Here is a 96,871-nt window from a genome sequence, read left to right as displayed (position 1 = left end):
AGGACTGTATTGCTCTTCCACACTGGATGTGTCGAGCATCTGAAAAATATCATCAAAAACAAAACATGGGTGATCCTTGGGCAGCAGGTCGAATATATAAGTCGGAAAAAGTTGCCGTTGCCGGAACTGAATCGGATCAGTCTTGAATGGAATCATAGTGCCGCTCCCCCAAATGAGTCTAACGCTCATGGGAACAACATATCAGCGTAGCACTATACTGTCAAGTACAAATAGCGTATGCATATGAGATTAACATCTCATGTGTATCAATTCTCGGACAAGCTCCTAGGAGGCTGTCCGAGAATAGCCCCCATTCCGTGTCTCAACGGAATGCCTATGGACGGGCACGGGGCAGGGATGGGGTGTGTGGGAGCGGCGAAAGCCGCGAAAGGGGTGGCCGGCCATTCCGTGGCGGTGCGGCCGCTCCCGGCTCATCGCGCCTCGCGGCGCTCCCACAGGACGCACATCGCCTCGGCGCAGGTACATTCATCCAATCGGCATGGCGGGCCTCACCCGGACCGTCAGGGAACGAAAAATCGAGACAGTGGAAACCACTGGCTTTTTCATGTGAATAACAGGCACTCGACGAAGTTCCCCGCGGGGCTGAAGCCTCGCGGCTACGAAAGACCACGGAATCCTTGTCGGTTGATGAAGGAAACTTGTTCTCGGACAGCCTCGTAGGAGGCTGTCTGAAAACGATTGATTTGCGCGGTTCAACGCCCACTTGTCATCCCCGCGAAGCTTGTCCCCGGCTTGAACGGGGAGCGGGGATCCAGGATTTCCGGCAGCTTATGGACTCCCGCTTGCGCAGGAGTGGCGCTTTGAGGAGTTCTCGGACAGGCGCCCAGGGAGAATGGATCGATTCGTTCGAAAGAACCAGGAAGGACGAGGCGGGGCAACGCTTGCGGCGGGCTCGGGCCGTGCTTAACGGGATGGGGAAAACGCAACCGGAACGATGATCGCTCGTGAGGAGGTGGTGCGATGAAGGAATCCCTCCATGTGGTCTGTCCCCGCTGCACGTCGGTCAACCGAGTGGATGCGCTGCGGCTGATGAACCATCCCGTCTGCGGCAAATGCTCCGCCGAGCTTTTACCGGGTAAGCCCCTGGAAGTGGGCGGCGATGCATTTGAAAAGCATATAACCCGTTCCGATCTCCCCGTGGTGGTGGATTTTTGGGCGCCCTGGTGCGGGCCGTGCCGCATGATGGCTCCCGCCTTTGAGACGGCGGCCCGAAAACTGGCTTCCTCCGCCCGGTTTCTCAAGGTCAACACGGAACGGGAACAGGCTCTTGCGGCCCGTTACGGCATCCGAAGTATTCCCACCGTGGTGATCTTCAAGGGCGGGCGGGAGCGGGCCAGGCGCTCGGGGGCCATGGACGCCGCGTCCCTGGTGCGCTGGGTGGAGCAATTTACGGATTGATCTCCACAGCCGGCGCCGAAGGTTGCCATTCCTATAAACGCCCGCATTCCTCTGGACTGGCCATCGCCCGTGGACGAAAGAGCCTGCAGCAAGGCTCGGTCGCTCCGGAGAAACGGCGTAAGGCGTGACAAGCCTTGGGTGCGTTCGCCGGGTTTTTCGTTCTCTTCAGACGTTCAGGTGTTTCCAGCGAAGGAGATAGGCCACCAGGATGCCGACGATGAAACCGGCGGCCAGGTTGGACGCCAGGGTGATCCCCAGCATGACCAGCACCACGAACAGGTCCTTTCGTTCCCTCATGTCCAGGATGGTGAGGGCCAGCTGGGTCCCGGCGAAGAGGAGCAGCACGCCGAGAACCGCCAAGGGAATCAGCGTGCTGGCGGTGTAGACGTGCTTTCCCAGTACCAGGGCCAGGACGACGAAGAGGGAGCCGATGATGAGATTGGATCCGGCCGTTCGTGCGCCGAAACGATAGTGGGCCGCCAGTCCGCCGGCTCCATGGCAAATGGGCATCCCTCCCAGGAAAAAGCTCGCCAGGTTGGCCAGACCCATGCTGACGCACGCGGCCCGGTAGGTCACACGCCGGCTCCTTTCCCCGAAGTATTCGCGGGAAAGATCCACGTAGGCGATGACGGCGTTTCCGAGAGTCATGGGAATCTGGGGAAGCACCAGCATCACCAGGGCCAGGCTGAAATCCACCCGGGACGGCATGCCCAACGGCATCCAGGACGGCAGATAAAAGCCCACGGATAGATCCCGGAAGCCGTCCCCGGTGCCGAAAAGGACTCCCAGCAAAAGTCCGCCGCCCACCACCACCAGCCCTGCGGGGAGCTTTCGGTTGTCCAGAAGGAGCAGCGTGAGAAAGGTCCCCAGCACCCCCAAAGCGATCCCGATGGGAAGCGGTCCCAGGCTTTGAATCGAAAGGTAGGGTTCGGCGGCGTTTCGCAGGGCCTGATAGGTGGACGTTCCCAGCATGAAGCGAACGCCCTGGGCCATGAGGAGCGTCCCGGTGGACATCTGGACTCCGCGCACCACGGGCTTGGGCACCCATCGGCCGATCACGTCCATGGCTCCGGTGACGCCGATGACAAGGAGGAAGACGCCGATGAGAAGGCCGGAGGCCAGGATCTGGGTGGCGGGAAGGGCCGAGACGATGGCATAGGCCCCGATGACCTTCATGGGCTGAATGGGAACGGTCAGGTTGAAGTAAAGGCCGGAGAGGATGTAGAAGATCCCCACGGAAAAGAAAAGGCCCGCGGGATCCAGCCCGTTCACCACGATCATGCCCAGGGCGAGCGGTAGGAGCGTTCCCAAATCCCCCAATGAGCCGGCCCATTCCATGCGGTCGAATCGGTAGCGTTTCGGCATCCATCCCCTCCAGCGTTGGGATTGACCTAATCTGTGCGATTTTTTCTTCGGGTGTCTCTTACACCGCGTGATTAGCGGGCGGGGATAAACCCCGCCCCTACCCAATGGGTCCGGGGCTTTTTGTAGGGGCGGGCTTTACGCCCGCCCTTCAGGAGCTGTCCATTAGAAAGAACCGTCCAATTCAGGATTGACTCAGAGGATCTTCGTCCATCGGTTAGCACGATACGGCACCCAGCTCTTTATGCCCGAAGATTGCGCCGTTCGCCAGCGCGAAGGAGCTCCCGGGGCCTTACCAATCGTAGAGCACTTCCCAGTGGTCGTGGAAGGACGGATCCAATTGACTGTACCGGTGGGTCATGGTCTTTCCCGTTCCGGGGCCGTCGCCGCTTCCTTCCTTCCAATAGCGGATGAGGATGGCGGGGATTTGGCCGTTGGGCGAGGCTGCGACGCCGGGAGCGGAAATCCACGTCTCGCGCTCTTCGATGATCTTCCACACCGTGCCGTAGCGCTTGCTCCGGACCCTTTCCCCCACCCGGGGAAGCTGCAGCTTTTCCCTTAAAGACTTGAAGGTGTAAGGAGACTTTTCTCCGTGGTCCAGGATGCGTTCTCCCAGAATCATGATACCGATGGCGCCGATGGGGGCGGTGAGCAGGATGGAGAGGACCGCCACGGCGAGGATCACCTCGCCCGAAGCCACGCCGGCCGCCAGGGGCACGGCGCCGATGGCCGCCTGGACGGTGGCCTTGGGGATGTAGGCCACCACGCAGAAGAGCTTTTCCTTCCAATTGTACGGCGTGCCGATGAGAGAGACCCAGGTGCCGATGCTTCGAAAGACAAGGCCCACAAAGATCACGGCCGTTCCGGCCAGGCCCGCCTTCCAGGCCACGTGGATGTTCACCTGGGCGCCCACCAGAACGAAGAGCAGCAGTTCGGCGAAGACCCAGAGCTTCTTGAGCTTTTGCGAGATGAGATGGGCGATGGGTTCGGCCTTTTCCAGGATGACGAAACCGATGGCCATGACCCCCAGGAGGCTCGCCAGCGGGACCCACTGTTCCACCGCCGTTTCCAGCCACGTGAGAAAGATGGACACCCCCAAAACCACCAGGGTGCGCTTGGGCGGCCGCCAATCGTAACGGGTGAAGAGCTTGTAGAGAAGATAGCCCGGAATGAAGCCCACCAAAATCCCCAGGGTGATGGAAATGGGGATCTCGGCCAGCTTGGCCCAGAGGTTCACCTTCCCGCCGCCGTACATGCCCAGAAAGATGGTGAACAAGACGATCACGAAGACGTCGTCCACCGACGAAGCCCCCAGAATGAGCGTGGGGATGCCCTTCTTGGCGCCGCGGCCCCGGTCCATGAAGTCGATCATCAGCGGAACGACCACGGCCGGAGAGACAGCAGCCAGGATGGAGCCCAGAATGGCGGCTTCCAGGGAAGTGATGCCCAGCCACTTGGGAGCGACCCACATTACTCCGAGGATCTCGAATACGGCCGGCACGGCGCTCATGATGAGGGCCGCCCGGCCCACCCGGTTCAAGGTGTCGCGATGCAGCTCAAAACCCGCCCGAAGCAGGATCACGATGAGGGCGATCTTTCGAAAGTCCGCCGAGACCTGCATCATCTCCGGACGCATGAGCCCCAACACATAGGGCCCCACCAGGATACCCACGATGAGCATCCCTACGAGGCCCGGGAGCTTCAGCTTTCGGAAGAGGTAATCCGCCGCCAAACCGAGAACAACGATGAGTGCCAGGCTGACCGCCATGGTGGATCCTCCGATGAATGCTCTTGTGGGTCCGCGCGCTCCGAAACGGTTTCCCCCGATAGGGTGCCTGTCCATGCCGTGAGAACCCGGCAAAAAAAAAGACTTCCACCCCCTGAGGTAGAAGTCATCAACCGGCGCCGGGCGCAGGTGGTTCAGGCAGACTTCATTGCCTTTTCTCTGCGTGTGAAAGCTCTGGTAAACACAAAGCGAGGCTGCTGTCAACCCAACAACTTGGAGCTTGCCTAAGAATGGAAGTCTGGACGAGATACCGACAAATTTACGTTTTCTTCGTAGCCGCGAGGATTCAGCCCCAAACTGATCAATCCGTCACTCCCGCGCAAGCGGGAGTCCATAAGTTCCCGGAAATCCTGGATCCCCGCTTTCGCGGGGATGACGAATCGGCGTTGAACGGCGCAAATCTGCCGTTGTCGGACAACTTCCTAGAACCGGCTGAAGAGGTAGCCCAGAAAAAGCACCAGCACCCAGGAGGTGCCGACGGCCCAAAGGGCCTTCTGCCAATTGTCGCCCAGATAGCGCTTGCTGGACTGGACCACCCATTTCCAGTTGAGGACGATGTGGATCACCGCCAGGCAGATGAAGAGGATGCCCACCATACCGTGAAAATCCGCCCAGTCATGGCGCGTGAGGCCGAGGAACGTCGGCGGGGCGCCCCCGAAACGGCCTCCATGGGGGATGGCGAATTTCAGCAAGAATCCCAGAACGGCCAGAGTGGAAAAGGCCACGAAAAGCAGGGTGCCCGTCACATAGAGCCAGCGATTCTTGTCCATGGCGATCTCCTCTGTGTGGATGGGTGTTCGCGGGCGACTGCCCCAGAGCCCAAGGGGGCTGGGGACATACCCGTTTCGCGGGAAATTCGCCTGTGTGCTTAACGGGGTGGAAAGGGCAAGTTCCGAGCCAAGCGACCAGTTCGGCATGGGAAGGCCGCCACCGGCGGAGGGTGGGCCCCCGAACGCCGCGGGGGACTGGATCAAAAGAACCCAAGGGCGCCTCCATGTGGATTCTCTTTACCCAGACCTGACCCTCCCCGGCCGTGGGGCGACGGCGCGCGCCGTGTTCGATGCGAGAAGAATCAGCGTGTGCCGGGGCGCGCCCAAATCGTAGGGGCGAAAAATCTTTCGCCCCTACCCATGAGGCGCGGGGAGGCTATCCGAGAACTCCGCAAACCGGCACTCCCGCGCAAGCGGGAGTCCATAACTTACTGAAAATGCAGGGTCCCCGCTTCCGCGGGGATGACGAATGGGCGTTGAACGGCGCCAATCAGCCGTCGTCGGTCGGGCTCCTAGGGAAGCCAGGGGCCTTTGCGAAGCCCCATGAGCGAAGACTCAAAGCCCGCCGTTCCCGCCGTCCGCCGGCACCTACTGGCATTCATTCGCGTTCATTGGCGGTTCTGTTACACACGGCGCGCAAAGTCGAGCCGATTCCCGCCTAGAGTTCCAGGCTTTCGCCCGGTTTCAGGAGCGCCACGTGGGCGGAGGTTTCCTTTTCCACGCGCTCCTTCCACGCCGCCGGGTCCTGCTTGATGATGTCGAAGGTGTCGTAGTGGATGGGAAGGACCTTTTTCGGCTCCAAAAGCTTCACAGCCCGCAGGGCGTCGTCCGGGCCCATGGTGAAGTTGTCCCCGATGGGAAGAACGGCCAGGTCGATGCCTTCCTCGCCGATGAGCTTCATGTCGTAGAAGAGGCCCGTGTCGCAGGCGTGGTAGATCTTCTTTCCGTCCACGGTGAAAAGAAAGCCGCAGGGGTTTCCGCCGTAGGACCCGTCGGGCAGGGCGGAGCCGTGATGGGCGATGGTGAGCTTCACCCGGCCCCAGGGGTGGTTCGATCCGCCGCCGATGTGGTGGGGATGGAGCTTCTGAAGCCCCTGGGCGGCCAGCCAGTTGTGGATTTCGAAGTTGGAGATGACCGTGGCGCCGGTCCGCTTGGCGATGGCCACCGTATCTCCCAGGTGGTCGCCGTGGCCGTGGGAGACGAAGATGTAGTCCGCCGGCACCTGGTCCGCGGAAGCGGCGGCAAGGGGATTGCCCGTGAGGAACGGGTCCACCAGCAGATGGGTTCCGTTCACGTCGATGTGCAGGCAGGCGTGACTGTACCAGGTAACACGAACACTCATGGCTTCCTCCTTGACGTTTTCGAGGATTGCAGCGATTGAAGGTTTTCAGCCGACAAGCCGATAGGGAAATGGGCGGGGGACGGTCAAAGTCCCCGGTTACGATTGACACAAACGGGCCTCGTTGACAAGATGCGGCGCGGCTCGGAACGGCTGGAAAAGGAGCGAACGGTTTCATGAAGCGGAACGTCCGAAGTGTGCCGGCCTGGATTGCCCTTGGGGCCATGGTCCTTTTCAGCCTGGCCAACGCCCTCACCTTGGGAGGAGCCCTGTGCGGGTCCTTCGGCTGCCAGGCCATTCAGAATCCGGCCCTGTGGTGGGTGGGCGCCGCCTATGCTTTGGTGCTGGGGACGGCCGCCCTGTGGAGGCCGCGGTTTGTTCCCTGGCTGGTATCGGCCGGCCTTTGGGTGGAAGCGGGCCTGGCGCTCACCCAGGTGGTCCTCGGGATCTACTGCACCGCCTGCCTCACCTACGGGGCGCTCCTTCTTTTCTACGCCTTCTCGAATCCCTACAGCGGCCGCCGCCACCGGCTGGCCTTCGCCTGGGTGGCGGGCGGAACGGGCGCGACGGCGGCCGTCTTCTTCCTGCTTATCCTGTCCGCCTGCGCCTGCAGCGAAACGCCCTATTCCACGCTGGATCCCAAGAGCGATGAAATCAGCCTGGTCTTCGAGCCCGCCTGCACGCACTGTCACAGCCTCCTGGATCTCCTCCAGCAGATGGATCCGCAAAGGCGGGTCAAACTCTGCCCGGAAGCCTGGAGCCTTCGTTCGGTGTGGAAGCTCGTCCGGGATCACTGCACCACCTGCTACCGGTGGTCCGACCGGATCCGCTGCTTCATGGGAACCGCCGCGGTGGTCCGCGCCAACAACCGGTTCTGCGTGGAAAACGGCTACCGCCAGGTGCCGCTGCTGGTGGTTCGGGGCCGGATCATCTCGGGAGAAGCCATCAAACCGGCACTGCTCAGCGCCCTTCAACCCCCGGCTTCGGACCTTTTCGACGGTTCGTGGATTTCCCTTCCGGGCAGCGGTGGGGCCTGCACCATCAACGCCTGCGACTGAATCCGCGCTCGGAAATCCCCTGCGCGCCTACTTGCCGAAGCGCTCGTAGCTGGCCTTGAGTCGCGATGCGATGATGCGGGCGAGACGACGGAGCGCCAAAAGCCCGTCCCCGGGATGTTTTTCAAAGAGATCCAGCAGCCTCCCGCCGTCCAGGCTGTAGAGGGTGCTGTCCATGGTGAGTTCCGCCGTGGCCGTGTAAATCCGGGGCTCCACCAGGGAGGACCAGCCGAAGACGCCGCCGGGTTCGTCGATGGGAAAGGTGATGGGCGAGGCTCCGCCGGTGGTGAGAGCCACCTGGCCGTCTTTGAGAACGTAGAGATTATCCGCCGGATCTCCCGCCCGAAAAAGGACCGTGCCTTCGGGCAGGCTTGCTTCCTTGGCGATTTGCTCGATTTCCTGCAGCACATCCGAACTCAGGCCCTCGAAGATCTCAATCTTGTGCAGAAACATACGGCGCCTCCTTGGTTATGGGCACAGGAAGGTGTGGGATGTCCGGGACAAGAGTTTCGTTGCCCATCCGATCGACTGGAAATGCCTCTTTTTACCCCGCCTGGGAAAAAGATTCCAGTTTTGCCTTCTCCGCACATTGACCCATTGAGAAATCCAGAACTATGATTGGAAGTAGCATCGGCCACGCATGGTTGATGATTTGTCGCCCGGTTGAACATCTTCCCGCGGCCTTTACCCCGCGATTCCGCACCTCGCCAAACGGAGCTGAAGACGGCGTGGCTCTTGGCAGAACGCAAGGCTCAGGTGCGCCCCAAGGCGCACGGGAGGGGAGGTGAGACGCCTTCGCATCCAACCATCACATCGTCCCGGCTTCCGGATGACAACGTGGCACGAAACCCGAGACGGAAAGGAGACGGCATGGCTGAGATCGGGCACGGAGGCAAGGAGATACGGGAAAGGATCCTCGCTCCGGAAGAGGCGGCCGCCAGGGTCCGCGGGCTGCCCCGGGTACCGGTCCGGAGCCAGATAGCCAACGAAATCATCGACATCGCCTACGGCTGGTTCTGCCCGCTGGAGGGATTCATGGGCAAGGAGGATGTGGATGCGGTCTGTTCCCGGATGCGCCTGAAGGACGGGACCGTGTGGAGCATCCCCATCCTGTTCGACCTTTCGAAGGAGGAGCTGGCCGACCACGGGATCAAGAAAGGAGACACCCTGTGCCTCACCTACCACGACCGCCCCATGGCCGTCATGGAGGTTCGGGAGATCTACTCGTACGACAAGGCGGCCATCTGCCAGGCGGTTTACGGCACCACGGAAGAAAAACACCCGGGCTGTGCGCGCACCTACGCCTACAAGGACGTCTTCCTGGCCGGACCGGTGACCTTGGTGACCCGCCCGGTGATCAACCCACCTTTCGACCCCTATTTCATCCCACCCCTGGAGATGCGCAAACGCTTTCGGGAAAAGGGCTGGCAGCGGATCGTGGCGCACCAGACCCGAAACGTCCCTCACACGGGCCACGAATGGCTCATGAAGGGGGCCTGGTTTCAAACCTACGCGGAACTTCCCATCGAAAAGCCCCTGGTGGGGGTTCTGGTGAACGCCATCATTGGGGAGAAGAGAAAAGGGGATTACATTGACGAGGCCATCATCCTCACCCAGGACGAACTGAGAAAGGCCGGCTACTTCGGGGACCACAACCACATGACGTCCTTGACCTTTTGGGACATGCGCTATGCCGGGCCCCGGGAGGCGGTCTTCCATGCGATCCTGCGAACGAACCTGGGCCTCACCCACCACATGTTCGGAAGAGACCACGCCGGGGTGGGCACCTACTACGGGCCCTACGACGCCCACCGGCTTCTGGCCACGGTCCAGGACGAGCTGGCCATCACGCCGGTCTATTCCATGAACTGGCTCTACTGCCCCCACTGCGGCGAGATCACCAGCGAAGGCCTGTGCAACCACCGGGACGAATGGCAAAAGTTCAGCGGCACGGTGATTCGCAGCATCGTCCAGGACGGAGTGAAGCCGCCCCGGCTCATCTTCCGCCCGGAAGTCTTCGATCTGGTGATGGAATGCGCCGAAAAGTACGGCTTCGGCTCGCCCTTCGTCACGGACGAATATCTCGCCAAGAGAACGCCGGTGTTTACGATCCCGGCCTTGGAGGCGTGAGAGGAGGTGTTCTATGGCCGAGGAAAGGTATCCCATCAACATCTGGGTCAATGAAGAACGCTATGAAAAACTGAAGGCGGCGGGACTGGCGGATTTGTGCGAAGAGATGCTGGCGGGCATGAAGGTGATCCGCGTCCATGCCGACGAGGCGCAAAAGGATGCGATCCTCCGTCTGTTTCCCACGGCCAAGTTCGATTCCGCCACCACCAAGAGCATCGAACTGCTGCCGCGGGAGGTGAAGGACAGGATCTTCGACAAGGTGGTGGAAAGAAAGAGCGTGGAAATTCTGGGGGAATTCCTTCAGGAGGCATCCAGGTAGGCCGCCGGATCAGCACCGGGAGCCGGTATGCCGGTCGCCGGGGTGCGGATTGGGGAAAGGCTCTCCCGGACCAAAATGCCGGGGAATTTCCGTTCCCTTCGTAGCCGTGGGGCCGCCGCCCCGCGGGAAAGGGCACTCACAACCCCCGGATTCTCTGTTTAATCCAACTTGCGGATGGGATCGCCCACCCGAACAATTCCGCCCCGGAGGACGCGGGCGAAGACCCCTTCCCGGGGCATGATGCAATCTCCGGCCTGATAGAAGATGGCGCACTTCTTGTGACACTCCTTGCCGATGCGCGTTATCTCCACCACGGCCTCATCTCCGATGGCAAAGCGGGTTCCCACGGGAACGGAGAGCCATGAAATTCCTTCCGTGGCGATGTTTTCGGCAAAATCGCCGAAAGCCACCTCCAGGCCCTGTGTGCGGACCCGGCGAATGCTTTCCGAAGCCAGGAGACTCACCTGCCGGTCCCCGGGACCGGCATGGGCGTCTCCTTCCACACCGTATTCGGCGATCAGCCGCACATGATCCACGCACTGTTTGCGGGTGCCCTTCTTTCGGCTCACCGCCAGGGAAACCACACGGGAGTTGTCAGCTACGAGGAACGGCATTTCGCTGCACTCTTCTTCAAGCTCCATCTCAGTCGGCCGGCTCCACCCGCACAGGGAATCGTTGCCGCATTCCCCCAAGAGGTTCATCGTTGACTCAATCGTCAGGCACACCCGCATTCCGCGGATTCCCGAAAAGGTCCTTTATCCCTCGTTTGTACGTGGGATCGGGCCTTTTCCGACGCCAGAGCGTCCTCCATGTCCAAAAGATCCTGGAAGGTGTAGGAAGAGAGCTTCTCCAGCATGGCATTGGCGGCTTCCTGCCAAACGATGCGGGTCACACAGGAAGAAGCCCTATCGCAAGATCCGGGGTCGTTGGTGCAATGAACCAGCCACTGGTCTCCTTCCAGTAGGCAGACAATGCGGCCCACGGTGATTTCTCGGGGATCCACTAGAAGAAAGTGCCCGCCCCGGGCGCCTCGCAAGCTTTCCACGATCCCGGCTCGTTTGAGCGGGATGACGATCTGTTCCAGGTATTTGACGGAAACCTGCTGTCTCGCTGCGATGTCCGCCAGTTGAACAGGTCCTTCGCCGTAATAGCGGGCCATATCCAGAACCAGTCGCGTGCCGTAACGGCTTTTCGTCGATAGCTTCACCATGAACCGCTCTCTCCTCTTTCCAACCCGCCGATCGCTGGTGCGTCCACCGAGGAACAATGGGGACGATCTCTCCGCCCCTGCCTTGTGAAGATCCTCGCGTGAGTAACGCACATCGTCCGTCGGGTTGTCAAGCTCCGGCGTTGCCATGGAAGGGGCGGACCAGGTTCTGGTTCCTGTTCCTGATACACATCCAGGGTAATTGACCGGTGAAAAGGCGTCAACCGATGATCGGAGAAATCGGATGTTGGCGGCTGGGTTTACGAGAGGGGGAAGCTGGTGTTTGCCCCGAACGCATCCAAGGGTTAAAGGGGTAAGAGGAAGGGGCTTTTGGGGGCTTCGAAAGGATCTGCAAACAGACGGGAAAGGAGAGCGGAAGATGGCAAAGGTGGTGCATCAGTCCAGGATCGTCATCACGCGGGAACGAGGGCCGACTCGCAGGGCCGTGATCGAAGGCTTTGACCAGCCCGTATTTTACGGCGTGCATGGCGGAATCAGGAAATTTTACCGGATCGACCCCGAAGAGGAGCATGCCGCCACATTGGATCACATCGTGGGGGCGGTGGGCGGCTGAATGATGGGCACATTGGCCGTGGAGCTGGCCAAAAGAGGCATTCAGAGCCACAAGGATGTGTACCGGGCGGAGATCACCGGAGACATCGAAGACGTGGATGGTGTTCTCAAGATCACCCGGCTGAAGGTGGACTATTACCTCAAGTTGAAACCGGGAAAGGAGGAATCGGCCAAGGAAGCCATGAAGGAGTATCTGGTGCACTGCCCCGCGGCCCAGACCGTTATCGGGTGCATTGACATCCGCGATGAGCTCCATCTCACCACGACGGACTGACGGTCCGGGGAGCTCGGGGAGGCTGTCTGAGAACTCCCCCAACCGTCACTCCCACGCAAGCGGGAGTCCATAAGCTGCCGGAAATCCTGGATCCCCGCTTCCGCGGGGATGACGAATGGGCGCTGAACAGCGCAAATCAGTCACTCTAGGCCACGCTCCCAGGAGGCTGTCCGACAACGCACGCGATGACCTCTTTCCTCGTGGCGCACCCTTGATGGCTGCGGAGGAATCCCCGGACGCGGGATGGCGCATCGGGTATTGCCTGCCCCTTCAGGGGCTTATGATGACCCCTCTCCGCGGGCCTTCGGCCCAGCGGCTACAATGAACGGCCGGGGATAAACCCCACACCGCCGGATCCTCGCGATGAGGGGAAATCGTCCAATTCCATATGAAACGCTTCCTCGTTTTGTTCGTGAGCGCACCCTGTAGGGGCGAATATTCATTCGCCCCTACAGGGCTTTGTCGGCCAAAGCCCATTGGCGCTTATGCCCGTTTCTTCGCGGCGCCTTCTTCCGCATACCTTTTGAGTTTCAGCTTGAGGGTGCGGCGGGTGATGCCGAGTCTGCGCGCGGCCTCGCTCTTGTTCCCTCCGGTATCTTCCAGGACCCGAAGGATCATTTGTTTTTCCATCTCCGCCAGGGTCCAGGTGCTGTCCACCGGGACACCCGGGAGGGGTTCCGGAAGGGAGGACGGCGCGCCCTGGCCCATTTCCTGAAGATGGAAGGGGAGCTCCCTTTCCGTCACGTAGTCCCCCCGCAGAAGGATGACCGCCCGCTCCAGGACGTTTTCCAACTCCCGCACGTTTCCCGGCCAGTCGTAGCGCATGAAGATGTCCATCACCTGGGGCGTGACGCCCTTGACCAGGCGGCTGTTCTTTTCCGCATAGAGGGAAAGGAAGTGTTGGGTCAGCAGCGGAATGTCGTCCCGCCGGTCTCGAAGAGGGGGCACCTCCAGGGCCACCACGTTGAGCCGGTAGTAGAGATCCTCCCGGAAGGTTCCCTCCCGCACCATCTGCAGCAGGTCCCGGTTGGTGGCGGCCACCACACGCACATCCACGGTGTGCGTCCGGTCGCTTCCCACGCGCTGTAGGATCCCGTCCTGAAGCACCCGCAGAAGCTTGGCCTGCATGAAGACGGACAGTTCCCCCACCTCGTCCAGGAAGATGGTGCCGCCGTCGGCTTGCGCAAAGCGGCCTCGGCGAGGCTTGTCCGCACCCGTGAAGGCTCCCTTCTCGTGGCCGAATAATTCAGACTCCAAGAGGTTTTCCGGAATGGCGGCGCAGTTGACTTCCACCAACGGTCCGGCCTTTCGCATGCTGTTGGCGTGAAGGGCTCGAGCCACGAGGCCCTTGCCCGTTCCGCTCTCGCCCGTGATGAGCACGGTGGCTTCACTGGGGGCCACGAGAGCGAGCATTTCCACCAGTTGGGTCATGGCCCGGCTCTTTCCCACGATTTCCGGCAACTGTAGCCGGCTCAATTGCTCTTTCAACTCCGCGTTTTCCGTTCGAAGCCGCGTGTGATCCAGAGCCCGGTCCATGGCCAGGCGCAGGGCATCGAAGTCGATGGGCTTGGTGAGGTAATCGTACGCCCCCGCCTTGAGCGCTTCCACCGCCGAAGGAATGGAGGAATAGGCCGTCAGGATGATGACGGGGACGGCAGGGTTATAGCGATGGATGCGGCGGGTCGCCTCGATGCCGTCCATTCCGGGCATGCGCACATCCATGAGGACCAGGTCCAAAGGTCCCTGCCGGATGAGCTGCACCGCCTGTTGACCATCGTCGGCTTCCTCCACGGCGAATCCCCAATCCTTCAGGAGCGTGGAAAGCATGAGCCGATGGGCGTCGTCATCGTCCACAACGAGAATGCGAGGCCTCTGTTGAAGTGTCACGGTTTTTCCTTTTCCATTCCCTGCCGTTCATGAGTTCCGGGCACATCGGGACTCAAAGGGCGGGCGTCTTCTCCCCCCTCCCCGAGGGACAGGTCCTTTCCGTTGCAGGGCAAGCGGATCTGGAACCGGGTGCCGGATGCCGCGCCGCTTTCAACAATCACCTCACCGTGGTGGGCTTCCACGACCCGATGCACGATGGCGAGCCCCAGGCCCACGCCCCGCGGCTTGGTGGTAAAGTAAGGGTCGAAGATGCGTCTCAACACCTCCTGGGGAATGCCCGGACCGCTATCTTCAACGGAAAAGACCACCGCCTGGCCGTCCCGGAAGGCTCGGATGCTGAGGTTGCCACCGCCTTCCATGGCCTGGATGGCGTTGAGATAGAGGTTCAAGAGGGCTTGGGCAAGGCGGTCCCCGTCGGCTACCAGCCGCAAGTCCGGAGGGTCCACCTCCACGTGGATGGAAACCCGGGCGTGTGCGGCATCCGTTTCCACGAGCCGCACCGTATGGTCCACCAACCGGCGCACCTCCAAGGTGTCCGGCCGAAGGTCGGGCGTACGGGCGAATTCCAGGAGTTCGGTGACCACGCGGTTGAGACGTTCCACCTCGTTTTGAAAAACCCGGGAGATTTCCGCGGCCGAGGGATCTCCGGACGCCTTTCCCGCCAAGATGGCGGCAAAGCCCTTGATGGAGCTCAGCGGGTTTCGGATCTCGTGGGCCACGCCGGCGGCGAGGCGCCCCAGGGAGGCCAGGTGTTCGCTTCGACGCAGTTTATCCTCCAGTTTTCGAAGGCCGGTGAGATCGGAAAGAAGCACCAGAAAGAGCCTGATCTGCCCCTGGGGGTTCTCAAGCGGAGTTACGCTCACGAGCAACGAAAGCTCCCGTCCGTTCACGCTGGGGAGCCGCACTTCTTCTTCCACGCGGGAGCGTTCCCGGCATGCACGGGCCACAATGGGGCCCAGTCCGGGAAGGTTCCAAAGAGACCCCTCCAAGGCCGCTTGACCCAACAGCCGGTGCGCGGCGCCGTTGGTCCGTCGAGCAAGTCCCCAATCGTCCACCACCACGAGGCCCACGGGCATCCGGGCAAGGATGGTCTCCGTAAGGATCTCCATGTCCTGGAGGGAGCGCCGGGCGAGCCGATACTGGTGCGCCCAGAACAGAGATGTAAGCCCTGCCGCCCCCACGAGAAAAAGCACGGCCATGAGGAGACCGTTTTGGCGAAGGTCCTGCTGAAGGGCGCTCTCGTAGGGACCGGCGTCCAGGCCCACCACCAGGATACTCTGTTCCCCTGCAGGAGGCCGATCCAGCTCATGGAGACGCCCGTGGCCGCCGCGGCCTCCTGGGGGAGGCCAATCGCAGCCTTCCACGGTGCAGGGCTCGTTGCGATGGGCGCCGCCGCGCAACCAGGGCCTGTAGGGCCGTGCGTACAGGAAGACGGATTGCTTTTCGAGGGTGACGAGGGCATGGGTTTCCCGTTCCACAGCGCCTTCCGGCGGCGAAAAATCTTTGAGCGCTTCTTCTGCAACTTCCTGCGAAAGGCCTGAAGCCAGTAGAGATCCCGATGGAGTCATGAGCCGAAGGAAGAGCACATGGGGCTGTTGGGCCATCTGGTCCATCAGGACCTGCAGTTGCCCGCGTCCCCACCCCATGCGGGCCATCATCCCCGTGCGCGTGCCCGCTTCCAGGGACCGGGCGAGGATCTGTGCCTGGGAAAGAAGCGTCTGCTCCATGAAGGAGCGTTCCCGATGGATATTTTTCACCACAACGACCAAAAGGACGAACGCCAAGACCACCGCCGAGCCCACGATGAGTCGAGGTGAAAACCAGGCGCCCAGCCCGCCGGATCGGGGTGTGAAATCGTGTTGCATGGAAAGGCTCTCCTTCTTGTCGTCGTGCAATGATGGCAATATGTGTGCCGTTCCTTGCAACGCCACCATCTTATCCCCTCCATGGTCCGTCGGAAAGCCCAATGCCTCAGGCGGAGATGTCCTACTGGATACACACGACCCAGGGGCAAACGCACTTTTCGCTTGATAAACTCAGCAAGTCTTCCGAAAACTAAAGAGAGGAAGACCGTCCCGGACGCGATCCTGTGGCCGGAGGGGAAAGAAGTGGTTGATTCGGGACGGCCTTTCGTCTTAAGGAGGGGGAACGCGTCATGAGCGAATCCGGTCGCTGGGGACCCTCCAGGCGTTCACTCCGCAAGGACATACCCGACAATGGACAGACGACCCGGTACGAAGGCGAACGGTCAAGAGATGCACGCAGGCGATATCAAGAAAGTGATGCGCACTTTGGAGACCCTGCCGTCAGTCCCGGCCGTGGCCAGCAACATCCTTAACGCTCTCACCCAGTCCCGGCCGGACATGGAGCGTGTGATCGGTCTACTGGAAACCGATCAGGCGCTTGCCCTGAAGGTCCTGCGGATTGTGAACAGCAGCTACTACGGACTGCGCCGGCGGGTGGCGGACATCAGGAGGGCCGTGGCGATCCTTGGCGTGGAGCAGCTGCGCTGCGCTCTCCTCAGTGTGACCGTATCGGAGTCGCTCATTAAAGAGCTGAGACGTCACGCCCGCAAGGATCAGCAACGGCTGTGGGAACATTCCCTGGCATGCGCGGTCTGCTGTGAGATCCTTGCGGAGAGAGCCGGGCTGAAGCGTGTCAGCGAGGCCTTCGTGGTGGGGCTGCTCCATGACGTGGGAAAGCTGCTTCTCATGGAATGGGATGCCTCCCGCTATGAGCAGTTGGAACGTTTGAGTGAGGAGCGCAACGTCCCGCCCGTGCGGCTGGAGCCGCAGGAATTGGGCGTGGATCATGCGACGGCCGGCAAGTGGCTGGCGGAAAAATGGGAACTCCCGGACATTCTTCTCTATCCCATCTGGTGGCACCACCATGGTCCGGACGTGATCCCTCTGCTGGAGGCATCCGACCCGGATATCCGGTCGTTGAGCCTTCTGGTCAACCTGGCCGATCACCTGGCCCATGATCTCATGGCCGATGCCATCTGCCTCGAACAGATGGGCCCGCCGGATTCCGAGATCCTTTCGGCGCTGGGCCTGGCCGCGGAGGATTGCGAAGCGGCCAAGGCTGAGATGGGCAAACGTTACGGCGCGCGCACGAGTTTGCTCGACCTGGAGCAGGATGAATTGTCCTTCTATTTCAGCGCCCTGCAGCGCGCCAACCAACACCTGGCGAAGATGGCATCGCGCCACTTGAACAGACCCGTTCCGAGCCAGTCGCAGAGGGAAAAGGAGGCCCTGGAAAATCTGCGAGAAGCGTTGGAACGCCTCGGGGATGTCGGGTCGGTGCTCAAAGAGACAGCCCGGCGGCTTCCTGAGGTGCTGGGAATACCTGAGGGCCTCTTGGTCGCGGTCAGCAAGGAAGACAAGGAGGTCCAGGGGGTGTGGTGGAACGCCCAGGGCCAAGACGACGTCTTCTCTCTGAGCCCTCAGAATGGCAACGGCCGGCAAGGCCTCGGCCGGGTGCCGGAGGGGTTGCGCCAGTTGTTGGTTTCCTTCGCCAGGCGATACTCCTTCGGGGTGAACGGGGCGTCCCTGGACTCGCTCATCCAGTTTCACAACCCCTACGTGGCCGTTCCCCTCCTGATCGAAGGGGCGGTGGCTGGCGAGGTGGTGGTGCTGGAGGAGGCACTTCTTCACGACAGCCCGGAGCCCCCCCGCGATGTCACGGTCTACGAGCGCCTCGGAAAGATCCTTGCCTCGGCGCTGAGCCGCGCCCGACTGGTGGAGCAAAGCCGCGAAAAGGGCGAGAGCCTCACCCGCGCCCTGGCAGAAGCGGGGTGGGCCATGAAGAATCTCCGGACCACCCAAAAAAAGTACCAAGACGAAAAGGACCGACTGGCCACGACTCTGGAAAGCATCGCCGATGCGGTGATTGCCACTGATACAGATGGCCGGGTCACCCTTTTTAACGGCGCTGCGGCCCGTCTCACGGGCTGGAGCGCCGACGAGGCCGTGGGAAAAGACTTTTCCCATTGTGTTCGACTTGTTCACGCGGAAACCAAGGAACTGCTCAAGGATCCCGTAGGGCGGGTGCTGAGCCGGGCAAGTACCCTGGAACTGCCCAATGGGATCGACCTGGAGACGAGAGACGGCACCCGCAAGCCGGTGGGAATCGCCGCATCCCCTATCCTGGGCGGGGATGGGAAGCCCAAGGGGGTCATCTTCGCCATCCGGGACCTGACCTACCAGAAAAAGATGGAAGCGGAGGTGATCCGGGCCAGGAAGCTGGATTCGGTCCGCATTCTGGCCGGAGGAATCGCCCATGATTTCAACAACATCATGATGGGCATCCTGGGCAATCTCAATCTGGCCAAGATGTTTCTCAACCAGCCCGAGAAGCTGGAGGCCAGAATCGACGAGGCGGAAAAGGCCGTCAACCGAGCCAAGGACCTCACCCATCAGCTCCTTGCGGTTGCCAAGGGCGGCAATCCGGTCAAAAAGACGGCCTCGGTGGCGGAGATCATCAAGGAAAGCGGGGAGTTCGTACTGTCGGGGTCCAACGTGCGCCTGGAGCTGGACGTCGCCGAGGATCTCTGGCCCGTGGATGTGGACGTGGGCCAGATGAACCAGGTGATGAGCAATCTGCTGTTGAACGCGCGACAGGCCATGCCCAAGGGCGGAACGGTCCGCGTGGAGGCCCGCAATGTGGTGGTGACAGCGGAGGATCGGCTGCCGCTGCCCGACGGTCGTTATGTCTTTATCCTGGTCAGGGATGAGGGAGTGGGGATCAAGGCCGAATACCTGGACCGCATCTTCGATCCCTACTTCACCACCAAGGATCGGGGAACGGAAAAGGGGACCGGTCTGGGCCTGGCCATCGTCTATTCGATCATGCGACGTCACGGCGGGTACGTCAACGTGGAGTCGAAGGAGGGACAGGGGACGGTCTTCTATCTCTATCTGCCGGCCAGCGACAAGGACGTGCCTTTGGTGGAAGAACCGCAAAAGCCACTCCAAAAAGGCCGGGGCCGTATCCTTGTCATGGACGATGAGGAGTCGGTGCTTCAGATCATCGAGGAGATGCTCCAACATCTTGGGTACGAGCCGACGCTTGCCCGCGATGGGGCCGAGGCCGTGAAACTCTACCGGGAGGCTCAGAAAAAAGGCCGGCCGTTTCATGCGGTGATTCTGGATCTGACGGTTCGCGGCGGCTTGGGCGCCAAGGAAACCCTGGATGAAATCCACACCATTGACCCGCACGTGCGAGCCATTGTCTCCAGCGGGTACGTGCAGGATAGCATCATCGATCGTTATGCGGATTTCGGCTTTCTGGGCGTGGTCACCAAGCCCTACACGTTGAGGAAGCTCAGCGAAACCCTCCATCGGGTTCTGCAGGTGGGGGAAAGGCGCTGGAGAGAAAGGAAGGTGGTCAAGCTTCCCGTGACTGTGGAAACGGGGGATCGTTCCGTTCATGGGGAAACGAAGAACCTGAGCACGGCCGGGGTGCTGGTCAATTCCCGTGAACCCCTGGAGCCGGAGCAGCCGGTGCGAGTGACGATTCAAGGCGCCGGGGACCGGTCTGTTTCCGTGACCGGGCGGGTGGTTTGGGCGCGGGTGTCCAACGCCAACGGCAACGGGCGTTCCCACCTGGTGGGGGTTCGGTTCGACAAGGACAGTGGCGAGGCGGAGGATGAATTGCGCGCCCTCCTGGAGCAGAAATCCTGACCTCCATGCTGGTTTATGCCAAACTGGTTCTCACGGCTTTTTTCTGGGGGGGGACCTTCATCGCCGGCCGACTGGCCGCCGGGGAAATTCCACCTTTCACGGCAGCTTTTATAAGGTTTGTATTCGCCACGTTTTTCCTGCTCATTTTCCTCAAACGATCCACCGATCGCCTTTCCGTGCCGCGGGGGACGGACTGGTTTCTGTTGACTCTTCTTGGCCTTACGGGGGTTTTCGCCTATAATGCTTTCTTCTTCTCCGGGTTGAAGCACGTGCCCGCGGGGCGCGCGTCCCTCATCATCGCCTGCAATCCCGCCATGATTGCCCTCTTTTCCGCGCTCATCCTCAAGGAAAGACTTGGGACCATCAAGCTCTCGGGAGTGCTGGTATCTGTGGCCGGCGCATTGGTCATCATCAGCCGGGGAGACCCTGCCTCTCTCCTGAGAGGGGGCGTGAATGTCGGCGACTTGCTGATTTTCGGGTGCGTTGGCAGTTGGGTCACCTATTCCATCGCCGGCAAACGCGCGGTTGCCCGGCTGGGACCCCTGGCCGCCGTCACCTATTCCTGTATCCTGGGGACTCTTTTTCTGAGCGTGCCCGCCCATCTGGAAGGCGTGTGGCACAATCTCCCCCAGCACTCCTGGGGGGCGTGGACCTGTCTTTTCTATTTGGGTTTTTTCGGCACTGCCCTGGGGTTCCAGTGGTACTACGAAGGCATTCGTGCCATCGGTCCATCGCGTGCGGGTGTTTTCATCAACCTGGTTCCGGTCAGTGCCATGAGCCTTTCCTATGTTCTTCTGGATGAGAAATTGTCGCCCTCCCTGCTCGCCGGAGCCATCCTGGTCTTGGCTGGCGTTTACCTGACCAACCGCCCCCATCCCGCTTGATTGGACAAAAATCGCACCTCCCCCCCTTTTCTTTTGCCTCTCGATGCGACAAAAATGGAAGGATGAAAAGGAGGATGCCCGCTGTGGATGCTTTCCCGAGCCCGCCCCCCCCCAAGGTTCTGGTAGTAGATGACGATCCCTTCGTGTTGGATCTGTTCCGAGAGATCCTTCTTGCCGAGGGAATGGAACCCCTGACGGCCGGAACCCCCCGCGAAGCCGTGCGCCTGTCTGAACAGGAGAACTTCCTGCTGGCCTTCGTGGACATCGAACTGCCGGAGATGAGTGGGTTGGATCTGGCCCGAACGCTGAAAGAGCACGACCCGCACCGGGACGTTGTCATCATGACCGGGTACGGCACGGTGGAGAACGCGGTCCAGGCCATCAAGGTGGGCGTGGCCGATTTCATCCGCAAGCCCTTCAGCCTGGAGGACGTCCTCATCTGCCTCAGCCGCCATCACGAAAGGCGGGCGTTCCGGGAGCGCATACGCCGGGCGGAGCAACGCTATTCTGACCTCGTGCAGAATGTCCCTCTCATGATTTTTTCGCTTCGACGGGACTTCGGACTCGATTTCGTCAACCAGGCCTGCAGGACCCTGTTGGGCTTCGAACCCGACGAAGTCTGCGGCCGTCCGGGATGGCTGCTGGAGAGAATCTTTGAAGACGACCGGGCCCGCCTGGAGTCTTATTTCAAGCAGGGTTTTTCAGGCTCTCCGGGCCCCGCCTTCGTGGAATGCCGCTTCATCCACCGGGAAGGGCACCTGATCCACTGCCTTATCAAGTCCTTTCTCCCGCTCTGGCACGGAACCCAGCGCGGTTGGCCTCATCTGGAAGGCATCGCCGTGGACATCACCGACCGGGTTCTGTTGGAAAAGGCCTTGGTCCAGAAGGAAAAACTCAAGACGTTGGGCGCCGTCGCCGCCGAAGTGGCCCACGAAATCCGAAACCCTTTGGTCGCTTTGGGAGGGTTTGCCCGCCGATTGAAAAAGACCTATCCCGACTCCGAGGAAGCCCGCATCATTTTGGACGAATGCCGTCGCCTGGAAAAGATCCTCGACCGGATCCGCAATTACCTCTCGCCGGTGGAAGTGTCGCCGGGCGTACACAGTCTGGAAGAAATCCTGCGACGGTGCAAGGATCTTCTATCGATGGAGTTCGAGCGCCGGGGCATGACGTGCACTCTGTCCGTGGACCCGAACCTCCCCCAGCTCTACGTGGATCCGGATCTGCTCATGCAGGTCTTCATCAACCTGGTTCGAAACGCTCTGCAGGCCATGAAGAAGGGAGATGAACTCCAAGTCAAGGCCTACGAAAGCGACCAGCACATTCTCATCCGATTCCGCAACCCCTGCAAATATGAACTGCCGGAAGACCAGGATGCCCTGTTCCTTCCCTTTGACGAGGGAGGCCAGAGCATCGGGCTCCCGCTCTGTTACCGCCTGGTGCGCACCATGGGCGGCTTGCTGACCTTTGAGCGGGACGATCCCCATGTGGTCTTTACCGTCTCGCTGCCCAAATACCGGGAAAAAGAGCTTGGTTCGGGCCAGGAGTCCCCAAGGGATTTTGTTCCTCAACAGCACTGACTCTCCGCCGAGACGCCGTTGAACTCGTGCCGGCCGACCTCTCCCGGTGGACGACAATTCCCAGCGCAAAACTAGAGTAGGTGGCAACACTTTTTCCGTAAAGTCACCCCCCCCTTTTCGCCGATCTTGTTCTGTGAGGCGGTACACAAAATCCTTTCCGGGCAGGCAGGACAATCCTCCGTGCCCGGAGACCACTGGGGAGGGCTCCGCAATGTTTTGGAAAAAGATGAGTGTCGGAAAAAGAATCGGATTGGGTTTTTCGGTGGTTCTATCCTTATTTGCAGCTGTCGCCTGGCTCGGTTTCAGCGGGATCCGCGGCATCGTGAATGAGGCTCACACCTGCGTAGGGGGCAAGCATTTGGACGGCCTGTTGGCGCAGCGCGAGCTGGACCATTTGAACTGGGCCAACGAGGTGAACGCACTCTTGACCGACAAGAACGTGACACGGCTGGATGTGCAGCTCGACGATCATCAGTGCGCCTTTGGAAAATGGCTCTACGGGGAAGGCCGCAAGGAGGCGATCGCGCTGGTACCGAGCCTGGCTCCCCTGCTGCGGGAGATCGAGGCGCCGCACCGGATCCTTCATGAGTCGGCCGCAGCCATCCAGGCCGCTTATGCCCCGGCGGACCCTCAATTGCCCGGCTTCCTGGCCCGTCGGGAAGTGGACCACCTGGTGTGGGCGGCCAAGATCCGCGACGTCTTTCTGGAAAACAAGGCGGGTGTGGATGTGGAGACCGATCCTACCCGATGCGCTCTGGGTCAGTGGATCTACGGCGATTCCCTGAAAGAGGTGCTGGAACGGAATCCGGACCTGGAGCCACTGGTCCGGGAACTGGAAATAGAACACCGGCGGCTGCATGAATCCGCCGCCAAGCTCCAGGAGATTTACCGGCCCGTCCACCCGGGCTTGATGGAAGAGATGCGGGCGCGCCTGGAGGATCATTACCTCTGGACCATGAAGGTTTCGGCAGCCCTTATCCAGGGAAGCACCAAGCTGGATGTGGAAAAGGATCCGAGCAAGTGCACCTTCGGCCGGTTCTTGATTTCCGATCAGGCCAAGGAGTGGATGGCGAACTTTCCCGCGTTCCGGGAGGCCATGGAGGCCGTGCACAAACCCCATCGGGAGCTTCACGCCACGGCCGAAGCCATGGAGGAAGCCCTGGCCGCGGGAGATCAGAACCGCGCCTTTGCGATCTATACCAGCCAGGCGCTTCCGGCCCTCGCGCAAATCGCCGAGTGGTTCGGGAAGGCCATGGAAGCCGAGGGCGCCTTGGTGGAAAGACATCAGCACGCGCTGAAGGTTTTCCAGCATGAAACGTTGCGGGCTCTCGCCGATACGGCGGCGGCTCTCGGCCGTATCCGATCCAAGGCCGAAGAACAGCTGAAGGGGCTGGAAGAGGCGAATCGGATCTATGCCGAACAGACCATGCCGGCGCTCCGCCAGGTTCAGAAACTGCTCCATGGGCTCCGCGACGAAACGGCCAAGAACATCCTTTCTTTCGATGCCGTCCTGGAGGCGGCCGAAAAGACCAAGCGCCATGTGGGGCTCATCAGTGCCTCGGCCATCGTAGTGGGCATCCTCCTGGCCTTCCTGTTGGCCAGGGGCATCGTCTCTTCCCTGAAACGATTCGCGTCCCAGGTGGAAGAGAGCGCATCCCAGGTGGCGGCGGCGTCCTACCAGGTGGCCACGTCGAGTCAACACCTAGCGGAAGGGGCATCGGAAGGAGCGGCGGCCATCGAGGAAACCTCCTCCTCCATGGAAGAGATGGCTTCCATGACGCGTCAGAACGCGGACAATGCCGCCCAGGCCGCGCAACTCATGCAGCAGACAACGAACGTGGCAGACGACGCGGCCCAGTCCATGGCCGATCTGACCCGGTCCATGCAGGAGATGGCCAAGGCCGGAGAAGAGACCCAAAAGATCATCAAAACCATCGACGAGATCGCCTTTCAGACCAATCTGCTGGCGTTGAACGCCGCCGTGGAGGCGGCCCGGGCGGGAGAAGCCGGGGCCGGGTTCGCCGTGGTGGCGGACGAGGTGCGCAATCTTGCCATGCGCGCCGCCCAGTCGGCCAAGGACACGGCGGCCCTGATCGAAGGGACCGTGTCACGGATTCGGAGCGGGTCCCAGCGGGTGGAGACCACGAGCGAGGCGTTCCACCGGCTGATCGGGAACGCCAAGAAGGTTGCGGAACTCATCGCTGAGATCAGCGCCGCCACCCACCAGCAGTCCCAGGGGATCGACCAGGTAAACCGAGGCATCGCCGAGTTGGACAAGGTAACTCAGGCCAATGCGGCGAACGCGGAAGAGTCGGCTTCGGCCGCGGAGGAAATGAGTGCCCAAGCGGCTCAACTCCAGTGCCTCGTGGAGGAGCTGGTGGCGCTGGTGGGCGGGAGCTCATCGAGAACGGCATCGCCCGGCGAAAAGGAGCCGGCCGAGGAACGTCTCGTCCCTGCGTCGGTCCGGCTTCCCCAAAACACGGGCGCCGGTCGACCCACGGAATCGTTGACTGGCAACGGTCGGGGCGTCGTTCGGCCCCTACTCCAAGGCCCCGGAGAACTGCCGGATGCACGATCTTTCGAAGGACTTTGATGGCGAAGGACGGGGCGCCGGGGATGTCCCCGGCGCCCGCGTTTTCAGTCATAATCGATGGAGCTGATCTGCATGAGGCGATCGAAGGAGTGGTGGGCCTCGATCTTGCGGACGGTCCCCGTCTTTCCCCGCATCACCAGGGAGTGGGTGACCGCCCCGGTCCCCGTAAAGTGCACGCCTCCCAGGAAGTCGCCTCCGGTGATTCCGGTGGCCACGAAGAAGACGTCCTCGCTCGCCACCAGATCGTCCACCGTGAGCACGCGTTGGAGATCGTAGCCCGCATCGAGCAGAGCCCGCCTTTCCCGCTCGGACTGGGGATCGAGACGTCCGAGCATCTCCCCGCCCACCACCTTGATGGCCGCCGCCGCCAACACGCCCTCCGGTGTGCCGCCCGTTCCCATCATCACATCCACCGTAGTGTCGGGAAGCACGGCCATGAGCGCCCCCGCCACGTCCCCGTCGGTATGGAGCTGGATGCGGGCCCCTGCCTCCCGGATCTCTCGAATGAGACCTTCATGCCGGGGCTTTTCCAGGACGAAGACCACCAGGTCGTCCACGTCCTTGCCGAGAGCCCTGGCGATGTTTTTCAGGTTGTCCGCGGTGGGGGCATCCAGATCCACCACGGCTCGGGCTTCCCTGGGAACGGCCAGCTTTTGCATGTAAAAGGCGGGGCCGGGATTGTACAGGGTTCCCCGGGGTGCCATGGCCACCACGGAAATGGCGTTGGGCCTTCCGTAGGCCAGAAGGCGCGTGCCTTCCACCGGGTCCACGGCCACGTCCATGCGCGGCCCCCGTCCGGTTCCAATCGCTTCGCCGTTGAAGAGCATGGGCGCTTCGTCTTTCTCGCCCTCACCGATGACCACCACCCCGTCGATGTCCACCGCGTTGAAGCTCAAACGCATGGCATCCACCGCCGCCTTGTCCCCCGCATTGCGGTCGCCGCGCCCCAGCCAGCGGGCCGACGCCAGGGCGGCGGCCTCCGTCACGCGAACCAAATCCAGACCCAGGTTCCTTTCGGGTGCCTGCGAATGCATGAGTTTCTCCCGATCGCTGAAATGAAGGACCACTGCCTGTCAAGAAAGCCCCGGACACCCCAAGATGAAACGCGCCTCCCATGAACAGGGAACCTTAGGAGCCGGGGATCATTCGCCCCACCACTCCGGGGTGATGCATGACTTCGCGTCCCCTTTTCCTGCGAAGCCATCAACCGCCGGAGTCGGCGGCACGCCCTGGTTCTTCGCTTTCCGCCGTCTCAGGTGCCTCCAGGGTCAAGGCCCCTGTGGGACACACCCCTACGCACGCCGAGCATTCCGCACACGGCCCCTCTTCGCCCTCGGACACAAAGGTGGCCACCACGGTGTTGAATCCCCGCTTGGCGAAGGTGAGCAGGCCGTGTCCCGATTCCTCCCCGCATACGTGGACGCATCGGCCGCACAGAACGCACCGGTAGGGGTAGTGAACCAACGGCCCCAGGCGCACCACGGGATCCACGTCCCTTTCGAGCCGCTCCAAGGGGGACGGCTTCAGGGAGACCTTGAGCAGCTTGGCCGTACGGATGAGTTGGCATCGGCCTTGAGTGGGACACTCCCTAGGCGTGCAGATGTGGGTGGACATGAGGAGCTTGAAGGCGGAACGCTGAAGACGGCGCACCGGCTCCGTGTCCGTGCGTACCTTCATGCCGTCCCGAACCCTTTGGGTGCAGGAAGGCACGGGCCGGTCCAGACCGTCGATTTCCACGAAGCACAGGCGGCATGAGGCGTGCGGCCGCTTGCGCGTCTTCACAAAGCAGAGGTTGGGGATGAAAATCCCGTTTTGAAGACAGGCTTCCAGAACGGTGATGCCCGCTTCCACCTGGATCGTTCTGCCGTCCACATCAAGCGCGATCATGATCTCGTCCGTTCTCCTCTGGAGCCCACGTCAGAAACCAGACAATTGTGACGAAGCTCGCAACCCCCGTTCCTTCTGAAAAGAAGGGCCCCTCGAGCCCATGGCCCCGTAGGCCCCCCCGGTCATCCGCGGCCTTCGGAAGGCTGCGGCCTTTCGATGATGGGAGCCAGGTGGGCCGGGGACACCCTCACCACGGCATCGTATTCCGGGGGGCAGGCGGTCACGCATTCCCCGCATTTGACGCACAGTTCCTGGTCGATGGCCTTCTTCCGCCCCCTGGTCGTGAAGATCGCCTCCACGGGGCAGCACCCCACGCAGGCGTCGCAGCCGCGGGCGCACTTGTCCAGGTCGATGTAAAAGGCGGTGAGGGCGCGGCACTTGAGGGCGGGACAGCGCTTTTCCCGTACGTGGGCTTCGTATTCGTCCCGGAAGTAGCGAAGGGAGGTGAGCACCGGGTTGGGCGCCGTTTTGCCCAGGCCGCAAAGCGACCCGTCCCGGATGTCCCGGGAGAGAGTGTCCAGCAGTTCCAGGTCTTCCTCCCGGCCTTCCCCCTTGGTGATCCGGTCCAGGATGAGGAGCAGATGCCGGGTGCCGATGCGGCAGAAGGTGCACTTGCCGCACGATTCGTTCTGGGTGAAATCCAGGAAATAGCGGGCCACGTCCACCATGCAGCTGTCTTCGTCCATCACCACCATGCCGCCGGAGCCCATCATGGCGCCGGCTTCCGTGAGGGAATCGAAGTCGATGGACGTGTCCAAAAAATCCCCGGAAAGGCATCCTCCGGACGGTCCTCCGATCTGCACGGCCTTGAACGCCTTCTTCTTGGGGATGCCGCCGCACACATCGAAGATCAGCGTGCGTAGCGTGGTCCCCATGGGGATCTCCACCAGACCGGCGTGCGTCACGTTGCCCACCACGGAAAAGATGGCCGTGCCCGGACTCTTTTCGGTGCCGATGGACCGGAACCAGTGGGCTCCGCGGGTCAGGATGGCAGGCACCGTGGAAAGGGTCTTCACGTTGTTGACCACCGTGGGACGGCCCCAAAGGCCGGCCTCCACGGGGTAGGGCGGGCGGTGCTGCGGCATGCCCCGCCGGCCTTCGATGGACTGGATGAGGGCCGTCTCCTCGCCGCAGACAAAGGCCCCGGAACCTTGGAAGACTCGAATATGCAGCGAGAAGTCGCTTCCCAGGATCCGTTCGCCCAGAAGGCCCGCCTTTCGGGCGTCGTCGATGGCCCGCTGGATGGTTCGCACGGCCAGCGGATATTCAGCCCGCACGTAGACGATGGCCTCTTCCGCCCCCACGGCGTAGGCACAGAGGGCCATGCCTTCCAGAAGCTGGTGCGGGTTGCTCTCCATGATGGTCCGATCCATGTACGCCCCTGGATCCCCCTCATCGGCATTGCAGATGACCACCTTGGAATCCGCCGGTGCCTCCGCCGCCAGTCTCCATTTGCGACCGGTGGGGAAACCGGCGCCGCCGCGACCGCGAAGACCGGAACGGGCCACCTCGTCCAGCACCCAGCCGGGACTCCGGCCGAGAGCCGTCGCCAAGGCTCCGTATCCGCCCAAGGCCAGGTAATCGTCCAGCGAGTGAGGGTCGATGGCGCCGCAATGCTCCATCACCACCCTTTGTTCCATGCTGAAGCGGGGAAAATCGGTGACGGCGGGAAGGAGGTCGTTGGGAACCATGGCACCCAGCACGTACTCCAAGGCCGGGTCGCCGTCCAGGAGGAAGGAATCCACCAGCATGCGGGCCTTGCCCGGGTCGATGTTGTAGTAGCACAAGGGCGGAAAGCCCGACGCGGGGTGGTGGATCACCACCAGGGGCTCCGCATAGCAGTGGCCCAGACAGCCCACGGCCACGATGCGGGCTTCCAGGCCTCGCCGCTCCAGGGCTTCCTCGAAGGCGGCCCGGGTCTCGGCTGCTCCCGCAGCCAACCCGCAGGTGGACATGACAATCCGCAGGGTGGGTACATCTTCCCGGGAAGCCTGGGCTTGTCTTTTCCTCGCCTCCTCCGCCAGCAGGGCCAACCGTTTTTCAGGATCCAGCTTGTGCATCCGCCTCTTCTCCCGCTTCCCGGGCCTTCTCCTGCTCCCGCTGGAGGTCGAACTGCAAAAAGAGGCCCTCGATCTTGCTCGGCTGCATGTGACCGATCACCTTGTCGTCCACCACGGCCACCGGCGCAAGAGCACAGCATCCCACACAGGCCACACGCTCCACGCTGTATTCTCGGTCCGGCGTGGTTTCTCCTTCCCTGATCCCCAGTTTTCTTTCAAAATTTTCCAGGATGATGTCTCCTCCGGCCACATGGCAGGCCGTTCCCAGACACACCTTGATCTGGTGACGGCCGGGTGGGTGAAACCGGAACTGGTTGTAGAAGGTGGCAACCCCCAGCACCTCGCTGGGAGAGATCTCCAGGTAGTCTGCCACCAGGCGCATGGCCTCGCGGGACAGGTACTGGTGCTCCTCCTGGATGGCCTGCAAGATGGGAATCAACTGGGCGCGGTTCTTTTCAAAGCGCGGCAGCATGGCCTCGATGCTGCGAAGCATGGTCTCTTCTTCGCTCAAGCGGGCATCATCCTTCATGAATGGGTCCCCCCCAAAGGTGCGTCCTTCGATTCTCGATTATAGCAATCCCCGTTTAGCACTCTCAGCGCCGCGAAGCAACCGCCGCCCCTTTCCTTCCATTGAGTGGCATCTTTCGTCGGCACCTGGGTGGCGAAACCCACCAGGATTGTTAAGATGGAAACCGAGAAACCCAAGGATCGTAACGGAGACCTAACGTTCATGGCCCACTTAGCTCCACCCCGCATGGATGAAAGGGTGGGCCAGGCACGGACCTTTTGTGGGAGCACCGAAAGGCGCGCTTTTTTTGTGTGATCCCTCCATCGTTAGATTGCCAACCAACCTCAACGTGGCTTGCTGCGCTCCCACACACCGGTCATTTCCATTTGCGTCCATATGCGTTCATTCGCGGTTCTGTTTCACATGAATTCTGGGACCATTGATCAGGAGAGAGAAATGCCCCAGGACTATTACACCGTCCCCTTTGAGAGGGCCGACCCCGCCCAGGTGGACAAGCTGGGAGCCAAAGGGGCGAAGCTGGTGGAGGACTTTCAAAACCTGAGGTCCGACTTTCCCGGTATGGAGGATCTCATTTCCGTTCCCGACGGTTTCATCCTTACCACCGACGCCTGGCGCGTTTACAGGAATAACGGAGATTCGCTACCGGAGGATCTCTGGAGCCAGGTGTGCCTGGAGCTGTCGGATCTGGAACGGCGGGTGGGCAGGAGATTCGGGGATGCCACCGGGGCCATGCCCCTGATCGTGGCCGTGCGGGGTGGGGCTCCCGTGTCTCTACCGGGGGCCATCAGCACCATCCTGAACGTGGGCCTCAACGATGAGATCGTCACCGCTCTGGTGGAAGCCGGTGAAGACGAGGGCTTTCTTCTCAGCACCTACCTGGAGGCGATCCGCATGTACGGGGAAGTGGTGCTGGGCATTCCCTATGCCCATTTCTTCGAGATCCTTCAGCGCTTCCACGTGGGCGACGAGGGATCCGTTCCCACCGACGAGATCTTTCCCCTGATCGACGCCTACAAGAAGGTGCTCCTGCAGGCGGAGCATCCCCGGCGAGGCGTCGGCTTCCAATCGGATCCCGTCAGGCAGTTCCGGTTCGCCATCGAAAGCGTCTTCGATTCGTGGATGGGCGAGACGGCCGTGGAGGCCCGGGTCAGTCGAAGCCCCAAGGTGCCGGACGACATGGGAACGGCAGTGATCGTCCAGGCCATGGTCTTCGGCAATCGGGATTCGGAAAACTGCCTGGGGGGCGTTCTTTTCACCCGGAATCCACGGACGGGATCGTCGCACCCCGTCATCGAATGGGCTCCTAAGGTGCAGTGCGACAAGATCGTCTCCGGAAAGCTCCGAAAGCAGCTCCTCCATACCCGGGATCTCCGGGAACGGTTCCCCGACATCTACGAGCTGCTGCTCACCGTGCGGGACCGGTTCGAGGCGCGGGCCAAGAGGCCGTTGGACATCGAATTCACGGTGGAGGACCGAAAGCTCTACATCCTCCAGCGGCGCCCGCTTCGCATGACCTTCGCCGCCACGGCCCGGGCCATGTGGGATCTGGTGGACGAAGGCAAGACGAACATTCAGCTGGCGTCGCTCATCATCAACAACGCCCTGGAGCAGCCGGAAAAGGCCCTCAAGGAGGGCTTTCGGGACTACCGGGTGCTGGCCACCGGTGAGCCCGTCACCGACACGGCGGACGTGGGCGTTCTGGTGTTCGGTACGGAAGCGGCGCTGGATCTGGCCCGCCAAGGCGAGCCGGTCATCATGCTCCGGAAACGCCCCTACGGCGAATCGGACCTGGCGGTCAACCACCCCAACGTGCGGGGAATCATCCGCTGCGACGGGAACGTCACCGGACATGAGGCCGTATCGGCCGTGGCCTACAGCAAGCCGTATCTCATCAACGTGGTGGACGTGGAGGGGCGGCCCTTGGTTCTCATCGACGAAGACCGGATCCGCCTCAACCCGGAATCATCCCTGGCACCGTTCATGGGTCGCCGGGTCTTTGTGGACGGGGAGCGGGGGATCGTGGGCGTCACCGACGCCGTGGATTTCCTGGAAGACCGAAAGGCCCGAAAGAAGCTCTACGTGGATTGGGAATACCTGCGGGACCAGTTCGAGCGGGCGGGCTACCGGGAGCTGGATTACGAGACCCTTCTGGACATCCACTACCAGATGGAACTGGAGCTGGCCCATTACCAGAGGCTGGAAGCACGGCTCAAGGCGGGAGACCGGAGCGTTTCGGAAAAGGAATTGATGCACGCCTTCGCCACCTATCTCCTCTACATTCCCGAAAGGGATCGGGAGAGAACATTGGCTCTGAAGGACGTGGCCCTGGACGAATTCGACCTGGGCCCCCCCCTGGTCTACCACGGTTCGCATCTCGGCCGTGAGGTGCTCAAGATTCTTCGCGCCCTCATGCTGTGCACCACCTGGCGTACCCACTGGATCCACGAAATCATGGTGGAAAAGGCCCGGGAGCGGGGAGAGGGCGAAAACGACGTCATCCGGGACATCTTTATCAAGAACCGCACCATGAGCGTCTTGAAGGACTTCGAAGCCGAGGGCTTCCACTTGATGCGCGTTCCGCACTACTACTACCTCATCTTCGCCAGCAACTTCGAATACGACCAGGATCTGGACAAGATCGAGATCGGCCCCGGATTCCTGAAATACTCCGAAAAGGACGTGCTGGCGCAGAATTTTCTGACCTACCTGGGCCAGGTGAACCCCAGGTTGCGGGACCGCGTCCGGATCGTCCAGGGAGAGCCTCCCCTGGGCCAGGGCCATGCACGGATTGTGAGCATCGGGCTTTCCATCCCGGAGGAGGACTTCGACCTGGTCTGCCGATACCTGCGCACCTTCCTGGATCAGAGCAAATACGGATGTCCCATGAACCTCCAAAGTGCGGTGCCGGAAGGGGAATTCGTGGACTTGTACCACCTGGACCCCGCCTTCGCCCCGTTTCCGGAGATGCGCATCATGAAGCAAAAGGCAGGGCAGGGGAGCGAGGAAGGACCATCCCAGGAAACCTATGTCATTGCCTTCGGCCGATGTTCTTACGGGGAATTCGATGGGGTGGTCTACGGTCGGGACGAGTACGAGGCGCTCCTGGCCCGGGTGAAGGACTTTGAAGCCTTTGCGGCCCGCAGAGGCCTGGACGGGGCCTTGCGCCCCTGGCAGTTCGAAGTGGATCCTTACCGCCGCCATTCGGTGATCGCCGCCGTGGGGGTGCAGGTGGACGGCACGCGCCTCCGGGACGTGCTTTCCTGCCTCAAGGATCACCTGGGTCTGGGGGCCGGGGACGGCCAGACACACGACCCGTGTCCGTCCCCGGAATCCTCACCATCGCAGTAGGGCGGTGCCCCAGGTGAATCCGGCGCCGAAGGCGGCCAGCAGCAAAAGATCTCCTTTTTCCAGGAAGCCCTGCCGGTAGGTCTCGTCCAGCAGCAGCGGGATGCTGGCCGCCGTGGTGTTTCCGTAACGCTGCATGTTGTGCAGGAACTTCTCTTCCGGAAAGCCTAGCTTTTGAGCCACCATCTGGTTGATGCGCATGTTGGCCTGGTGCGGAATGACGTACTTGATCTCTTCCGGGCGGACCCGGTTCACCTCCAGGGTACGGACGATGGATTCGCAAAGACGCGTCACGGCGTGCTTGAAGACGGTCTTTCCTTCCATGCGCGGCCAGATGGCCCCGCTGGTCACCGTTTCCGGAGTGATGTAAGGCTTCTTGGAAATATCCCAGATGTCCAGGTGCAGTGCCTTGGCGAAACGCCCGTCGGCGTGGAGCTCCGTGTAGAGCACCCCGCGCTCCGGATCATCCCCCGCCGAAAGCACCACGGCACCGGCCCCGTCTCCGAAAAGAACCGCCACGTCCCGGCCGGTATCGGAAAAGTCGAGGGCGCTGGAATGGACCTCGGAGCCCACGATGAGGATGTTCCGGTAGAGCCCCGCCCGGATCATGGCATCGGCGGTGGCCAGGGAGTAGAGGAAGCCGGTGCATTGGTTGCGCACGTCCAGGCAGCCCACGGGCGCCGCATCCAGCTTGGCCTGGAGATAACAGCCCGTTCCCGGGAAGTGATGATCGGGGCTCAGGGTGGCAAAGATGATGAAGTCGATGTCGGATGCCGTCATGCCCGCATCTTCCAGGGCCTTGCGGGTGGCTTCCAGGGCCAGGTCCGAGCAGCTCACCCCCTCTTCGGCAAACCGCCTTTCTCTGATCCCGGTGCGGGTCTGGATCCATTCGTCGCTCGTGGTCATCCTCTGAGCCAGGTCATCGTTGGTGACCACCTTCGGCGGCACGAAACTGCCGATACCGGCGATGACGCTGCGAATCATGCATTTCTCCTTTCTCAAGGGGTAAGGGTTCGACCGGGCCCGATCCGCCCGGCGGCTCGGGCTGCCTGGGATGGGATGGGAACGCCTGCGCCGCTCCGCGCGGCCGTTTCCGCCTGGTCCGCCAGACGGTTCAGGGCATCCTGGAGCCGGTTCCGGTACGATTCCAGCCCTTCCGGGGGGACGTTGCGCGGCACCCGGATGGGCTCACCGAAGGCCATAACCACGGTGGCAAAGGGCCGGGCGATGATGGTTCGGTCCCAGCTGGAAAGGCGCACGCACGGATGGGCGGCCATACAGACGGGAAACAAGGGAAGGCCCGTGGCTCGCGCCAGCCACACGATCCCGGCCTGGGCCACCTTGGCGGGCCCCTGGGAACCGTCCGCGATGAGACCGGCGTAATGACCCAGGCGGGTGAGGCGAAGCATGGCGCGAAGGGCCTGGGAACCGCCCCGGTGGCTGGACCCCCGCACGGTTTGGTAGCCCAGATGGTGAACGATGCGCGATGCCCATTCTCCGTCCTGGGAACGGCTCACCATGAGAACCCCGTCCAAGTTTCGGAAAAAGTGGACCACCGCAGGAAACATGCAATGCCAGGTGGTGAACAGGCAGGCGCCGGGCCCCGACAACGCCCTTTGGAGATGCCCCAGCCCCAGGGCGGAAAAGGAACAGCTGTGGTGAAGCAGTCTGAGCAGGCCGGCCGCCAGGATCGGCACAGGCTTCATCCACGGTTGATCCAAAGCGAAAGGTCGTCTCATGGTCACCCCATCGTTTACGCATCTCGTCCAGGGCCGCTCCTCCTACCCGAAGGGCTGCGCATCGTCAACGGGCTTGTGCCGGCTCCTGGTCAGGTATGGCGAAAATGAACCGCTTTGATCCCGAGGCCCGCAAGCCGATTTCTTGAAGCTGGCCCTGGATCCAATGCGTTCCTTACCCTTGTTCTTCCAGGAGATCCACGGCGGCACGAAGTCCCAGAAGGTAGCTGAGAACGCCAAAACCGGAAATCTGGCCCCGGGCCACGGGAGCCAGCACGGACGTTGCGCGGAAGGGCTCTCGGGCGTGGATGTTGGACATGTGCACCTCCACGACCGGCACCTTCAAAATCTCCAGCGCATCCCGAATGGCATAGTTGTAGTGGGTCCAGGCGCCGGCGTTGATCACCACGGCGTCCGTTCCGTCGTCCAGGGCCCGATGAATCCTTTCCACCAGCTCGTCTTCGCGGTTCGATTGAAAGCATTCCACCTGCACGCCCAGTTCAGCGGCGAGCGCCTGGATGCGCTCATCGATGGCCGTAAGGGTCAGATGTCCGTAGTGGCTGCTGTCCCGCCTCCCGAACATGTTCAGGTTGATTCCGTGGAGCACGAGAATCCGTTTCATGGGCTTGGGCCTCCCGTTCCCATCGTCGATGCCTTCGAATCCAAATATCACCGCAGGCTTTGTCCTTGCGCGTGCTGGAAAATCTATTTACCGTTTAGGTCCGCATGGGGCCAAGGATTTCTTAATCATGTTTTGCCTCGCCTCGCAGGATGGGGGAGGCTCATGGGAAAGAAAAGGGCCCGGGAACGCGAAGGGACGACAATGCGGCATGAACGGGCTGTGGGAGCGGCGAGATCCGCGAGACGGCTGGCTGCCTGTTCTATGGCGCCCGGTCGCTCCACTTCGCCTTGTTGAGGAGGCATTGGAGGGTGGAAGAAAGCACGATTCAGCGGATTGCTCTCATCGGATACCGCGGCACGGGGAAGAGCACGGTGGGCGACCTCCTGGCCGCGCGCCTGGGATGGGACTTCGTGGACATGGACCGCGTGCTGACGCAGCGGTTTGGAACGTCCATCGCCCATTTCGTTGCTCAAAACGGCTGGGAGGCCTTCCGGGAAGCGGAATCGGCCCTTCTGGGCCAGATCAGCCGGGAAGAGGGGTTGGTGGTGGCCACGGGAGGCGGAATCGTGGAAAAGGAAAGGAACGGAAAGATCCTCCGCGACTGCTTCCACGTAGTCTGGCTGGATTGCGACCTTCCGGTTATCCTCCAGCGCCTCGCACTGGATCCCAAGACCGCAACGCAAAGACCGTCGCTCACCGGCCGCCACGTCCAGGACGAGACCTCCCAGATCCTGGAAAGAAGGCGCCCGCTCTACCGGGTGATCGCCCATGTGGCCGTGGATTCCGGCTCCCTGTCTGCGGAAGAGATCGCCGAGGTCATCGCCCGTAACCTGGCAAAGACCGGCCGGGCCCCGCGGAGGCCAGTGGAGTTTTGACACCATTGACCAAAGGTGGTAGAGATCCGATGCCTTGCGGCAGACTTTCGTGATTCAAATCGCCACTCACAGAAAGGACGTTCCATGAGCGGTTCTAGTTCCACCCCCGGCACTTCCCCTTCGGCCTCCGGCAACCCGTGGCAACCCGTCTACGACATCATGCAGGGGGTCCATCGCGACACCGTGCTCGCCCGCTACGGCCTTCGGGATCAGGATCTGGACAAACTCATCGAGGACTACAAGACCTCGCGTCGCCAGATGGCCCTGGCGGACCACCTGATCGTGAAACGGGTGGGACGAAACGAGCCATGTCCGTGCGGCTCGGGCAAGAAATATAAGAAGTGCTGCCTTCCGCACCACGAAGAGGCCCGAAAGGCACTCCCCAAGGACGAACTTCAGCAGATGGAGGAAAGGGCCAAGCGCCGGGAGAAACTCCAAAAAGATGTGGAAAAGGGATTCAGCCATCTGCTGGAAGGATCCTACGACAAGGCACGCCACCACGCCGAGCGGCTCCTGGAGGTTTATCCGGAAGACGACCGGCTCCACGACATCCTGGTGACCGCCTGCCTGGCCACCGGCGATTACGACACCGCCTTCTACAGGGCCCGAACCCGCTGGCAGGTGGCGGTGGAGGAGAAGGATTTCTTCCAGGAAAACGGCTATCACAAGCGGGAGGGCCTGGAGCGGAAGGAGCTGGTGCACTTCTACTCTCCGGCCACCTGGCTGGAAAAGTTCTGGATCGCCCAGCGCGCCCGGGCCTACGAACAGGAATTCCCCCGAACGGGGGACGACCGCCTGGATCGCCTGGCAGGCAAGCTCAAGCTGGCCAACGACATGAAACGGTTTCCCCAACGGGATGCGGAAGGCGTGGAGACCAGGCGCCGGGCCCTGGAGCCGGTCCTGGTCGAGATCAGGCAAGCGGGCCCGGACATGATCCCCCACCTGCTGCCCCTGTGCTACACGTTTTCCTGGGCCAGCCTCTTCGTTCCGGACCTGCTGGCGTCCTTTTCCCACGAAGCGGTACCGCGGCTCCTGGCCGAGCTTTCCATGTTCCGGTTCCCCTATTTCGCCCAGATGTGCCTCAAACAGCTGGAAGCCATGGGCGAGAAGGCGGTTCCCGTCATCGCCCAAGTGCTTTCGGAAAATGCCGCGTTCGATGAACTCAAGGTGGGACTCATCATGGTTCTCGGCGCCGTTCCCACAGAGGAGAGCTTCTCCCTGCTGGCTCAGCTGACGGAGCACGAGAGCCCTTATGTGGTGAACTGGGCGGCCCAGGCCCTCGGGCGCCACAAGAATCCCCAGGCCCTTCCCTACCTGGAAAAGGCCAAGGAACGGCTGGGAGCCTTGAGCAAAATCGAAGGGGCCATCCAGGACATCCTTTCGGAAAGGGAAAAGACCGGGGCATAGTTGCTTGTTCGACCCCCCCGGAACAGCACGCCTCGAGCTCGGTCGCCTATCGAACGGGGAGTGGGAGGCTGGGGCCTGCCGGAAATGTTTGGTCCTCGTTTCCGCCGGGATGACGAGCATGTACAATGAACACACCGCGCAAGCGCCGCCTCTCTCGTAGTGCAGCCCTCCCGGGCTGCGAAAGGAAGCCATCGGCTGGAAGGCGGCCGGCGGACGCGTTCGAGTGCTTGGGCGGCTTCCCAATGTGCCTCTCTGCGGGGCTGATGCTCAGCGGCAGACCAAGGGGTAAATCCATCGCGGTGAGGGAAACCATGGCAGGCGTTGTCGTCTTTCGTCCCTACCCGCTGGCGCCGGGCCAGAAGATCTCCATCGAAGGCGGTCCGCGCAGCGGTGACTGGGAGGTGGTGGAGGTCACGGAGCGGAAGGTTCGCCTTCGCTGTCCCGTAAGTCTCCGAGAGGTTGAGTGGGACCGGTTCTGCTACTATGTGGAGGAGTCGGAAGAGCGTCCTTGGCCGCAGATGAACGAGTGAGAGCAAAATCCAGGATCAGTGCTCGCTTCTTCCGAGGATGCGGCGAACCATGACCGCCATTTCCTTTACGGAATAGGGCTTTCGCATGGCTCCTTTGAAACCGTGCAGGCGATAATTTTGGAAAATCGGGTCTTCTGAATATCCGGTATAAATGACCGCCTTCACTTGTGGATCGATGGCAAGTAGCTGAGCCATGGTGGGAATGCCTCCCAGCCCCCCTTTCACGGTGAGATCCAGAACCACCATGTCGTATCGCCGGCCTGCATCCAGCGCGCGTTTGTACAGCATGAGAGCTTCTTGACCGTGGGCGGCCGTGTCGCACTCATAGCCCAAGTGATTCAGGACGGCCTCCGCCAGCTGGCGAAGCATCGGCTCGTCGTCCATGGCCAGAATCCGCGCCCGCGTAGGCCCCGGGGCTCGGAGCCTGCGCCGGCTTGGCTCCCGGCTCGAAACCGCGGCAGGTAGGTAGATCGTCACCACCGTTCCGCCCCCAGGCCGCGGTTTAAGGTCAAGGTGGCCGCCCTGCGCGTGGACCAAGGCCAGTGCCTGGAACATTTCCATGTTTAGACCCCCGTGAGCACCAGGGGGCGCCGTATGGGCATCCGGGTGAAGTGTGGTGCGTCGGGTTCCGGTCCGGCCTTCCGCACCGCAGCCCTCCAGCTCCATCCTGACGTACTGCCCCGACGGCAGGACTTCCCACAACGGTCCACCATGCGGGATGCGAATGTTTTTCAGCCCGATACGCACCACTCCGGCGCGATCGGGCGTGGATCCCGTTTCTTGCAGAACGGTTTCCAGCACCGTTCGCAAGGCGTCTCGATCGGCCAGTACCCGCATCAGATGGCATCCCACGGAGATGTCCGCCGTGGGCGTCCGCGGGCCCTGAAACACATGGGCACACACTTCCTGGACGGCTGCCGACAAGTCCAGGGGCTCGGGGCTCAGATCGCCTTGCGCGGGCAGGGAGAGAAAGCCCCGTACAAGGCTCTCGGCCTCAACGGCCGCCCGATACGCATCGCCCAGGAGGTTCTCCACGACATTTTGCCCTGTGCAGACTGCCCGCGCGCGACTCACCCGGTCCAGGATGTGGGAAAGGGCATGGGTCCAATTCTGCGCGAAGGCGGCCGCAAGCGCGCTCATGCCCTGGATCTTCACCCTGTTGAGTGCCAGGGAAAGGGCGTTCCTGCGCCGGCGGATATGCTCTGCCACCAAGGCCACTTCCCGCGGTCGAGGCGGTTTGAAGACCCATCCCTCGGCGCCGCTTTCCAGTACCTTTTCGGGAAAGCCCGCATCCTCGGGACAACCCAGGAGTACCAACGGTGGGGAAGGTCCGGATTCGCCCCCCAAGGATGCGCGCAGAGCAGAAGGATTCCATCCCGGGGGCGCATCAACCAGTAAAAGTTCCGGATGGAACTCTTCCATGGCCCGCTTGATTTCCGAAGAGGTGCGCACAGGGCCCTTGAGGGCCGGACCGCATTCCTCGTGCAAGATGCGCCAAGTCGCCGGATCGAACGCCGGTCCCGTCTCCACTACGAGGATGGGCCCATGGGGTGAATCCTTGAGGTTACGCTTGATCATGGTGCACTCTTGACAATGCGGTGGCCGGGTCCCCCTTGCGGATGAGCTCTTATAATCGCCTGCGACACATTTCGCAAGTGCCGGAAGGGCGTCGGGGCTTGAATTCCTGTTCGCTCTTTGCTACTGATACAGGCGGTACTGCCTCCAAGAAGGGGGTTTCCGGCTCAACGCCCCGAGGGCTCCGACCCTGGGGGTGCTTTCCCCAGAAAAGGCAATAAGGCCACGAAGGCCGGCATCGAATGGGTTCGGTGTCGGCCTCTTTTTTTTCCGCTCGCAAGTGGAGGAGATCAATCATGAGAAGAAAGGCAGGACGAGGGGCGCGATGGTGGAAGGAAACGGTCGGAGACAGGAGAAGCCTTTCGGGCCGTTGGCTAATCGTCGTCTGGACGGCGGCGACCTTTCTTTTGGCCGGGACGGCCTTGGCCCACAAGGTTAACGTGTTTGCCTATGTGGAAGGGCGGACCGTCTACGTGGAAAGCTATTTTCCGGATGGATCCCCTGCGGCCGAGGCTGCCGTGGTGGTTTTCGGAACGCATGGAAAGACGGTGGCGGAGGGCAAAACAGACAACCAGGGCCTTTTTCAGTTTGACGCACCGGGCACGGCATGCGATCTCACCATCGAGGTGAACGCGTCCATGGGGCACAAGGCCACCTACACCTTGAAAAAAGAGGACTGGAGCAAATAGCCGATGAGCCGGGCATCCCTAGACGCAAAGCTGCTCGTGTTGCTGACCTTAGCCATGCTTTCCTTTTTCGCGGACCTTTCAGCGAACGCCGCAGAGGAGACGGCTCGAAGGGTCGGGACCCCCACGGAACAAGCAGGCTCAAACGCTATCGTACACTCCCAGGCGCCTGCCTGTACACAAGTTCTGAGCATACTTCAGCAACATCAACAGGAGACCTCCCAGGAACTTCGCCAGATCAAGCGCGAACTGGCTCGACTTCGTGCCTCCAGGGATAAGCCGACCCTCAGGGATGTTCTGGGCGGCATCGGCTATATCCTGGGGATCTTCGGCGCGGCGGCCTTCGTTCTGTCCCGCAAGCGTCCGGACGGAGGGAGTTGAAATCATGCATATCGCCGACGGAGTTCTTCCCACCAAGGTGGCCCTGGCGTGCTACGCATTGAGTGCCGGCTGTCTGTCCCTCAGCCTTCGGAAGACCCGAGCGCAGGACCTTCCCAAGGTGGCGGTCATGACCTCCGCTTTCTTCGTGGCCTCCTTGGTGCACGTGCCCCTGGGCCCCACCAGCGTCCACTTGCTGCTGCCAGGCCTCGTGGGGATCCTCCTAGGATGGAGCGCCTTTTTGGCTGTGTTTCTGGGGCTGCTGCTCCAATGTCTTCTCTTTCAATTTGGAGGGCTCACGGCACTGGGCGCCAACGCCCTGATGATGGGACTGCCTGCCTGGCTCTCCGGAGCATTTTTCACCCGTTTTCGGAACTCCCCGGATCGCGTTCGGATTTTGGCAGGCGCTATGGCGTCCGGAACAGCCGTGGCCGTGGCCGCCTGTGGCCTGGCCATGTTGCTGGCCTTGGGGGGTGAGGATTTCTTTGGAGTGGCGAAGATCGCCCTGGCGGCCCATGTGCCTGTGGTCGTCGTGGAAGCCTTGGTCACGGCTTCGGTGCTGGCCTTCGTCGGCAGGGTCAAGCCGGAGCTCATCACTCAGGGGGCCTGGAAGGCGGAATGGAGATGAAGCTCGGGAAAACAAGTGAAACCTCCCGGTCGCGGAGCAGGGGAGAGCAGGAACTCTGGGCTGTCCCGGAGTTGCCGGGGGTGGAGGAAGGCCGGCGTCAGACCCTCTTTCATCGTTGGGACCCTCGCATCAAGATCGCTTCTCTTCTCCTTTTCTCCTTCTGCGCCGCCTCCGTCGGCACGGTGGGCACAGCGCTCCTGTGTTGCGCCGTTTCCGCGTCGGCTCTGATGGTCGCCGGAACCCCTTGGAGACTTGCGGCCCGTCGGATTGCCGCCATGGCCGCTTTTCTTGCCATGTTCTTTGTCGTCCTGCCGTTGACCGTGCCGGTACTGCCCGGAGACCAGGTGGCCACATTGGGCCACGGGACATGGATCCAAATCAATTTCCGGGGATTTTCGGTGGCCGCCTTGGTGGCGGCCAAGGCCATGAGCGTGGCACTTCTCATGGAACCTCTACTTCGAACGAGCCCGTTTCCCCGAACGGTCAACGCCCTGGCCCGATTGGGAGTACCCGACCCCCTCTGCCAGATGCTGCTCATCATGTACCGCTACGTCTTTGTCTTTCGGCATGAGATGAGCCGCCTCTGGGTTGGCATGAACGTGCGCGGATTCCGGCCCGGCACCAATCGCCGCACGATCCACATCCTGGGCAATTTCCTCGGCATGCTTTTCGTTCGCAGCCTCGAAAGAACGGAACGCGTGCACGAGGCCATGCTGTGCCGCGGCTTTACCGGCCGATTCCCGACCCGGGAATCCTTCCGCTCCACACCGCTGGACTGGGCCCTGGGAGCGGGCTGGGTCCTGGGCGGTGTCGCCGTGTTGCTTCTGGACCGATACGAAACCCTTCCGTTCTCCGGCGTGTTCCGGTAGGGATCGACTGTGTGATCATGTCCATCGTCCCCGCGGAACGTTCTCCCGGCTTCGTGGCACCGGGCGCAGGCGTTCCTCGGGAAAGTTCGCAAGAGCCACGAATGAACACGGACAGACAAGGATCGCCCTGCGTGCATCTTCAAGCCATTCCAATCCACCGTCCCCAGCAGTCCGCATCGTGCGTCTACCGGCTCGAGGGGGTGGACTACACGTACCCCAACGGAAACCGGGCGCTACGTGGCATCAATTTATGCATCCATGAAGGCGACCGCATTGCGCTGTTGGGCCACAACGGGTCCGGGAAGACCACTCTCGCCCGGGTCCTGTCGGGTCTCGCCCGGCCCGCGCGCGGTCGGGTCCTCTTCGAAGAGGCTCCGCTGGAACCCCACCGTCTGGGGCACCTACGCAAAAAGGTCGGCTTTCTCTTCCAGGATCCTGACGACCAGCTTTTCTGCACCAGCGTACTGGACGATGTCCTCTTCGGCCTGATCAACTTCCAGACGCCGCCCGAGGGGGCCGCGCAGCGGGCCCTGGGCGCGCTCGCTCAGTTGGGCCTGGAGGACACGGCCCACAAGGCCCCCCATCACCTGAGTTACGGGCAGCGTAAAAGGGCCGCGCTGGCTGCGGTCCTGGCCCTCTATCCATCGGTGCTCATTTTGGACGAACCCACCGCCAACCTGGACCCGGCCAGCGAAGACCTGCTGGCCCAGGTCCTGAAAGGCTATGCGGGAACCCTCATCTGCATCAGCCACGATCTGCTCTTCCTCTATGGACTCTGCACCCGTGCCGTGGTCCTTCAGGACGGATGTCTTCACCACGATACATCCTTCGAGGCTCTCATTTCCCACCGCCGCTCGCTCCAGGAACACGGTCTCGACTTCACCTTCCGGTTTCGTTGTTGCGACTCCCCCGGACGGCATGTAGGCGCCGGGCGGAGCCCGGTGCGGTCAACAGCAAACGACCCGTCGTCTTCACTCCCTCCGGCCCGATCCGCGCATGTCTGCCGGGTCTCGGCCGGGGAGGCGGGCTCGGATGCCTGCCAACGGCCTGAGCAACCTCCCATACTGGAACTTCACCAGTACACCTATCGGTACAAAGACGGCGCGGTTGCCCTGCGGGACGTCTCGCTCCAGGTGCGTCGGGGCGAACGGGTGGCTTTGGTGGGGCCCAACGGGGCTGGAAAATCCACACTGGCCGCCTGTTTGGCGGGAATCCGATCGGGATCCGGCCGTTATCGCTTTGACGGGAAGATCGTGGACAACAGGCGGCGCCGGGAACTGTGGCGGCATGTGGGCCTGTTGTTTCAGGACTCCGCCGATCAGACGGTCTGCTCCCGATGCTACGACGAGGTGGCCTTCGGCCTTCGCAATCTGGGCTGGCCGGAATCGAAGGTCCACCAGAAGGTCCGAGCCATGCTCCGCTGGGCTGGTTTGGGGGATCTGGAGAATCGCGTGCCCCAGCATCTGAGCGGAGGGGAGCGCAAAAGGCTGGCCCTGGCGTCGGTGCTGGCCATGGAACCGGACGTGCTCATCCTGGATGAGCCCACCGCCGGCCTCGATCCGCAAGCCGAGGAGAACCTCCTCAAACTTCTGGACGAGGTGGAGGCCACCATCCTGCTCATCAGCCACGACATCTGCTTCGTGTCTATGTTGACGGACCGCACGATCCTCCTGCATCGGGGAAAGATCGTCCGAGATGTGCCCACTTGGAGATTTCTCAAGGACGAGAACCTCCACTCCCTCTACGGGCTGGATTTCACCTACTACAACCGCTGCTGTCGAGAGATTCAGCATTTGCAGGAGACCGCGTCAGAAACCGCGGACGGCAAAGGCGCGCCCTTCAACGGCCTGTGAGGGCCCGGTAACTTGCCTGGAGCCTCTGGGCAATGAGCCCCGCAAGTCTCTGCATCACGATCAGGCCTTCCTGGGGATGCTTGGCGAAGACGCGCATGAGCCGATCGCCGTCGATGCACAGCACCGTGGTGTCCCCGGCACAGGTGGCCGTTGCCGTGTAGCGCCGAGGTTCCACCAGGGCAGACCACCCGAAGACCGACTGCTCCCGCTCCACCGGAAAGGTGATCGTGCGCTCCGCGCCCACCGTGAGATCCACCCGCCCACCCACCAATACATAGAGTTTCTCGGCGAAATCCCCCTCCCTGAAGAGCACGGTACCGGCAGCCGGCTGCATCTCCTCGGCAAGGGAGGCAATCTCGTCGATAACATGGGACGGGATCCTTCGGAACAGATCCACTTCCTGGACAATCATGGGACACCTCCTTTTTGAATAAAGAATTCTAACCTCCCCATTTTTGTATTCAAGTTTATACCCCATGGAGCCGATAGGAATTGCGAAGAGCGAAAGGGCAGACCGGGAGCTAAAATCGCGGCCTGCGGGTCCGTCGGGAGGTATGGAATGGAGTGAAACAAGGCTCGATGCGCATTTCCATTGGATCGGAAAGGAGGACGATCGTGTCGGTTCAAAACGCAGCGGTGATGATGCACGACGAAGAGATGTCAAGGGAAGGCAAGTACCTGACCTTTTCCCTGGCCAACGAGGAGTACGGGATCGGAATCCTCAAGGTGAAGGAAATCATCGGCATGATGCCCATCACACCCGTGCCGCAGACGCCCCACTTCGTCAAGGGGGTCATCAACCTGCGCGGCAAGGTGATCCCCGTGATCGACCTGCGATTGAAGTTCGGAATGGAGGCCATCGACTATAATGAACGCACCTGCATCATCGTGGTGGAAACCAGCGGGACCACGGCTTCCTACATCATGATGGGGCTTGTGGTCGATTCCGTCTCCGAGGTGGTCAACATCAAGGATGAGGACATCGAAGACGCGCCCGCCTTCGGTGCCCGTCTGTCCACGGAATATATTCTCGGCATGGCGAAGGCCGGGGATTCGGTCAAGATCCTTCTGGATATCGACAAGGTCCTCACCGGCCAGGAAATGCAGGCGCTGGAAAAAACAATCTGATGCGTTTCCCACAAATGACCAGGCACCCCCATAAGAACCGGAAAGGACCGGCGTTGGAGAGACAAGCCATGAAAGGCAAAAAACTGACCCTCACCCAGAAATTGATGTTCATCGGGGGGACCATCGTCTTGGCCTCCCTTCTTGCGACCAGTGCCGTTTCCGTCTGGAAGTCCTCGCATGCCCTCAACCGACTGGGCAAGGACAATTCCCAGCGACAATCCGAACAACTGGCCACCTTGGTCCGTATGGTGCTGGAAGAAGAGGTGCAAAAGGCCAAGGCCATCGCCAGCCTTCGCTCCGTCGTTGATGCCGCGGAGCTCGTGTCGGCTCAGGGAGCGGAAGGAGCACAAGAGGCCGTACAGAAGGCGAACGAGGGGCTCATTTCCATCATGCGCTCCGCTGGACAAGACTACGAAGGGATCTTCCTTTCCGATGCCTCCGGGCTCCTTTACGGCGGGGTGCTCCATGACGGAAACACGAAAGTTTATCCCGGGGTCCAGATCAAGGATCGCGATTATTTCAAACGAGCCAGGGAAACCGGCAAGGCCGTGATCGGAGACGTCATCGTCTCGAAGATCACCAACGAGCCCGTCGCGGTCATCTGTGTGCCCCTGCTAAACAAGGACGGCCGGTTCCTGGGGATCCTGGGAACGTCCCTCAAAATCGGCTTTCTGACGGATACCGTCAGCAACACCAAGGTCGGCACCACCGGTTACGCCTACATGACCGACAAGGAGGGCACGATTATCGCCCACCCCAACAAAGACCTCATCTTCAAGCTGAACCTGCATAAGGTGGCCGGCCTGGAATCCTTGGCGGCCGCCATGGACTCCGGGAAGGCGGGCGTCGTGGAGTATCAATACAAAGGCGACGACAAGATCAGCGGTTACGCTCCGGTGGGCATCAACGGCTGGATGGTGGGGATCACCCAGACAAAGAGCGAATTCCTGGAACCGGTCCGCGCCATGGCCTGGACCGTAGGGGGCATCAGCGGCGTGGCCGTCTTGATCACCCTGGTTGTGTTCTTCCTTTTCTCCAGAAAGATCAGCAAACCGATTCTGGTGGCGGTGGAAGGGCTTACGGAGGGAGCCGACCAGGTGGCGGCCGCCTCTTCCCAGGTGTCCTCCGCAAGTCAGCAGCTTGCAGAAGGGTCCTCCGAGCAGGCAGCCTCGCTGGAAGAGACATCTTCCGCCCTGGAGGAGATGTCCTCCATGACCCGGCAAAACGCCGACAACGCCAAGCAGGCCGACTCCATCGTCAAAGCCTCGGCCAAGGACATCGCCGAAGCGCGCCAGTCCATGCAGGCCCTCACCCAGTCCATGGGCCAGATCTCCCAGGCCAGCGCTGAAACCCAGAAGATCATCAAGACCATCGACGAGATCGCCTTCCAGACCAATCTGCTGGCCCTGAACGCCGCCGTTGAGGCGGCCCGGGCCGGGGAAGCGGGGGCCGGGTTCGCCGTGGTGGCCGACGAGGTCCGAAACCTCGCCATGCGGTCCGCCGAAGCGGCCAAAAATACGGCGCAGCTCATCGAAGATACGGTGAAGAAGGTGTCCGATGGAGAGAGCATTCTCAAGGACGCCAACGAGGCCTTCGGTAAGGTGGCGGAAGGCTCCACCAAGATCGGAGAGCTGGTGGGTGAGATCGCGGCCGCTTCCAGCGAGCAGGCCGAGGGCATCGGCCAGGTGAACCGAGCCGTGTCGGAGATGGACAAGGTCGTGCAGCGCAACGCAGCCACGGCGGAAGAATCCGCCTCCGCCGCCGAGGAGCTCAACGCCCAGGCCGAACAGATGCGCCACTTCGTCCAGACCCTGGCCGACATGGTGGGCTTCCGCGCCGAAACAGGGAGCGTCGAGAGGCGAGTTTCCCAACGCAGGCTTTCGGCAAAGGGAGATGCCCAGCCCGGAGGACAGGCCAAGGAGAAGACCAAAGGCAACGGTGGCAAACGCCCCTTCGTTCCCGAGAAGGTTCCGGCCCAGGTCAAACCCGAGGAACTCATTCCCTTCGACGACGACTTCTCGGAATTCTAGCCCAAGAAGGAGGGCCGCCGGGCGTCAGCCCCGCGGAACCAAGGATTCCTGTCGGCGGTGATTGTTCCATGTGGGGGCGGTTCGCGAACCGCCCCCACCTGTTTTCAACACTCATGCCTCGACCGATCGAAGGCGGGAATCCGGATGCTTTCGGCTCATGATCGGCTCCCGCGTCCGCGGGAGCGACGGGCTTCCAGGTCCAAGCCGATACAACAGCCGAAATCAAGCGCTTCTGGTAGCGGACAACCTCCCTTCTCGTAGTGTAGCCCTTTAGGGCTGCGGAGGAACCCCCGGTCGTCGCATAGGCCATCACATACGGCCTGCGACTTCAAGGGGTTACGATGGCCCTTTCCCTGGGGCTGAAGCCCCGAGGCTACGATGAGAGGGGGGATCCCGGCCTTTCAAGCCGGAAAAACATTCTCGGGCAGACTCCTAGAACAGTTTTTTCAGATCGAGGCCTTTCAGCCCGGGAACCTTCTCCTCCAGCTTTTCTTTCAACTTTTCCTCCACGGCTTCCACCTTCTCCCGAACCTTTCCTCTGGCCGCAGCCTCCAGGACCGCCTTCATGTCCAGCGCGTAGCGGGGCTTCCCCAGCGGCCCGTGGATCCGAATGGGAATGGGAACCCCCATGAGATCCTTTAGGTCTTCACCGCTCTGGCCGCGCGGGACGGCGACCAAGGTGGTGGTGAGCAGGTAGTCGATGGCCTCCGCCGGGAGATCCACCGTGCCCCGCCCCTCAAGTCTCAGGTAGGGCGATTTGGCGGAAAGATCGTCGTTTCGGACCACGCCGCTTTTCATAACCAAGGTGGCGGTCAGTTCCGTGAAATCCGTCGCCGCTTCCTCCTCACCAGGCTCAAGTTTCCGGCCCTGAACGGCGGCCTTGGCTTCCCGAATCATCCGGGGGATGTTGACGCCCTTGTAGCTTCCATCGGTCACGCGCACATGGGTCGTCCCGGAAAGAGATCGTTTGACGGCATCGGCATTGGCCCCCGCAAAGGCGGTCCGTCCCTTGACCGCGGCTGTGCCCGTAAGAGATTCCTTTCCCTGAAGGTCCCTTAGAAGCGCGCCGATGGCCACATTCGTAAGATCGTAGGAAATATCCCCGCGTGGCCCTTGTCCGTCGGCCGAAAGGCCCAACGTCCCCGTGAGACTCCCGCCGTAGAGAGCCGCCTGGAAGGGCTGCACGGCCAGGCGGCCGTTTTTTACGGCTATGAAGGCTTTCACCTGGGACAAGGTCAGCTTGGCAGCCTTCAGCCAGTCGACGGCCACGGTTCCGCTCACATCGATCTTCGGCGGTATGACGGGCGCAGGATCCCTCCCGGACGACTTCTTGGAAGATTTTCCGGTCTGGAGGGGAGAAGAGGAGGCCTCCTTCGTTTCCGCCGGTGCGGAAGCTGCCGGAAGGAACCGGTCCAGATCCAGTTCATTGACATTCACTTGGAAGGTTCCCATGGCCGGACGGAGGCTCGAAAGGTCCACCTGGGCGTTCAGTTGGGAGCGGTCCAGGACCGCCCGGAGTTCGGGGATCTTCAGCGCATGGGGCGTGCCGGAAAACCGAAACGCGACGCTTGCCTGGCTGAAGGCCCCTTGGGGGAGAGCCTCGAGCAGTTCGGGGCGCAGCAGTTGCAGGAGCCTTCTCGGGTCAATGGGCTTTGCCGCCAATTCTCCAGAAAACCCAAGAGTTCCGGACTCTTCTTGCACCGCCAGCCGCCCTTCCGCTCGCAGGCCCGGCAGCGTAAGCACCAGTGAAGGGATCTCAAGGGAGTCGCCCCTGAAAGAGCCCCGTCCTTGGACATCCACCACAGCAGAGACCGCCTCCCGGATGAAGTCCGCTTCGTCCAACGACAGGGACAACCGCCCGCGGTCCACGGCCCATCGCTGCGCCGCCGGATCCAGCCGGGCCTGCAGGTCCAGTTTGAAATTTCCCCGGAGCCGCGGTTTCTCGCCATCGAACCGGAAGCTCAGATCCAAAGGAAAGGGCACTGCCGGCTCCATGGCGTCGGTGGAAAGGGAAATGTCAGAAAGAGTCAATCTGCTCCCCGCCATCTCATCTTTCCATTCCAAGCGGGCGTTGGACAGGCGCAGCCCCGAGACGCTCACCCAGGGCAGGGGACCGCCGGAGGCCGGTTCCTCGGGCCGCTCCGAGGGGACTTTCCCACGTGGTGCCGACTTCATTGAGACAAGATCTTCCCAGTTGGTGCGTCCATCGGCCCGTCGAACCAAGCGCAGACTCAGACCGTCCAGCACGACCGTGGCCACCTCCACCCGTTTTTGCAGCAGCGGGAGGAGCTTCACCTTCACGGCCGCCCGATCGATCCTGGCAAAGGGGCCTTCCCCGAAGTCGTCCGGATTGTTGAGCCAGGCGTTCTTCATCTCCACACCAACCCAGGGGAAGACCGAAAGGGCGAGATCCCCTTCCAGGTGCAACTCCCTTCCGGTGCGTTCCAGCACCGCGTCCTGAATCGGCCTCTTGTAATCGTTGGGATCGATCAGGATGGTGGCGGCCAGGATCGCCGCAATCACCAGGACGATGAGCACCGCGACGCCGGTGCCGAACCACTTTCCAAGCCCTGCCCATCTCATGGCGACCTCCCTGGAGGATCCTGCCAGCTCTTACCGGGAACGTCGCGAACGGTCCCGTTCGTCCCCCATTATCCTTGCGTATTCCGGTGAAACTTTTGTCCATCGCCGGTGGGAAGAGGGGCGATGGAGCCTTCGTTCCTGCTGGCAGGATAGCACAGTTGGTTCAAGGGGCCCAGAAGGGAGGCACTGCACCCCCTTCCGCGTTGAGAGGAAGGGGTCTGGAAACCTCGATTTGATTTGACAAAAGTGCCGGGAAGGGCTAGTAGGGGTTCGATGCACAAGATGCACAACGCGCGACGGACTATGCCATCGCGGACACAAGGTCCGCAGGGCGGGGGCCGCCCCCGCATGGACGGGAGACGACGATGATTGTGGTCCAAATCGGCCGGCTGGCCGAACAACTGGGCGTTCACCGAAACACCATCCGCAACTGGATCCGCAGCGGAAAACTACCCGCCCGCAGCGTGCCGGGCAAGAGGTATCTCATCAAGGAAGAGGAATTCCATAAGCTGTGCCACGCCTTCGGCCTGGACCCGGACACCATCGAGGTGCGCCGCGTCCCCATGAAAAACGACGAAGGTCGTGAATCCAAGGAACTTGAAGGCCCCCTGGCGGAGCTGGGCCCCCGAACGGGCCTTTTCCGAGAGTCTCCCCAGTGGGCGGATGTGTGCCTCACGTGCGGAAGCTGCGCCAGCGCCTGTCCCATCTCGGCCGTGGACGGCATGGATCCGCGCAAGGTGGTGCGCATGGCCGTGCTGGGACTCGAAAAGGAGCTCCTGGAATCGGATTGGGTATGGAAATGTACGCTGTGCGGCAAGTGCGAGGAAGCGTGCCCCATGAACGTGGAGATTGTCTCCCTGGTCCGCGCTGTTCGGGGAAGGAAGCCCAGGGACCTGGTTCCCGGCGCCCTGCAACGGGGGGTGCAGACCTTCCTGCAGACCGGAAACAACCTGGGCATCCCCCGGGAGGATTTCGTGGCACTCTGCCTGGATCTGGCGGACGAACTGGTGGAAGAGGGCTGGAGCGGGTTTCAGGTTCCCCTGGACGTGAAGGGAGCACGACTGCTGGTCACGGTCAATTCCAAGGAGCCCTTCGCCGACCCGGACGACATGAAATTCTTGTGGAAGATTCTTTATGCCGCCAGGGAATCGTGGACGCTGCCCACGGAGAACTGGGAGGGCCTCAACTGGGGGTATTTTACGGGCGACGACGAGGTCATGAAGGCCATGGTGGCCAATCTGGTGGATAACATGTACCGGCTGCAGTGTCGGACCCTGCTTCTGCCCCTGTGAGGCCACGCCTACTTTGCGACCCGGGCCGGGTTGCAGCGATGGTTCAAGGAAGACCTCAAGAATTTCCAGGTCATCTCCATCTTCGACCTGCTCATGGGCTACCTCAAGGAAGGCCGCCTTCAGCTGGACCGGTCCCTTCGCCCCGAAACCACCACCTTTCACGACTCCTGCCATTACGGGCGCCGGTCCCTCAAGGCCTTCGGCCGGGGATATTTCGAAGAGGGCCGTTGGATCATCCGCCAATGCTGTGCGGATGTGGTGGAGATGTACCCCAATCGGGAGGGCAACTACTGCTGCGGGGCCGGGGGCGGGGTCTGGTCCCTGCCGTTCCACGAAGAACGGGTTTTCCATGGAAGGTTCAAGGCCCGCCAGATTCGCAACTGCGGGGCCAAGCGGGTGGTGGTGAGCTGCCACAACTGCCGCGATCAGCTCAAAAAGAGTCTGTGTAAGGAATACGATCTGGACGTGGATGTGGTCTATTTGTGGGAACTTCTGGCCGAATCCCTGGTGATGCCGGGCCGGAGGATCCGTGGAGTGTCCGTATGATGCACCAAAAGGTGGGGGCCGTCCTGGTGGTGGGAGGCGGTATCGCCGGCATCCAGGCGGCCTTGGATCTGGCTGACAGCGGTTTTTTCGTCTATCTGGTGGAGCACCGGGGGGCCATCGGCGGCACCATGGCTCAGCTGGACAAGACCTTCCCCGGCAATGAATGCTCCATGTGAATTCTCGCGCCCAAGGTGGTCGAGTGCGGTCGGCACTTGAATATCGAGCTCATGACGCTCACGGACGTGGAGCGGGTGGAAGGGGACATCGGCCGGTTTCGGGTGACCCTGCGCCGTCGGCCCCGGTACGTGGACGCCGAACGGTGCATCGCCTGCGGTGAATGCGCCCGCGTCTGCCCGAGGGAGGTGGCCGACGAGTTCAACGGCGGGGTTACCACGCGCAAGGCCGTCCATATCCGCTATCCCCAGGCGGTTCCCCTCAAATACCAGATCGACCCCGATGCGTGCCTGAAACTGAAAGAGGGCACGTGCGGCGCTTGTGAGAAGGCCTGCCCGGCCGGGGCCGTGCGCTTTGACGATCGCGAACAGAGCCTTTCCGTGGAGGTGGGTTCGATCATCCTGGCGCCCGGGTTTCGGCCCTTCGATCCCCAAGGGATCCGCACGTGGGGCTATGGGATCTTTCCCAATGTGATCACCTCGTTGGAATTCGAGCGCTACCTGTCCACGTCAGGCCCCACCCAGGGCCGGCTGATCCGGCCGTCGGACGGGCGTCCCGTTCGAAAGATCGCCTTCCTCCAGTGCGTGGGAAGCCGCGATGAGAACAAGTGCGGGCACGCCTATTGTTCCGCCGTCTGCTGCATGTCGGCCCTCAAGGAAGCCATGCTCGCCAAGGAAGCCGGGCCGGATGTGGACGTGGCCGTCTTTTTCGTGGACATGCGCACGCCGGGAAAGGATTTCGAGCGCTATTACGAAAAGGCGCGCCAGATGGGGGTGCGCTTCAACCGGTGCCGCGTTCATTCCCTGGAGCCCGTCGGGGACTGCCAGAGACTCTACTTTCGCTACGTCACCAATGAGGGGAAGCAGGCCAAGGAAACCTTCGACCTGGTGGTACTTTCGGTGGGGATGGAAACGAGCCCCCATACCCGAAACCTGGCGCAGGTCGCGGGTGTGACCCTGAACGGGGACGGATTCCTGGAAACCTCCTCCTTTCAGCCGGTGGTCACCAGCCGCCCGGGGATCTATTCCTGCGGCGCCTACACCGGTCCCAAGGACATCCCCACCTCCGTGGTGGAGGCCTCCGCGGCCGCCGCCGCCGCCGCAGGCCACCTGGCCGAGGTCCGAAACAGCCTGACGCGGTCCGTGGACTTTCCCCAGGAAAGACCCGTGGCCCACGAAGAGGCCCGCGTGGGGATCTTCGTCTGCCATTGCGGATCCAACATCGCCGGCGTAATCGACGTGGAGCAGCTGGCCGCCTACGCCGCAAATCTCCCCCACGTCGCCCACGTGGAGCGGAATCTCTTCGCCTGCTCCCAGGACAGCCAGGAGCAGATGCGGCGCCGGATCCAGGAGCTGGGGCTCAACCGGATCGTCGTGGCCGCCTGCACGCCCCGATCCCATGAACCCCTTTTCCGGGAGACCCTGAAAAGCGCAGGCCTCAACGAATACCTTTTCGAGATGGCCAATATCCGCAACCAGGCCTCCTGGGTGCACGCCCACAATCCGCGCGCGGCCACGGACAAGGCCAAGGATCTGGTGCGGATGGCGGTGGCCAAGGTGGCTCTGGCCGAGCCCCTTCCCCCCGTCAGGGTAAACGTCAACCCTACGGTGCTCATCATCGGCGGCGGTGTGGCTGGGATGACGGCGGCCCTCGGCATGGCCGACCAGGGCTATCCCGTCCATCTGGTGGAAAAGAGTTCCCAACTGGGAGGAAACGCCCGGCACCTGTACCAGACGTGGAAAGGCGAGCCGGTTCCTGCCTTCGTGGAATCCCTGGTGGATCGCGTCAAGGCCCATCCCTACATCAGTGTTTATCTCAAGAGCCAGGTGGTGAAAGCCGAAGGGTACCTGGGAAATTTCCGTTCCACCATCCGCAAGGGCGCCTCCACGCTGATCCTGGACCACGGAGTGGCCATCGTGGCCGTGGGTGCCACGGCCTACAAGCCCCAGGAGTACGGCTACGTGGAATCCCAAAGGGTGCTGACGGCCTTGGAGTTCGACAAGCTCCACGCGGTGGGCGACGAGCGCGTGGTCAAGAGCAACAGCTTCGTCTTCATCCAGTGCGTGGGATCCCGGGAACCCGAGCGACCGTATTGCTCGCGCGTGTGCTGTACCCACTCCATTCAGGCGGCCATCGAACTGAAGGAAGAGGATCCGTCCCGGGAGATCACCATCCTCTACCGGGACATCCGAACCTACGGCCTCCGCGAAAAGCTCTACAAGAAGGCCCGGGAGATGGGGGTCGTCTTCATCAACTATGAGCTGCACCACAAGCCCGTGGTCCGCCTGGGACCCAATGAACTCTACGTTCAGGTAACGGACCACGTCCTGCACATGCCGGTCTCCATTCGAGCCGACGTGGTGATCCTGGCCACCGCCATCGTCCCGCACCCGGACATCAAGGAGCTGGCCCAGGTCTACCGGATTCCCACCAACGAGGACGGCTTCTTCCAGGAGGCCCACGCCAAGCTTCGCCCCGTGGATTTCGCCGGCGAAGGCCTCTTTCTGGCGGGCCTGGCCCACTATCCCAAACCCTTGGACGAAACCATCGCCCAGGCTCAGGCGGCCGTGGCGCGGGCCACGGGGGTGCTTTCCATCCGCCGAAAGGACCTGGACGCCGTCAAGGCCTACGTGGTGGAGGAAAAATGCGATGGATGCGCCCTCTGCCTGGACGTCTGTCCCTTCGGGGCCATCGACTGGGATCCGCGCGAGAAGGGCAAGGACGCGCCCAAGCTCGTGCGCGTCAACCCAGTCCTTTGCAAGGGCTGCGGCTCGTGCCAGTCCACCTGCCCCAAGGACGGGGTCCGGGTGGCAGGGTTCACCTACCAGCAGCTCCTGGCGCAGGTGCGGGCCTGCCTCGCGTGATCCCTCGACGCCACGGGAGAAGCAGGCCGCCGGGGGAAGCCCGAAACCGCGCAGCAAGGAAGGAGCCATGGACCGAGACTTGAAAATCATCGCCTTTGCCTGCCACTGGTGCGCCTATGCCGCCGCCGACTTGGCGGGCTCCGCCCGACTGTCCTATCCGCCCACTGTCCGAATCGTTCGCGTTCTCTGCTCCAGCATGGTGCACCCCAACCTGGTCCTGGAAGCCTTTCAGCGGGGGGCCGACGGGGTCATGGTCTTGGGCTGTCGGGAAGGGGAATGCCATTACCTGGACGGCAACGTGCGGGCGAAGGCCCGGTTGAGTACCGTGGCCGAGATGCTTGAAACCATGGGAATCGAAAGGGAGCGATTCCAACTGGTCTGGTGTTCTTCGGCCGAAGCGGAAAGATTCGCTCAGGCCTGCGCCGAAATGGAGCAGGCCGCCGCATCCCTGACCTGATCCAGCAAGAGTCCCGAAGGAGGGAGACGTGATGGCTGCCGGTGAGAAAAAACCCAGGATCAAGGGCCGTGTTCGGGCCATGCGCGTGGATACGAAATGCGGAGCCATCGGCCACATGACCGTGGACGAAATCCGAGAGCGGATGATTGGAGATGATCTCAACGTGACCTGCCCCGAATGCGGAGAAATCCATCTGACCGCTGAGGACGCGGAAGCCGCGGCTGCCCGCAAGGTGCGGGACACGCCGCGCTACAAGAGGATCGTCCAGGAGGCGTCGGCGGTGGAACGCGTCCCATCGCCCTAAGAAGGCCTCTCAAGCCGCCCACGATTCCGGCAACGCGCCCCGGCCCTTGACATCCGGAAAAGGTGCATTAATTTTATGGCGGAATTGGAAGGGTGGCCAAGCCACCGAAATAAAACACATAAAAGGAGGTGTTGGCTATGTTGGGACTGGTTCCTCGTGAAAGAAGGGAGTCGCTTCTGGCATGGCCGAGGGCCTTCGACTGGATGGACAGGTTCTTCGACGAGATGCTGCCGTCCGTGTGGGGAGACGAAAGGCCGATCGTTCCCGCGTTCGACATCTCCGAAACGGACGACAAGATCGTGGTCAAAGCCGATCTTCCCGGCGTGGACGTGAAGGACCTGGACATCAGCATCGCCAACAACGTGCTGACGGTCAAGGGCGAAAAGAAGCAGGAAAAGGAAGAGAAGGGCGAATCGTATCACAGGATTGAGCGCCGCTTCGGTTCCTTTGCTCGATCCATCACCTTGCCGGTGGATGTGAAGGCCGAAGGGGTGGAAGCCGTCTACCGCGACGGGGTGCTCCGGATCGAGATCCCCAAGGCCGAAAGCTCTCGGCCCAAGAAGATCGAGGTCAAGCACTAAGTGTTTTGGGGGAAGCAATGCGAGCCCTTCGGGGCTCGCCTTCCATAGCGGGGTGATACCCCGCTATTTTTTTCTCAAGTCTTTCCAGTCGCCAGTCGATATCCTCCATGTAACCTTGATTCGGCAAACGTGCGGGGCACCCCGTGGCCGTCGGCCCGGGTCCCTTTTCTGCGGATCCAGCCTCCATCCGTAGCGCATCCAACAAAGACCCCATCACCTGCCCTGGAATCGCCATGATCCACGTCTTGCACCAAGGATCCCACCCCCGGGTCCAGCCGTGGCCTCGGAGCCCGCCGGCGTTCAGCCTCCATGTGTCCATTGCGCGGTCACGAACCGAACCCCAAACCGCATGTGATGATCTGAGGGAGAAACCGGTTATGCTGAAAAGTCGAGTCCTTATGGCGGTTGTTTTCGCTCTGGTTGTTTCCTGGTCCCCTGCGGCCTGGTCGTCCGAGGCCACGCCCAAGGAAGTGGTCACAAAGGTGTCGGAGGCGGCGCAACTCCTGGCCGAAAAGGGCGAGGGAGCCTTCGCCGAGATCAGCGACAAGAACGGTCGATTCGTCTGGAAGGACAGCTATTGCTTCGTCCTGGACCTGGCCGGCACCGTGGTGGCTCATCCCATAAAGCCCAACCTCGTGGGCAAGAATCTTATGAACGTCAAGGACATCAAAGGAAAGTTGGTGGTGGCCGAATACGTATCCATCGCCAAAAGCCCCGAGGGCAGCGGATGGTCCGAGTACTGGTGGCCTAAGCCCGGCGAGAAGGCCCCGTCCATGAAGGTCAGCTACATCATGAAGGTTCCCGGAAGGGACCTCCTTGTGGCCGGAGGCCTCTACGATCTGAGCAAGGCGGAGGTGGAGAAAATGACGGCTCCATAATGGGGCGGGCGCGATGTGTGGCGGCACCCGGGCCCTACGGCGCCCGGGTGCGTTTGAATACGTGAAAGTTTTTTTCAAGTTTTTCCTGCCCTGCGTCGATACATAAGGTGACGTTGGGTTTAGCGCGGCCTTGGATGCCCACTGGCTCGCACACGCTCCCGCTCCTTCGATCTCATCGCTCCCGATCTGACTCTTTCTCATCTCCACGCTCATTGCTCCGGTTCCCATTCCAACATGGCTTTGGATATCTCCAAGCGCCGCCGGCTTGCTGCGGGACGGGGCCCCTTCTGAAACCAACCAACAAGGAGATGGAAGATGCGGAGAAGCAAAGTGTTGGAGCGTCCATGGCGGAATATTCGCGAACCGCCGATTCACCGCATGCAGAGTCTCCATGTTTTCCCGCTGGGTTAAGGAAAATTCCTTGCCGAAAGGAGCGAAAGCCATGAAAAAGACCTTCCTCTTTGCCGTTTGCCTTGCCTTGATTCCTCTCCTCTGGACCGGCCACGCCCAGGCCTCTGAAGCCACCCCGCAGGAAGTGGTGCAGAAGGTTACCGAAGCGGCTCAGCTCGTAGCCGAAAAGGGGGAGGACGCCTTCGCCGAGATCAGCGACAAGAACGGTCGGTTTGTCTGGAAGGACAGCTATTGTTTCGCCTATGACATGACCGGGACCATCGTCGCCCACCCCATAAAACCCAACCTGGTGGGCAAGAACCTCATGGGCATGAAGGACATCAAGGGAAAAATGTTCACGGCCGAGTTTGTTTCCATTGCAAAGAGCGCATCCGGAAAAGGCTGGTCGGACTATTGGTGGCCCAAACCCGGCGAGAAGCAACCCTCTTTGAAGGTGAGCTACATCATGAAGGTACCCGGAAAGGACTTTTTCGTGGGAGCAGGCATCTACGATGTGAGCAAGGAAGAGGCGGAAAAGGCCCTCTCCCAGTGACGGTTTCCGATCCGAGATGGGCGCTTTTCGGCCGGCGCCTATCTCGTGTTCCCCCCTGCGACGAATTCGACCTGTGAAAGACGAGGGCATCATGAGCAAGCGAGGGACTCTATCCATAAGAGCAAGAATTGCTCTTCTGCTGCTGTCGGGCGTCCTGTTTCTCATCACCAATGCGGTGGTCAATTACGGCGCAGCCCGGTCCATGAGACACACCCTGCAGTCTTCATTGCTGGCGCAAAATATCGCGCTGCGCGCCGCTGACTTAATGGCCCTGGAGAATCGTTTCTTTTCAACCGCCGAAGCGGCCTTGATCGATCAGATCGCATCCACCCGCTCCCAGATGTCGGCGGATCTCGTCCACCTGAGCCGGTCTGTCACGGATTCCGCACACAGGGACCTGGTGGCGTCGCTGGAAGCGCTCACCCGCGAAGAAGAACAGGGCTTCGACAGGGTCCATCAGGCCATGGCGGCCCTTGAAGAGGCACATGCGACCTTCCTGAATCGACTGGAGGAGGCACGGAACGCAACCCGTGCGATGATCGACCAGATCACGCAAAAGGAGACCAGTCTCATCATGGAGGCCGAAGCGCTGGGAACCACCGAGGTCAGCCTCCGCGACATCATGAAGGACGTGGGTTTTGCCTTGAACGAAAGGGCCGCCGACCTCGAACTTCTTTTTCGGGATCAGAACGAAAAGCACTTCCAGGACAAGAAGACCGTGTGGCGGAAACAATACGAAGATCTTATCAAGAATGCTTCCTTTGTGGTTTCGGCCACCCAGGACGCTTCGTATGCGGCCCTTTGGGAGTCGGTCACGTCCGCAGGCAAGGATCTGGATTCCATGGAAGACGGACTCCTCGACCTTTGGAGGAAGAAAAGAGACCTGGCGTCCGCACTGGAACAAAGGAGTCTGGATCTTCGCGGCGTCAGCCAGAACCTGGCCAAGGAGCTGCGTGGGGCACTCGACCGCCGAAATGCAAGGCTGTCCCTCGTGACTTTGGGCGCCTTGGGCCTGGAGGCGGTCCTGCTTCTTGTCATGGGCTCTTGGCTCATTCGAGTAACCCAACGAGCCCTTGCCCGCGCCGTGAGGCAAGGCCAGGAAGCGGCCAGAGAGGTGGCCCTGGCGGCACAGGAACTCACAACGGCCAGCCAGGGCCTCGCGGACGGCGCTTCGCAGCAGGCCGCATCTCTCGAGGAGACATCTTCCGCTTTGGAGGAGATGGCTTCCATGACCCGGCAAAACGCCGACAATGCCAAGCAGGTGGACGTACTCATGGCGGAAACCGGCAAGGTGGTGGCCCAGACCGCCCATTCCATGGAGCAACTGGCGCAATCCATGCGCAGCATCTCCGAAAAAAGCCTGGAGACCCAAAAGATCATCAAGACCATCGATGAAATCGCGTTCCAGACCAACCTGTTGGCATTGAACGCGGCGGTCGAGGCCGCTCGTGCAGGAGAGGCGGGAGCGGGATTCGCCGTGGTCGCCGACGAGGTCCGCAATCTGGCCATGCGGGCGGCCGACTCGGCGAGAAACACCGCCAACCTCATCGAGGTTTCGGTTAAGGAAACACAGGCCGGGGCGGCCCTGACCGAGCAAACACGCGAGTTATTCGCCTCGGTGACCCGAAAGGCGAACCAGGTCGGCGCTCTGGTCAAAGAGATCGCCGCGGCTTCGGAAGAGCAAGCGGAAGGCATCGGACAAATCAACCGTGCCGTTTCCGACATGGATCAAGTTGTGCAGCAGACGGCGGCTCATGCGGAACAATCCGCTTCGGCGGCTCAAGAACTCAGCCACCAGGCGGCAACGGTTGAAGACTTCGTGCAGGCTCTGGCTGGACTGGTAGGAAAAACGGCGAAAAACGGCCACCATTCGCAAACGGCACCCGGATCTCCCCGTTCCCAGGCAAACGCGCGCGTCGAGGCTGGTCGGGTGCGGATGGTTCCGCAGATTCCCGAGCATCGGTCTGGTTCACAGTCGGAGCTCTCGGCTTTGGAGGATCTCAAGGGGGCACCCCGGCAAGAGGTTTGAACACCGCCTTCTTTGCAATCTTTGCTTGACAGATGCCCGCCGGTTCTGTCATCAAGAAACGGAGTCGCTGAGGTTTCCAGCATCCCGGAACACGGTGCGAATCCGTGGCGGTCCCGCCGCTGTGATCGGGGATGAAAGGCAGCCTGGATCCGCCGAAAGCGCGGATCGGTCACTTTCGGGGCCCACCTCGAGGGGAAGGCCGTTGCCTTTCAGTTGATCCGAGAGCCAGAAGACCTGCTGGAGGCCCGGTAGCCGGGTGCCTGATGGCAAAGGGAGCCCGGAGAGAATCCGCATGGGCGGATTGTCTCCGGGCTTTTTCTTTGGATCCGAGGCCGCACCAACCCAACCCCAAAGGAGGAGAGACCATGAAGAACGAGACCAAGAAGATCGTTTCCTACCGTCGCCGTTGCAAGGAATTGGGCAAGAACACGGGCCTTTCCCACTACATCCTGCTCACCCCCAAAGCCAAATAGGTATGAGGCGAATTCCATGGGTATTCCAACGGCACGGCATGCCAACACGGGCTACGGCCCCGGCTTCTCCGTCCTGGACATCGGGCTGGAAGACCGGGTGGCGGTGGTGGAAGGGGACACGGCCTTCTGGGCCATTGTCGAAAAGGACGCTCTCGCCGACGCCCTTTCGGGGCACCTGGTGGAAGAGTTTCTGAGGCAAAGGGAAGACTTCCGCCGCGAGATGAACCATCTGCGCTTCGCCCTGAAGCCCTCCGCCGCCTACTTCAACCCCACGGAACGGTGCAACTTCAATTGCTCCTATTGCTACCTTCCCGAAGAGATGCGCCGCGAAGGCAAGACCATGACCCCGGACGAGCTGTGCGGGGCTCTGGAGCGTCTTTTGACCTACTTCGAGTCCCACATGCCCGCGGGGGCCAAGCCGCAGCTCATCTTCCACGGCTCGGAACCCATGCTCGCCCGCGAGGCCGTCTTCCAAGGCATCGACCGGTATCGGGACCGGTTCCATTTCGGCGTGCAGACCAACGCCACGCTCCTGGACGAGGAAGCCATCGAGTTTCTCACGTCCCGGGGCGTGGGGATCGGGATCTCCCTCGACGCCGCCGAAGCGGGCCTGGCCGATACCACTCGAAAGAATTGGAACGGCACGGGCGCCTTTTCCCAGGTGGTTCGCGTCATGGAAAGGCTTTCGGGCTATCCCGCCTTCAGTGTGATCACCACAGTCACCCGGCTCAACGTGGAGCATCTGGAGGCCATGGTGGATTTCTATCACCGGGCGGGCGTGGGCGTGGTCATGTTCAACCCGGTCCGCTGCACGCAGAAGGGCGGTCGAGATCTTAAACCGGACAACGACGTCTTTGCCCGTTCCTTCTGCCGGGCCCTGGACCGCACCTACGAACTCTTCCTTGAAACCGGACGGAAGCTGGTGGTGGCCAACTTCGCCAACGTGCTGGCCGCCGTGGCCGGCCCCACAGGCAGACGGCTCATGTGCGACATTTCCCCCTGCGGTGGCGGCCGCTGCTTCGTGGCCGTCTCCGCCCATGGGGATCTCTTTCCCTGCAGTGAATTCATCGGTTTTCCGGAATACCGCGGCGGGAACCTCTACCAGGACGATCTCAATGCGGTGCTGGAAAGCCCCCCCTTTCGGGAGATCACGACCCGGAAGGTGGAAGACATCGTCCCCTGCGCCACGTGCGCCATACGGCACTTTTGCGGGGCGCCGTGCCCGGCGGAAGTGCGCGTGGTGTCGGGAACGGTGAACGCCCCCAGTCCCTACTGCGAGTTCTACGAAGAGCAGGTGCGCTACGCCCTCCGGGTTCTGGCCCAGGGGCGGGAAGCGGCCTACTTGTGGGACTCCTGGGACCAGGAGACGGAAGAATCCTTCCGATGTGCCTAAAACCTAGCGGCCTCGATCCCATGGCTTCGGGGCGGGGTGCACCCCCGCCCCCGGGGCCCGTTCTCTTCTCGTTCCCTGCCGCACGCACCCTTTGAACACCGGATGGGCATCGAAGAGGAAATCTAATTGGACCTGTCAATCGACTCCAGGCGGACGTACTGGCCGTAGTAGGCTGCTCCCCCACCCAAATCCGTCGGGTTGGCGGCGATGAGCTGGTTGGCGCCTCCTCCCAAGTGCATCCAGTCCCCCCGTCGATAGACCACCGAGCCGGGATCCAGTTGCGGCTCTTCCATCACCTCCACCACCAGTTGCCCCAGCGGAGAGACGAGCCGGGCGGGAAGGCCGGCTGCGACACCCTGGGCCCGGGCCGTTTCCGGATGAACCCGGACAAGCGGCGGCCGCCGCTGATCTTCCGGAGGAATCTGGGAATGGGTGGCGGAGCGGCGAATGAGGGTAAGAAGCCGCAACGGATATTCCGACGGCGCCGGGGGCTCCCCGTGGAGTTCCGTGGGAACCCGGGCCAGGCCGTCCGGATGATCGAAGCGCATGCCTTCGTAGGCCACCAGGGGGCGGGCGGCGCGTACAAAGCCGCGCTGTCGCAAATCGTCCAGGGAGACATCCAGACACGGGGAGGTCAAAGACCGGGCCAGGCACGTCTCCTTTTCGGGCACCTCCACCGGCGGATCCAGCCGTCGCCCCAGATCGCCCACCATCGCGTGGTCGTCCCGGGCTTCTCCGGGAGCCTCCACCACCGCGGGGGCATAATGCACATAGTCGTGCAGAAACGACCCCACCAGATCCTCCTGTTCCAGCATGAGGGTACAAGGCAGGATCAGATCGGCGCACCGGGCCGTATCGGTCATGAAGGCGTCCACCACCACCACGAAATCCACCGCTTCCAGGGCTGCCGCCGTTCGCCTGGAATCGGGGGCCTGGTTGACCACGTTGGATCCGTTGATCCAGACGAACCGGATGGGAGGATCGGAACATTCCTGGATGGCCCTTCCGATGCCCGCCACAGGAAGGGCGCGCGGGGGCGGGCCCCACCGGGCCCAATCCGTGTTGAAGTTTCGAAGAGAGAGGATGCCGAATCGGCTCCCGCCCCCGGCCCTCCCCACGTTCCCGCTCAAAAGGGCCAGGGCGTTGATGAACCGGACGTTCTCGCCCCCGAAGGGATGGCGCTGAAGCCCCCACCCCACCAGGGTGGCCGTGGGGCCGGGCGACGCGTACCAATGGGCCACGCGTTCCGCATCCGCCGGTGAGACGCCGCACGGAGCCAGAAGATCCTCAAGGGACGTCTTTTGGAGAAGTTCTCGGAGAGCGTCCGCGTTGGCGGTCCGGTCCACGGCCGCCTGGGACCACCCGCGCCGATCCAGCAGGATCTTCAAGACGGCGGCCGCCAAGAACCGGTCGGTCCCCGGGCGGATCCGAACCCGATGATCGGTATAAGGGCCGTTGCCATCGCCCCCCGGAGATAGAGTCAAGACCGGCACACCCCGGCGTCGAAGGGAACGGATGAGAGCGGCCAGGTGCACGGAACCCCGGGACAGATCGCGCCCCCAGTTCACCACCCGGCGGGCGTTCGCCAGATCTTCCAGGGCGTTGCAGTCCAGGGACCCGAAATCCGCCTGGCAGGCCGCGATACCCGCCGCGTCGCAGAGCGCCCCCGAAACGGCCGTGGCCCCCAGACGGCCGAAGAAGAATTTGGGGACGAGTTTCAGCACTCCCTTGGCCCCGTCTCCCTGGATGTGCAGGATGGACGCCGGGTCTTCCCTGCGGGCCGCCTGCAGCTTTTCGGCGCAGCGCTCCAGGGCCTCGTCCCAACCGATGGAGCGCCACCCGCCCCGGGTCCGAAGCAGGGGCTTCAGGATGCGATCCGTTCGTTGCAAGCGTTTGGGAAAATGGCGGATTCGGGAGCAGAGAAACCCCCTGGTGATGGGATGGCGGGGGTTTCCACGAAGGGTCAAGCCGCCGGAACCATGGCATTCCACCACCAGGGAGCAGGTGTCCGGACAGTCCTGGGTGCACGCGGTCAGTTTTTCCGGCATATCCATGTCTTTCCCGTTCTTTGCGGGATCATTCCAGGGAAGGCTCCTGCGGTTTCGGCAGGTTCTGGAGCAAATGGAAGGCCGCCCCCAGGCGCCGCGCCAGATTCATGAAGGCCGCCGGGAGCGGCACTTCCCGATCGGCCAGCAGAATTCCCCAGTCTCTGGCAGCCGCCAGGGTCTCCGTGCTGTCGATCCCTTCGTGGCGGTCGCACAAGAACTGCACCCGGAGAGCGTCGGTCAGGGGAATGCGCATGTCCTGAAGGTCCACGGCGATGCGGCCGATGACCGACTGGATGCGTTCCGCATTGGCCTCGGCGTAGGACCGGTGGGGTTCTTCGGGGTTGGGGGTGCCGAAGACGCGGTTCACCACCGCTCCCGACAACCGGATCGCGTCGGTGGCATCCCGGCCCGTGCCGGACGTGGCCACATAGTCCTTGAGTCTTTTAAAGAAAACCATCTTGATGATCTCGACGCCTTCTCGGAGCACCGGGACGAGATTTCCTGCATCGGACATGGGGTTTCTCTCCTTTGCGAATCGTTCCCCTTTTCGGAACAACACGGTCAAAAAAGATGGGGGTAGCGCGTGCGCAGGGCCGTCACGGACCGGGGTTCCCGCAAAAGGCGCCAGGCAATGAGCGGGTAGGTGAAAAAACGCCCGTGACTTGCCTGCACGCCGCCGCGTATGATCCAAAAAAGATCGGTGAGCGCTACGCACCAGAGCCACAGAGCGGCCGCGGTTCCGGAAAGAAGGAATCCTCCCACCGCGCCGTAGACCGTCATGGCGGTCTGAAAATTCACGGCCTCACGGCCGGCAAAGTCGATCCAGGGAGAGTCTTTTCGCTTGTAGATCCAGACAACCAACGGGCAAAGCAGATGCCCCACAGGCAGCCAAAGGGAGCTTGCGGGAATCCACCAGATCACGCCGAGCAGGGCGCTGAAATGGCACATGCACGCCCAGGTGTGGGCCTCGTCGGTGTTTCCAAAGGCCTCGTCCTCATCCTTGCCGGTTCCCGGCCTTTTCCGTTCCAAATCCTCTCCATTCGTTCCCATGGGCGATTTCCTTGCTCTCTGCTCCCGTCGGCCCTGGAGGTTTCCGCTACCCCCCGCATGGCAGCTGCCCATGCCCGCGAAAGACAAACAGTGTGGAAGGGAACCGTGGGGGCTGGTGGGCATCCCCCCTGCCCGCAGGCACGGCAAGGGCGGGGATCCGTGGCATCCCAGGAGCCCCGATCCTGTGCTCGCCATCCTAGCACAAGCCGGCGGGGACGGGCAAAAGGGATGGAAGGGAGCAGAGGCGTTCTGCGGCTTTCGTGCTTGTCTTGTCCGACTAAATCGTGTATCGTATTCATAAGATTTTGTACCAACGATATTCGGAGCTGGCGCTATTCTGATCAACGTGTTTCGCATATTCATAAGGCTACTTTCGTCCCGCCGGGGAGGATGGCAGCCCGCAAGGCACCGCCCGTTTTTTCGCTTCTTTGCCCAGGCGCCGTGTGCTAGGGTGAATTTGGTCACATGAGACAGCATTTCACAGCATCAAAAGGGGGCACACCATGACCGAGGCGTTGAATCCGTTCAAGATCGCTCAAAGGCAGTTGGACAAGGCCGCCGAAAGGCTGGGCCTGGATCAGGCGACCCATGAATTTCTGCGCTGGCCCATGCGCGAGTTCTCCTTCACGTTGCCGGTGAAGATGGACGATGGCAGCACTCGGGTCTTTCACGGCTTCCGCGTCCAGTACAACACGGCCCGCGGTCCGGCCAAGGGGGGCCTGCGCTGGCATCCGGACGAGACGCTGGACACGGTGCGGGCCCTGGCCGCCTGGATGACCTGGAAGACATCCGTGGTCGACATTCCTCTGGGCGGCGGCAAGGGGGGAATCGTTTGCAACCCCAAGGAACTTTCCGAGACGGAAAAGGAGCGGCTGGCGCGCGCCTACATTCGGGCCATCGCGTCCGCCCTGGGGGTTACCAAGGACGTACCGGCCCCCGATGTGTACACCACGCCGCAGATCATGGCGTGGATGATGGACGAGTACGAGACGATCATGCGCGAGCATCATCCCGGGGTCATCACGGGAAAGCCCGTTTCCATCGGCGGCTCCAAGGGTCGAAACGACGCCACGGCCCGCGGGGGCATCTACGTCACCCGCGAAGCGGCCAAAACCTACGGCATCGATCTGAACGGCCAGACCATGGCGGTGCAGGGCTTCGGCAATGCGGGCCAGTTTGCGGCCCTTCTGGGCGAAGAGCTCCTGGGCCTCAAGCTCGTGGCGGCTTCCGATTCCAAGGGCGGCGTCTACAACCCCAAGGGCATCGATGCCAAGGCCCTGGTGGACTACAAGCTGCAAAACGGAACGCTCCAGGGCTTTCCGGGCGCCGAACCCATTTCCAACGAGGATCTTCTGGAACTGGATGTGATGGTGCTCTTTCCTTCCGCCCTGGAAAACGTCATCACCGAGGCCAACGCTTCCCGCATCCGGGCCCGCATGATCTGCGAGCTCGCCAACGGGCCCACCACGCCGGAAGCGGACGAGATCCTCTTTGAAAAGGGCGTGATCGTGCTGCCGGACTTTCTGGCCAATGCGGGCGGCGTGACCGTGTCCTATTTTGAGCAGGTGCAGAACACGTACAATTTCTATTGGGAGCTCAAGGAAGTCCATTGGCGGCTGGACGAAAAGATGACCCGTGCCTTCCGGTCCGTCTATGAAATGGGCAGCCGGGAAAAGATCCACCTGCGGGAAGCCGCCTATCTGGTCAGCGTGGCGCGGGTGGCTGAAGCCTGCAAGCTCCGCGGCTGGGTCTAGGAGGCTTTTCCGGTCCGTCATCGGGCAAGCTCCCGGGAGACAGTCCGAAAACGTCCCGGACGACCGTTTTTCTCGTAGCGCAGCCCTTCAGGGCTGCGGGCAAATCCCCGCACGCTGGACAAGCCATCGGGTATTTCCTGTCACTTCTAGGGGTTCCGATGGACCTTTCCGCGGGGCTTCCAGCCCCGCGGAAAAAGGTTCCCGCAAATCCATGAGCCTACCGCAAACACTCGCAACATTACCCGTCGTTCCAGCATCTTGTTTCAGCCTCCGAAGGGCTGCGCTCCATTGGGGTTCCCTCGCGGTCCCGCTCCACAGGATCCCACGCGTCCCCGGCCGCCTCGGACCTTTCCTGCACCCGCCCCAGCGCCCCCCGGAAGTGCGTCATCCGCGGCCTCCATCGGTGAGCGTGTTTCCTTTTGTGCCTTGAGCGGGTATAAGATGGACGCGGACTCTCATGCCCCGGAAAGGAACCATCGACATGAAAGACGTGGCCTTCGGCCCCATCACTCGGCTCCTGCGGACCTACCACCTTTTCCAAAAGATGATGCGTTATCCGAAACTGCTGGGCCGGATGCGGGAGATCTTCCTGCAAGCGCTTGTCAACCGAGGCGTCCTTACCGAGGAAGAGTTGGAACGGCAGGTTTTGAGGGTCCTGGAGGGGGAGGGCCTCCCGCCGACGGAAGCCAACAAGAAGCGAACCCGGCAGGCGCTCATCGACCTTCTCTTCGCCACCCACTTTTCCGAAAAGGAGGCGGACGACCACATCAACCTGGCCCGCAAGCAGGACCGTTTCCGCAATCTCAACCGGGTGGTCAACGCCGAAGGGGCCACCTCCAAGCAGATCAAGAAAGCCCTCAAGGAATTTTGCGCCATCCCCCAGGGGGATCTCTACATCGATCCCAGCGAAGCGGAAGGCGTCCGGGTGGCACTTATCAACCACTTCATTTCCAATCAACTCCCCTTCATCGGGATTGCCAAGAAATACATCACCATCCGGGATATCGACGAACTGGTGGACCACACGTACTGGAGTCCCCGCCGGTCCGGGCGAATCGGCGGCAAGGCGGCCGGGATGCTCCTGGCCTACAAGATCCTCGTCCCGCGACTGGCGGAGCGGGATCCCGAGCTGGAGGCCCATGTGAGGGTGCCCGAGTCCTACTATTTCAACTCGGGGATCTTTTCGGATTTCATCGATTACAACGGCCTCCATACGTTCCACAGCCAGAAGTACAAATCCCGGGAGACCATCGAAGAGGAATACAAACACATCGCCGAGCTTTTCCAGAGAGCCGTCTTCCCGCCGGACATGGTGGCCATGTTCCGAAAATTCCTGGAGATGGTGGGGGAGCATCCACTCATTCTTCGTTCTTCCAGCCTCCTGGAAGACAATTTCGGACATGCGTTTTCCGGAAAGTACGATTCCGTCTTTCTCGTCAACCAGGGAGACCTGGAACGCCGTCTGGACGAATTCATCTGGGGGCTTAAGCGGGTTCACATGAGCACCTACGGCCCCGCTCCCATTCTCTACCGGCGGGATCACAACCTGCTCGATTTCGACGAGAAGATGAGCGTTCTGGTCCAGAAGGTGGTGGGGCAACGCCACGGAGACTACTTTCTTCCCTTTGCCGCCGGGGTCGCCTTTTCCAGAAACACCTACCGATGGACCCCCAAGATCCGCAGCGAGGACGGAGTCGTCCGGCTGGTGCTGGGCCTGGGCACGCGCGCGGTGGACCGGGTGGCCCAGGACTACCCGCGCCTCATTGCCTTGAGCCATCCCGGGTTGCGCCCGGAGGGAAGCGCCCAGGAGATTATGAAGTATTCCCAACGCATGGTGGATGTCTTGAACCTGAAGAAGGGCTGCCTGGAATCCATACCCTACCGGGAAGTGATGCGGGTGCTCCCCCAGGACGCCTCCTTTCTGGCGCTTTCCTACAACCGCGACGGTCATTTGGCGCCTCCCATGTTCAAGGGCCGATCCGAACCCCTGGAGCGAAGCTGCGTCACCTTCGACAACTTCATTCGCCGCAGCCGCTTTGTGCCTTTGATCCGAAAGGTTCTCCGAAGACTGGACGAGGCCTACGGGTGGCCGGTGGACGTGGAATTCGCCTGGGACCAGGACAAGCTCTACCTGCTGCAGTGCCGAACCCTCAGCGTTCGCGAGGAAATCCCCCAGGTAACCCTTCCGTCGGACGTACCGAACGAGGCGATCCTCTTTACCAACTCCCGGGTGGTCTTCAACGCGGTGATCCCCAACGTGGAATACGTCGTCTACGTGGATCCCAGGGCCTACGGCCGGATCCCCGACTACGACGGGAAGCTGGCCGTGGGCCGTGTGGTGAGCCGGCTGAACCGCAGCCTGGAGGGCAGGCGTTACGCCCTTTTTGGTCCGGGTCGCTGGGGCAGCAACGACATCAATCTGGGCGTACGGGTGGGCTACGAGGACATCAACAGGACCCTGATCCTGGGAGAGATCGCCTTCGAATCCCAGGGCGTCACACCGGAAGTCTCCTTCGGCACGCACTTTTTCAATGATCTGGTGGAAGCGCGGATTGTGCCCGTGGCTATCTACCCGGATGAGCCGGGCAGTGTGTTCCGGGAAGATTTTTTCCTGAAGACGGAGAACCGGCTGGCCGAACTGCTCCCCGACGCCGCCCCCTTCCAGGATGTGGTGCATGTGGTCCATGTTCCCTCCGCCGCCCAAGGGGGCTATCTCCACGTCTATCAAGATGCGGAGTCGCAGAAGGGCTTGGGCTTCGTCGGTCCCCACAAGGACGCCAAACCATGAAAAACTCTCCACCTCGGAGGAAGTGCCCATGAATCGCCTTTTTTGGATCCTTTTCGTCTTGCTGCCCGCCTTGGCCTCCGCCTCCGCCCGGGCGGAGGCGCCCAGGGAGATCGCCGGCTATCGCCTGGGGCAAACCCTGGGAAGCTGCTACGATCGGGTGGTGGCCGGCCCCGTCTATCCCGTGCGACTCCGCCCTTACCTCAAGGAAGTGCCCGTGATCGTGCCGGAAGGCTTTCAGAGCGGCTACATCATCTACGGCGATTGCGCCGATCCGGGCGCCATTGTGCGCATCAAGGTAAAATATGCCTACGACGGGCGCAGGTTCTTCGAACGCCTGCTCGAGCGCTTCAAGCGCAAATTCGGGGATCCCGACGAGTACGTGGGCGACGCCTTCCAGGCCTACGTGGCCTGGAAATGGTCCTTCCAAGAACCGGACGGACAGAGGATCTCCATGATCCTGAGCCACTACGGCGGCGACGACGAAGAACACACCCAGGGAAACGCCTTGAAACTCACCCTGGCCTCCCAGATCGAAAAGGAACGTCTCTGCTACGAAGCACAGGCCAGGCGGATGCCCAAACCGGGCATCCGCTTGAGAGCGGGGCAGGGCAGGGGGAAGGAGCCCAAGGATTGGGAGAGTCTCCTTCCGCGTCCGTAGGAGCTTGTCCGCGAACGGCGCGAAGGAACGCTTTTCTCGTAGAAGGATTCCCGGATGTTGGATAGGCCATCGTTCATTTCCCGTCACTTCATGGGGTTACGATGACCCATCCCGCGGGGCGGAAGCCCCGAGGCTAGGAGCCTGTCCGAGAATGGCAGATTTGCGCCGTTCAACGCCCATTCGTCATCCCCGCGAAAGCGGGGATCCAGAATTTCCAGTAGGTTATGGCCCCCCGCTTGCGCGGGAGTGACGGGTGGCGGAGTTTTCAGACAGGCTCCTGGGAAGTGATTGGAAATTACCGGCCTCTTGAGCCTGAAAACCATTGTCGGACAGCGTCCGTAGGATCCCTTGAGGAACAGAGATCCGCAGCCTGACCCACATCTTCGGCTGCCCGGCCCGGATCTCGCGGCTGCCCTGCGTCTGGATGACGGCGCCTGTTTGGACCGGGACCACGTGCCACCCTGCACGCGGGGTGTGGGGGCGGATCACCGGCACCCATGATACTGAACACGCACATGCCGATGGATCTCGACGAGCAACTCTTTCACTTTCTTGCGGATTACTTCAGGGAGGAGGACCAAAGAAGGGGCGTTTATGCCGTGACGGCGGTGGGGGAATTCGTTCCGTCCTCACTGGCCCATGTTGGCCAGGGTATGGGGAACTTCCTGCGGCGGTACGCACCGCACCGCCGATGGCTTTTCCTGGACGCTGGCAGCGGAGACGGGCGCCTGGTCGTGCTCCTCGCCCTGGTTTTCGGCCTTCGCACTGTGGGCGTAGAATACGACGAAGAGCTCCACCGGAGATCGCTCCAAAACATTCGGAGGATCTCCCGCGTCCACCCGCCACCCCATGCGCCGCAGATCCTGTGCGGCGATTTCCTGGACGACGCCCTCTATGCAAAACATGGCCTGCGATTTGCCGATTTCCATGTGGTCTTCAACTACGCCAACAACCACACCCTGCTGGCGGAAAAGGTGGCAAGGGACGGCGGGGAGGGCGCTTACTTTCTCCTTTACTCACCCCGGCCCACCGGTGAGAGCTTTTCGGGGCTTCGGTGTGTGGACACTTGGGAGCTGAGCCCAACGGCTTCCGTGTGCCGGGGCCCTTATCTGCAGGTCTACCGCAAGATCTGAACCGTTCTACTTCATGTCCACGAGACGGCGCTGCAGATCGTTCCAGGGGAACCGTTTCCCAGGACAGTCCGTGTTGGCACCGGGAACGTCCCCGTGGCCGAGAATGTGGCTGGGTGGGATGCGGTAGTAGTGAACCAGTTCCCGCACGAGCCGGGCCAGGGATTCCATCTGCCGGGGCGTGGGCAAGGCTTGATTGAAGTCGCCCACCAGGGCGATGCCGATGCCATGCTCGTTCATTTTTCCCACCTTGCAGTGGGCGCCTTCCTTTTGCTTGATCCAGCGGGGAGCCACCTCGATCTGCCCGTCCCCTTTCCCGAGAGAGCCGTTGTCGATGAGGAAATGGTAGCCCAGGCCGTTCCAGAAACCTCTCTTTTGGTGGTTGCTATGGATGAGGCTCGCGTTTCCGATGTCCGTGGCCGTGTGGTGAATCACGATGTAGCGCCAGCACGTGTTGGGGTAGAGGGGAACCACATTCTGGAAATAACGGGCGTTGGGGATGATCAGTTTCTGGCCGATGCGGATGACGGCGCCGGGCTTCAGGCCGTTGGCCCGATAGATGTCGTCCATGGGAACCCCGTACATCTTGGAAAGCCGCCAGACCGTCTCCAGGGGCGCCACTTCGTGAACGACGGTCCGAGGCCGTTCGTTGACCTTCAGGGGTTCCTTGACCACCTGAACCCTCTGGGGATGGGACGGCCCCACCGGGGGCGGGGGGGAATAGGACGGGGTGCGCGGCGACGGGGCACCACCACACGCGCCCAGCATCAGGGCGATCAGAACCGCCACGCCACCCATCTTCAGATGGGTACTCACGGACAATCGGGCTCCATGCAACCTTCCACCTCCCGGAGCGGCATTGGCAAATGCCTATTGGATGTCATCGGAGACCGACCGATGTCTTGAATGTTCCCCCGGGCCTCGTGGCTCGCCACATCACAGCGAAAGACCTTCGGGTGGTTCTTCAGGCAAGGTCCAGGACCAGGGCCGTTTCATCGCAATCCGGAAACTTGTTGCAATGGAGGCAATCCGCCCAGATTTTTTGCGGAAAGATGTGCTTTTCCACCTCCTGGAACCCTTGCTTTCGAAAGAATTCCACCTCGTAGGTGAGCACGAAGACCCGATGAATTCCCAGCTCACCGGCTTCCTGCAAACACGCCTGCACGAGGCGGGCTCCGATGCCCCGCCCTTGCCATTCATTCCTGACCGCCAGGGAACGGATCTCCGCCAGATCCTCCCACACAATATGCAGGCTGCCGCATCCGAGGATTTCGTGGGTTTCCTCGTCCTCCCACACGAAGGTATCCCGAATGTTCGTGTAGAGATCGTTGAGGGATCGCGGCAACAGTTTCCCTTCCGCGGCAAAGGCATTGAGGAGTCTGTGCAGGTGTTTCACATCGGAGATGCGGGCCTTTCGGATCATCGATGTCCTTGTTCCTTTCCACTTCCGGCCTTAGCGGATCCCACGGCGCTTTTTCCTAGTTATCAACCGATCCAGACTTTCCAACAGCAAGAGGACATCTTCCCGGGATGTTTCCATTCCGGGGGCTGCGCGCACCGTCCCTTCGGGATAGGTCCCCAGGGTCCGGTGGGCCAGTGGAGCACAATGGAGGCCCGTTCTCACGGCGATCCCGGCCTCGGCGAGAAGGGCGCCCACGTCCTGCGGGTGCATGCCGAGGACGTTGAACGAAACGGCGTTGCCCCCGCGGCAATCCGGGCGATAGACCCGAACGCCGGCAAGGGACGCCAATTCTTCTTCCATCCATCGCGCCAGCTCTCTTTCGCGCCCACCGATATTCTCGACTCCGTGCCCTTCCACCACCCGGATGCCGGCATGGAGGCCGGTGATTCCCATCACGTTGGGCGTACCCGCTTCGTACCGGTCCGGAAGCCGTTCCGGCTGTATCCACTCCTCGGAACGGCTCCCGGTACCCCCTTCCAGGAGCGGAAGGACCTCCACGTGCGGGCCCACGTAGAGAAGTCCCACACCGGCCGGCCCCAGAAGGCCTTTGTGTCCGGAGCAGGCGATCATGCCGGCTTTCCACTTGTCCGCCTGCAGCGGAAGGATCCCCGCCGTCTGGGCTGCGTCCAGGAGGAAGGGCACCTCCCGTTCATGACACATCTCGGCGATGGTTTCCACAGGAAAGAGGGCCCCGTTCACATTGGAGGCATGGGGAAAGATCACCAGCCGGGGTGGCGGATCCAGGGCACGGCACAACGCATCCGCGGAGAGGGAACCGCTGGGGGAGCACGGAATCCACTCCACCTGCACATCCCAGTCCCGCATGAGGCGGGCCAGGGGACGGGCCACGGCGTTGTGTTCCATGGAAGTGGCCACCACCCGATCTCCCGGGCGCACGAATCCTTTGAGAGCGCAATTGATCCCCTCCGTGGCGCTCTTGGTGAAGATCACACGACGGAAATCCTCCGTCCCCAGGATCCCGGCCGCCGCGCGGCGCGCTCCCTCGATCGCCTCGGCCGCCTGCTGCGCCCTGCGGTGCGTTCCACGGCCCGGGGCGGCCAATTCCCGCAACGCCCACACCACCGCCTCCTCCACTTCCCGGGGCTTGGGAAAGCTCGTGGCAGCATGGTCCAGGTAAATATCGGGACCGGTCCCCCGGCCGTCGGGACGTTTGCTTCGGATCACGAGATCCGCTCCTTGCCGGTGTACAAGGTGAACTTGCCGGCCCGGGCATACCCGATGAGCGTGATGTTCAACTGCTCGGCCAATGCAATGGCCAGCGTGGTGGCGGTGTTCCGGCTCACGACCATGGGGATGCCCACCTTGGCCACCTTGATGATGATCTCGGAGGTGAGACGTCCCGTGGTGACCAGCAGCTTGTCGTCCAGAGGCATTTTGCGGAGCAGGGCATGGCCGACGAGCATGTCCACGGCGTTGTGGCGTCCGATGTCGTCTCGGAACACCACGATCCGGCGGCCGTCCGCCAAGGCGCAATTGTGAACCCCGTGGGTTCTCTTGTAGGTCTGGCTCAATGCGTTCAGATCCCCAACGTGGCGACAGACCGCCTCGGCCGGAATGCGAAGGGCGCTTTCCGAGGGCTGGGCCAGGAGCGCATCCAGGGCATGGTAAAAAAGAGTCCCTTTGCCGCAGCCCGAGGAGATGGTTCGCTTGTGGAGCAGTTTTTCGCTCAACGACGTGTCGGAGCGGACCTCCAACAACACGCGCCCTCCTTCCATATCCACCCGCAGGTTCAGGAGGTCCTCCACGCTGTCCAGAAATCCCTCGGCATAGGCAAAGCCCACGGCCAGCTCTTCGAGGTGGTGCCCCGCACACAACAGGGTCACGATTTCCCGCTCGTTCACAAACAGGGTGACCGGCCGCTCCTCGATGACCCACTGGGTCTCACGGCGAACGAGCCCGTGGCCGTCATAGAGCCAGGAGTCGACGGCGGAGACCTTTTCGTCCGCCTGCTCCGGTTGGCGGGGATCCTCTCGTCCCATCATCATCGGCGACTCAACCTTTCCCATGGCCCCGATGTTCACCCCCCATCAGGGAAGCTACTCTGACAATCCAGGTCGAAGCGAACCTTCGGCAAGCGCGCCCCTGTGGGGCCAATGGTCCTTCGCCCCCACAGCTCCTGTCCACCAAGGGAACAAGGCCGCGTTTCCCCTAACGGTCATGGCCCAATTAGCTCCACCCCGCATGATGAAAGAGCGGGCCGGAGCAAGGGCATTTGTCGGAACGCCCCAATATGCCGTTGTCTATGAGTCACTTCGCGCCCATTGCATTGCCGGGCATCCTCATTGCGGCCTTCGCAGTTCCTACAACTTAAAAGATTTGCGTCTATTGGCGTTCATTTGCGGTTCTCTTTCACATTAACGAATCCCGGCTGCTTTCCATCTCGACGGGCGGCCGTAGAACCCGCCCTTGCAAGACCGGCTCCCGCCCTCTCACACCCCGCAAAAATAATCGGCCAGGATCCTTGCGTGATCGAAGGCCAAAACGCTCGGCAGGGCCTGCGGCGAAAAAAGCTTGACCTTTCTGGCGTCATCGGCCGCCCGGGGCGTTCCCCGACCGACGGCGGAAAAGACCACACTGACCACATGCCCCCGGGGATCCCGGTCGGGGTCCGAATAGGCCCGAAACTGGCGGAGATCCATGAGTTCCAGACAGGTTTCTTCGGCGGCCTCCCGCACGGCCGCCTGTTCCAGGCTTTCCCCGTAGTCCACGAAACCTCCGGGAAGCGCCCAACCAAGCGGCGGGTTCCTGCGCTCGATGAGTACCACCCGACCCTGCACCAGGATGATGATATCCACCGCCAGGGAAGGGTTCCTCTGACGGGTCACGGGAGCACCGCATTGGGGGCAGGGGATGAGGGGGGCTTCCACAGCTAGCGATCTCCTTCCTTCCCCGGGAGCAATAGATGTTCCAGCACCAGCACCAGGAAGATGCCTGTAACCAGACCGTTTCCCAGCATAACGCGAACCAGGCCGGGAAGGGAACCGACAAAGGCGGCCGGAAGAAAAGCCGTCACCGTTCCGATGAGAAGAGGGATCCCCACGATGAAATAGTCCCGGCTTTCCAATGCGCCCTTTTGGGAGAGAAGGGCAACGCCCGCGCCGATCTGACCGCCCATGGCCACCACCATGGCGGCGGCCACCACGGCCCCGGGGGGCAGCGCCAAAAGGGCCGTAAACTTGGGGAGAAAGGCGGCGGCAGCCAGCAGGACGCCGCAGTAGGCCAGGGTGTAGCGACTGGCCACCCGGCTGGCCAGAACCACCCCGGGACCCGTGCTGTAGGAAACCGTTCCCACCAGGCCCATCAGGCCGCAACAGATACCCGAAATACCGTTGATGAGCAACCCGCGTCTGAGGCGGTCGTCCAAATCGGAGTCCGTCGTGATGGCGCTCAGTCCCTGGACGCTCCCCACGGTATTCACGGCCACCGCCACGTAAGTGACGGAGAAGGCGACGAAGGCGGAGGTGTTCCAAGCGGGTGCCCCGGGGACCCAGGAAGAGGGCAGGGAGATCCAGTGGGCCGTCCGCAGAGGTTCCAGGCCCGCATGGCCCCAAAGGCCGAAAACCACCGTTCCCAGAGCCATGCCCAAGGCCAGGCTGAACGTTCGCCAGATTCCCCGCAGGTAATGACCCAGGACGGCGATCAAGACGGATAAGGCCAGGCTCACCGCAAGCACCCCGGCGCGGCCTGCGTCCCCTTCGGAACCGATTCCCAGCATGGGCGGAATGAGGTGGGGGAGAAGCGCAAAGGCGATGAGCATGAGGATCACGGCGATGACATTGGGAGTGAAAAGCCGAAAGAGCCGTCGGGTCAGGCCCATGCCCACAACCACCAGGAGGCAGAAGGCCGCTGCCGCCGCTCCCCCTTGCACAGCCGCCAATCCCAGCGGCGCCAGGGAGACGTAGGTCAGAAGATTGGCCGTGGACGGGCCTTCGAAGAGGGGGTAGCGGTGCCCGAAAAGGGCCTGCACGCAGGTGAAGACGCCCGATGTTAGAAGGGTCAGTTGCAAGAAGCGCACTTCCTCTGCGGCCGGCAAGTGGAAGGCCTGGGCGGCGATTTTGCCCGTCACGATGAGGGCCGGAAAGACGATGACGGCCCATTGAACCCCATAGAGAATCGCCTGAAGGAAGGGAGGGTGCTGGTCCAGACCGTAAAGATAGGCTTGTCGCGGCATGCCGGCGGCGCTCCGCTCTCTCAACCCGCCGTAGCCCTCGGAGGGCGGGTGGGGGCGCCGGAGAGCGGCTGGCGGCGGGAGCGTAGTTGGGGATTCCAGGACAGGCTCCCGAGAGGCTGTCCGACCATGGCTCTCCGACTTACAAGGCCGAGGAATTCGGCTCCTCCCCGCAGCCGCGGGGCTTGAGCCCCCGCGGGAAAGGGCCGTCCTAAACCCATGAAGCGACCGAAAATACGCGAGGGTCCATCCAACGCCCGGAGGTTCCTCCCCAGCCCTGAAGGGCTGCGCTACGGGAAGAGCGGTCATCCGAAACGTTATCGGACAGCCTCCTAATGTTGGATCTCAAAGAGGCTGCTGATGGAATCCTCGTTGTGGATGCTCTTGATGGCCTGGCTGAAAAGGCGGGCCGCCGACACCACCTTGATCTTTTCGCAGTGGGCCGCTTGAGGCCGCAGGGGAAGCGTATCGGTCACCACCAGGCTCTTCAACTCACTCTTCTCGATCCGTTCCACCGCCGGCCCGGACAGGATGGGGTGGGTCACGCAGGCGTGGACTTCGCGCGCTCCCCGTTCCAGTATGGCCTTGGTGGCCTCCACCAGGGTTCCTGCGGTATCGGCCATATCATCCAGGATGATGGCGGTCTTGCCTTCCACTTCCCCGATGATGTTCATCACTTCGGCTTCATTGACGTTCACCCGGCGCTTGTCGATGAGGGCCAGGTCCGCCGGAAGGCGCTGGGCATAGGCCCGGGCCCGCGGCACCCCGCCCGCATCGGGGCTCACGATCACCAGGTCGTGATTGAAGTGTTCGCGGATATAGGGAAGCAGGATCGGCGAAGCATAGAGGTTGTCCACCGGAATATCGAAGAAGCCCTGGATCTGGCCGGCGTGAAGGTCCATGGTCAGGATGCGGTGGGTCCCCACGCTGGTGATCAGATCCGCCACGAGCCGGGCAGTGATGGGAACCCGAGGCTTGTTCTTTCGGTCCTGGCGGGAGTAGCTGTAGTAGGGGATCACGGCCGTGATGCGCCGCGCGGAGGCCCTCTTGAGGGCATCGATCATCACCAGCAGTTCCATCAGGTGGTCGTTGACGGGAGGCGCTCCCGACTGCACCACGAAGACGTCGGCGCCGCGAACATTTTCGCCGATCTCCACCCGGATCTCGCCGTCGCTGAAGGTGCTCACCAACGCCCGCCCGAGCGGGATTTCGAGGGATTGGCAGATCTTCTGAGCCAGTTCCGGGTTGCTGTTGCCAGAAAAGATCTTGAGTCCGTAGGTGGCCATGCGGGTTTCTCCTCTCCTGCCCCAAAATCTCGCGATCCGACGGTTGGACCCGTTGCCCCGAAGGCGCCCCCTACATAGTACAGGCGGTCACAAATGGCAAGCCCTTTACCCCAACGGGGAAAGAAAGGCCCCTCGTGCCATCCGTCCGGAACTTATAGGCTTTTCATGTCCTCCGCCATGACCTGATAGTCTTCATGGCCGGGCCAGTAGAGGAATCGGTGACAATGGGGGCAGGTGAGGATGTCCTCATCCCTTTGGAGTTCGATGAAGCGCTGGGGGGGAATATTGAGATGGCAGATCTGGCAGACGCCGTTTTCCACCGGAGCCACCGCCACGCCCTTCTGTCGGCTCACGAGAAACTCCCACTTCTTGAGGAGCGACGGGTCCATCTTGTTTCGAATCTCGGCCTGCAGGGCGTTGAGGCGCTCGATCTTTTCGGATACCCGCTCGCTTTCATCCTGGAGGCGTGCCTTCTGGGCCTCGATCTTTTCCTTGAGAGAAGCCACCTCCCGTTTCATGACCTCCACTTCACCGCGCGCCGCCTCGATCTTTTCCATGAGCTCCAGGGCGTGGTCTTCCCGCAAGGAAATCTCTTCCTTCAGGTCCTCGATCTCCTTGAGGAGCGCCTGGTACTCGCGGTTGCTCTTCACCTCACGTTCCTTCTGCCTGCTTTTCCTGATGCGTGCCTCCAGATCCGCAATCTCCCGCTCGATGGAGCGGTGGAGTTGCACCGCATGTTCGTAATCGGCCTTCTTCAGGAGGTATTCACTTTCGACCACGGAGAACTCCTTGTCCAGGGCGGCCAGCTTGGCAGGAGTGGCCTCCCTGTCCCGAAGCAGCTCGTTTTTCTTGTTCTCCAGTATCTGCAATTCCACCAGGTAACGTAGTTGCTCCTGCAAGTTTCGGCCTCCCGTTCCTTTATCACACGACCAACGTTTGAAAAGGATCTTCCTCCAAACTGGAGGTGGTTACCTCCAACGCCACACCTTCCCGAAGGGCACATTGGCTCAAGTACCGGGCCAGGGGCTCCACAATGATCCTTTCGGAAGCAAAATGGCCCACATCCACGAGCGCCAGGCCGCGGTCCAGAGCCGCGTGGGCGTCGTGGTATTTCACATCCCCCGTAATGAGGGCCTGGCACCCCGCCTTTGCCGCCTGCTCCACGAAGCCGGCGCCGCTGCCCGTGCAAAGCCCCACCCGGGAAATCTCCCGTTCAGCATCTCCCACGAAGCGCACCCATTGGCTTTGCAACAGCCCGCCCAGCTCCAGGGCAAGTTGCCGCAGGCTCAACGGTTCCGGAAGGGTTCCCGCGAGCCCCAGGCCGGCATAGCGCCCGTCTTCCTCGCGAATATTTACCGCTCTTTGCAGCGGACCTTCCACGGTCAGGCGCAGCAGGGAGGCCAGGGTGTGGTTGGTGCCGTCCACGGCCACATCCAGGTTGGTGTGGGCCGCGATGAGGTGGACTCCCTCCCGGATGGCCCGAGCGATCAGGGCGCCCGCGGGATGGTCGAACCGTACTGTCTTCACCGGCTGGATCAGCAGGGGATGGTGGGTCACGAGGGCCTGGCAGCCCTTTGCAACCGCTTCGGCCACGGTCTGCGCCGTGGGGTCCAGCGCCACCATCACACGGGAGACGGAGGCTTGGGGATCTCCCACCAGAAGACCGCAGTTGTCCCATTCTTCAGCGTTTGCAAAGGGAGCCAGCCGATCGATCCACTGGATCAACAGATTCACGGTGGGATGTTTCATGGCGACCTTCCATATCATCCCCGCGCGAGCAGGGATCCCAGATTAACAGGGCGTTACAGGCTTCCGCCGTTTCGGGAGCGACGCATTCGGCGATTTTCGGACGCGCTTTGCCTGACCGCAGGCAACAAAAAAGGGGGTGTTCCGTTGAAGGAACACCCCCTAGGGATCGCCCACAGGGTCCGAGGGACACCCCTGTTTGCCGCGAATGGACTGTCCGACTCCCACTCCTTCCAACAAGCACGGCACCGGTTCCATCTCCTGGGCGACGGGTTTCAAAAAATGGTGGGCCCACCTGGCCTCGAACCAGGGACCTACCGGTTATGAGCCGGTGGCTCTACCAACTGAGCTATGGGCCCGGGATTGCCTAGGGTGTGTGACGTTATAGAAACGGGGCCCATTCGTGTCAAGGGAAAGGTTCCGGCTCGCTTGACAGGGCCCTTGAACGAAAAAAGCCCGGGACGGTCGTCGCCCCGGGCCCTCTTGATCAGTTTCCGGCGGCCCTTAGGCGCGGCGGACGTTTACGGCCTGGGGGCCCTTGGCCGTTTCGGAGATCTCGAAGGTGACCGCTTCGCCTTCCGTCAGGGTCCGAAAGCCGCGGCCTTCGATACCCGAATAGTGCACGAACACGTCCCCGGCATCTTGCGTCTCGATAAAGCCGTAACCCTTCTTTTCATTGAACCACTTCACATTGCCTTGCATCATGGAACCACTCCTTCGTTGTTCTGTACTGCATGCCGGGACGTGCTTTGGAGATCGCGGGGTTTTGCGGAAGGCAAGAACCACGGCGGGCCAAGACGGAACCTCAAGCTGCGTACATGGAACTGTGTTTTACGGGGCCCATGGGGGTGCCCCACTTACGACGTGCGCCGGCCTTTACCACGGTGGCCTTGCGATGCCAAGCTTTTTTTTCGTCGCCGTCCATTTTTTTGTGGGAACTGGTCCCCAGCCCGCCAATGGGCTACTTTTTAGGGGCGACTTGCCCGCTTTTGGGCCGGCGCCCCAGGCGGGGCGCCAACCTGACCAACGCTTCAAGGGGAACGGAGGACCGTATGGGTACAAGCAAAAAGGTGGTGATCATCGGCGGGGATGCAGCGGGAATGAGCGCCGCCTCCGTGGCCAAAAGGAAAGACCCGAATCTCCAGGTCATTGTCTTCGAGAGAGGCCCCCACACATCCTATTCGGCCTGAGGCATTCCTTACTACGTCGGCAGGCTTGTCGATGACGAAAGAGCTCTGGTGGCGCGGACCCCCGAAGAATTTCGAACGAAACAGCAGATCGACGTGCGGGTTCTTCATGAAGTGGTGGGAATCGATCCCAAGGCGGGGCGGGTGAGGGTGGTGGATTTGTCGGCCAACCGCGAGTGGTGGGAACCTTACGACCACTTGTTGATCGCCACCGGCGCTGTTCCTCTTCGTCCGAAGGTTCCGGGAGCCGACGCTGCCGGAATCTACGGGGTGCACACCCTGGAAAGCGGCATCCGCTTGCGGAAGATCCTGGACGAGTCTCGTCCGGCCAGGGCGGTGATCGTCGGCGGGGGATACATCGGCCTGGAGATGGCCGAGGCTTTCCTTTTGCGGGGCATGCAGGTGTCCTTGGTGGAAAAGGCCCCTCAGGTCATGGGCACCTTGGACGAGGACATGGCCGTCCACATCGCCCAGGCCCTCACCGATCGTGGGGTGACTCTCCACTTGAACGAGGGTCTGGAAGCCTTCGAGGTCCGGGACGGCCGGGTGCGCGCCGTCATCACCTCCCAGAGGTCCCTGGAAACCGACATCGTCCTGCTGGGCATGGGGGTCGTTCCCAACACGGATCTGGCCAGGGAAGCGCACATCCCCCTGGGAGAGCGGGGTGCCGTTCGAGTGGACCGGCGCATGGCCACCCAAGTGGAAGGTGTCTGGGCCGCCGGGGACTGCGCCGAATCCTTCCACCGACTCACCGGGCGACCGATCCACGTGGCTCTCGGGACGGTCGCCAACCGACACGGCCGGGTGGCCGGCATGAACATGGCCGGGGGCGAGGCGTCCTTTTCCGGCGTTCTCGGGACCGCCGTCACCCGGATTTGCTCTCTCGAGATCGCACGAACGGGCCTGCAGACCAGGGAGCTGGAGGCATTGGGCCGGTCCTTCGTCTCCCGGACCATCGAAAGCCACACCCGGGCGGGCTATTTTCCCGGATCCGGGAGGATCCATGTGAAATTGCTGGCCGATTCGGATACCGGCGCGGTTCTGGGCGCACAAATCGTGGGAGAGGAAGGAGCCGCCAAGCGGATCGATGTGATGGCGGCGGCCATCACGGCGGGGCTCACGGCCCAGGAGGTGAGTGAGTTGGATCTGGGCTACGCACCGCCCTTCTCCCCCCTCTGGGATCCGCTCATCATCGCGGCGCGCCTCCTGGCCAAGGACGCCCCTTGATGTCCGGCATCCACCGGCCCACAAGAAAAGGGAGGGGCGGTTGGTGATTGGCGGGCGGGGATAAACCCCGCCCTTACGGAAGGGGTCCATGCCTTTGGGCAGAAACGGACTTTACGCCCGCCTGAAAGGCCGGGGATCTTTTTGCAACTCTCAATGGCCGCACGGGGAGGTTGTCTGAAAGGGCCGGGGATGCCCGCTTTTCTCGCAGCGCAGCCCTTGAGGGCTGAGGAGGAATCTCCAGAAGTGGAGTGGGCTATCGGGTATTGACGGTCACTTCTTTGGGTTAACGTCCTTCCGCGGGGCCGAAGCCCCGCGGCTACGAAAGAAGACGGATTCCTTAACGGCTGAGGAAGGAAACCTGTTCCGGGACAGGCTCTTAAGTTTCGATGAAGCTCTTCAGCTCCTTTCGGCGGCTGGGATGCCGGAGCTTTCTCAGAGCCTTCGCCTCGATCTGGCGGATCCGCTCCCGCGTGACGTGGAAATCCTGGCCCACCTCCTCCAATGTGTGGTCCGACTTCTCTCCGATCCCGAAGCGCATCCGCAGCACCTTTTCCTCTCGAGGCGTCAGCGTGGCCAGAACCCTCTGGGTCTGCTCGCTCAGGTTCAGGTTGATCACGGCATCCACGGGGGAGGTCACCTTCTTGTCCTCGATGAAATCCCCGAGATGGCTGTCTTCTTCCTCGCCGATGGGCGTCTCCAGGCTGATGGGCTCCTTGGCGATCTTCAGGACCTTTCGCACCTTCTCCACGGGAAAGTCCATGCGCTCGGCAATCTCTTCCGGCGTGGGCTCCCGCCCCAGCTCCTGAACCAGGTACCGGGAGGTGCGGATGAGCTTGTTGATGGTCTCGATCATGTGGACGGGAATGCGGATGGTTCGGGCCTGGTCGGCAATGGCCCGCGTGATGGCCTGCCGAATCCACCACGTGGCGTAGGTGCTGAACTTGTAGCCCCGCTGGTACTCGAACTTGTCCACCGCCTTCATGAGTCCGATGTTGCCTTCCTGGATGAGATCCAGGAATTGCAAGCCGCGGTTGGTGTATTTCTTTGCGATGCTCACCACCAGGCGCAGGTTGGCCTCGATGAGTTCGCTCTTGGCCTGCTTGGCGCGGATCATGCCGTCTTCCACGCGCCTCAGGATCTGCCGCAGCGTTTTGGAATCCATCTTGGCCCGCATCTCGAAGGCCGTGATCTGCTCCCGCGCCTCCAGGGCTCTCTCGATGAGCTGCAGCAGTTTTTCGGAAGTCATGCCCAGGCGATCGGCGTATTGGGTGAGCTCGTCCGCATCGCCGCGCACTTCCTCGTACCAGCGTTGCAGCTCCTGCAAGGGCTTCCCGGTCACGAGCAGGCAGTGCTCCAGGTCCCTTTCCGCCGCTTCGATGGACTCCAGGTAAGATCGCAGTTTCTCGACGATCTTCTCGATTTGATGCTTGTCCAGTTGCAGGTCCTTGAGCAGATCGACGATGCGCTCCTTGTTGCGCTGGACCTGATCGGCCAGGCGGTCCTTTTCAAAGGAATCCAGATCTTCGGCGATGAGGCGCACTTGCATGTCGCGGGTCTCGGCGTCCAGGCGCTCCACCTCCTCCAGGGCCTCGATGACCTTGGCCCGCAGCGCCTCAATCTCCTCCTCGCCCATGTCCTCCTCGGTGGTGCGCAGGATCTCCGTGATCTTGAGGTCCCCGTTCTTCAGATCCTCCTTGATCGTCAGAACCTCGGCGACCCCCAGGGAAGATTCCATGATGGCATTGAAGACCTCCCGCTCCCCGGCCTCGATGCGCTTGGCGATCTCCACCTCCCCCTCGCGGGTCAGGAGCGAGACCTGTCCCATCTCGCGCAGATACATCTTCACCGGGTCCGTGACCCGGCTCTCGGCGTCCAGGTCCGCCACGGCGTCATCCCCGTCGTCGTCCTCGTCCTGATCATCGCCCAGGCGCTCGGGAACCACCTTGACCTGCTGGTCCGAATCCACGATCTCGATGTTCATCTCATCGAAGATCATCATCATGTCGTCGAGCTTCTCGGGGGTGACCAGGTCCTCCGGAAGAACCTCGTTCAGCTCATCGTAGGTCAGGTACCCCTTTTCCTTGCCCACCGTGATGAGTCGTTTCAGGTCCTCCAGCGCCGGTCTGGCGGCCTCTTTGCCGCCATTTTTCCTGAGCTCTTCGGTCATCTGTCGCCCACTCCTTCGATCGGTTTTCCTAACCCTTAACCCCTTTTGCCGGCCGCGCAAAGGTCTTGGTATTCCTGCAGCAACCGGCGGCGCATCTCGGCATTGTTTTCTTGATCGGCCTTTTGCAGCTCCAGCTGCAATTCTTCCAGCCTCTTTTTTCGGGCGCGTTTACGCAGCACTTGAAGGCGTTCCTGCACGAGGACGAGCGCCCCGTCCCTGCCGAGATCGGCGAATTCCCGTTCCATGAGATACCGCGTCAAGAGGCTTATGGCCTGCTCGTCGCCCAGATCCCGGACCAGCAAGGCCGGGTTTGCTTCCCCTTCTTCCCGCAGCTGCTCCAGCAGGCCGGCCGCGATGGCCCGGACCGGCGATGCTTCGAAATGCGCAAGGGCTTCCTCCAGAGGGATCTCCCGGGCCAGTTCGGGATAGAGCACGAGCATGCGCGTGATGGTTTCCTCCGGAGGCTGCACATCCGAGGCCTGGACAGGGGCGACGGCGCCCGACGGCCCTCCGTGCGGGCTTCCGGCACGGGTCCGCGGGTATCCGAAGAGCTGCTGGCGCACCACCTGCTGGGGCAGCGAGAGGCTGTCCGCCAACTGGGCGACCACTTCCTGGCGCATCACGGGATCCGCAATGGTTCGGACCAGCTCCTGGGCATCCCGCAGCACGCGGGCCTTGTCCTGGGATGTTCCGTTCCAGGTGCTCAGGTGATGCTCCACGGCGAATCGAACCAGTTCCCGCCTCTTTTCCAGCAGACCCAGAAAGGCGTTCAGCCCGTATCGGGACAGGTAGTCGTCCGGGTCCATGCCGTCGGGCAGCACCAGGCAACTGGCGGCAAGCCCTTCCTGGGCGAAAAGGGGCAGGGCCCGCAGCATGGCCCTCCGGCCCGCCTCGTCCCCGTCGTAGACCAGGACCACTTCGTCCGCCATGCGCCGCAGCAGGCGTACCTGCTGCACGGTCAAAGCCGTCCCGAGCGTTGCAACCACCCGGAAGAATCCATGGACGTGGAAGGCCAGAAGGTCCATGTAGCCTTCCACCAGCAGAACCTGACGCACCTCGCGGCACGCCTGCCGGGCCGCCCCCAGCTGGTAGAGCATCCGCCCCTTGTGATAGACGGGGGTTTCCGGGCTGTTCAGGTACTTGGGCTCGGAACCGTCCAGGCTACGGCCGCCGAAGGCCACCACCTTTCCCTCGGGGTTGGTGATGGGAAAGATGAGCCGGTGACGGAACCTGTCATAAAAAGTGCCCTTGCTGGACGCCACCAAAAGACCGGCCTGCACTCCCAGATCCTGGGAGATGCCGCGGCGGCGCAAGTGGCTCAACAGGGCGTCCCATCCGTCCGGGGCATAGCCCAGGCGCTGGCTTTCCACCACGTCGGGGGTCAATCCCCGGGAACGGATGTACTCGCGGGCCACCCGGCCTTTTTCGCTTTGGTGCAACTGCCCGCTGTAGAACCGGCAGGCCTCCTCCAGCACCGCCAGGAGCGCCTGCCTGTCGGAGGCCCGGCCGGCCTTCCCGTCCCGCCTTTCCAATTCCGGCAGCGCCACGTTGTAGCGTTCCGCCAGGTACTTGACGGCTTCGCGAAAATCCAGGTTCCAGTGGCGCATGGTGAAGGTGATCACATCGCCTCCTGCGCCACAGCCGAAACAGTAGAAAAGGCCGTTGCTGGCGTCGACCTGAAAGGAGGGGGTCTTTTCCCGGTGAAACGGGCAAAGCCCCATGTGCCTGTTGCCGACCCGGCGTAAAGGCACCACTTGACCGATCAGATCAACGGCATCAACAGCCTGCTTGATACGTGAAGCCACGTCCGAGGTGGTCACTGCGCTGCGCCGCCCCCTCGTCTCTTTTGGGTTGTTTGCCTTTGTTGAAAGCAAACTTGCTATGTTTATCAGCGCCGCGCTGGGAAATCAACAAGAAAGGTGAGGTGGCCGGTCAGCCGTTCAACTCTTGGCGAACCATCTCGTTGACGGCCTTGCCGTCGGCGCGTCCGGCCACCTTGGGCATGAGGGCCTTCATGACCTTGCCGAGATCCTTTGCGGAGGTGGCTCCCACCTCCCGGATGGCTTCCTGGACGAGCTTCTTGAGAGCCTCGGGCGCGAGCTGTTCGGGCAGGAATTCCTGGAGGATGCCCATCTCTCTTCTTTCCGCATCGGCCAGATCGGCCCTGCCGCCCTTTTCGTACTGGTCGATGGAATCCTTGCGCTGCTTGATGGCCGAGGCGATGAGCTGCTGGATCTCCTGGTCCTGGAGTGCCCGCCTCAGTTCCTTTTCCTTGTTCTTGATGGCGGTAAGCAGCATGCGGATGGCGTTTCGCCGATCCGAGTCCTGGTTCCGGATGGCCTCCTTCAGGGCCTGTTCGATGCGTTCCAGAAGTTCCATGGGTACCCTCCCATCTTTCGCCCAAGTTGGAAGATTCTCTCTCACTTTGCGGTCCTGACGGGTGGTCTGTCGGGGAGAATCATGTTTCGCCCCGGGAAAGCGGATGGGCATCCAGGGTAGAGCCGGGGGGCCTCGCCCTCCAAGAGCTTGTCGGAGAACGAGTTTCCTTCACCAACCGACAAGCGACCCGCCTTCTTTCGTAGCCGCGGGGCTTCAGCCCCGCGGCCAAGGTTCATCGTACCCACACGAAGTGACCGGGAATATCTGAACGTCCACCCGAAGTTCGCGGATTCCTTCGCAGCCCTGAAGGGCTGCGCTACGAGAAACGCGGTCATCCCCTGCGTTGTCGGACAGGTTGCCAGGAGGCTGTCCGAAAACTCCGCCACCCGTCACTCCCGCGCAAGCGGGAGTCCATAACTTACTGGAGATTCTGGATCCCCGCTTCCGCGGGGATGACGAAGGGGCGTTGAACGGCGCAAGTCTGCCATTCTCGGACAGGCTCCTAGGCTTCCTGCGAGCCGGCTCTTGGGTTCCCCCGGCGCTCCCTTTCCCGGAGTCGCCGCAGAGCCTCCTCCAGATCCAACGCCCCCGTATACAGGGCCCGCCCCGTGATGACCCCTTCCAGTCCCAAGGGCACCAAGGGGAGGAGGGCTTCGATGTCCTTCCAACCGGCCACGCCCCCGGAGGCGATCACAGGGATGGTGACGGCCCGGCACAGCTCGGCGGTGGCTTCGATGTTCACGCCGGACTGCATGCCGTCCCGGTGAATGTCCGTATAGATGAGGGCGGCCAAGGGCAGCCCCTCGAACCGCCGGGCAAAGGAAACGGCCTGCAGATCGGTGGTTTCCGTCCACCCTTCCACGGCCACCAGCCCGTTTCGCGCATCGATTCCCAGCGCCACGCGGCCGGGAAATCTCCCGCAGACCCTTTCCACAATGGCCGGATCGCGCGTGGCGGCGGTTCCCAGGATGACGCGCCGCACCCCCAGGTCCAGATAGGCGGCGGCCGTTTCCTCGCTTCGAATGCCGCCTCCGAGCTGCACCGGAATCTTCACCGCCTGGACGATGCGAGCCACCACGTCCCGGTTCTTGGGGGTCTTGGCGAAGGCCCCGTCCAGGTCCACCACGTGAAGCCACTGGGCCCCCGCGGCCTCCCAGCGCAGCGCCACCTGCACGGGGTCGGTGCCGTAGACCGTGGCCTTGTCCATGTGGCCCTGCATGAGGCGCACACACCGGCCTTCCTTCAGATCGATGGCAGGGAAAAGAATCATCTTGAACCTCGGGGGAGTCTAGTCGTTTCGGCCGGCTTCCAGCAGAGAGCGCAAGGCCGGAGGCGGCTTCAATACGCGCCGCTCGGCGTCCACACAGACGTGCACCGTGTAGCCTTCGGCCAACCGTTCGTTCGTTCCGTTTCGGGTGATCGTGTAGTCGAACCGCAACCGGGCCGGCCCGGAGAACCGGAACCGGGTTTCGATCTCCAGAACGTCGTCGTAGAAGGCCGGCTTGAAATACCGGCAGTGCGCCTCGATGACGGGAAGGAAAATGCCGTCTTCTTCCAGGCGTCGGTAGCTGGTTCCGAGACTCCGGAACCATTCCGCCCGGCCCACTTCGAACCAGCGCATGTAGTTGCCGTAGTAGGCCTGGCCCATGGCGTCCGTGTCGCCGTACAGAACACGTAGAGTCGCTCTCATTGTCGATACCCGGCCAAGAGATTCTTGGAATGCAGGGTCATCTTAACGGTCATGGTCTCCCTTGCGCCACCCCGCACGGATACAAGGACCTGCACCGCGCTGTCAGCCGCCTTGTGTCAATTCCCATCACGGAGAGTCAGCGCCAACGAAAAAGGAAACGCAACTCTGGGAGCAGCCTCCTGTAGGGGCGAATGATCATTCGCCCCTATAGGTCGCTCGGACAAACGGAAAGTAGTGGCGTTTCCCATAAAACGCCATGAACGAGCCCGCCACTTCCCATGGTGGATGCACTTCCGGGAAGCCCCACGTCAGACCTCAAGGCCTGCGCTGCGAGCTAAACGGACATCCCGAACGTTTTGGTGCGGGTTCCCGAAGAGGAAAGGGACCTCATTGCTACGTCGATCCCACGAGCCGCCGGAAAAGCGCCTCGCCGCTGGGCAGATGCAGCCCGGTCTCCGACGCGGCGGCCTCATGAAAGAAAACTTCAACGGCCGGTGGCGTTGCCGTTGCCCAATCGCCCTTGAAGAGTGCAAAGAGGGAGGGGTCGCCCACGTGGGTCCGGATGCTCAGGGGCGTCAGGTGGTCGGCCGCCACCAGCAGGTGCACCGGTCCCTTGTGTCGAAGCCCCTCAAGGATCGGCCCCACCACCTTGGCATCGAAGTCTTGAATGGCCTGAATCTTTTTCTCCAGGCTGCCTTCGTGGGACGCCTCGTCGGGGGCTTCCACGTGCACAAAGACCAGATCCACATCCTCCAGGGCCCGCAGCGCGGCGTCCACCTTGCCCTGGTAGTTGGTGTCCAGATAGCCCGTGGCGCCGGGGACGTGGACCGGCTCCAGACCCGCATAGACCCCCAGTCCCTTCAAGAGATCCACGGCCGAAATCATGCACCCCGTAAGGCCGAAGCGTTCCTGAAGGGTGGGCATGCTGGGAGCCCGCCCTTGGCCCCAGGGCCACACGGCGTTGGCGGGCCGCTTGCCCTCCTCCCGCCTTTTCACGTTCACCGGATGATCGGCCAGGATTCGGGCCGCCCTGGAAACGAACCGGGAAAGAACCTCCACCCGCTCGTAAACTTCCGCATAGCCGTCCGCCGGCTCTCCCAGGATGTCGTGCGGAGGAGTGGTCCTGATGGATTCATCGCCGTGATCCCACACCAGAAGGTGCCGATAGCTCACTCCGGCGTGGAGCCGCAGGGGCAGTCCGTCGCAGGCTTGCTGCAAGGCGGCCACCAGATCGCGGGCCTCCTCCGTGGAGATGTGCCCCGCCGAGTGGTCTCCCATGCGGCGCACGCCCTGTTCGTCCGTTTCCACATAGACCAGGTTGCAGCGAAACGCCACCTGATGGGAATCCAACGACACCCCCATGCTGGCGGCCTCCAGTGGGGCCCTCCCGGTGTGGTAGACGGCCGGATCGTAGCCCAGCAGGGCCATGTTGGCGATGTCGCTTCCCGGTTCCATCCCCTGGGGGATGGTTTGCACCCGGCCCATCTCGCCCAGCCCGGCGATCCGGTTCATGTGAGGGATCCGGGCCACCTCCAGGGGGGTTCGCCCGCCCAGGGACGCCACGGGGAAGTCCCCCATGCCGTCTCCCACCAGAATGACGATTTTCGTTCTCATGGAAATCCGCCCCTACTCGCGTTCCACGTGGCTGTTCTCGCTGTCTTCGATGCGGATGATCCGGGTGGGCCCGCGCACGATGTCCAACCGGTCGATGGCCTCCAGGGACTTGCGCACGGCCCTTTCCTGGGCCTCGTGGGTGAGCATGACGATGGGCACGGCCCCTTCCACTTCCCGGCCCTTTTGAATCACCGCCGCGATGCTGATGGCGTTTTCCCCGAGGATTCCGGAAATCTTGGACAACACCCCGGGACGGTCCACGGCCGAAAAACGGAAGTAGTACTTGGTGGTCACGTCTTCCATGGGCCGGATCGGGATGTCCTGGGTGTTCTCCGGAAGGAAGGACAGGGGGGGCACCCGGTTGACCACGCCCGAGGCCAGATCCCGCGCAATGTCCATGATGTCGGCCACCACGGCGCTCCCGGTGGGCATCATGCCGGCGCCCAGCCCGTAGAGCATGATGCTCCCCACGGCGTTTCCGTGCAGGTGCACGGCGTTGTAGGCGCCGCGGACGCTGGCCAGCACGTGGGAGGAGGGAATCAGGGTGGGGTGGACGCGCATCTCCAGCTGACCGTTCACGTGGCGGCCGATGGCCAGCAGCTTGAGCTGATAGCCGAACTCGGTGGCAAACTGCACATCCAGCGGGTCGATCTGGCGGATTCCTTCCACGTACACCTGATCGAAGCGGATGGGGGTTCCGAAGGCCATGGCCCCGGCGATGGCCAGCTTGTGGGCCGTGTCGATCCCGTCCACATCCAGGGTGGGGTCGGCTTCGGCGTAGCCCTTCTCCTGGGCCTCCCGAAGGGCGTCGGCAAAAGCCAGGCCTTCTTCCGTCATCCGGGTCAGGATGTAATTGCCGGTCCCGTTGAGGATTCCGAAGATGGTGTCCACCTTGTTTCCGGCGAGTCCTTCGCGGAGCGACTTCAAAAGAGGAATGCCGCCCGCCACGGAGGCTTCGAAGCCGATGGAACCGCCATGCCGTTCGGCGTGCTCGAAGAGTTCATTGCCGTGATGGGCCAGCAGGGCCTTGTTGGCCGTCACCACGTGCTTTCCTCGCTCCAGGGCCTCCAGGATGAAGGACCTGGCGGGCTCCAGGCCGCCGATGAGCTCCACCACGATCTGAATCCCGGGATCCTCCAGGATCTCCCGGGCGTTCTGGGTAAGCTTTTCCCGGGCCACCGGCACCGGGCGCGGCGTTTCCAGATCCAGGTCAGCCACCCGCGCCAGTTCCAGGGGAAAGCCCAGCCGGGCCCGGATCACCGAGGCGTTTTCTTCCAGGACGCGGATCACCCCGCATCCCACGGTTCCCCATCCGATCAATCCAACGCGAACCGATTCCATTTGTTTATGACCACTCCTTGAAGGCTGGAGGATTGCCGCTTGTGTGCCGTCGCCGTCCTACGGACGCTGTCCGAAAACGGCGTGGACGACCTCTTTTCTCGTAGCGCAGCCCTTTAGGGCTGCGAAAGAACTTCCGGACGTTGGATAGGCCATCGCGTATTTCCCGTCACTTCATGGGGTTGCGATGGGCCTTTCCGCGGGGCTGAAGCCCCGCGGCTACGAAGAGAAAGAAAATTCGCCGGCCTCTTGAGCCGGAGGACCATTCTCAGACAAGCTCCTACGGGCATGGTTTATCCCCCGGCGTTCTGCAAGGCCTTCCGAATACCGCGCACCGCCTGCTTGATGCGCATCTCGTTTTCCACCAGGGCGAAACGCACGTGGTCGTCGCCGTATTCCCCGAATCCCAAACCGGGGGAGACCGCCACCTTCGCTTTTTCTATGAGAAACTTGGAAAATTCCACCGACCCCATGTGCCGAAACGGTTCGGGGATGGGCGCCCAGACGAACATGGTGCCCTTGGGCTTTTCCATGGCCCAGCCCGCCCGGTTCAGCCCATCGACCAGAACGTCGCGCCGGGACCGGTAGACGTCCACGATCTCCTGAACGCAGGACTGGTCTCCGTTGAGGGCGATGATGGCGGCGATCTGGATGGGCTGAAAGATTCCGTAGTCCAGATAGCTCTTCAGCCGGGTGAGGGCCGCCACCATTTCCGGGTTGCCCACGCAGAACCCCACGCGCCAGCCGGCCATGCTGTAACTCTTGGACATGGAAAAGAATTCCACCGCCACGTCCTTGGCTCCGGGAACCTGGAGGATGCTGGGAGCCTGGTAGCCGTCGAAGGTCAGGTCCGCGTAGGCCAGGTCGTGGATCACCATCAGGTGGTTGTCCCGCGCAAAATCCACCACCTTTCGGAAAAAGTCCAGGTCCACCACGGCCGTGGTGGGGTTGTGGGGAAAGGAGATGATGAGCATCTTGGGCCGCGGCCAGGTCTGCTTGGTGGCAACGAGCAGATCCTCAAAAAAGTCGCGGTCGGGACCGATGGGAATGGACCTCAGATCGCCCCCGGCGATGATCACCGAATAGGGATGAATGGGGTAGGTGGGGTTGGGGGAAAAGACCACGTCACCGGGACTCACCAGGGCCAGCACCAGGTGGGACAAACCCTCCTTGGCTCCGATGGTCACCACGGCTTCCGTTTCGGGGTCCAGATCCACGTCGTAGCGCCGTCTGTACCAGTCGCAGATGGCATGGCGCAGCTTGGTGATGCCCCGCGAGGCCGAATAACGGTGGTTGTGGCCCTTTTGAGCCGCTTCCACCAGCTTGTCCACGATGTGCTGGGGAGTGGGCACATCGGGGTTTCCCATCCCCAGATCCACGATGTCCTCTCCCGCGCGACGCCGCTCCATCTTGAGGGCGTTCACCTGGGCGAAAACGTAAGGCGGCAGCCGCCGCATCCGGCTGAATTGCTCGATGTTGAAGGTCATGGGTCCACCTCGTCTTGGGGGTAACGGCGAACGGTATCTCACCTATGGGGCGATGTCAAAGCAAAGAGCCAGGGCCGAGTCCTGGCGTTCCAAGGATTTGCGGTGAGCGTCCCGCAGGTCCGCGTGGCGGCGCACCGCGTCATGAAGCGCTCTCAACAGGGGCTCGGCGCCTTCCTCATGCTGACAGACCAGGAGCGCGTCCACGGTGGCCAGCAAGGTCTGGCGGACGAGGGTTTCCGGCTCGTAACGGCCCCGGATTGCCTCCATGTCCAGATCGTCCGAAAAGAGAACCCCCTGAAAGCCCAGCTGTTCGCGCAATATGCCTCGGTTGATGACCGAAGACAAAGTCCCGGGCCATTGTTCGTCCCAGCACTCGTAGACGGCGTGTGAGGTCATCACCCCCGCAACCCCCGCCTCCACGGCCCGGCGAAAGGGCAGGAGCTGTCGGGTCATCTCTTTCCGGGAGACGCCTTTCAGGACCGGCAAATGGTCGTGGGGATCCAGCCCGGCGGGCCCCAGGCCGGGAAAGTGCTTGGCCACGGCCAGGACGCCAAGGGCCTGCTGCGCTCGAATCCAGCGGGCACCGAGCTCTCCCACTTCTTCCGGATCGGATCCCAGCGCCCGAGTGCCCAGAAAATGCCGATCCGGGTCTTCCACCACGTCCAAAACGGGCGCAAAATTGATGGAGATTCCGAGACGGCGGAGCCTTCCCGCCGTCTCGTCCGCCACCCGTTCCACCTCGGATGGTCCCCGGGAGGCCAGCTCCAGCGCCGACGGCATGCTTCCGTGGATGGCCCTGAGGCGCTGGACCGTTCCGCCCTCTTCGTCGATGGCCCACAAAAGGGGCCTCTTGAGCTCCTCCAGGGCCCATGCGGACACGGCCGCCACAAGATCCCGGAGCTGCGCCTCGCTTTCAATGTTTCTACGAAAGAGCACCAATCCACCGGGCCGAAAGAACCTGAGGCGGGCCCGAAGATCCCCGTCCGGTGTGGTTCCATTGAATCCCAGGAAAAGATGGCGTCCCACAGCGTCCAGAATCGTGGTATCAAGGGCTGTCATGTGGATCCCCCAGGGAGCCGGCTCGGGTGGGGTCTTCGGTGCACCACAGGCCGGTTGTGAAATGGTGCGGCCCGTTTCCCGCGACAAGAAAGGCAGTTAACGGGATCGGCGCCCGTCTGTCAAGGCGCTCGAAGCCCATTCGTCATCCCCGCGTAAGCGGGGATCCAGATTGTCCGCCAACTTATGGACTCCCGCTTGCGCGGGACTGACGGTTGGGGGAGTTCTCGGACAGGCTCCCAGGAACCCATGAACAAGCTGGTGTGGTGACCATTCCATCTGGTGTTTTGGGAGGAAAATCACCCCATGAAGGCCATGATCCTGGCCGCGGGCTACGGCGAGCGCCTGCGACCCTTGACCGATGTCCGCCCCAAACCTCTGTGCCCCGTGGTCAACGTGCCCCTCTTGGACTACTGGATCCGGCGACTGGCCGACGAGGGAGTTTCGGAGATTGTCATCAACGCGCACCACTTGGCGGATCAGCTGGAAGCGCACCTGGCCCGCAGCCGATGGCCGGTGCGCGTTCATCTCCTCCGCGAAAGGAAGATCCTGGGAACCGGCGGCGGACTCCGAAACGCCCTGTCCGTCCTGGACGATGGTCCCTTTCTGGCCGTCAACGCGGACATCGCCTGCGATGTGTCGGTCAAGGAACTCTTTCGCGTTCACCAGGACTCGGGCGCTCCGGCCACGCTGCTTCTGTGCCGTTCCGAAAGATTCGATTCCGTGCGCGTCAACACCGCCGGGAACCGCATCGAAGAGTTCGAAAGACCCGCCCGGCATTCCGGGAGTCATCTTCACGTGGCGGGCACCCGGCTTTGGACCTTCACGGGAGTGCACGTCATCGAGCCGAGGATCCTCCGGAACCTGCCCAAAGGCGTGCCCCACCATATCATCGACCTGTATGAAGAGCTCATTTGCCAAAATAACCCTCCGGCGGCGTGGTGCGTTCCCGACCTATGGTGGCGCGAGATCGGTTCCCCGGACGCCTATTGGGCACTCAACCGGGAATGCGCCTCCAATCCGAAAAAGCTTCTTCCTCAAGGCGGGAACGATCACGGTCCCGTTTTTGTCCACCCCGACGCCCGGGTGGATCCGGACGCGCGTTTTCAGGGCATGGTCGTCGTGGGAGCCGGCTGCCGGATCGCCAAGGACGCCTTCCTGGAGGACGTCATCCTCTGGGAGAACGTTCGGGTGGCGCCCGGAGTTTCCCTCAGGGGGTGCATCGTGACCGACGGCGTTCGGGTGGAAACCGACCACCGAAACGAGATCCTTCTTGCCGACGGAAGGGTGATGAAACGGCCATCATGAACCGATTCCATGAGAATAACGACAAGGCGCGCATTCTGTCCCTCCTGGCCGAGAGCGGCCGCCTGGTCTCCCTCGAGACGCTGGAGCCCCTGGCAGGGGACGGATCGGACCGGCGTTTCTACCGCGTTCATCTTCGGAGCCGGAGCGTCATCGCCCTGGTGGCGGACAGAAAGAACCCACGGGTGGATGAGGTGGATTCCATGTGGCATATCGGCCGTCATCTGGAATCCCGGGGGGCGCCGGTGGCCCGCATCCTGGCGGCGTGCCAGAACGACGGCGTCTTTCTTCTGGAAGACCTGGGCCGGGTGCACCTCTACGACCTGGCCCGAAGACCGGGTTCATGGGCTCGAGTGCAGCGGCTTTATCGCGAAGCCGTGGACGTCCTCGCACGCCTTCATCGCACGGCCCCGGAAGGATTTTCCGCCGACTGGTGCTTCGACGGGGCGCGATACACGCCGGACTTCGTCCTCCAGCGGGAACTCCACTACTTTCGCCGGTCTTTCCTTGAAAATTTTCTCGCGCTGGAAGGAACGGAAACGCGGCTGGCCGACGATTTTCTTTCCCTGGCCGAAAGGGCGGGGCAGAACCGGGGCTCCCTGGTCTTTCACAGGGACTTTCAAAGCAGGAACCTCATGGTCCACCGGGAATCCCTTTGGGTCATCGACTATCAGGGCATGCGCTTCGGCCCCCCGGAATACGATCTGGCCAGTCTTCTGCTGGACCCGTACGTGATGCTTCCCGACAGGATGTGGCGGTCCCTGGCGCAACATTATTGGGAAAAGGCCCGACCCGTTCTCGGCGGATCACGGGCGGACTTTTGGGAGCGCTTTCAGACCGTTGCCTTGTGCCGGTGCCTTCAGGCGCTGGCCGCCTACGCCTTCCTGGGAGATCAAAAGGGCAAGAAGGGCTTTCTCCAGCACATCCCGGCCGGCTGGAAGCGGCTAAACCAATTGCTGAACGGTCCCGCCGGGCGCTCGGTTCCCGGACTCCACAAGCTGGTGCGCGAAATCGAACAGGATCCCGACCGGTTCCGACCGATCCGCCATCCGCGCTGTGGCGTTCGCCCCCTACCAGACGAGCCTGGGAAATCAGGAGCCTGAAGCAGCCCTCGCCGTCATCCCTTTCAGCTCAAGTCCTTATTTCGCACTCGAATACCTATTGCATACTCGCGAGGCCGTTTTCCTCCACGCTTCGTGGCAAAGTTTGTATGGGTTTAGCGGGATCGCGGCTCACGGAGGAGGGGCGTGGGCGCCAATGCAAGCGCCCGGCAGCTCTACGGATGACCTTTTCTCTCCGGACCCGCCGGGTTGGCCGCCGGGCTCTATTCGTCCGCGCATGGGCAGCGCTCCACAAACGACATGGGTCACTTGCCGACAAATCGCGAGTCCGAATGCCGCAGCGGAATGGCGGCCAAGGGCGCCTAATTGTCGGGCAAGCTATTTTCCTTAATCCGTGAGTGTGATTTTAACCAAACAAATATCAGACCTTATCTAGGGTTTTGAATTTACACGTGTTTTGTGCTATAGAGTCTCCTGTCAACCTTTCACTTGGCAGGTGCTCGCATGAAGAAAATTGTGATCGAACAGTCTTCGAAAGCCTTCTACAGCAGCCACTCGGGTTTGGCTCTGGTAGGGAACCTGATCAACGGCTATACAAGCCTGTGCGAACGGTTGGAAAAGGAAGTTCCCGGGCAGCCGAGGGTTTCGCACGGGGATGTGGTGAAGACCTATCTCGGTCTCCTGTGCCTGGGCAAAAGTGATTTTGAAGCCGCACAGGGAGTCGCGGACGAT

The 96,871-nt window shown here is 61.9% G+C and carries 78 protein-coding genes, 1 tRNA gene, 1 pseudogene and 2 riboswitches; of the genes and pseudogenes, 38 read left to right on the top strand and 42 right to left on the bottom strand.

The genetic code is table 11. From position 1 onward, the window contains the following. The first annotated feature begins 981 nt into the window (after window positions 1-981). Entirely contained in the window at window positions 982-1,419 is a 438-nt protein-coding gene (gene trxC, locus BUB04_RS09385; RefSeq protein WP_073038734.1) for a thioredoxin TrxC, read from the top strand. Between the two features lie 165 nt (window positions 1,420-1,584). Here the strand turns inward: trxC and BUB04_RS09380 are convergent, their stop codons facing one another. The 4 genes from BUB04_RS09380 to BUB04_RS09365 form a co-directional block, all read right to left on the bottom strand. Then, window positions 1,585-2,784: a putative sulfate/molybdate transporter gene (locus BUB04_RS09380; RefSeq protein WP_073038733.1), complete on the bottom strand. Its 1,200-nt coding sequence runs from the start codon at window positions 2,782-2,784 to the stop codon at window positions 1,585-1,587. 289 nt (window positions 2,785-3,073) lie between these two features. Continuing rightward, entirely contained in the window at window positions 3,074-4,549 is a 1,476-nt protein-coding gene (locus BUB04_RS09375; protein ID WP_073038732.1) for a cation:proton antiporter, read from the bottom strand. A 111-nt stretch (window positions 4,550-4,660) separates the two neighbouring features. Beyond that, a riboswitch (Fluoride riboswitch) is annotated at window positions 4,661-4,729 on the bottom strand. Window positions 4,730-4,989: 260 nt separating this feature from the next. Continuing rightward, window positions 4,990-5,337: a DUF4405 domain-containing protein gene (locus BUB04_RS18755; RefSeq protein WP_073038731.1), complete on the bottom strand. Its 348-nt coding sequence runs from the start codon at window positions 5,335-5,337 to the stop codon at window positions 4,990-4,992. A gap of 658 nt (window positions 5,338-5,995) precedes the next feature. Then, a complete protein-coding gene (locus BUB04_RS09365) occupies window positions 5,996-6,679 on the bottom strand; it encodes a metal-dependent hydrolase (protein WP_073038730.1) in 684 nt (227 codons plus the stop codon). Window positions 6,680-6,852: 173 nt separating this feature from the next. Between BUB04_RS09365 and BUB04_RS09360 the strand changes: the two genes are divergently transcribed. Continuing rightward, window positions 6,853-7,734: a hypothetical protein gene (locus BUB04_RS09360; protein ID WP_073038729.1), complete on the top strand. Its 882-nt coding sequence runs from the start codon at window positions 6,853-6,855 to the stop codon at window positions 7,732-7,734. Window positions 7,735-7,761: 27 nt separating this feature from the next. Here the strand turns inward: BUB04_RS09360 and BUB04_RS09355 are convergent, their stop codons facing one another. Further along, complete coding sequence (locus BUB04_RS09355) at window positions 7,762-8,184, bottom strand: Crp/Fnr family transcriptional regulator (RefSeq protein ID WP_073038728.1); 423 nt, start codon at window positions 8,182-8,184, stop codon at window positions 7,762-7,764. A 417-nt stretch (window positions 8,185-8,601) separates the two neighbouring features. On the opposite strand from BUB04_RS09355, the gene sat reads away from it, so the two are divergent. Together sat and BUB04_RS09345 are read left to right on the top strand one after the other, a co-directional pair. Beyond that, window positions 8,602-9,861 carry a sulfate adenylyltransferase gene (gene sat / locus BUB04_RS09350; RefSeq protein WP_073038727.1) on the top strand — a complete coding sequence of 420 codons (1,260 nt, stop codon included), beginning with the start codon at window positions 8,602-8,604 and terminating at the stop codon, window positions 9,859-9,861. A 13-nt stretch (window positions 9,862-9,874) separates the two neighbouring features. Further along, entirely contained in the window at window positions 9,875-10,180 is a 306-nt protein-coding gene (locus tag BUB04_RS09345) for a DUF6955 family protein (protein ID WP_073038726.1), read from the top strand. A 158-nt stretch (window positions 10,181-10,338) separates the two neighbouring features. Here the strand turns inward: BUB04_RS09345 and BUB04_RS09340 are convergent, their stop codons facing one another. Beyond that, entirely contained in the window at window positions 10,339-10,881 is a 543-nt protein-coding gene (locus tag BUB04_RS09340) for an MOSC domain-containing protein (RefSeq protein WP_245795159.1), read from the bottom strand. A 14-nt stretch (window positions 10,882-10,895) separates the two neighbouring features. Beyond that, a complete protein-coding gene (locus BUB04_RS09335; protein WP_218588413.1) occupies window positions 10,896-11,390 on the bottom strand; it encodes an RrF2 family transcriptional regulator in 495 nt (164 codons plus the stop codon). Window positions 11,391-11,766: 376 nt separating this feature from the next. On the opposite strand from BUB04_RS09335, the gene BUB04_RS09330 reads away from it, so the two are divergent. Together BUB04_RS09330 and BUB04_RS09325 are read left to right on the top strand one after the other, a co-directional pair. Further along, a complete protein-coding gene (locus BUB04_RS09330) occupies window positions 11,767-11,961 on the top strand; it encodes a hypothetical protein (protein WP_073038725.1) in 195 nt (64 codons plus the stop codon). Continuing rightward, window positions 11,962-12,234 carry an OsmC family protein gene (locus BUB04_RS09325; protein ID WP_073038724.1) on the top strand — a complete coding sequence of 91 codons (273 nt, stop codon included), beginning with the start codon at window positions 11,962-11,964 and terminating at the stop codon, window positions 12,232-12,234. A 483-nt stretch (window positions 12,235-12,717) separates the two neighbouring features. On the opposite strand, the gene BUB04_RS09320 is transcribed toward BUB04_RS09325, so the two are convergent. Together BUB04_RS09320 and BUB04_RS09315 are read right to left on the bottom strand one after the other, a co-directional pair. Then, window positions 12,718-14,121 (bottom strand): sigma-54-dependent transcriptional regulator, encoded by a 1,404-nt coding sequence (locus tag BUB04_RS09320; protein WP_073038723.1) that lies wholly within the window; start codon window positions 14,119-14,121, stop codon window positions 12,718-12,720. Then, entirely contained in the window at window positions 14,118-15,986 is a 1,869-nt protein-coding gene (locus BUB04_RS09315; RefSeq protein WP_178371952.1) for a two-component system sensor histidine kinase NtrB, read from the bottom strand. The genes BUB04_RS09320 and BUB04_RS09315 overlap by 4 nt, the downstream gene beginning before the upstream one ends. 390 nt (window positions 15,987-16,376) lie before the next feature. On the opposite strand from BUB04_RS09315, the gene BUB04_RS09310 reads away from it, so the two are divergent. The 4 genes from BUB04_RS09310 (at window position 16,377) to BUB04_RS09295 (ending at window position 24,862) form a co-directional block, all read left to right on the top strand. Beyond that, the gene (locus tag BUB04_RS09310) at window positions 16,377-19,805 is read left to right on the top strand and encodes an HDOD domain-containing protein (RefSeq protein ID WP_073038721.1); all 3,429 of its coding nucleotides are present in this window, start codon (window positions 16,377-16,379) and stop codon (window positions 19,803-19,805) included. A 5-nt stretch (window positions 19,806-19,810) separates the two neighbouring features. Continuing rightward, window positions 19,811-20,689 carry a DMT family transporter gene (locus BUB04_RS09305; RefSeq protein ID WP_073038720.1) on the top strand — a complete coding sequence of 293 codons (879 nt, stop codon included), beginning with the start codon at window positions 19,811-19,813 and terminating at the stop codon, window positions 20,687-20,689. A gap of 83 nt (window positions 20,690-20,772) precedes the next feature. Next, complete coding sequence (locus tag BUB04_RS09300; protein ID WP_178371951.1) at window positions 20,773-22,269, top strand: hybrid sensor histidine kinase/response regulator; 1,497 nt, start codon at window positions 20,773-20,775, stop codon at window positions 22,267-22,269. A 211-nt stretch (window positions 22,270-22,480) separates the two neighbouring features. Continuing rightward, entirely contained in the window at window positions 22,481-24,862 is a 2,382-nt protein-coding gene (locus BUB04_RS09295) for a methyl-accepting chemotaxis protein (RefSeq protein WP_073038718.1), read from the top strand. Window positions 24,863-24,906: 44 nt separating this feature from the next. Here BUB04_RS09295 and glpX read toward each other — a convergent pair whose 3' ends face one another. The 4 genes from glpX to nuoE form a co-directional block, all read right to left on the bottom strand. Next, the gene (gene glpX, locus BUB04_RS09290) at window positions 24,907-25,896 is read right to left on the bottom strand and encodes a class II fructose-bisphosphatase (protein WP_073038717.1); all 990 of its coding nucleotides are present in this window, start codon (window positions 25,894-25,896) and stop codon (window positions 24,907-24,909) included. A 169-nt stretch (window positions 25,897-26,065) separates the two neighbouring features. Further along, window positions 26,066-26,749, bottom strand: a complete 684-nt coding sequence (locus BUB04_RS09285) for a 2Fe-2S iron-sulfur cluster-binding protein (protein ID WP_073038716.1) — start codon at window positions 26,747-26,749, stop codon at window positions 26,066-26,068. Between the two features lie 122 nt (window positions 26,750-26,871). Next, complete coding sequence (locus BUB04_RS09280; protein ID WP_073038715.1) at window positions 26,872-28,809, bottom strand: NADH-quinone oxidoreductase subunit NuoF; 1,938 nt, start codon at window positions 28,807-28,809, stop codon at window positions 26,872-26,874. Next, window positions 28,790-29,338: an NADH-quinone oxidoreductase subunit NuoE gene (gene nuoE / locus BUB04_RS09275; RefSeq protein WP_073038714.1), complete on the bottom strand. Its 549-nt coding sequence runs from the start codon at window positions 29,336-29,338 to the stop codon at window positions 28,790-28,792. Before nuoE ends, BUB04_RS09280 begins: the two co-directional genes overlap by 20 nt. Before the next feature lie 435 nt (window positions 29,339-29,773). Here nuoE and BUB04_RS09270 point away from each other — a divergent pair, with 435 nt between their 5' ends. Further along, complete coding sequence (locus tag BUB04_RS09270) at window positions 29,774-32,686, top strand: PEP/pyruvate-binding domain-containing protein (RefSeq protein ID WP_073038713.1); 2,913 nt, start codon at window positions 29,774-29,776, stop codon at window positions 32,684-32,686. On the opposite strand, the gene BUB04_RS09265 is transcribed toward BUB04_RS09270, so the two are convergent. The 3 genes from BUB04_RS09265 to aroQ form a co-directional block, all read right to left on the bottom strand. Continuing rightward, window positions 32,672-33,667, bottom strand: coding sequence for a beta-ketoacyl-ACP synthase III (locus BUB04_RS09265; protein WP_073038712.1), 996 nt, complete (start codon window positions 33,665-33,667; stop codon window positions 32,672-32,674). The two genes, BUB04_RS09270 and BUB04_RS09265, sit on opposite strands and share 15 nt — an antisense overlap. A gap of 14 nt (window positions 33,668-33,681) precedes the next feature. After that, window positions 33,682-34,422 (bottom strand): lysophospholipid acyltransferase family protein, encoded by a 741-nt coding sequence (locus BUB04_RS09260; RefSeq protein ID WP_143156430.1) that lies wholly within the window; start codon window positions 34,420-34,422, stop codon window positions 33,682-33,684. 172 nt (window positions 34,423-34,594) lie between these two features. Beyond that, complete coding sequence (gene aroQ, locus BUB04_RS09255; protein ID WP_073038741.1) at window positions 34,595-35,041, bottom strand: type II 3-dehydroquinate dehydratase; 447 nt, start codon at window positions 35,039-35,041, stop codon at window positions 34,595-34,597. Between the two features lie 308 nt (window positions 35,042-35,349). On the opposite strand from aroQ, the gene BUB04_RS09250 reads away from it, so the two are divergent. From BUB04_RS09250 to BUB04_RS09235, 3 genes are all read left to right on the top strand, one after another. Continuing rightward, window positions 35,350-35,916 (top strand): shikimate kinase, encoded by a 567-nt coding sequence (locus BUB04_RS09250; RefSeq protein ID WP_073038710.1) that lies wholly within the window; start codon window positions 35,350-35,352, stop codon window positions 35,914-35,916. A gap of 84 nt (window positions 35,917-36,000) precedes the next feature. Beyond that, window positions 36,001-37,323: a HEAT repeat domain-containing protein gene (locus BUB04_RS20075; protein WP_084076346.1), complete on the top strand. Its 1,323-nt coding sequence runs from the start codon at window positions 36,001-36,003 to the stop codon at window positions 37,321-37,323. Window positions 37,324-37,634: 311 nt separating this feature from the next. Next, window positions 37,635-37,853: a hypothetical protein gene (locus BUB04_RS09235; protein WP_073038709.1), complete on the top strand. Its 219-nt coding sequence runs from the start codon at window positions 37,635-37,637 to the stop codon at window positions 37,851-37,853. A 15-nt stretch (window positions 37,854-37,868) separates the two neighbouring features. Here BUB04_RS09235 and BUB04_RS09230 read toward each other — a convergent pair whose 3' ends face one another. Beyond that, window positions 37,869-39,431, bottom strand: coding sequence for a response regulator (locus tag BUB04_RS09230; protein WP_073038708.1), 1,563 nt, complete (start codon window positions 39,429-39,431; stop codon window positions 37,869-37,871). A 293-nt stretch (window positions 39,432-39,724) separates the two neighbouring features. Between BUB04_RS09230 and BUB04_RS09225 the strand changes: the two genes are divergently transcribed. From BUB04_RS09225 to BUB04_RS09205, 5 genes are all read left to right on the top strand, one after another. Beyond that, on the top strand, window positions 39,725-40,117 hold the full coding sequence (locus BUB04_RS09225; RefSeq protein WP_218588412.1) for a NikL family nickel/cobalt ECF transporter subunit: 393 nt from the start codon (window positions 39,725-39,727) through the stop codon (window positions 40,115-40,117). Between the two features lie 3 nt (window positions 40,118-40,120). Then, window positions 40,121-40,495 carry an HI_1622 family ECF transport-associated protein gene (locus BUB04_RS20450; protein WP_073038707.1) on the top strand — a complete coding sequence of 125 codons (375 nt, stop codon included), beginning with the start codon at window positions 40,121-40,123 and terminating at the stop codon, window positions 40,493-40,495. 4 nt (window positions 40,496-40,499) lie between these two features. Then, window positions 40,500-41,120, top strand: a complete 621-nt coding sequence (gene cbiM, locus BUB04_RS09215; protein WP_073038706.1) for a cobalt transporter CbiM — start codon at window positions 40,500-40,502, stop codon at window positions 41,118-41,120. Then, on the top strand, window positions 41,111-41,989 hold the full coding sequence (gene cbiQ / locus BUB04_RS09210) for a cobalt ECF transporter T component CbiQ (protein WP_073038705.1): 879 nt from the start codon (window positions 41,111-41,113) through the stop codon (window positions 41,987-41,989). Before cbiM ends, cbiQ begins: the two co-directional genes overlap by 10 nt. A gap of 101 nt (window positions 41,990-42,090) precedes the next feature. Next, a complete protein-coding gene (locus BUB04_RS09205; protein ID WP_178371950.1) occupies window positions 42,091-43,842 on the top strand; it encodes an ABC transporter ATP-binding protein in 1,752 nt (583 codons plus the stop codon). Here BUB04_RS09205 and BUB04_RS09200 read toward each other — a convergent pair. Beyond that, window positions 43,829-44,254 carry a Crp/Fnr family transcriptional regulator gene (locus BUB04_RS09200; protein WP_073038703.1) on the bottom strand — a complete coding sequence of 142 codons (426 nt, stop codon included), beginning with the start codon at window positions 44,252-44,254 and terminating at the stop codon, window positions 43,829-43,831. The two genes, BUB04_RS09205 and BUB04_RS09200, sit on opposite strands and share 14 nt — an antisense overlap. A 227-nt stretch (window positions 44,255-44,481) precedes the next feature. On the opposite strand from BUB04_RS09200, the gene BUB04_RS09195 reads away from it, so the two are divergent. Continuing rightward, window positions 44,482-44,970, top strand: coding sequence for a chemotaxis protein CheW (locus tag BUB04_RS09195; protein WP_073038739.1), 489 nt, complete (start codon window positions 44,482-44,484; stop codon window positions 44,968-44,970). A gap of 68 nt (window positions 44,971-45,038) precedes the next feature. After that, complete coding sequence (locus BUB04_RS19320) at window positions 45,039-47,000, top strand: methyl-accepting chemotaxis protein (protein ID WP_073038702.1); 1,962 nt, start codon at window positions 45,039-45,041, stop codon at window positions 46,998-47,000. A 432-nt stretch (window positions 47,001-47,432) separates the two neighbouring features. Here BUB04_RS19320 and BUB04_RS09185 read toward each other — a convergent pair whose 3' ends face one another. Continuing rightward, entirely contained in the window at window positions 47,433-49,583 is a 2,151-nt protein-coding gene (locus tag BUB04_RS09185) for an AsmA family protein (RefSeq protein ID WP_073038701.1), read from the bottom strand. A 365-nt stretch (window positions 49,584-49,948) separates the two neighbouring features. Between BUB04_RS09185 and BUB04_RS20070 the strand changes: the two genes are divergently transcribed. The 9 genes from BUB04_RS20070 to cbpB all read left to right on the top strand — a co-directional run bounded on the left by BUB04_RS20070 (window position 49,949) and on the right by cbpB (window position 61,517). Beyond that, window positions 49,949-51,421: a 4Fe-4S dicluster domain-containing protein gene (locus BUB04_RS20070; protein ID WP_084076343.1), complete on the top strand. Its 1,473-nt coding sequence runs from the start codon at window positions 49,949-49,951 to the stop codon at window positions 51,419-51,421. Further along, window positions 51,418-54,459 carry an FAD-dependent oxidoreductase gene (locus BUB04_RS09175; protein ID WP_084076342.1) on the top strand — a complete coding sequence of 1,014 codons (3,042 nt, stop codon included), beginning with the start codon at window positions 51,418-51,420 and terminating at the stop codon, window positions 54,457-54,459. Before BUB04_RS20070 ends, BUB04_RS09175 begins: the two co-directional genes overlap by 4 nt. A gap of 67 nt (window positions 54,460-54,526) precedes the next feature. Next, window positions 54,527-54,916 carry a hydrogenase iron-sulfur subunit gene (locus tag BUB04_RS09170; protein WP_073038700.1) on the top strand — a complete coding sequence of 130 codons (390 nt, stop codon included), beginning with the start codon at window positions 54,527-54,529 and terminating at the stop codon, window positions 54,914-54,916. Window positions 54,917-54,944: 28 nt separating this feature from the next. Then, on the top strand, window positions 54,945-55,220 hold the full coding sequence (locus tag BUB04_RS09165) for a hypothetical protein (RefSeq protein ID WP_143156428.1): 276 nt from the start codon (window positions 54,945-54,947) through the stop codon (window positions 55,218-55,220). Window positions 55,221-55,357: 137 nt separating this feature from the next. Then, window positions 55,358-55,801: an Hsp20/alpha crystallin family protein gene (locus BUB04_RS09160; RefSeq protein ID WP_073038698.1), complete on the top strand. Its 444-nt coding sequence runs from the start codon at window positions 55,358-55,360 to the stop codon at window positions 55,799-55,801. Between the two features lie 377 nt (window positions 55,802-56,178). After that, entirely contained in the window at window positions 56,179-56,679 is a 501-nt protein-coding gene (locus tag BUB04_RS09155) for a cache domain-containing protein (RefSeq protein ID WP_073038697.1), read from the top strand. Between the two features lie 442 nt (window positions 56,680-57,121). After that, on the top strand, window positions 57,122-57,622 hold the full coding sequence (locus BUB04_RS09150) for a cache domain-containing protein (protein ID WP_073038696.1): 501 nt from the start codon (window positions 57,122-57,124) through the stop codon (window positions 57,620-57,622). A gap of 91 nt (window positions 57,623-57,713) precedes the next feature. Then, window positions 57,714-59,651, top strand: coding sequence for a methyl-accepting chemotaxis protein (locus BUB04_RS09145; RefSeq protein WP_218588409.1), 1,938 nt, complete (start codon window positions 57,714-57,716; stop codon window positions 59,649-59,651). A gap of 23 nt (window positions 59,652-59,674) precedes the next feature. Further along, window positions 59,675-59,907, top strand: a riboswitch (cobalamin riboswitch). A gap of 233 nt (window positions 59,908-60,140) precedes the next feature. Beyond that, complete coding sequence (gene cbpB / locus BUB04_RS09140; protein ID WP_073038694.1) at window positions 60,141-61,517, top strand: peptide-modifying radical SAM enzyme CbpB; 1,377 nt, start codon at window positions 60,141-60,143, stop codon at window positions 61,515-61,517. A gap of 122 nt (window positions 61,518-61,639) precedes the next feature. Here cbpB and BUB04_RS09135 read toward each other — a convergent pair whose 3' ends face one another. The 3 genes from BUB04_RS09135 to BUB04_RS19315 are packed head-to-tail and all read right to left on the bottom strand — an operon-like array spanning window position 61,640 to window position 64,615. Further along, window positions 61,640-63,565, bottom strand: a complete 1,926-nt coding sequence (locus BUB04_RS09135; protein WP_084076355.1) for a molybdopterin-dependent oxidoreductase — start codon at window positions 63,563-63,565, stop codon at window positions 61,640-61,642. 28 nt (window positions 63,566-63,593) lie between these two features. Further along, window positions 63,594-64,079, bottom strand: a complete 486-nt coding sequence (locus BUB04_RS09130) for a hypothetical protein (RefSeq protein ID WP_073038692.1) — start codon at window positions 64,077-64,079, stop codon at window positions 63,594-63,596. Window positions 64,080-64,126: 47 nt separating this feature from the next. Further along, window positions 64,127-64,615 (bottom strand): DUF4870 domain-containing protein, encoded by a 489-nt coding sequence (locus BUB04_RS19315; RefSeq protein WP_073038691.1) that lies wholly within the window; start codon window positions 64,613-64,615, stop codon window positions 64,127-64,129. Between the two features lie 503 nt (window positions 64,616-65,118). On the opposite strand from BUB04_RS19315, the gene BUB04_RS09120 reads away from it, so the two are divergent. From BUB04_RS09120 to BUB04_RS09105, 4 genes are all read left to right on the top strand, one after another. After that, window positions 65,119-66,369, top strand: a complete 1,251-nt coding sequence (locus BUB04_RS09120; RefSeq protein WP_073038690.1) for a Glu/Leu/Phe/Val family dehydrogenase — start codon at window positions 65,119-65,121, stop codon at window positions 66,367-66,369. Between the two features lie 481 nt (window positions 66,370-66,850). After that, window positions 66,851-69,157, top strand: coding sequence for a PEP/pyruvate-binding domain-containing protein (locus tag BUB04_RS09115; protein ID WP_073038689.1), 2,307 nt, complete (start codon window positions 66,851-66,853; stop codon window positions 69,155-69,157). Between the two features lie 28 nt (window positions 69,158-69,185). Next, window positions 69,186-69,815 (top strand): hypothetical protein, encoded by a 630-nt coding sequence (locus BUB04_RS09110; protein WP_073038688.1) that lies wholly within the window; start codon window positions 69,186-69,188, stop codon window positions 69,813-69,815. A 497-nt stretch (window positions 69,816-70,312) separates the two neighbouring features. After that, a complete protein-coding gene (locus BUB04_RS09105) occupies window positions 70,313-70,948 on the top strand; it encodes a protein-L-isoaspartate O-methyltransferase family protein (RefSeq protein WP_073038687.1) in 636 nt (211 codons plus the stop codon). A 6-nt stretch (window positions 70,949-70,954) separates the two neighbouring features. On the opposite strand, the gene BUB04_RS09100 is transcribed toward BUB04_RS09105, so the two are convergent. From BUB04_RS09100 to BUB04_RS09050, 11 genes are all read right to left on the bottom strand, one after another. Continuing rightward, a complete protein-coding gene (locus BUB04_RS09100) occupies window positions 70,955-71,761 on the bottom strand; it encodes an N-acetylmuramoyl-L-alanine amidase (protein WP_143156427.1) in 807 nt (268 codons plus the stop codon). Between the two features lie 148 nt (window positions 71,762-71,909). Next, window positions 71,910-72,368, bottom strand: coding sequence for an N-acetyltransferase (locus BUB04_RS09095; RefSeq protein ID WP_073038685.1), 459 nt, complete (start codon window positions 72,366-72,368; stop codon window positions 71,910-71,912). Window positions 72,369-72,398: 30 nt separating this feature from the next. Continuing rightward, window positions 72,399-73,592 (bottom strand): aminotransferase class V-fold PLP-dependent enzyme, encoded by a 1,194-nt coding sequence (locus BUB04_RS09090; RefSeq protein ID WP_178371949.1) that lies wholly within the window; start codon window positions 73,590-73,592, stop codon window positions 72,399-72,401. Then, a complete protein-coding gene (gene fdhD, locus BUB04_RS09085) occupies window positions 73,589-74,413 on the bottom strand; it encodes a formate dehydrogenase accessory sulfurtransferase FdhD (protein ID WP_178371948.1) in 825 nt (274 codons plus the stop codon). The genes BUB04_RS09090 and fdhD overlap by 4 nt, the downstream gene beginning before the upstream one ends. Before the next feature lie 444 nt (window positions 74,414-74,857). Then, window positions 74,858-75,295 (bottom strand): NUDIX hydrolase, encoded by a 438-nt coding sequence (locus BUB04_RS09080; protein ID WP_073038684.1) that lies wholly within the window; start codon window positions 75,293-75,295, stop codon window positions 74,858-74,860. A gap of 2 nt (window positions 75,296-75,297) precedes the next feature. Continuing rightward, window positions 75,298-76,599 carry a uracil-xanthine permease family protein gene (locus BUB04_RS09075; protein WP_073038683.1) on the bottom strand — a complete coding sequence of 434 codons (1,302 nt, stop codon included), beginning with the start codon at window positions 76,597-76,599 and terminating at the stop codon, window positions 75,298-75,300. A gap of 329 nt (window positions 76,600-76,928) precedes the next feature. Continuing rightward, the gene (locus tag BUB04_RS09070) at window positions 76,929-77,882 is read right to left on the bottom strand and encodes a ribose-phosphate diphosphokinase (RefSeq protein ID WP_073038682.1); all 954 of its coding nucleotides are present in this window, start codon (window positions 77,880-77,882) and stop codon (window positions 76,929-76,931) included. 152 nt (window positions 77,883-78,034) lie between these two features. After that, a complete protein-coding gene (locus tag BUB04_RS09065; RefSeq protein ID WP_073038681.1) occupies window positions 78,035-78,781 on the bottom strand; it encodes a zinc ribbon domain-containing protein in 747 nt (248 codons plus the stop codon). Window positions 78,782-78,803: 22 nt separating this feature from the next. Next, entirely contained in the window at window positions 78,804-79,631 is an 828-nt protein-coding gene (locus BUB04_RS09060) for a Nif3-like dinuclear metal center hexameric protein (RefSeq protein ID WP_073038680.1), read from the bottom strand. A 280-nt stretch (window positions 79,632-79,911) separates the two neighbouring features. Further along, window positions 79,912-79,987: transfer RNA gene (locus BUB04_RS09055), tRNA-Ile, on the bottom strand. A gap of 145 nt (window positions 79,988-80,132) precedes the next feature. Next, window positions 80,133-80,330 (bottom strand): cold-shock protein, encoded by a 198-nt coding sequence (locus BUB04_RS09050; RefSeq protein WP_073038736.1) that lies wholly within the window; start codon window positions 80,328-80,330, stop codon window positions 80,133-80,135. 350 nt (window positions 80,331-80,680) lie between these two features. Between BUB04_RS09050 and BUB04_RS09045 the strand changes: the two genes are divergently transcribed. After that, window positions 80,681-82,042 carry an FAD-dependent oxidoreductase gene (locus tag BUB04_RS09045; RefSeq protein WP_084076334.1) on the top strand — a complete coding sequence of 454 codons (1,362 nt, stop codon included), beginning with the start codon at window positions 80,681-80,683 and terminating at the stop codon, window positions 82,040-82,042. 376 nt (window positions 82,043-82,418) lie between these two features. Here BUB04_RS09045 and rpoD read toward each other — a convergent pair whose 3' ends face one another. The 9 genes from rpoD to BUB04_RS08995 all read right to left on the bottom strand — a co-directional run bounded on the left by rpoD (window position 82,419) and on the right by BUB04_RS08995 (window position 93,776). Then, window positions 82,419-84,209 carry an RNA polymerase sigma factor RpoD gene (gene rpoD / locus BUB04_RS09040; RefSeq protein WP_073038679.1) on the bottom strand — a complete coding sequence of 597 codons (1,791 nt, stop codon included), beginning with the start codon at window positions 84,207-84,209 and terminating at the stop codon, window positions 82,419-82,421. Window positions 84,210-84,244: 35 nt separating this feature from the next. Next, on the bottom strand, window positions 84,245-86,029 hold the full coding sequence (gene dnaG / locus BUB04_RS09035; RefSeq protein ID WP_073038678.1) for a DNA primase: 1,785 nt from the start codon (window positions 86,027-86,029) through the stop codon (window positions 84,245-84,247). A 112-nt stretch (window positions 86,030-86,141) separates the two neighbouring features. Next, window positions 86,142-86,588 (bottom strand): GatB/YqeY domain-containing protein, encoded by a 447-nt coding sequence (locus BUB04_RS09030; RefSeq protein ID WP_073038677.1) that lies wholly within the window; start codon window positions 86,586-86,588, stop codon window positions 86,142-86,144. A 502-nt stretch (window positions 86,589-87,090) separates the two neighbouring features. Then, window positions 87,091-87,858 carry a 1-(5-phosphoribosyl)-5-[(5-phosphoribosylamino)methylideneamino]imidazole-4-carboxamide isomerase gene (gene hisA, locus BUB04_RS09020; protein ID WP_073038675.1) on the bottom strand — a complete coding sequence of 256 codons (768 nt, stop codon included), beginning with the start codon at window positions 87,856-87,858 and terminating at the stop codon, window positions 87,091-87,093. A gap of 18 nt (window positions 87,859-87,876) precedes the next feature. Further along, a complete protein-coding gene (locus BUB04_RS09015) occupies window positions 87,877-88,278 on the bottom strand; it encodes an acyl-CoA thioesterase (RefSeq protein WP_073038674.1) in 402 nt (133 codons plus the stop codon). Between the two features lie 393 nt (window positions 88,279-88,671). Then, window positions 88,672-89,892, bottom strand: a complete 1,221-nt coding sequence (locus tag BUB04_RS09010; RefSeq protein WP_073038673.1) for a cofactor-independent phosphoglycerate mutase — start codon at window positions 89,890-89,892, stop codon at window positions 88,672-88,674. 12 nt (window positions 89,893-89,904) lie between these two features. After that, complete coding sequence (locus tag BUB04_RS09005; RefSeq protein WP_073038672.1) at window positions 89,905-91,233, bottom strand: homoserine dehydrogenase; 1,329 nt, start codon at window positions 91,231-91,233, stop codon at window positions 89,905-89,907. Between the two features lie 290 nt (window positions 91,234-91,523). Continuing rightward, window positions 91,524-92,717: an alanine transaminase gene (gene alaC, locus BUB04_RS09000; protein WP_084076332.1), complete on the bottom strand. Its 1,194-nt coding sequence runs from the start codon at window positions 92,715-92,717 to the stop codon at window positions 91,524-91,526. Window positions 92,718-92,759: 42 nt separating this feature from the next. Further along, a complete protein-coding gene (locus BUB04_RS08995) occupies window positions 92,760-93,776 on the bottom strand; it encodes a glycoside hydrolase family 3 N-terminal domain-containing protein (RefSeq protein WP_073038671.1) in 1,017 nt (338 codons plus the stop codon). 303 nt (window positions 93,777-94,079) lie between these two features. Between BUB04_RS08995 and BUB04_RS08990 the strand changes: the two genes are divergently transcribed. The 3 genes and pseudogenes from BUB04_RS08990 to BUB04_RS08980 form a co-directional block, all read left to right on the top strand. Next, window positions 94,080-95,081 (top strand): nucleotidyltransferase family protein, encoded by a 1,002-nt coding sequence (locus tag BUB04_RS08990; RefSeq protein WP_073038670.1) that lies wholly within the window; start codon window positions 94,080-94,082, stop codon window positions 95,079-95,081. After that, window positions 95,078-96,181 (top strand): aminoglycoside phosphotransferase family protein, encoded by a 1,104-nt coding sequence (locus tag BUB04_RS08985; RefSeq protein WP_073038669.1) that lies wholly within the window; start codon window positions 95,078-95,080, stop codon window positions 96,179-96,181. The genes BUB04_RS08990 and BUB04_RS08985 overlap by 4 nt, the downstream gene beginning before the upstream one ends. 462 nt (window positions 96,182-96,643) lie before the next feature. Next, window positions 96,644-96,871: pseudogene (locus BUB04_RS08980) on the top strand (IS1380 family transposase); the annotation flags it as partial.

The organism is Desulfacinum infernum DSM 9756 (assembly GCF_900129305.1).
GTDB classification, from domain to species: Bacteria; Desulfobacterota; Syntrophobacteria; order Syntrophobacterales; family DSM-9756; genus Desulfacinum; species Desulfacinum infernum.
This window is presented reverse-complemented; position numbering and strand designations above follow the sequence as displayed.

Excerpts from the sequence above, each read along its gene's own strand:
- nuoE (WP_073038714.1), bottom strand. The coding sequence starts at position 29,338 with ATGAAGGATGATGCCCGCTTGAGCGAAGAAGAGACCATGCTTCGCAGC.
- BUB04_RS08990 (WP_073038670.1), top strand. The coding sequence starts at position 94,080 with ATGAAGGCCATGATCCTGGCCGCGGGCTACGGCGAGCGCCTGCGACCC.
- BUB04_RS09380 (WP_073038733.1), bottom strand. The coding sequence starts at position 2,784 with ATGCCGAAACGCTACCGATTCGACCGCATGGAATGGGCCGGCTCATTG.
- BUB04_RS09345 (WP_073038726.1), top strand. The coding sequence starts at position 9,875 with ATGGCCGAGGAAAGGTATCCCATCAACATCTGGGTCAATGAAGAACGC.
- BUB04_RS09235 (WP_073038709.1), top strand. The coding sequence starts at position 37,635 with ATGGCAGGCGTTGTCGTCTTTCGTCCCTACCCGCTGGCGCCGGGCCAG.
- sat (WP_073038727.1), top strand. The coding sequence starts at position 8,602 with ATGGCTGAGATCGGGCACGGAGGCAAGGAGATACGGGAAAGGATCCTC.
- BUB04_RS09160 (WP_073038698.1), top strand. The coding sequence starts at position 55,358 with ATGTTGGGACTGGTTCCTCGTGAAAGAAGGGAGTCGCTTCTGGCATGG.
- BUB04_RS08995 (WP_073038671.1), bottom strand. The coding sequence starts at position 93,776 with ATGACAGCCCTTGATACCACGATTCTGGACGCTGTGGGACGCCATCTT.
- BUB04_RS09105 (WP_073038687.1), top strand. The coding sequence starts at position 70,313 with ATGATACTGAACACGCACATGCCGATGGATCTCGACGAGCAACTCTTT.
- BUB04_RS09340 (WP_245795159.1), bottom strand. The coding sequence starts at position 10,881 with ATGAACCTCTTGGGGGAATGCGGCAACGATTCCCTGTGCGGGTGGAGC.
- BUB04_RS20450 (WP_073038707.1), top strand. The coding sequence starts at position 40,121 with ATGAGCCGGGCATCCCTAGACGCAAAGCTGCTCGTGTTGCTGACCTTA.
- BUB04_RS09260 (WP_143156430.1), bottom strand. The coding sequence starts at position 34,422 with ATGAGACGACCTTTCGCTTTGGATCAACCGTGGATGAAGCCTGTGCCG.
- BUB04_RS19315 (WP_073038691.1), bottom strand. The coding sequence starts at position 64,615 with ATGGGAACGAATGGAGAGGATTTGGAACGGAAAAGGCCGGGAACCGGC.
- BUB04_RS09130 (WP_073038692.1), bottom strand. The coding sequence starts at position 64,079 with ATGTCCGATGCAGGAAATCTCGTCCCGGTGCTCCGAGAAGGCGTCGAG.
- BUB04_RS09145 (WP_218588409.1), top strand. The coding sequence starts at position 57,714 with ATGAGCAAGCGAGGGACTCTATCCATAAGAGCAAGAATTGCTCTTCTG.
- cbiQ (WP_073038705.1), top strand. The coding sequence starts at position 41,111 with ATGGAGATGAAGCTCGGGAAAACAAGTGAAACCTCCCGGTCGCGGAGC.
- BUB04_RS09330 (WP_073038725.1), top strand. The coding sequence starts at position 11,767 with ATGGCAAAGGTGGTGCATCAGTCCAGGATCGTCATCACGCGGGAACGA.
- BUB04_RS09195 (WP_073038739.1), top strand. The coding sequence starts at position 44,482 with ATGATGCACGACGAAGAGATGTCAAGGGAAGGCAAGTACCTGACCTTT.
- BUB04_RS09170 (WP_073038700.1), top strand. The coding sequence starts at position 54,527 with ATGGACCGAGACTTGAAAATCATCGCCTTTGCCTGCCACTGGTGCGCC.
- BUB04_RS09200 (WP_073038703.1), bottom strand. The coding sequence starts at position 44,254 with ATGATTGTCCAGGAAGTGGATCTGTTCCGAAGGATCCCGTCCCATGTT.
- BUB04_RS09205 (WP_178371950.1), top strand. The coding sequence starts at position 42,091 with ATGAACACGGACAGACAAGGATCGCCCTGCGTGCATCTTCAAGCCATT.
- BUB04_RS09225 (WP_218588412.1), top strand. The coding sequence starts at position 39,725 with ATGAGAAGAAAGGCAGGACGAGGGGCGCGATGGTGGAAGGAAACGGTC.
- BUB04_RS09185 (WP_073038701.1), bottom strand. The coding sequence starts at position 49,583 with ATGAGATGGGCAGGGCTTGGAAAGTGGTTCGGCACCGGCGTCGCGGTG.
- BUB04_RS09005 (WP_073038672.1), bottom strand. The coding sequence starts at position 91,233 with ATGGAATCGGTTCGCGTTGGATTGATCGGATGGGGAACCGTGGGATGC.
- BUB04_RS09230 (WP_073038708.1), bottom strand. The coding sequence starts at position 39,431 with ATGATCAAGCGTAACCTCAAGGATTCACCCCATGGGCCCATCCTCGTA.
- BUB04_RS09115 (WP_073038689.1), top strand. The coding sequence starts at position 66,851 with ATGAAAGACGTGGCCTTCGGCCCCATCACTCGGCTCCTGCGGACCTAC.
- BUB04_RS09315 (WP_178371952.1), bottom strand. The coding sequence starts at position 15,986 with ATGCAACACGATTTCACACCCCGATCCGGCGGGCTGGGCGCCTGGTTT.
- cbiM (WP_073038706.1), top strand. The coding sequence starts at position 40,500 with ATGCATATCGCCGACGGAGTTCTTCCCACCAAGGTGGCCCTGGCGTGC.
- BUB04_RS09305 (WP_073038720.1), top strand. The coding sequence starts at position 19,811 with ATGCTGGTTTATGCCAAACTGGTTCTCACGGCTTTTTTCTGGGGGGGG.
- BUB04_RS09295 (WP_073038718.1), top strand. The coding sequence starts at position 22,481 with ATGTTTTGGAAAAAGATGAGTGTCGGAAAAAGAATCGGATTGGGTTTT.
- BUB04_RS09355 (WP_073038728.1), bottom strand. The coding sequence starts at position 8,184 with ATGTTTCTGCACAAGATTGAGATCTTCGAGGGCCTGAGTTCGGATGTG.
- BUB04_RS09050 (WP_073038736.1), bottom strand. The coding sequence starts at position 80,330 with ATGCAAGGCAATGTGAAGTGGTTCAATGAAAAGAAGGGTTACGGCTTT.
- fdhD (WP_178371948.1), bottom strand. The coding sequence starts at position 74,413 with ATGATGATGGGACGAGAGGATCCCCGCCAACCGGAGCAGGCGGACGAA.
- BUB04_RS09360 (WP_073038729.1), top strand. The coding sequence starts at position 6,853 with ATGAAGCGGAACGTCCGAAGTGTGCCGGCCTGGATTGCCCTTGGGGCC.
- BUB04_RS09015 (WP_073038674.1), bottom strand. The coding sequence starts at position 88,278 with ATGAGAGCGACTCTACGTGTTCTGTACGGCGACACGGACGCCATGGGC.
- BUB04_RS09135 (WP_084076355.1), bottom strand. The coding sequence starts at position 63,565 with ATGCCGGAAAAACTGACCGCGTGCACCCAGGACTGTCCGGACACCTGC.
- glpX (WP_073038717.1), bottom strand. The coding sequence starts at position 25,896 with ATGCATTCGCAGGCACCCGAAAGGAACCTGGGTCTGGATTTGGTTCGC.
- BUB04_RS09120 (WP_073038690.1), top strand. The coding sequence starts at position 65,119 with ATGACCGAGGCGTTGAATCCGTTCAAGATCGCTCAAAGGCAGTTGGAC.
- hisA (WP_073038675.1), bottom strand. The coding sequence starts at position 87,858 with ATGATTCTTTTCCCTGCCATCGATCTGAAGGAAGGCCGGTGTGTGCGC.
- alaC (WP_084076332.1), bottom strand. The coding sequence starts at position 92,717 with ATGACCTTCAACATCGAGCAATTCAGCCGGATGCGGCGGCTGCCGCCT.
- BUB04_RS09375 (WP_073038732.1), bottom strand. The coding sequence starts at position 4,549 with ATGGCGGTCAGCCTGGCACTCATCGTTGTTCTCGGTTTGGCGGCGGAT.
- trxC (WP_073038734.1), top strand. The coding sequence starts at position 982 with ATGAAGGAATCCCTCCATGTGGTCTGTCCCCGCTGCACGTCGGTCAAC.
- BUB04_RS09310 (WP_073038721.1), top strand. The coding sequence starts at position 16,377 with ATGCACGCAGGCGATATCAAGAAAGTGATGCGCACTTTGGAGACCCTG.
- BUB04_RS09075 (WP_073038683.1), bottom strand. The coding sequence starts at position 76,599 with ATGCCGCGACAAGCCTATCTTTACGGTCTGGACCAGCACCCTCCCTTC.
- aroQ (WP_073038741.1), bottom strand. The coding sequence starts at position 35,041 with ATGAAACGGATTCTCGTGCTCCACGGAATCAACCTGAACATGTTCGGG.
- BUB04_RS09155 (WP_073038697.1), top strand. The coding sequence starts at position 56,179 with ATGCTGAAAAGTCGAGTCCTTATGGCGGTTGTTTTCGCTCTGGTTGTT.
- BUB04_RS09280 (WP_073038715.1), bottom strand. The coding sequence starts at position 28,809 with ATGCACAAGCTGGATCCTGAAAAACGGTTGGCCCTGCTGGCGGAGGAG.
- BUB04_RS09365 (WP_073038730.1), bottom strand. The coding sequence starts at position 6,679 with ATGAGTGTTCGTGTTACCTGGTACAGTCACGCCTGCCTGCACATCGAC.
- cbpB (WP_073038694.1), top strand. The coding sequence starts at position 60,141 with ATGGGTATTCCAACGGCACGGCATGCCAACACGGGCTACGGCCCCGGC.
- BUB04_RS09060 (WP_073038680.1), bottom strand. The coding sequence starts at position 79,631 with ATGAAACATCCCACCGTGAATCTGTTGATCCAGTGGATCGATCGGCTG.
- BUB04_RS09150 (WP_073038696.1), top strand. The coding sequence starts at position 57,122 with ATGAAAAAGACCTTCCTCTTTGCCGTTTGCCTTGCCTTGATTCCTCTC.
- BUB04_RS08985 (WP_073038669.1), top strand. The coding sequence starts at position 95,078 with ATGAACCGATTCCATGAGAATAACGACAAGGCGCGCATTCTGTCCCTC.
- BUB04_RS09325 (WP_073038724.1), top strand. The coding sequence starts at position 11,962 with ATGATGGGCACATTGGCCGTGGAGCTGGCCAAAAGAGGCATTCAGAGC.
- rpoD (WP_073038679.1), bottom strand. The coding sequence starts at position 84,209 with ATGACCGAAGAGCTCAGGAAAAATGGCGGCAAAGAGGCCGCCAGACCG.
- BUB04_RS19320 (WP_073038702.1), top strand. The coding sequence starts at position 45,039 with ATGAAAGGCAAAAAACTGACCCTCACCCAGAAATTGATGTTCATCGGG.
- BUB04_RS09095 (WP_073038685.1), bottom strand. The coding sequence starts at position 72,368 with ATGATCCGAAAGGCCCGCATCTCCGATGTGAAACACCTGCACAGACTC.
- BUB04_RS09270 (WP_073038713.1), top strand. The coding sequence starts at position 29,774 with ATGCCCCAGGACTATTACACCGTCCCCTTTGAGAGGGCCGACCCCGCC.
- BUB04_RS20075 (WP_084076346.1), top strand. The coding sequence starts at position 36,001 with ATGAGCGGTTCTAGTTCCACCCCCGGCACTTCCCCTTCGGCCTCCGGC.
- BUB04_RS09285 (WP_073038716.1), bottom strand. The coding sequence starts at position 26,749 with ATGATCGCGCTTGATGTGGACGGCAGAACGATCCAGGTGGAAGCGGGC.
- BUB04_RS09110 (WP_073038688.1), top strand. The coding sequence starts at position 69,186 with ATGAATCGCCTTTTTTGGATCCTTTTCGTCTTGCTGCCCGCCTTGGCC.
- BUB04_RS09030 (WP_073038677.1), bottom strand. The coding sequence starts at position 86,588 with ATGGAACTTCTGGAACGCATCGAACAGGCCCTGAAGGAGGCCATCCGG.
- BUB04_RS09335 (WP_218588413.1), bottom strand. The coding sequence starts at position 11,390 with ATGGTGAAGCTATCGACGAAAAGCCGTTACGGCACGCGACTGGTTCTG.
- BUB04_RS09070 (WP_073038682.1), bottom strand. The coding sequence starts at position 77,882 with ATGGCCACCTACGGACTCAAGATCTTTTCTGGCAACAGCAACCCGGAA.
- BUB04_RS18755 (WP_073038731.1), bottom strand. The coding sequence starts at position 5,337 with ATGGACAAGAATCGCTGGCTCTATGTGACGGGCACCCTGCTTTTCGTG.
- BUB04_RS09010 (WP_073038673.1), bottom strand. The coding sequence starts at position 89,892 with ATGAGAACGAAAATCGTCATTCTGGTGGGAGACGGCATGGGGGACTTC.
- BUB04_RS09265 (WP_073038712.1), bottom strand. The coding sequence starts at position 33,667 with ATGATTCGCAGCGTCATCGCCGGTATCGGCAGTTTCGTGCCGCCGAAG.